Genomic DNA, 111,673 nt, shown 5'->3' with positions numbered 1-111,673 from the left:
CTGAATCGCTCCGCGCGACGCGTTTTCCGGCAATTCGAAGGCGGCGATGATCCTGCGCGCGGCCGCGACCTCCTCGGCCGGCGGCGTGAAGATGGCGTTGCAGGCATCGATCTGGCCGGGATGAATCAGCGTCTTACCGTCGAAGCCGAGGTCGCGGGCCTGGATGCATTCCTGCGCGAAGCCGTCGGTATTGGCGAAATCGCTGTAGGGCCCGTCCAGAATCTCCAGCCCATGGGCGCGCGTCGCCAGGATGCAGTGGCTGATCATCGGCAGCATCGTCGCGCGACCCGGCAGCATGCGGATGCGGGTCTCGCGCGAGATGTCGTTCGGGCCGAACACGAAGCCCGCCAGCCGCGAGCCCGCCTCGTGCACCGTCGCCGCGAGGCGATCGGCATCGAGCACGGCCCGCGCGGTCTCGATCATCGCCCACACCTTCAACGCCGGATCGGCGCCGACCTCGGCCAGGCGGTCGCTCACCAGGCGCAGATCCTCCACCGTCGAGACCTTGGGAACCAGGATGCCGTCGGTCGCGGCCTGGCCGGCCATCGCGACGTCGTCAGCCCACCACGCCGTGTCCAGGCTGTTGATGCGGATCAGCAGTTCCCGCTTGCCGTAACCGTCGGCGGCAACCGCCTTGGCGATCTGCTCGCGCGCGGCGGCCTTGGCATCGGGCGCCACGGAATCCTCGAGATCCAGGATCAGCCCGTCGGCCGGCAGGTTCCGGCCCTTCTCCAGCGCGCGTGCATTGGAGCCGGGCATGAAGAGAAGACTGCGGCGCGGGCGGATCATTCGGCGTTTCCCTTGGTTTATCGAAGCGGCCCGCGATACCATTTCGGCGGCCGCCCCGAAAGGCTTGTTCCCGTCAGCCGCATGTGTTTAGGCATGGTCCATGGTCTCGTTTCCGCAACGCCTGCTCGACGGCTATCGCGCCTTCACCACCCAACGCCTGCCCACCGAACAGAGCCGCTATCTGGAGCTGTCCGAGCGCGGCCAGTCGCCCGACGTGATGGTGATCGGCTGCTGCGATTCCCGCGTCTCGCCGGAGGTGATCTTCGACGTCGGTCCGGGCGAATTGTTCGTGCTCCGGAACATCGCCAATCTGGTGCCGATCTATCAGCCTGATGCCAATGCCCATGGCGTGTCGGCGGCGCTGGAATATGCCGTCACCGTGCTCAAGGTGAAGCACATCGTCATCCTCGGCCATGCCCAATGCGGCGGCATCCGCGCCTTCGTCGACAAGGCGGCGCCGCTGTCGCCTGGCGATTTCATCGGCCGCTGGATGTCGATGTTCATCAAGCCGGGCGAGGTGGTCGAGCAGCGCAACCACGAGTCCTTCCAGGATTTCGTGACAAGGATCGAGAAGGCCGCGGTGTTCCGCAGCCTCGAGAACCTGATGACCTTTCCGTTCGTGCGCAGCCGCGTCGAGGCCGGTGATCTCCAGCTGCACGGCGCCTATTTCGGGGTCGCCGAGGGATCTCTGTTCGTGCTCGACACGGCCACCAAGGAATTCAAGAGCGCGCGAAGTGGCGAATAGCGAATTGGGCGTGGCGAGTAGTTCGTCTGCCCTCTTCGCCATTCGCTACTCCCTATTCGCCCCGCGTCAGTGCCCGCCGCTCCAGCGGTCCGACAGCGCCAGCATCACGGTCGAGACGACGAAGGTCATGTGCACGCCGACCAGCCAGGCGAGCTTGACCGAGTCGTAGCCCGCGTCGAGATTCATGAACGCCTTGAGCAGCTGGATCGCCGAGATCGCGACGATCGAGGCGAGCAGCTTCTGCTTCAGGCCGGCGAAGTCGACCTTGGTCATCCATTCCGGCCAGTCCGGATGGCCGCCGGGATCGATGCGCGAGACGAAGTTCTCATAGCCTGAGAACACCACGATCAGCACCAGATTGCCGGTCAGGCAGACATCGATCAGGCTGAGCACGCCGAGGATGATGTCGCTCTCCTTGGCGGTGGGAAGATGCACGACATTCTCCCACAGCAGCAGCACGAATTTGAACAGGAGCACGGCGAGGCTGACGATCAGCCCGACATAGAAGGGCGCCATCAACCAGCGGCTCTTGAACAGGAAGCCCTCGAGCCCGCGCTCCAGCTTCGACGGCGCATGCTGGCCGGACACGGGCGCCTGCACCCGCGTCGGCTCGGTCGTTGTTTTTTCAGCCACGTTCGATCCCACCCCGAAGCCGCTGCGTGCTGAAATCCTCGCTCAGGCGGCCTTCTTCTTGGCCGTGATCAACTTGCGATTGATGAGGACTTCCGCGATCTGGATGGCGTTGAGGGCCGCGCCCTTGCGCAGATTGTCCGACACGCACCAGAAGGCGAGGCCGTTCTCGACCGTCGCGTCCTCGCGGATGCGGCTGATATAGGTCGCGTCCTCGCCAGCGGCCTCATAGGGCGTCGCGTAGCCGCCGGGCTCCTGCTTGTCGATGACCAGGCAGCCCGGCGCACGGCGGAGAATCTCGCGCGCTTCATCCGCGGTGATCGGCTGCTCGAACTCGACGTTGACTGCCTCGGAGTGGCCGACGAACACCGGCACGCGCACGCAGGTCGCGGTCAGCTTGATCTTCGGATCCAGGATCTTCTTGGTCTCCGCCATCATCTTCCACTCTTCCTTGGTGAAGCCGTCTTCCATGAAGACGTCGATGTGCGGGATGACGTTGAAGGCGATGCGCTTGGGGAATTTCTTGTTGACCAGCTCGTCATTGGTGTAGACGGCCTTGGTCTGCGAGAACAGCTCGTCCATCGCGTCCTTGCCGGCGCCCGAGACCGATTGATAGGTAGACACCACGACGCGCTTGATGTGGGCCTTGTCATGCAGCGGCTTCAGCGCGACGACGAGCTGCGCGGTCGAGCAGTTCGGATTGGCGATGATATGCTTCTTGGTGAAGCCCGCGGCGGCATCGGCATTGACCTCGGGCACGATCAGCGGCACGTCGGGATCCATGCGCCAGGCCGACGAATTGTCGATCACGACCGCACCGGCGGCGCCGATCTTCGGCGACCACTCCTTCGAGACCGTGCCACCGGCGGACATCAGGCAGATGTCGACATCGGCAAAATCGTAGTGCTCGAGCGCTTTGACCTTCAGCGTGCGGTCGCCATAGGACACTTCGACGCCGACGCTGCGGCGTGAGGCGAGCGCCACGACCTCGTCCGCGGGGAATTTGCGCTCATCCAGAATATTGAGCATTTCCCGTCCGACATTGCCGGTCGCGCCGACCACTGCGACTTTGTAACCCATCATTCACTCTCCGAAGAAAAATGGCCGACCGCGCATATCGGCGGAAACGGAAGCGGCAGCGCTTCTATGCGAGAAACGTCCCTGACACAACGTTACCACGATGTCTCGCCTTTGATGCATTCCGATTCGGCCAGAACAGCCACCGCCTCCCGATCCGCATCCGTCCTGCAGGGGCTTGAAAGCTTCGCGGACGAGGTCTGCGGCACGGTGGCGCGCCTGTTCGCTTATGTGGGGGCTCTGGCGCTGCTCGCCATGCTCGGCGTGGCCGGCTGGCAGCATCTCGACGGCGACGACGCGCCCACCGGCCGGGCCGGCTGGACGCTGGCCGACGGGGCGGTGCCGGCATTCTCCCTCCGTCTGACCGACCAGCCCGACAAGACCGCCACCTATACGGTGCTCACCCATCCCGAGGGCGGCCGCAAGGACGTGCTGCGCTGGGGCGAGCCCGCTGACCGCCCCGCGGCGGAACTCGAGGTCTATCGATTCGGCCCGGAGCGCGATGCGCGGCGTGACCCCCGCGCCGATCTCGCAATCCGGATGGGCCAAGGCGGCGCCGCCGACCTGGAGACCGCCGGGGTGATCGACAGCCGGTTCGGGCCGGTCAGCCTGATGCGGCCGGCCGGCGCGTCCGAAGGCCCCCGCGCCTGCCTCGGTTTTCTGAAGACCATCGCCGAGCCGGCCTTGCGGATCTCCGGCTGGTCCTGCCAGGGCGTCACCATGCCGACGCGGCGCGCGATGGTCGGCTGCATGCTCAACCGGCTGACCTTGCTCGCACCTGAACAGGACCGCGCGCTGGGCCAATTGTTCGCCGGACCCGAGCCGCGGCGCGGCGGTTGCGACGCGCCCGCGACGGCCGGCAGCGCCGGCGATTGGGTGATGTCGACCGCCAATCCGAGGCTGCGCGGCGCGCTTTGAATGTCTGAATGGGTCTGCCCGTTGCTGCACGCGACAGCGCCACATTGGCGCCGCCGCCCTTGCTGCCAAGTGACGGATTTTGATGCAACTTTCCCGCCACAGCGGGAATTTATCTTGCGGCCGGCCGCCGGAATGACCTTGTGATGCCACAGCCGACGCAGATATTGTGCGGGCCAAATCATGCGCATGGCGTGCGCCGGCCGCTTGAGGCGCGAGGAAGAGGACGTGATGATTGAATTTTCTGCCGCAACCCGGGCCTTGACCCTGGCGGTGATCGCCGCGACCGGTCTTGCCGTCACGTCTGCCGATGCCGCCCCGACCAAGCGCCGCGCCACCGTGGCCTATTCCGGCAACGGCCCGAACTATTCCTATCAGTCCGGCCCGCGGACCCGCGTGTATGTCAGCAAGCGCTCCTGGCTCGATGGCGGCACCGAAGTGCTGCCGGGTGACCGCAAGTTCAGCGACTATGCCTTCCCGCCGGCCGTCGGCTATCCATCGTTCGCCCGCGAGAACCTCAACCGTCCGATCGATCGCCAACCGCTGATGGCGCCGTCCGATCTCGGCGGCTATCCGACCCGGATTCCGATCCCCTACTGAGGGCTGCGGCATCACCCGATCACCAAGGCCGGGCTCTGCCCGGCTTTTTGCGTTCGGAGGGCGATCCAAGCATTCTCTCGTCATTCAAGCATCTTCGAGCAACTCACGCTGCCATCGCCCGGCCCGACCGGGCGATCCAGTAGTCCAGAGGCGGCGAAGAGTGAGCCGAGAGGCCGCGGCGTACTGGATGCCCCGCCTGCGCGGGACATGACGATCGCGACAACAAGCGAGCGCTTTCTCGCGGCGCCGTCGCGTCCGAGTCATCCGGCACGTTCCGCCCTCATCCAAAGCAAGGGCGCAGGGAAGGCCAGGCCTCCGCTGAGGCCTGCGGCCCGCCTGCGAAAGAAAATGCAGGCGGCAGGTACCACAGGTCCAGCCGGCGCGACCCGGCCCTCCCTGCGCGATGGGCTCACGCTTACTCTGCGCTCTCCTCGGTGTCCGGCTTGATAGCCACCGTCGCCATGAAGATGATCACCCCACAGGCTTGGCGCCGGCATCGGGGCGCCAGGACCACGCAGCTTCGCGTCCGCAAGAGCCTCGTTCGTCCGCACGTCCGTCAGGACATGCTGCGCGCCCGCGCGGCCACCGCATCCCCGCCTCACGCCTCGTGACGATCGCGAAACGCCCCTTGCAAGCGAAGCGGGATGGCCCGAGAAACCATGAATTCTGGAAAAGAGAAAGCCGATTCTTGCCCGCGGCATGGACGGATCGTCCGATCCATTTGAAGGCGCGGATGAAATCAGTTTTTCGCCGCAGCAGATTTGGCGGATGAGGGCGTCTGTAGGAGCCCATGATTGGCTGCAATCGCGCAACTGCGCCGCACTGATTTGCCCGACGAGTCGTCTTTGTGGATCAGCCCGCGGAAGCGGTCTTGATCGTCACCCCATCGCAACCACAGATCACGTCATGGCAGCAAAGTCGCATCTGCGATGCTTCGAGCTATGCAGATGCGCCGCGACGGGCTCACCTCCCCTTGCGGGGAGGGGAGCGCAAAGTTCGCGCGGCGGGACCTCGGCTCCGATGAGCATCCGCGTCCGACTACGCGGTGAGCTTCTCCAACTCCTTGATGATCGCCTCGCCCATCTGCGCGGTCGATGCGGGCGTCGAACCTTCGGCCTTGATGTCGGCGGTGCGCAGGCCTGATGCGAGCACGGCGGCGATCGCGGCATCGAGCTTGTCGGCGAGGGCGCCGAGATCGAACGAATAGCGCAGCGCCATGCCGAACGAGGTCAGCATCGCGATCGGATTGGCGAGACCCTTGCCGGCGATGTCGGGGGCCGAGCCATGCACCGGCTCGTACAGCGCGCGGCGCTTGTGGGTCTTCGCATCGACCTCGCCGAGCGAGGCCGAGGGCAGCATGCCGAGCGATCCCGTCAGCATCGCCGCGATATCCGACAGCATGTCGCCGAACAGATTGTCGGTGACGATGACGTCGAACATCTTCGGATATTTCACCAGGTTCATGCCGCCGGAATCGGCGAGCTGGTGTTCGAGCGTGACGTCCTTGTACTCGCGATTGTGGACCGCAGTGACGACCTCGTTCCAGAGCACGCCCGACTTCATGACGTTGCGCTTCTCCATCGACGTCACCTTGTTGCGGCGCTTGCGCGCGAGGTCGAAGGCGACGCGGGCGATGCGCTCGATCTCATAGGTGTCGTAGACCTGGGTGTCGACGGCGCGCTTCTGGCCGTTGCCGAGATCGGTGATGGTCTTGGGCTCGCCGAAATAGACGCCGCCGGTGAGCTCGCGGACGATCATGATGTCCAGCCCCTCGACGATCTCGCGCTTCAGGCTCGAGGCATCGGCCAGCGCCGGATAGCACACCGCCGGACGCAGATTGGCGAACAGGCCGAGATCCTTGCGCAGGCGCAACAAACCGGCCTCGGGCCGCACCTCATAGGGAACGCCGTCCCATTTCGGTCCGCCGACGGCGCCGAAGATGATCGCGTCGGCCGCCTTGGCCTTGTCCATGTCGGCTTCCGAGATCGACGCGCCGTGGGCGTCATAGGCCGCGCCGCCGACCAGGCCCTCTTCGGTCTCGAACGACGCGAGACCCTTGCCGTTCAGCCAGCCGATCAGCCGCTTCACCTCGGCCATGACTTCGGGGCCGATGCCGTCGCCGGGCAGCAGAAGGAGCTTGTGGGTCGCCATGGTCGTTGTCCTCATGTGGGTCGTTGTCATGGCCGGTCTCGTCCGGCCATCCGCGCCTCTGCGAGCAGGGACGGGAGGCCCGGCGTGCGGCCGGACATGACGAAGAGCGGCTTTAAAATCCGCGCGGAGTGCTAAAGCCCTCCTGCGCCGTTGGCAAGCCACCAATGTCACCGCCCGTCTTCTGTACCTGCAGACCGCGCTGTAATGTGCTCGAAAATGGCGGCCAAACAGCATGAATTGCCCGATCATCGCCGCACCGGAGCATTTCTTGCCAACATCCCAATCCGTCCCGACAGCGGTCCGCCCGGCGTTGACCAACCTCACGCTCTCGCTCGGCCCGATCATCGGTCTCGGCATCGGCCGCTTCGCCTATGCGCTGGTCCTGCCGGACATGCGCGACTCGCTGCACTGGTCGTATTCGGCCGCCGGCTTCATGAACACCGTCAATGCCGCCGGCTATCTGCTCGGCGCCCTGATCGCAGCACAACTGGCGCAGCGCGTCGGCGGGCTGGCCGCAGTGCGCGGCGGAACGCTGGCAGCGCTGGCGTCGCTTGCCGTCTGCGCCATGACGAGCGACTTCGCGGCGCTCAGCCTGGCGCGGCTCATGACCGGCATCGGCGCCGGCGTGGCGCTCGTGGCCGGCGGCGCGCTGGCGGCGCGGGTTGCACTGGCCCAGCCGGCGCGGGCGAGCTTCGTGCTCAGCCTGTTCTATGCCGGGCCGCCGCTCGGCATCGTGGTCTCCGGCCTGATCGCACCGTTCGTGCTGCAGGCGTTCGGGCCCGGCTCGTGGTGGATCGTGTGGGCGGTGCTGGCGGCGCTCGGCGCGGTGCTGATCGTGCCGCTGCTCGTGATGCCGATCCCGGCGAGCGCAGCGGTGCCGGAGACCCGCGCCGACCGCGTCTCGCTGCGGCCAATGGCGATCTATCTGGTCAGCTACTTCCTGTATGGTGCCGGCTACATCGCCTACCTCACCTTCATGATCGCCTATGTCCGCGATCTCGGCGGCGGCGCGGTGGCGCAATCCGCCTTCTGGTGCCTGATCGGGCTTGCCGGCTTCAGCACGCCCTGGGTCTGGCGCCGCGTGCTGGCGCTGGACCGCGGCGGCCGGCCGACCGCCTTCATCCTCACGGTGAACGCGATCGGCGCTGCGCTGCCATCGCTCGGCCATTCACCGGCGATGCTGGCACTGTCGGCCGCCGTGTTCGGCATCGCGTTCTCCACCGTCACCACGGCGACCACCGCCTTCGTGCGTTTCAACCTGCCGCAGAGCGCCTGGCCGCGCGCGATCGCCGCGCTGACGATCTCATTCGGTATCGGCCAGACGATGGGCCCTTTCGGCGTCGGCGCGATCACCGATGCGATGGGGAGCCTGACTTATGCGTTGAACGTGTCGGCGGCGTTGTTGCTGCTCGGCGCCGCAATGGCGGCGATGCAGAGCAAGTTGAAGCGCACGGACCGCGCCTCATAAACGCTGTCGTCCCCGCGTTCGCCGGGACGACAGCGGAGATCGTGAGCGCCATCTGGGCTCGACCAGCTGGAGGTCAACTCCCGCTGAACGAATTGTAGCCCTGGTCTTCCCAGTAGCCGCCCTTGTAGTCGTTGGTGACCTCCATCGCGACCACGTATTTGGGGTTCTTGAAGCCGAGCTTGGTGGGGACGCGGATCTTCATCGGGTAGCCGTAGGCGCGCGGCAGGATCTGGTCGGCGAATCTGAACGTCATCTGGGTCTGCGGATGCAGCGCGGTGCGCATATCCAGCGGCGAGTTGTAGCCGTCCTTGTCGGCGCAATTGAACCAGACATATTTCGCGCGCGTATCGGCACCGATCAGCTTGAGGAAGTCGCGCAAGGGCGTGCCGGTCCAGGAACCGATCGCGCTCCAGCCCTCGACGCAGATGTGGCGTGTCACCTGCGTGACCTGCGGCAGCGCGTGCAGCTCGTCGAGCGTCCACGACTTCTTGTTGTCGACGAGGCCGCGCACCTCGAGCTTCCAGTCGGCGGCATCGATCTCCGGTGTCTCGTCGAGCGTGTAGTAGGCGTTGAACGGGAACGGCTTGGTGATCGCGCTCTCCGGGAAGGTCGGCGCCAGCGCGTCCGGATTGAACATCCAGGCCTGCACCGCATCGTTGAACTTGGAGACCTTCTTCAAGAGTTCCTCGGCCGTGTCGCTGTCGACGACGTCGCAACCGGTCAGCAAGGTCAGCGCACCCAGGCTGGCACCGCCGGTGAGGAAGCGGCGTCGCGTCAGGTCTGGCATCGTCTTGAGCGAGCCCTTGATCAAGAGCCGCTTGTCGACGCCGGGAATCAGGAACGGGCGTTTGGCCATGACGATGTCTCCTCTCAGCGCCCTGTGATCATCGCGCGCAGGCTCTTCGGCACCAGCAGCGCGAGCAGGATGTGAATGACCAGGAAGGCGCAGATCAGCGCCATGCAGACGAAATGGACATAGCGCGCGGCAGGATAGTCGCCGAACAGGCTGACCAGCCAGTGCAGCTGCACCGGCTTCCACATCGACAGGCCCGTCAGCACGACGACGATGCCGACCAGGATGATGCCGAGATAAAGCAGCTTCTGCACCGCATTATAGGCCGTGAGGTCGTCATGCGACAGCTTGAAGGTCAGCGCCGCCTTGAGGTCCGCGATGACGGACGCCGGCGAAAGCGGCAGCAGCTTGCGGCGGAACCGGCCGGTGACGAGACCGGTGACGAGATAAGCGAGCCCGTTCAGCATCAGCACCCACATCGCGGCGAAGTGCCACAGCAGCGCGCCGCCGAGCCAGCCGCCGAGCGTGATGCTGCGATCGAAGCGGAAGTCGAACAGCGGCGAAGCGTTGTAGATCTGCCAGCCCGACATGATCATGACGATCATCGCCGCGGCGTTGATCCAATGCATGACGCGGACCCAGGCCGGCTGGATCACCTTGGTGCGGGACGTGCTGATCGTCGTTGCGGTGGCGGCGATGCTGGACATGACAGGCTCGGTCGTTCGGGGGTGGTCGAAAGGTTCCAGACGAATATACGCGACCTGATGGCTGGTCGTTACGGGCGCAAACCGGCAAATCGATGCAGATTGCGTCCAAGCTCTCACAAAAAAGCGAGCCGGGGTGGGCCCGGCTCGCTCGTGGTCACATCCGCGAGGAGGAGGATGAACGGATGTGGCCGGTATTCCCGGGCGCGATCAGGAGGCCGGCATCAGCACGGTGTCGACCACATGGATCACGCCGTTCGACTGATTGACGTTGGGGATCGTGACCATCGAGGTTCCGCCCTTGGCGTCGACGATCATGACGTTCTTGCCCTCGCGCTTGACGGTGAGCTGCTCGCCCTCGACCGTCTTCAGAGTCTGGCCATCCTTTAGGTCGGCGGCCTCGAGCTTGCCGGGCACGACGTGATAGGTGAGGATCTTGGTCAGAGTTGCCTTGTTCTCGGGCTTGACCAGCGTGTCGACGGTGCCGGCCGGCAGCTTGCCGAAGGCGGTGTTGGTCGGCGCGAACACCGTGAACGGGCCCTTGCCCTCCAGCGTCTGCACGAGGCCCGCAGCCTTCACGGCGGCGACCAGCGTCGTGTGATCCTTCGAATTGACGGCGTTCTGGATGATGTTCTTCGACGGATACATCGCCGCACCTCCGACCATCACGGTCTTTTCCTCGGCGCGCGCGGGCGCAACGAAGGTCGAGGTCAGTGACAACGCGCTGAAGGCGGCGGCGGCGAGATAGGCAATGCGCTTGGACATGGGTAGCTCCCTAATGAAGGCGGCGGCAGTGCCGCGTGATCAGTTCGACTGCGACACCGATGCGATGGTGAGCGATGTTGCTCTTGCGTCGTGTCGGACCGAGTTACGCCGCCTCAGGCGAGCGGGTTTCGCGCCATAATTTAACGTGATGTTTGAAACCTCGGCGCGTCGAGATCGTCTCGCTCTCCGCATCGCCGGTCGATCGACGACAGAATGTCGCGCGCCGCGATGTCACAAGCGCGGAACTGATTGCGTGCCTGTCGGTCAATGGCCGATGACGCTCGACGGCGCGCACGCGCTTGAACGCGTTAACTACAATCACAACCGGCGGCGCTGCCGCACCCGGAAATTATTGCAGTTAACAATCTCTTAAGGTTGACTGATCGGCACACGGCGCCATTGCGGGAAGGGGATGTCCCGCAACTCCGGCGCTCTCGGCGGGGGTTTCCTAAAGTGAACAGAACGATCTGGATCGCGGGGTTTTGCCTCGTGATAATCTGCTGCTTGCTTGCAACAAAGATGGTGCTGGCGGCGGTTTCGCCAGCAGATCTCGACAACGAGACGACGTCGACAGTGATCGGCACGTCGGTTCCCGGCGTTGATACTCTAAGCGACACCGATCGTAGCTTCGGCACGCCGATTGACGTCAGGGAAACAACGGCTTTGCCGTTGGTCTCAAGATCGGTGCTCGCGGAAGCGCGCGGCGCGTCTGCCGCACGCCGTGTGCGAGCGGCTCATAAGAAGCAGGTGCTGCGTCCGCTCAAGCGGCATGTCGAGCCGGTGAAGACCGTGGCCGTGCCATGCCGCGAGCTCGATCCGATCGCGCGCTTCCTGGCATCGTCCAAGATCGGTCCGGGCTGTCAGGCCTGAGCTCATGGGCCGCTAGGCCGCCACGGCCATCACCACCTGGGCCAATAATTGCTCGCGCCGCGTCTGCGAGCGCTGGCCTTTCATGGTGGCCGCAAAGCGCTCAAGGATGCCGTCCTCGAACGCGGTCACGATGGTGTCGTGCACATAGCTCTTGCGACAGATCGCCGGCGTGTTGGTGAGTTCGTCGGCAGCGGCGCGGATCGCTTCCAGGATCTGCTTCTTGCGGCCGCGCGCGCTCGCCGCCGGCGTGATCCGCGACAATGTCTCCAGCGCCACCGCCGAGGCCATCAGCGTGCGGAAATCCTTCAGCGAGATCTTGATGCCGGCGATCTCGCGCAGGAAGGCGTTGACCTGCGTGGTGGAGACGGCGCGCACCACGCCCTGGGCATCGCGATACTGGAACATGCGGCGGCCGGGCAGGCCGCGCAGGATCCCGACGGCGCGCACCAGCTTGGCGGCGTCGCATTCCTTGCGCACCGCCTTGCCGCCCTTGGCCTTGAAGGTCAGCACCAGGCCGTCGTCTTCGAGAATGACGTTCGACTTCAACAATGTGGTGGCACCGCGGGTGCCGTTCAGCCGCGCATAGGATTCATTGCCGGGGCGAATGGCGGTGCGCGCGATCAGCTCGATGACGGCCGCGAGCGCGAACTCGCGCGTCGGCTCGTCGCCGGCGAGATGTTTGGACACCGCGCGGCGGATGCGCGGCAGCGCGCCGACCAGCTTCGCCAGCCGATGCGCCTTGCGATGCTCGCGCACCTTCTCCCAGTCGGCGTGATAGCGATATTGCAGCCGCCCGGCGGCATCGATGCCGACCGCCTGCAGATGCAGACTCGGATCGGGCGCGTAGCGGACGTCGCGATAGGCCGGCGGCACCGCCATCGCGTGCAGCCGGCGAATCGTGCCGGCATGGCGGATCGGCGTGCCGTTGGCCCGGATGAAGCTGTAGCTCTTGCCGCGCTTGATGCGACGGATGGTCAACTCGGTCTGGTCGCCGAGCTTGAGGCCGATGCGCTGGGCAAGTTCCTCGACCGAGGTCTTGGCATTGGCTTGCGCGTTGGCGGCCTTGGTATGGGCGAGGTCCTTCAGCGTCAGCTTGCGCCGGGGCGGCTTGGGCGGCCACTGGCCCAGCGCTTTCGCGAGCGCCACCTCGGCATCGGCCGGGCCGACCCGCGAGCTCTCGAAATTCTGCTGATCCGTCATTGCTTTAGACGCCCTGCCGTCGTGCTTATCCGCTCAATGCCCCGCGCCGCAATTTGGTTCCGGCCAGGTTATCCACAGCTTCAAGGCGATTTAGGGCGTCATCGCCCGGAAGGCGAGTCCTGAAATTTAGGCAAAACGGTTTCAAGATACCGCAAGCCGACCGGTTTCGGGGTAACCTTGATGATTGGCAGCCCTCCCTGCGGCAAACCGATCTCACCTGCTGCAACCTCCACGTACAATTCTTTGATCCTGCGCAGACCGCCTCCCCGCCGAAGGTTCTACTTGTCTTGCCTTGTCGCCGCCGGTTACGCGGACGCATAGTGGAAACAACGACGGCCTGTGACGGGGTCCATCCGCAGGCCGCATGGTGGAGGGTGTGAAATGTCCGAGAAGATCTACGACGTCCCGGCTGAGTGGGCGAAACGCGCCTTCGTCGACGACGCGAAATACCAGGAGATGTATGCGCGCTCGATCAAGGATCCGAACGGCTTCTGGGCCGAGCAGGCCAAGCGCGTCGAGTGGGTGAAGGCGCCCACCATCATCGAGAACGTCTCCTACGCCCCCGGCAACATCTCGATCAAATGGTTCGAGGACGGCGTCCTCAACGCCGCCTATAATTGCATCGACCGCCACCTCGCCACCCGCGCCAACCAGACCGCGATCATCTGGGAGGGCGACGATCCCTCGCAGTCCAAGAACATCACCTATCGCGAACTGCACGACGAAGTGTGCAAGATGGCCAACATCCTGCGCAACCGCAACGTCAAGAAGGGCGACCGCGTCACCATCTACCTGCCGATGATCCCGGAGGCGGCCTATGCGATGCTGGCCTGCGCCCGCATCGGCGCCATCCATTCGGTGGTGTTCGCCGGCTTCTCGCCGGATTCGCTCGCGCAGCGCATCAAGGACTGCGACTCCAAGGTCGTCATCACCGCCGATGAAGGCCTGCGCGGCGGCCGCAAGGTGCCGCTGAAGGCCAATGTCGACGCGGCGCTGAACAAGGTCGACAATGTCGACTGGGTCGTCGTGGTCAAGCGCACCGGCGGCAAGGTCGAGATGAACCCGACGCGCGACCTCTGGTATCACGAGGCCGCGGAGATGGTGACGACGGAGTGCCCGTGCGAGCCGATGCATGCGGAGGATCCGCTGTTCATCCTCTACACGTCGGGCTCGACCGGCCAGCCCAAGGGCGTGCTGCACACCACCGGCGGCTATCTCGTCTACGCCGCGATGACGCATCAATATGTGTTCGACTATCACGAGGGCGACGTCTACTGGTGCACCGCCGATGTCGGCTGGGTCACCGGCCACAGCTACATCCTCTATGGGCCGCTGGCGAACGGCGCGGTCACGCTGATGTTCGAAGGCGTGCCGAACTATCCGGACAATTCGCGGTTCTGGAACGTCATCGACAAGCACAAGGTCAACATCTTCTACACCGCGCCGACCGCGATCCGTGCGCTGATGCAGGGCGGCGATGCGCCCGTGACGAAGACCTCGCGCGCGTCGCTGCGCCTGCTCGGCTCGGTCGGCGAGCCGATCAATCCGGAGGCCTGGGAGTGGTATCACCGCGTCGTCGGCGGCGGCCGCTGCCCGATCGTCGACACCTGGTGGCAGACCGAGACCGGCGGCATCCTGATCACGCCGCTGCCCGGCGCAACCAAGCTCAAGCCCGGCTCGGCGACGCGGCCGTTCTTCGGCGTGGTTCCCGAAATCGTCGACGCCGACGGCAAGACGCTGGAGGGCGCGACCGAGGGCAATCTCTGCCTGACCCGCTCCTGGCCGGGCCAGATGCGTACCGTCTATGGCGACCATGCCCGGTTCGAGATGACCTACTTCTCGACCTACAAGGGCAAGTACTTCACCGGCGACGGCTGCCGCCGCGATGCCGATGGCTATTACTGGATCACCGGCCGCGTCGACGACGTCATCAACGTCTCCGGTCACCGCATGGGCACCGCCGAGGTCGAGAGCGCGCTGGTCGCGCATGCGAAGGTCTCGGAGGCCGCCGTGGTCGGCTATCCGCACGACATCAAGGGCCAGGGCATCTACGCCTATGTTACCCTGATGGCCGGCGAGACGCCGAGCGAGGAGCTGCGCAAGGAGCTCGTCGCCTGGGTGCGCAAGGAGATCGGACCGATCGCCTCGCCCGACCAGATCCAGTTCGCACCGGGCCTGCCCAAGACCCGCTCCGGCAAGATCATGCGCCGCATCCTGCGCAAGATCGCCGAGGACGAGCCGAGTGCGCTCGGCGATACGTCGACCCTGGCCGATCCCGGCGTGGTCGACGATCTCGTGCAGCACCGGCAGAACCGCAAGGAGAAGCAGGCCTAGCGAATGCCTGCGGGGCTGATCAGGAAACGGTTGGAGAACGTAGCCCGGATGGGCTGCGTTCTCTGGCTTTTTGCGGGTGGGATCGGGCCCTCGGCCGCGCAGCTCATCCCGCAGTCGCCCGAGCTGAAGACATCGATCGCGTTCTTCTACAGGGATCCGCGGATCGAAACCCTCACCCATGTCTTTGCGACCCTGACCTCGGAAGGACGCGATTGGACGGCCTACCCGCCGGTTGCCGGCTTGCTGGGGCGGACATTTGCGCTGCATCCGGACTGGATCGACCGGCTGGCGCCATCACCCGGAGACAGCAAGGCAGCTTCGGCCTTCCTCGCCGCCGTTCGGCTCTCGGGCCATGCCGCGGAAGCCGGCAAGTATCGCAGCCGCTTCGGCCCGAACGACCTCGACTCCACGCTGGAGGATCAGTTCGGCAGCGCTCCCGACCGGCTCGAGGATATCAGGATCCGGACGCCGACAGACCTGGACCTGCTGTGGGGCGCCTCGTTCGCCGAGGGTGACGGCCGTTACGTGCGCATGATCCTCGACTTCTTTGCTTCGATCACCAATCAATCTGAGCTGATTGCACTCGACACCGCGCGCATCACGGTCGCGATGGTCGGCGGTCCGAAGGACATCTACGACGCCCTGAAACAGCGCTATGACGCGGCACAGCGCGGCCGGATGGTCGTTGCAGCCGCTGCGCTCTGGGCCACCGGGTCGAACGTGCGCCAGCACGACTATGTCCGGCAAGCGACGACGGCCTACATCCACGACCATCCCGGCACCTACGCCGTCCGGGCCCTGTCGGCGATCACCGGCATCAAATAGGGCTGCCCGGCGCCGGCGCAGCCCCTGTCAGGAACCGATCAGACCCACCACAACCCGGTTTGCGGGCGAGTGTTGTTTTCGGGTCATTTACTTGGGCGAGAAGTTTTTCTTTCCTCGAATGGCCCGGTGTGGCCCGGCGCGCACGGGAACCAGGCCGACAGAAGAGAGAATGACGATGCGGTTCGCGGCGATCAGGACGGCGACGGCAAAGGCGGTGGTGTTCGCAGCGGCCGCTCTGGGCGCAGGCCTTGCCACGACCGCTCCCGCGTCGGCCCGCCCCGAGCTGGTGGACATGGCCGGCGACTTTTCGCCCGGCACGATCGTGGTGAAGACCGGCGAACGAAAGCTCTACCTTGTGCTCGATGGCCGCCACGCGATGCGCTACCCGGTCGGCGTCGGCAAGGCCGGGCGGCAATGGGCCGGCACCACCAAGATCGACGGCAAGTACAAATATCCGGCCTGGGCGCCGCCCGCCGAGGTGAAGCGCGACAAGCCCAACCTCCCCGACGTCATCGCCGGCGGCTCGCCACACAACCCGATGGGCGTCGCCGCCATGACCTTGGCGGGCGGCGACTACGCCATCCACGGCACCAATGTGCCGGGCTCGGTCGGCGGCTTCGTCTCCTATGGCTGCATCCGCATGCTCAACGCTGACATCACCGATCTCTATGAGCGGGTGTCGATCGGCACGACTGTCGTGGTGACGCGCTGAAGCGCGGTCCGGCTGAAGCTATCGCAGCCGAAGCCCCCACAGAACGAACTCTCCGTTAACGACATATCCGTGGAACTTTTCACCTGTAGTTGTACGGGGTGGAGGATTTATATCTTGTTTATCTTGGTTGCGCCAACTACCCAATTACAACTTTGGGGAGTTGGTGCATGTTTCGGTTCAATTTCAAGATAGGGACGAAACTCGGGATTACGGCCGGGATCGGGGTGGTTCTGGTGGCCGGCATGTTGGCCAACCAGATCATCGGCAACCAGTCGATCGAACAGTCCAGCAAACTGGTCGTGATCAACACGGCCAACCGGGCCAACGCCCAGGCCGCAGAAGCGGCGATGCTGCGGGCGCAGATCAGCGCGCAGGACATCGGCAGCGTGGCCGCCCCGGATCGCCTGCAGGCCAGCCTGCAGGCGCTGCAGGACCATCTCGCCGCCGCAGCCAAGGAAGTTGACGCCGCACGCCAGCGCGCAACCCGTGCGGTGGCGCGGGAGATGTATGGCGAGATCCGCACGCTGATCGACAAAGCGGCGGCCGCCGGGACCGACTATGCCAAGGCGCAAGCCGATGTGCTCGCCAAGGTCGCAGCCCGCGGCCAGGCGTCTGAGGCCTGGGAACGAAGCTTTCCCAAACTCCTGACCAACCCCAGCCTCGCCGCTTCCCCCAATCATTTCAGCCTCGAGGCCGAGTTGCGAGCCGCCGACGCGGCGCTGGCGGCCGTCCGCGCGGCAAGCTGGCATTTCGCCAAGACCGGCGATGTGAAGCAGCGGGATGTCGCAACCGCGAGCGTCGACCGGCTGGTCGCAGCCCTGCAGAAGGCACGCAGCCTTGCGACCGAGAAGGACCTGCAAGCGGGAATCGACGAACTGATCGCCATCGCGACCTCGTTCAAGACGGCCGCGCTGGATTATTTCAGGGCCGATGAGGTCAGCAAGCGCGTCTTCAACGACAATGTCGCGACAACCTCGAAGGAGATCGCGAAGCGGATCGGCGAAGCCGCCACCATGGGCTCCGAAATGATGGCGCTGCGCCAGAATCAGCTGGTCGCAGAGCTGGAGCGGGTCGGCACTGTCGCGCTGATCGTCGGCGCGCTGGTCGTGCTGGTGCTGATTGGCTCCGCGGTCTTCTCCTCGCTGAGCATCGCGCGTCCGATCCGGCGGGTCGGCGAGGTGCTGCTCGAGCTCGCCGGCGGCAACAAATCGGTGACGATTCCCTACACCGAGCGCGGCGACGAGGTCGGCGACAACGCGCGCGCGGCCAGCACCTTCAGGGACAACCTGATTCGCATCGAGCAGATGGAGCTCGCCCAGAAGAACCAGGACAAGATCGCCGCGCAGCAGCGCAAGGCGGAGATGATCAAGCTCGCCGACGCGTTCCAGGCCGCCGTCGGCGGCATCGTCACCACCGTCTCGTCAGCGGCGCATCAGTTGGAGGGGGCCGCAGGCACGCTGTCCGGCACCGCCAACCAGACGCAGGTCCTGTCCAGCATGGTGGCCGCAGCCTCGGAGGAAGCCTCGACCAATGTTGGCGCGGTGGCCTCGGCGACGGAGGAGATGAGCGCCTCCGTCACCGAGATCAGCCGCCAGGTTCACGATTCCAGCCGCATCGCCAACGAAGCGGTCAAGCAGGCGGAACGCACCGACGCCCGCATCAACGAACTGCAGGCCGCCGCGGGACGCATCGGCGACGTCGTCAAGCTGATCACCGCGATCGCCGAACAGACCAACCTGCTGGCCCTGAACGCCACGATCGAAGCCGCTCGCGCCGGTGAATCCGGACGCGGATTTGCCGTCGTGGCCAGCGAGGTCAAGGCGCTTGCGGCCCAGACCGCAAAAGCCACCGAGGACATCGGCACCCAGATCGCCGGAATGCAGGCGGCGACGCAGGAATCGGTCGCTGCGATCAAGGAAATCGGCGCAACCATCACGCAGATTTCCGACATCGCCGCGACGATCGCCGCCACGGTCGAGCAGCAAGGCGCTGCCACCCGCGAGATCGCGCGCAATGTCGGCGAGGCAGCCAAGGGGACCGCGGAGGTCGCGGAGCGGATCACGGAAGTGAACCGCGGCGCCAGCGCGACCGGCAACGCATCCGGCCAGGTGCTGGACTCGGCGCGCTCGCTCACATCCCAGAGCAGCAATCTCAAGACGGAGGTGGAGAGATTTCTAGAGACCGTGCGCGCGGCGTGACCCATTCGGCACTGCCGCGCGCCACGGCCGTGCCGTCGCCCGCCGACACGCGGGCCGGATTTTTTCGAACTTAAAGATTTTTTTAAACTCATAAGGGAGCGAACACATGATTCTCGATGTGACATCGGCTGACTCCATTGCCCAAATGGCCGCGCTGATCAGGGCCGAACACCCATCGCTTGACACGATGCCGCTGTCGCCCGTCGGCGCATTCCAGAGCCGGACGGTCGCGCTCGCGACCTTGATGCGCGAGGTGACGAATTGCCTGGCTGACAATTTTCGTGATCGCGCGGCGCAGGATTTCCCGATGCTCTATTTCGCATGCGGCAAGGCGCGCGTCGGATCGACCGCGCTGAGCAACCTGTTCGGCATGACCGGAATGCCGTCTTATTATCAGCCGTTGAAGGCCATGCTGCGCGATGCGATGGTCGGCCGGCCGCTGACGCCCTGGGTCATTCCATCCGCCACCGGCGAGCCGAACCTGTTCAGCAAGGAGACGATCGGCCCCTACGTCCTCGCGGAGAGCCTGTTCAATCCGCTGCAGCTGCTGATCGAGGCCGGTTACCCGCCGTCGCGGCTGCATCTCATCGCACTCGACCGCGAGCCGGCGAGCGCGCTCGCCTCCTGGCTGGACAAGCTGATCTCGCGGGCCTCGGACAGCACGCTGCTGGCGCATTACGCCATCGCCGCGCTCAGTGCCGCCCGGGTCGCAAGCTACGCCAGGCAGCACGGCATTCCTGTCACCCATTATGTCTACGAGGTCAGCAAGGAGCCGCTTTCCTCGATCCGGGTGCTGTTCGACCGCCTCGGCCTGTCCGGCATCTTCGCGGAGAAAGCCGTGACCTCCTGGCAGGAGCCGGGGCATGCGCAGGGGACCAATGCGAGGGTGATCTTTCCCGCCGAGGCGACCATCTACAAGGTGCCCAATCTCCACACCTCCGACAGCGCCTATCGCTACCAGTTCCGGGCGACAAGCTCGCTCAGCGACCATCAGCTCGCCGTCCTGGAGCGCTGCGGCGTCAACGACGTCTATCGCAATTCGGTCGCGGCCTGCGTTCGTGACCTCGACCTGAATGCGTCGACGGCGGCGCGCTTGTTCGGCGAGCGCGCGGGAGTGGCGGCATGAATTCGCTGCGTCACGCGACCGAGATCGCAACCACGCGCTGGCCGGCGGCTGCGGAGCCGCGGCCAGCCGCTCTCAACCATCTGCGCCAATTGGAGGCCGAGAGCATCGCCATCCTGCGCGAGGTCGCAGCCGAGTTTCGCAAGCCGGTCATGCTGTATTCGATCGGCAAGGATTCCTCGGTCCTGCTGCATCTGGCCATGAAGGCGTTTCATCCGGCCAAGCCGCCATTCCCGTTGCTGCACATCGACACGACCTGGAAGTTTCGTGACATGATCGCATTCCGGGACCAGCGGGCACGGGAGCTCGGACTCGAGCTCCTCGTCCACGTCAATCCGGAGGGGCTGGCGCAGAAGATCAGTCCCTTCACCCATGGCTCGGCGCTCTACACGGACGTGATGAAGACCCAGGCGCTGCGCCAGGCGCTCGATGCGCATGGCTTCGACGCGGCGATCGGCGGGGCACGGCGCGACGAGGAGAAATCACGCGCCAAGGAGCGCATCTTTTCCCATCGCAGCGCCACGCATCGCTGGGATCCCAAGAACCAGCGTCCGGAGCTCTGGCATCTGTACAACACCATGCTGGCGCTGGGCGAAAGCATGCGGGTGTTTCCGCTGTCGAACTGGACCGAGCTCGACGTCTGGGACTACATCCAGCTCGAACGCATCCCGATCGTGCCGCTGTATTTCGCCGCACGACGCCCGGTGGTCGAGCGCGACGGCGCGCTCATCATGGTCGACGACGAGCGTATGCCGCTGCGGCCCGGGGAGACGCCGCAATGGCGATCAATCCGATTCCGGACGCTCGGCTGCTATCCGCTGACCGGCGCAACGCCATCGACGGCCTCTGACCTTGCCGCCATCATCCGCGAGATGAGGACGTCGCGGACATCGGAGCGGCAGGGCCGCGTGATCGATCGCGACAGCGCCGCCTCGATGGAGCGAAAGAAGGTGGAGGGCTATTTCTGATGGCCGTTCACGAACCGGTTCTGGGACGGACGCGCGAGTCCGCCACAATATCCACCGACGACCGGCCGACGCTGCACCTGGTCACCTGCGGCAGCGTCGACGACGGCAAGAGCACGCTGGTCGGGCGCCTGTTGTATGATTCGAAGATGCTGCTCGACGATCAGCTCGACGCGCTCGCCTCGGACAGCAAACTCGCGGGCTCGGCTGGTCCGGCGCTCGATTTCGCGCTGCTGGTGGACGGGCTGCAGGCCGAGCGCGAGCAGGGCATCACGATCGACGTCGCCTATCGCTTCTTCGCGACACAGCGCCGCCGCTTCGTCATCGCCGACACGCCGGGCCACGTCCAGTACACCCGCAACATGGCCACAGGCGCCTCGCATGCGGACCTTGCCGTGGTGCTGATCGATGCCCGCAAGGGCGTTGTCAGCCAGACCCGACGGCATACCCACATCCTCGCGCTGCTCGGCGTGCGTCACGTCGTGCTGGCGGTCAACAAGATGGACCTGATCGGCTTCGACGCCGACCGCTTCATGGCAATATCGGCTGATTTCCGGAGCATGGCGAAGCGGCTCGGCATCGCCGACGTACAGTGCATCCCGGTGGCAGCTCGCGACGGCGACAACATCTTCCGCGCCAGTCCGCGCATGCCTTGGTATGCAGGACCAAGCGTGATGGCGCATCTCGAATCCATCGACGTCACCGACGGCATCGATGACCGGCCGTTCCGCTTCCCGGTGCAATGGGTCAATCGGCCAAACGCGGACTTCCGGGGCTACAGCGGCCGTGTCGTCAGCGGCACCATCCGGTGCGGCGACGCCGTGGTGGTGCACCCGTCCGGACGCCGGAGCCGCATCTCCGGCATCGTCACCGCCGATGGCCGGCTGCAACAGGCGGTGGCGGGAGAGTCCGTGACCCTGCTGCTCGCCGACGAGGTCGATGCAAGCCGCGGCGACGTGCTCGCATCGGGCGCACCGCCGATCGTGGCAGATCGGATCGCGTCCCATCTGATATGGCTCGACGATGCCGCCATGCAGGCCGGTCGCCGCTACCTGCTCAAATCCGGAACCTCGTCGACCGGCGCCGTGATCTCGGCGTTGAAGCATCGCGTCTGCATCGATTCGATGGCGCAGGAGAGCGCGCAGACGCTGGAGGCCAACGAGATCGGCTACGCCGATCTGACGCTCGATCGGCCCCTGGTCTGCGATGCCTATCGCGACAGCCGCGAGCTCGGCAGCTTCATCCTGATCGATCCGGTGAGCCGGCGAACGGTGGCAGCGGGCTTGATCGATGCGCCGCTGCGGCACGCGACCGATGTCCGCTGGCACACACTCGACATCGATAAGTCGGTGCGCGCCGGGCTGAAGCAGCAGAAGCCCTGCGTGCTGTGGTTCACCGGACTGAGCGGTGCCGGCAAATCGACCATCGCCAACTTGGTCGACCGAAGGCTGTGTGAGCTCGGCCGTCACAGCGCACTGCTCGACGGCGACAATCTCCGTCACGGCATCAACCAGGATCTCGGCTTCGCGCCGGAAGCACGGGTCGAGAACATTCGACGGGTCAGCGAGATCGCGGCGCTGTTCGTCGATGCCGGCCTGATCACCCTGGTGTCCCTGATCTCGCCGTTTCGCGCCGATCGTGACGCCGCGCGCCGGCGTTTCGCCGATGGCGAGTTCATCGAGGTCCACGTGGCCACCCCGCTCGCCACCTGCGAGGCGCGCGATCCCAAGGGTCTGTATAAGCGCGCACGCGCCGGCGAGCTGTCGAATTTCACCGGGATCGACCAGCCCTACGAAGCGCCCGACCGGCCGGAGATCGCGATCGACGGCGCGACCCTGTCGGCATCGGACGCGGCCGACCTGATCGTGAGCTATCTCCGTGAGCATCACTATTTCTGACCGAAGAACCGCAGCGGGCGGCTCACGTCAGAAATCCGAGATGATGCCCTTGTTTTCCCAGTCGCCGTAGCGGGTCGGTTCCGGCCCCTTCGGCCCCTGCAATTCCTTGGGCCTGGGCATCGCCTCCTCCGCTGCGCGGCGACGCCGCTCCTCGGCCTCGGCCAGCGCGCGCTGCGCGGCCGGCGTCAGCGGCTTTTTCGGCGCGTCGTGGCTCGCGACCACGGACAATGCGGGTTTGCGCGGGGGCTCGTTGCTCATCCTACCATTCCACCGTTAAACCGGATCATTCCCGACCTCATCAGATCGTGTGCCCACGGCCGATGAAACAGGTCTAAAAAAAGCAGAGCCGATTCTTACATTTGGCATATTCCCGTGGCAGAGGTCCCGCAAGCTGATGGCATGCACCGGATCGTCGCGGAACTGCCTTTCTTCTTTTCGCGAGTAATCTCCAGGCATGCCCCCGCCGCGTTTTGCGACCTCTTCCGAAGTCCCTGGTCTCGCCGCCCGGCGAATCGCCGCCGACGTCGTCGACGGCGTGCTGCATAAGCATCGGACGCTCGATGACCAGCTCGACGGCACCGGCGCGCATCCGGGACTGAAGCAGCTTGCCGATCGCGACCGCGCGCTGATGCGCCGGCTGGTGGCGACCACCCTGCGGCGGCTCGGTACGCTCGGCCATGTGCTCTCGCGCCTGCTCGATCGCGGCGTTCCGACCGACGCGCCGCGGGCACAGAGTGCGCTTCTGATCGGCGCGGCCCAGATCCTGTGGATGGATGTTCCTGACCATGCCGCCGTCGACCTGTCGGTGCGGCTGGTGCAGGCCGACCGCCGCGCTGCCAAATATGCCGGGCTCGTCAACGCCGTGCTGCGTCGCTGCGCGCGCGAGGGCGCCGGGCTGCTCGATGATGTCCAGGGCCAGCCGCTCGACATCGCGCCATGGCTGCTCACGCGCTGGATCGCGCATTATGGCGAGGCGACCGCGAAGACCATTGCCGCCGCACTCGGCCAGGAGCCGTCGTTGGACCTGACCGTCAAGTCGGACGCGGCGCAATGGGCCGCGCGCCTCCATGGTGAGGTGCTGCCGACCGAGACCGTCCGGACCTTGCTGCATGGCTCGGTGACGGTGCTGCCCGGCTTCGCCGAGGGACAATGGTGGGTGCAGGACGCCGCGGCCGCGCTGCCCGCCCGGCTGTTCGGCGACGTCGCCGGCAAAACCATGGCGGATCTTTGCGCCGCGCCCGGTGGCAAGACCGCGCAGCTCGCCCATGGCGGAGCGCATGTCACGGCGGTGGACCGTTCACCCGCGCGCATGGCGCGGCTGAAGGACAACATGACGCGGCTGCAGCTCACGGCCGAGACAGCGGTGGCCGACGCCGCCGAATGGCAGCCCGCAGCGACAGGCGGCTTCGACGGCATCCTGGTCGACGCGCCCTGCACATCGACCGGGACCATTCGCCGCCATCCCGACGTGGGCTGGCTGCGGAGCGAGGCCGACATCGCCGCGCTGTCGAGCGTGCAGCGCCGGCTGCTGACCAGGGCCGCCAGCCTGCTCAAACCCGGCGGGATGCTGGTCTACTGCACCTGCTCGCTCGAGCCCGAGGAGGGCGAGCAGGTCGTCGAGAGCGCGCTGGCCGATACGACCGAGTTGCGCCGAGTCCCGATCACCGCAAACGAGGTGGCGGGATTGGCCGAGCTCATTACCGAAGCGGGCGATCTGCGGACATTGCCCTGCCACCTGCCCCACCAGGACCCGCGGCTCGGCGGCCTTGACGGTTTTTATGCGGCCAGGCTGGAGCGGCGGCCATGAGCGTGCCATCGTGCATGGGTTGCACCGGCCTGCGCCGGTAGCGGTTGAGGGCTTTCGCGTTGCGTTAGTCGTTAAATCCTGATTTCGCACCACATTTTGGCTCCGCGATGGTGCTGCACCGAGACCAAAAATGGTGTATCGGCGGCAGTCGCGATCCACTATGGGTCGCAACCGGAATCCCTTCTCAAATCCAAGGCTTGGCGTGCCCGCCGCTCAACGCAGACGCATATCGACGCTGGTTTTGGGCCGCTTCGCGCGCAGCCTGATCTCCAACGTCAGCGGCGTGTCGGTATCATTGTCCGGCGTATGGCCGGGGCGGGCCGATCGGCTGATCATTGCTCCGCACGATCTGCGCACGTCGGACGCCACGCGGGCCGCCGAGATCTATGCCGGCCGCTTCGTCTTCGCCGGCAAGATCGTCACCTGCCATGGCCGTTCGATCTTCGACCTGGAGCCGCCCTCGGAGGATTGGGAAGTCGCGCTGCTCGGTTTCGGGTGGCTGCGACATCTGCGCGCAGCCGACACCGCACTCACCCGTGCCAATGCACGGGCGCTGGTCGACGACTGGATCACCAACCAGATCGGCCGCCATCCGCTGAGCCGCCGTGCCGACGTGCTGGCGCGCAGGGTCATCTCGCTGCTGTCGCAGGCGCCATTGGTACTGGCCGATTCCGACGGCAAGTTCTACCGGCGCTATCTGCGCGGCCTCACCCGCGAGATCCGCTTCCTGCGCTATTCGACCATCGACATTCCCGACGGCGCACCGCGGCTGCAGGTGCTGATCGCGCTGTGCTATGCGGCGCTGTGCCTCGCCAATCAGGCGAAGCACATCCGCAGCGCCAGCCGCAAATTGTCCGACGAACTGCAGCGGCAGATCCTGCCCGACGGCGGCCATGTCTCGCGCAATCCCGGCGCCCTGATCGAACTTCTCATCGACCTGCTGCCGCTGCGCCAGACCTTCGCCGCGCGCAACATCGCGCCACCGCCAGCGCTGCTCAACGCGATCGATCGCATGATGCCGATGCTGCGCTTCTTCCGTCACGGCGACGGCAACATGGCGCTGTTCAACGGCATGGGCGGCACGCCGTCCGACCTGCTGGCGACGCTGCTCGCCTATGACGACACGCATGGCACGCCGATGGCGAGCATGCCGCATTCCGGCTTCCAGCGGCTCGATGCCGGCGGGATGACGGTCATCGTCGACACCGGCCCGCCGCCGCCGCCGCATCTGAGCCACGAGGCGCATGCCGGCTGTCTCGCGTTCGAACTCTCCTCGGGCGCGTGCCGCATCGTGATCAATTGCGGCATGCCGTCGACCGGTCGCGAGAACTGGCGCACCTTCGCCCGCAGCACCGTGGCGCATTCGACGCTGACCTATCACAACACCTCGTCCTGCACCTTCGTCGAGATGTCCGCGATGAAGCGCCTGCTGCATGGCGCGCCGATCGTCTCCGGGCCGACGCGGGTCGAGAATTTCCGCGAGGTCGTGCCGGACGGCACCGTGCTGTCGACGTCCCACAACGGCTACGCCGCCAAGTTCGGCCTGATCCATCGCCGCGTCCTGGTCGCGGCCGAGGACGGCTCACGGCTCGACGGCGAGGACACGGTGACGCCGGCGCAGGGCGCCCGGTTGCGCGGCGGCGGCTCCGACTATGCACTGCGCTTTCACTTGCACCCGGCGGTCAAGGCGAGCCGGCTCAGCGACGGCCGCGGCGCGATGCTGGTGCTGCCCAATCGCGAGGTCTGGACGTTCGAAACCTTCGAAGACCGGGTCGAGCTCGAGGACAGCGTGTTCCTCGCCGGCAATGACGGCCCGCGCCGGACCACCCAGCTGGTGATCCGCCAGGACGCGCAGCAGGCGGCCTCGATCCGCTGGAGCTTCGTGCGCTCGTCGACCTCGCCGAGCGACAGCAACGGCCGCCGCAACGCGCGGCGGGAGCCTGAACCGCCGCTGTGAGCGCGGCGTCGGGAACTGCCCGTTGTCGCGACGGCCAAAAGCTGATATGAGCCCGGCTCTCGCGCGACTGGCGACTTTGGATGGAGCACCATCGGGGAGCGCGGGGTGGATCGCCGTGCGCCTGGGCAAATTGAACTCCTGCAACAGGACTCTTTGCCATGACAAACCAGCTTCGTCCCGTTCATCGTGCTCTGCTCTCCGTGTCCGACAAGACCGGCCTGGTCGAGTTCGCCCGCTCGCTCGCCGCACGCGGCATCGAGCTGATCTCGACCGGCGGCACCGCCAAGGCGATTGCCGATGCCGGCCTGAAGGTGAAGGACGTCTCCGACCTCACCGGCTTTCCCGAGATGATGGACGGCCGCGTCAAGACCCTGCATCCGAAGGTTCACGGCGGACTGCTCGCGATCCGCGGCAATGACGAACACGCCGAGGCGATGAAGACCCACGGCATCGCGCCGATCGACCTGCTGGTCGTCAATCTCTACCCGTTCGAGGCCACGGTCGAGCGCAGCGCGCCGTTCAGCGACTGCATCGAGAATATCGACATCGGCGGCCCGGCGATGATTCGCGCGGCGTCGAAGAACCATGAGGATGTCGCCGTCGTCGTCGACGTCAATGATTACGACGCCGTGCTGGAAGACCTCGCCCGGCATGAGGGCTCGACCACGCTGCTGTTGCGCCGCCGCCTTGCGGCCAAGGCCTATGCCCGCACCGCTGCCTATGATGCCGCGATCTCCAACTGGTTCGCCGCCACCATTCAGAACGACGCGCCGGATTACCGCGCCTTCGGCGGCAGGCTGATCCAGTCGCTGCGGTATGGCGAGAACCCGCACCAGCACGCCGCGTTCTACGCACTGCCCGGCCGCCGTCCCGGCGTCGCCACGGCGCGCCAGGTGCAGGGCAAGGAGCTCTCCTACAACAACATCAACGACACCGACGCCGCCTATGAATGCATCGCCGAATTCGACCCGGCGCGCACCGCGGCCTGCGTGATCGTCAAGCACGCCAATCCGTGCGGCGTCGCCGAGGGCCCGGATCTGATCACCGCCTATCAGAAGGCGCTGGCCTGCGATTCGACCTCGGCATTCGGCGGCATCATCGCGATGAACCGCAAGCTCGACGCCGCCACCGCGCGCGCGATCACCGGCATCTTCACCGAGGTGATCATCGCGCCCGACGCGACCGAGGAGGCGATCGCGGTGATCGCGGCGCGCAAGAATCTGCGGCTACTGCTGGCCGGCGCCCTGCCCGATCCGCGCGAGGCCGGCCTGACGGCAAAGACGGTTGCCGGCGGGCTCCTGGTGCAGAGCCGCGACAATGCCGTCGTCGATGACATGACGCTGAAGGTCGTGACCAAGCGGGCGCCGACCGAGGCGGAGTTGCGCGACCTGCGCTTCGCCTTCCGCGTCGCCAAACACGTGAAGTCGAACACCATCATCTATGCCAAGGATTCGGCCACTGTCGGCATCGGTGCGGGCCAGATGAGCCGGGTCGATTCCGCCCGCATCGCGGCGCGCAAGGCGCTGGATGCCGCGAGCGAGCTGAAGCTCGCCGAGCCCCTGACCAAGGGATCGGTGGTCGCTTCCGACGCCTTCTTCCCGTTCGCCGACGGCATGCTGGCCTGCATCGAGGCCGGCGCCACCGCAGTGATTCAGCCCGGCGGATCGGTGCGCGACGACGAGGTCATCAAGGCCGCCGACGAGCACGGCATCGCCATGGTGCTGACCGGCGTCCGGCATTTCCGGCACTGATGAGATCGGATTGCCGGGCTTGCCCCGGCAATCCGTCGTCCAGCGAGGCTGGTCGAACTGAGATGGCTGCGCGGGTCAAGCCCGCGCATGACCATGGGCGTTGACCCGCGCCAGCAGCAGCAGCCCGGCGGCGAAGAACAGCACCAGCACGGCCATGCCGGCCTTCTGGCTCGCAGTGAGCGCGGTGACGGTGCCGATCAGCAGCGGGCCGATGAAGGATGTCACCTTGCCCGTGAGCGCGAACAGGCCGAAATATTGCGCGACCTGATCCTGCGGCACCATCCGGATCAGCAGCGAGCGCGACGCCGCCTGCAGCGGCGCGCCGCAGGCGCCGATGATGCAGCCGAGCAGCAGATAGGCGCGCTCCGGCAGCGACGCGAACAGCGGACCGCCGGGCACCGCCGGCGTCACCGGAATGAACAGAATCGAATCGCGGCTCACCAGCAGGATCGCAATGATCGCGAGCAGCAGAAGCGTCATGCTGCCGGCGATGACGCGCTTCGGTCCGAGCCGGTCGTCAAGCTTGCCGCCGAGCCAGCCGCCCAGCGTGCCGGCCGCCGCGAGGATGATGCCGAACGTGCCGATCTGGATCGTGTTCCAGCCGAACGTGCCCGCCGCATAGATGCCGCCGAAGGCGAACAGCGACACGAGGCCATCGGTGTAGATCATGTTGGCGATGAGAAAGAGCGCGATGTCGCGCTGCTGCGGCAGGCTGCGCAACGTCGCCTGCAATTGACCGAGGCCCTCGCGCATCGCGGCGCCGAGCCGGTGCCGCGCCGGATAGTCCGGCGTGAACAGGAACATCGGCAGCACGAACACGATGAACCAGAGGCCCGTGAGCGGACCAGAGATGCGATCCCCCTCATGCGTCACCGGATCGAGACCGAACAGCGGCTGCAACCCGAACAGAGTGCGGCCACTGTCGGGATTGGCGGCGAGGAAGCCGAGCACGAGGATGAGCGAGACGATGCCGCCGATATAGCCGGTGGCCCAGCCGGTGCCCGAGAGGCGGCCGATGCGCTCGGGCGGCACCAGGGTCGGCATCATCGCATTGTTGAACACGGTCGCGAATTCGACGCCGATCGTGGCGAGGACATAGGCTGCGAGCAGCGGGACGATCAGCTCCGGCGCGCCGGGACGGCCGATCCACATCAGGCAGGAGCCGACCACGAGCATCGCGCCGAACGCCGCGATCCACGGCTTGCGCCGGCCGGTGGCATCGGCGATGGCGCCGAACACCGGCGACAGCAGCGCGATCACGATGCCGGCCGCGGCGGTGGCAAAGCCCCACAAGGCCTGACCGCTCGCCGCGTCGGGCGCGACATGGGCGGCGAAATAAGGCGCAAACACGAAGGTGGTGATCAGCGTAAAATAGGGCTGCGCCGCCCAATCGAAGAAGATCCAGCTGACGACGGCGGCGCGCCGCGGATAGACCCGCTGCTGAGCCGCATCGGACGTCTCGATCGTGGTAACAGCCATTGCAAAGTCCCTTGCGATCACGGCATCGCGTTTTACGCCGACGACGCGGCCCTATAACATCTGATGATCCCGGACGGATGTCAGCGACGGCAGAATCTCGATGCGCACGTTCACGTTTGATCGACGACGTTTCCTTTCGCGGCTGGCATGGGCGGCCGGCGTCACGCTGCTGCTGGCCGGCGGCGCGCCGACGCGGGCCTTTGACGCGCAAGGCATCGACATCCCGCTGCCGCCTGGCGTCGCCGCGCCGGCGCACCCCCCGGCGCATGGCATGGTGGTGGCGCAGGAGCGGATCGCGGCGCAGGTCGGCGAGCGGATCCTGGCCCTCGGCGGCAACGCGATCGATGCCGCGGTCGCCACCGGCTTTGCGATGGCGGTGACCTACCCGGTCGCCGGCAATATCGGCGGCGGCGGCTTCATGGTCATCCATCTCGCCGCCAGCCATGAGGACGTCGCTATCGACTATCGCGAGACCGGGCCGGCCGCGATGACGCGCGACAGTTTTCTCGGCGCCGACGGCAAGCCCGACAATGCCAAGTCGCGCGATTCGGCGCTCTCGATCGGCGTGCCCGGATCGGTGGCGGGACTGGCGCTGGCGCTGGAAAAATACGGCTCGGGCAAATTCACTTTGGCGCAATTGCTTCATCCGGCCATCGTGCTGGCGCGCGAGGGCATCCCCGTCGCCGACGACGTCGCCGTCACCCTGCCGATGATGGCGCCGCGGCTGGCGAAGTGGACATCCTCGGCGGCGATCTTCATGCGGCCCGATGGCGCCGCGCTCAAGGAAGGCGATCGGCTGGTCCAGCGCGATCTCGCCACCACGCTGACCGCGATCGCCGAGCAGGGACCGCGCGGCTTCTACGAAGGACCGGTCGCCGACAAGCTCGCCAAGGCGATCCAGGATGCCGGCGGCATCATGACGACGGACGATCTGAAATCCTATCAGCCGGTGCTGCGCACGCCGGTGCGAGGCACCTATCGCGACCATGACATCGTCTCGATGCCGCTACCCTCCTCCGGCGGCACCGTGCTCGTCGAGATGCTGAACATCCTGGAGGGCTTTCCGCTGGCCGAGCTCAAGCAGGGCTCCCCGGCGTCGTTGCATCTGCTGATCGAGGCGATGAAGCGGGCCTATGCGGATCGGGCCCGCTATCTCGGCGACCCGGCCTTCGTCGATGCGCCGGTGCGCGCGATGCTGTCCAAGGACTACGCGGCGCGTCAGCGCGCCAGCATCGATCCGATGCGCGCCACCAGCGCCGGCGACGTGCTCAACATCAAGCCGCTGCGCGAGGGGAGCAACACCACGCATTTCTCGGTGGTCGACAATGACGGCAACGCCGTCAGCAACACCTACACGCTGAATTTTCCATACGGCGTCGGCCTGGTCGCCGCAGGCACCGGCGTGCTGCTCAACAATGAGCTCGACGACTTTACCGCGGCGCCCGGCGCCTCCAACGCCTTCGGCCTGGTCGGCTTCGAGGCCAATCTGCCCGGTCCGGGCAAGCGGCCGCTGTCGTCGATGTCGCCGACCATCGTGCTGAAGGATGGCCAACCGGTGCTGGTAACGGGCTCGCCGGGCGGCAGCCGTATCATCTCGACCGTGCTGCAGGTGATCGTGAATGTGCTCGATTATCAGCTGGACGTCCGCGAGGCGGTCAAAGCGCCCCGCCTGCACCATCAATGGATGCCGGACGAGGTGCGTGTCGAAAAGGGCTTTGCCGATGATGTGCTCGCCGATCTGCGCGCGCTAGGCCACCGGATCGAGGAACCGATGGGGCGGACGTCAGCCAACTCGATCCTGGTCACGCCCGCAGGGCTGATCGGTGCCCCGGATCCGCGCAGCAAGGGGGCAGCCGCCGCAGGACGTTAGATCGTGATGTCCTGGAACGATCGGTCTCGATCGTGTCGCACCATGATCTGCCGTTCCCGCGCGGAACCGGCCGGCGGAAGGTGCGAGGCGAGCCTGGCGGCCAGAATGAGGCAGCAGGACGATTTGCCGCCGTCTGGCGCGTCCATTCGGCCGTTCGCGCCGTTGGCGTGCCGGCCCGGGCGGGCTAGAAGAAGTCCAGGGCGCAGCGAGGGCTCGCCCGCGAGGCGACGTCGGACGTTCTGGTGCATTTGCGAAGATTCGTAGTCGGTCTGCTGGTGCTTGTGGGTCTGCTGGTGGCAGGCTGGCTCACCTATCGGCCCGATCGTGCATTGCGGTCCGCGACGACGGCGGTCGCTCAGATGGTCTGTGCCAAGACCTTCGTGTCCGGCCTGGACCCGCAAACCACATTTGCCGAAACGATGGAGCGGCCGGGCCTGCGTCGCCTGCGCGCCGTCATGCGCTATCGGGTCGAGCGGGACACGCGCATCGTCGATGCCTCGCTGCTCGGCCTGCATGTCAGCCGGGCCTCCTACCATGACGGCCTCGGCTGCGTGTTGCTGCAGGGCCAGAAGCCACCTTACCTGCCGCACAGCAATGTCGGGGCGCTGCGCGCGGCCGCGCCTGCACCGGACCTGCCGGACATTGCCGCAGCCGATCCGGTCGAGCCTGCTGACGCCGGCCTGAGGGCGGCGCTCGATCACGCCTTCGAGGAGCCTGCGAGCCCGCCACTCCGGCGCACCAAGGCGGTCGTCGTCATCAAGGACGGCCGGCTGATCGCCGAACGCTACGCCGCGACGATCGGTGTCGACACGCCGCTGATCGGCTTCTCGATGACCAAGACGGTCACCAATGCCCTGCTCGGGATTCTCACCCGGCAGGGCAGGCTCAGCCCACAAATGCCGGCTCCGGTCGCGGAGTGGCGCGACGCGGCGGACGGCCGGCACGACATCACACTCGAGCAGCTGATGCGGATGACCAGCGGGCTGGCGCTGGACGAGACCAATTCAGGCTTCGATCCATCGAGCCAGATGGAGATCCACCGCGACATGGCGGCGTTTGCGGTGCATGCCCCGCTGATCGCGCCGCCCGGGCAGCGCTGGGCCTATTCAAGCGCCTCGACCCAGATCCTGGCCCGTATCATCCGCGATGCCGCCGGTGGACCGGAGCAGACCATCGAGCTCGCCTGGCGCGAGCTGTTCGGCCCGCTCGGCATGCGCAGCGCGACGCTGCAATATGACGGCACCGGAACGATGCAGGGCTACGCCAACATGCTGGCGAGCGCGCGCGACTGGGCGAAGCTCGGCCTGCTGTATCTCGGCGACGGGGTGGTCGGCGACCGACGCATTCTCCCGGAAGGCTGGGTCGCGATGTCCGCCAAGGCGACGCTGGACACCGACTATGGCGCGGGCCTGTGGACCAACCGCAGCCAGCATGCCCACGCGCTCGGACGCGCCAAGCAGGGTATCCCGGCGGACGCGTTCTTCGCCTTCGGCCTGCTCGGCCAGCGGCTCGTGATCATGCCGAGCCAGCGCATGGTGGTGGTCCGCCTCGGCGATTCCGTCGATCCGGACGGCGACATCAGGGGCGTCGCCCGGCTGGTCCGCGAGGTGATCGCGGCAACCGAGTCGCCGGCGACCGCCGTGAAGTAGCCTCTCAGCGGCCGACCTCGTAGGGGCCGCCCTTCTCCAGCGCGATCTTATAGGCAGGCCGCGCTTCGATGCGGGCCAGGAAGTCCATCGCGCGGGGATGACCGTGCTCCAGCCCGCCGCGCGACGCCGCGGCCTGCAGCGGGAAGCTCATCTGGATGTCCGCCGCGGTGAACTGATCGCCGGCGAACCATTCGCTCTTCTGGAGTTCGCTCTCCCAGAACGCCATGTGCTGTTTCAGCTGCGGGTTGACCAGCGTGGTGAGCGCCTGGTTCGACACTTTGCGCACCAGCGGACGCAGCAGCGCCGGGGCGCGCTTGGGCATGATATTGAACAGCAGCTTCAACAGCAGCAGCGGCATCGCCGAACCCTCGGCGTAATGCAGCCAATAGGAATAGCGCAAACGCTCCGGCGTCTTCGGCGGCGGGATCAGGCGGCCATTGCCGTAGGTATCGATCAGATATTCGACGATGGCGCCGGATTCGGCGACCGTGTTGCCATTGTCGGTGATGACCGGCGACTTGCCGAGCGGATGAATGGCGCGCAGCTCCTTCGGCGCGCGCATGTCAGGCTGGCGCTCGTAGCGGATGATGTCATAGGGCACGCCGAGCTCCTCGAGCAGCCAGAGCACGCGTTGCGAGCGGGAATTGTTGAGGTGATGAACGGTCAGCATGAGGTCCCCGAAAGACGGATCGCGGAAGCAGGCGGTGTTCCGTAGCAGGGCCCGATGACTTCGGCGAGCGGCAGGGCTCGCGGCGGCGCGAATAAAATACCCGGATAATATTGACTTTAATTTCTACCCGGGTGATATTTGCCCAACATATAGGGGACCGCAAGCATATGGATACCTATACGGCCTTCGGCGGGCACACCCGGATCACGACCGGCCCGCTGGCCAAGGTGGCGCTCGTGCTCAAGCACGCTGCTCCGACCGACGCGCCGGTCATGATCTTCAGCGACCGCACTGGACAACCGATCGATCTGGACCTGCGGGGCAGTGACCGGGAAATTCTGGCACGGCTGCCGAGCGATGCCGGCTCTGCGGCCACGGAGCAGCCGACCGAGCCGCGCGGCCGCGGCCGCCCGAAGCTTGGCGTCGTCGCGCGCGAGGTGACCTTGCTGCCCCAGCATTGGGAATGGCTGAACGCGCAGCCGGGCGGTGCTTCGGTCGCATTGCGGAAGCTGGTCCATGACGCCCGGCGCGCCAGCGGCGACACCGATCGCGCCCGCGAGGCGCGCGATGCGGCCTATCATTTCATGTCGGGGATCGGCAGCCATCTGCCGCAATTCGAGGAGGCGTCACGGGCGCTGTTCGCCGGCGATCTCCCGCGCCTGGCTGCGCTGATCGCGACCTGGCCCGCCGACATCCGCGACCATGTGGTCGCGCTCGCCAACCGCCACCGCGGCGAGTAAGCCGGACAAAAAACGCCGAGGCCGACCATTCGTGGCAGGCTCCGGTCTCACCTTCTTCAACGCGACGGCCGATCCAAGCATGACGGCGGTCGACGGAAACATGCTGTGTCCGCTCCCGCTCCGCTTCGCAAGCCGTTCCTGATGTTTCTCGCGCCGATGATGCTGAGCAACATCCTGCAATCGCTGTTCGGTACCATCAACAACGTCTATCTCGGCCAGATGATCGGGGTGGACGCGCTCGCCGCAGTCTCGGTGTTCTTTCCAGCGATGTTCTTCTTCGTGGCCTTTGTCATGGGGCTCGGCTCCGGCGCCAGCATCCTGATCGGCCAGGCCTGGGGCGCCAAGGAGCCCGCGAAGGTCAAGGCGATCGCGGGTACGACGCTGACCATCACATTGCTGCTCGCCGCGCTGATCGCGGTCGGCGGACTGTTCAGCCGCGACTTGCTGAGCGCGCTCGCAACGCCCGCCAACATCCTTGATGCCGCGGCGGACTATGCCCGCATCATGATGATCACGATGCCGCTGACCTTCGCCTATATCCTGCTGTCGTCGCAGATGCGCGCGGTCGGCGACACCGTGACACCGCTCGCAGCGCTGGCTGCGTCCACCGTGCTCGGCCTGGTGCTGACGCCGATCTTCATCCGCGGCTGGCTTGGGGCGCCGCAACTCGGCGTCGCGAGCGCAGCCTGGGCCTCGGCGATCTCGACCTTGGTGACGCTCGGCGGACTCCATCTTCATCTGCTCCGGCGCAAGCATCCGCTGGCGATCGATGCGGCCTTTCTGCGCGGCATGCGGCCCGATCCGAAGCTGCTGCGCATCGTGCTGCGGCTCGGCATTCCCGCAGCGATCGGCATGATCGTGATGTCCCTGGCCGAGATGGTGCTGATCGGCCTCGTGAACGGCTTCGGCTCGGACGCGACCGCCGCCTATGGCGCGGTCAACCAGGTGCTGGGTTATGTGCAGTTTCCCGCGCTGTCGATCGCCATCTCGGTCTCGATCTTCGGCGCCCAGGCGATCGGCCGCGGCAGCCCGGAGCAGATCGGCCGCATCGTGCGCACCGGGGTCGAGATGAATGTCGTGCTGACCGGCGGCCTGGTCGTGCTGGGCTATCTGTTCTCGCGCACGCTCATGGGGTTCTTCATCACCGATCCTGCGGTGATCGAGGTCGCACAGCGCTCGCTGCACATCGTGCTGTGGAGCTCGGTTCTGTTCGGCATGTCCACGACCTTCTCGGCAGCGATGCGCGCCGGCGGGACGGTGTGGATGCCGTTGGCGATTTCCGCCTTTTCGATCGCAGCGATCGAGGTGCCCGCGGCAACGTGGCTCAGCCGCAGCATCGGCCTCGACGGCGTCTGGCTCGCTTATCCGATCACGTTCACCGCGATGATGCTGCTGCAGATGAGCTATTATCTCCTGGTCTGGCGCAAGCGGACGGTGCGCCGCATGGTCTGACGCGGGCCGGAGCATCCCGCCGCGTGCAATATGACGCTCATCATAAAGCCCTGGACGCGATTGACGCCCTGGATCACAATATGAAAAATATCCGAGGAGACTGCCTGTGAGCCGACCAGCCCCCGAGTTCCTGTTCGATTTCGGCAGCCCCAACGCCTATCTCAGCCATGAGGCGATCCCGGCGATCGAGCAACGTATCGGCGTCCGCTTCTCTTATGTCCCCGTGCTGCTCGGCGGCATCTTCAAGGCGACCAACAACAAGTCGCCGGCCGAGTCGCTCGCCGGCATCAAGAACAAGCGCGAATTCCACGAGATCGAGACGCAGCGCTTCCTCAAGCGCTATCACGTCCAGCCCTGGGTCTGGAACCCGCATTTCCCGGTCAACACGCTGAACCTGATGCGCGCGGCCGTCGCCGCCCAGTTCGAAGGCGTGTTCGAGGCCTATGTCGACGCGGCGTTCCACCACATGTGGCGCGAACCCAAGAAAATGGACGATCCGGCAACCGCCATCGCGGCGATCACGTCATCAGGTCTCGACGGCGCGAAACTTTTCGCGCGCGCCCAGGAGCCGGAGGTCAAGGCAAAGCTCGTGGAGAACACGCAGGCCGCGGTCGAACGCGGCGCATTCGGCTCGCCGACCTTCTTCGTCGGCACCGAAATATTCTTCGGCAAGGAACAACTGCGCGATGTCGAGGAGATGATCCTCGGATGATCTCCACCGTCGCGACGAGGCCGTGCGGATTCAGGTCCGAGAACGCGTAGACGAGCTGAACGGAGACGACCATGCAGCAGCGCAATGCCACCGTCGCCGTGATCGGCGCCGGTGACTATATCGGCGCCGAGATCGTCAAGAAGTTTGCTTCTGAAGGCTTCACGGTGTTCGCCGGCCGTCGCAATGGCGACAAACTTGCGCCGCTGGTGGCCGAGGTCGAAGCCGCCGGCGGCCGGATCGTGGCACGATCGCTCGATGCGCGCAAAGAGGAGGAGACCACCGCCTTCCTCAACGAGGCCGACAAGCATGCGCCGCTGGAGGTCGTCATCTTCAACGTCGGTGCCAACGTCAATTTTCCGATTCTGGAGACGACCGAGCGCGTGTTCCGCAAGGTCTGGGAGATGGCGTGCTGGGCGGGCTTCGTCACCGGACGCGAGGCTGCCCGGCTGATGCTGCCGCGCGGCGGCGGCAAGATCTTCTTCACCGGTGCCACCGCCTCGCTGCGCGGCGGCTCCGGCTTTGCCGCCTTTGCATCGGCGAAGTTCGGCCTGCGCGCGGTGGCACAATCCATGGCCCGCGAGCTGATGCCGAAGAACATCCATGTCGCGCATCTGATCATCGATTCCGGCGTCGACACCGCCTGGGTGCGCGAGCGCCGCGTCCAGCTCTGGGGCGAGGAGGCGCTGGACAATCCCGACCTGCTGATGCCGCCGGCCTCGGTTGCCGGCGCCTATTGGCAGCTCTACCAGCAGCCCAGGACGGCGTGGACCTTCGAAATGGAGATCCGGCCGTTTGGTGAGAAATGGTAGGGGCGGATAGAATGGCAGGGCGAGTAGCGAATAGGGAATGGAGGGCATCTCTATTCGCTACTCGCCATTCGCCATCCGCTTCTGCATGATGCGCGCCGCTCAAAGAAGGATCCACACATGCGCATTCTCGTCGTCGGCGCCGGTGCCATCGGCGGATATTTCGGCGGCCGGCTGCTGCAGTCCGGTGCCGATGTCACCTTCCTGGTCCGGCCGCGCCGCGCCGCCGAGCTCGCCAGTGCCGGGCTGGTGATTCGCAGCCCCGCCGGTGACGCGACCTTGCCCAACCCGCCGACGGTGCAGGCGGACAGCCTCAAGCAGACCTTCGACGTCGTGCTGCTGAGCTGCAAGGCCTACGACCTGGACGATGCGATCGCGTCATTCGCGCCCGCGGTGGGTCCTCACACCAGCATCATTCCGCTGCTCAACGGCATGAAGCATCTCGACGTGCTGGATGCGAAATTCGGACGCGAGCGGGTGCTCGGCGGACTCTGCGCGATCGCTGCGACCTTGAACGAACGCCGCGAGGTGGTGCAGCTGCAGCCGATGCAGTCCCTGACCTTCGGCGAGCGCGACGGCGGATCGTCGGATCGCATTCGCGCGATCTCCGAGGTTTTCGCGCGCGGCAACTTCAATGCATCGGCCAGCGACCACATCATGCAGGACATGTGGGAGAAGTGGGTGTTCCTCGCCTCGCTGGCAGCGTCCACGACGCTGATGCGGGCGCCGGTCGGCGTCATCCTGACCGCGCCGGGCGGCAAGGACTTCCTGCTCGGCATGCTCGACGAATGCAGCGCCACGGCGGCGGCCGCCGGCTACGCGCCGGCCGGCGCGTTCTTCCAGCGCGTCTCGGGGATGATCACCGCCGAGGGATCACCGATGACCGCTTCGATGTTCCGCGACCTCCACGCCGGCCTGCCGGTCGAGGCGGATCACGTAATCGGCGATCTCGTTGCCCGCGCCGATGCCGCCAAGGTGCCGGTGCCGCGGCTGCGCATTTCCTACACGCAGCTGAAGGTGTACGAGGCGCTGCGGGGCCAATAGCTGCGATCCTCCGCCTCGCGCGGGAGCTGACCGCGACGACAGCTGATTATGTCGCGGGGCCCCGGCTACAAATGCGCCAGATAATGCGCCAGCGCCGTGATCTCCTCGGCGCTGAGGGGATAGGCGACATCGGTCATCGCAGCCTGGCTGCCGCCGACGCGCTGGCCGCTTTTGTAGTCGTGCAGCGCCTTGACCAGATATTCCTCGCGCTGGCCGGCAAGCCGGGCGACGCCCTTGGTGCCGGCATAGCTGTCGAGATGGCATGAGGCGCAGCGGCGGCCGGCGGCGGCTTCGGCGCCCTTCCTGGAGAGGTCCGGATCATTGTCGGGCGGCGCCTTGGCGGGCGTGAGCGATGCGAAATAGGCGCCGAGATTGCGGATGTCCTCATTGGTGAGCTGATCGACGATCGGCTTCATCGCCTCGTTCTTGCGGGTGCCCGCGCGAAAGAACACCAATTGCCATTGAACGAACTGATCCTGCTGGCCGGCCAGCGAAGGAATGTTCTCGGTCTGCGAGACGCCGTTCTCGCCGTGACAGCCGGCGCAGAGCTCCGCCTTGGCCTTTCCGGCTTCGAGATCGGCCGCCTGAACGGACACGCTCATCAGGGCCAGGGCCAGCGCTCCGCCGGCGACAACACCATGACGCATTTCAAATCCTCCGAATGGCCCGCTTCGTCTGCGCGGACAGAACCTGGTTTCGCGCAACGCGCTGCGATCAACGCAGCGGACCGAAAATAGTTGGGGCTGCGGCCGCCATCATGGCAGCGCGCAGCCCCATCAGGTCAAAAGCTCACTTCTTCTCGTAGCTGATGCGATAGATCGCGCCGGCCCAGTCGTCCGCCACCAGGATCGAGCCGTCCTTGGCGAGGATGATGTCATCGGGACGGCCGAGATAGCCCTGATCGCCCTCGATCCAACCGGAGGCGAACACCTCCTGCTTGGCATCCTTGCCGTCGGGGCCGACGATCACGCGCATGATCCGGGCGCCCTGGTACTTGTGCCGGTTCCAGGAGCCGTGCTCGGCGATGAGAATGTTGTTCTTGTACTCGGCGGGGAACTGGTCACCGGTATAGAACTTCATTCCGAGCGGCGCGACGTGAGCACCTAGGTTCAGCACCGGCGGCGTGAACTCCGAGCATTTGTGGCCCATCGCAAATTTCGGATCCGGCATGTCACCCTGGTGACAATAGGGATAGCCGAAATGCTCGCCGATCTTCGAGATCATGTTGAGCTTGTCGCTCGGCAGGTCGTCGCTGACCCAATCACGCGCATTCTCGGTGAACCAATAGCGGCCGGTGCGCGGATCGACGTCGCCGCCGACGCTGTTGCGCACGCCGAGCGCCCAGATCTCGGCATTGCCGGTGCGCGGATCGACGCGTCGGATCTGCGACACGGATGTCGGCGGAATGCCGATATTGAAGGGCGGTCCGAACGGAATATAGAACCAGCCCTCTTTGTCGACCGCGATGTATTTCCAGCCATGCGCGGCATAAGAGGGCATGTCGTCATAGACCACCTTGCCCTGGCCGAGATTGTCGAGATTGGCCTCGGCATTCTCGTATTTGATGAGCTTGTCGACGGCGATGACGTAGAGATTGCCGTCCTGGAAGGCGAGGCCGGTCGGCATGTTCAGGCCCTTGAGGACCGTCTTGACCTCGCGCTTGCCGCCCTTGTCGCTGATCGCATAGACGTTGCCGAGACCGAATGAGCCGACGAACAGCGTGCCCTTGTCGCCCCACGCCATCTGCCGCGCGGCCAGCACGCCCGAGGCCCAGACTTCCATCTTGAAGCCGTCCGGCAGCTTGACCTGCTTGACGATCTTGGCGAGCTCCGCGTCCGACGCGCCGGTCGGCGGACCGGACGGCGGCGCGAGCCCCTTCTGCGCCTCGGTCTCGTCGCCGAGGAACCAGTCATCCGGCGGATGCGTCCAGAACTCCTTGGTGCCGGATTCGTATTTCTTCAGACCCTTACCCTGGTCGGATTGCTGCTGCGCGCCGGCGATGCTGGTGCCGGCGAGAAGACCAATTGTAGCAAGCGCAAGAATGCTTCGGTGAAAAGCCGATGTCATCGCTTCACTCCCATGAGGCAGCTCGGATGGCCGCGTCTACTTATCGGAACGTATTTGAAGACGTCCTTTGGCCGGCCACATCGGTGGTCCGACACGAAAATGGTAGCACATCCTGAGCGCGTGAGAAGCGGATTACGGCCCAGCTCGCGCGAGACTGACGGCGCGCCGCAGCACGCGAACTTTGCACGCCGACATGCGCTGTATTCATACGTACCGATCGGCAGCGCGATTGGCGCGAGATCGAACAGCCGATAGGATCGGAACACATCAGCGAAGGGCTGCGACCGTTCACCGCGCGGCAAAGAGATGTCTCGAAAACAGGACCGTCGATGTCAGATGCGTTCATTCTGCCGCCACCGCAGGCCGGCGCCGGCGTCCTCGATTTGTTGCGACAGTTCGCAGCCGATCCGCAAGCAGCGGAGAGCTATGGTGCAGACTGCCTGAAGCGCACCGAGGCGATCGAGGCGCGGCTGAAGTCGTTCGAATATCTGCCGAAGGATGTGTCCGCGAAAAATGGTCCGCTCGGCGGAATTCCGGTTGCGGTCAAGGACATCATCGCCACCTCGGAAATGCCGACCAGCAATGGCTCGCCGATCTACCGGGATCATGTGCCGGCCGCGGATGCCTGGGTGGTCGCGCGGCTGCGCAATCTCGGCGCAACGATTTTCGGCAAGACCGTCTCGACGGAATTCGCCTGGCGTCATCCCGGGCCGACGGTCAATCCATGGAACCCGGCGCATACCCCCGGCGGCTCATCCTCGGGCTCGGCGGCCGCCGTGGCAGCGGGGCTGGTGCCGCTGGCCTTGGGCACGCAGACCCTGGGATCGGTCATCCGCCCGGCGGCCTTCAACGGCGTCGTCGGCTTCAAGCCGAGCTTCGGCGCGATCCCGCGCGTCGGCGTGCATCCGCTCAGCCCGTCGCTGGATCATGTCGGCTTCTTCGCCCGCCGCGTCGATGACGTGGCGCTGGCACTGTCGCTGCTGGCGGGACGCAGCGACGATGATCCCCACGGCCGCCCGCTGCCCGGTTTTACCGTCGACATCGCCCACGGCCTCCGTCCGCTGGCGAGTCCACGGCTCGCGGTCGTGCGCTTTGCCAAATGGGAGCGCGCCGAGCCTGAGCAGAAGGCGGTGTTCGAGGCTGCCGTCGAGCGACTGCGCAGCGCCGGCGCGGTGGTCGAGGAGATCGCCCTGCCCGCGCTCGACGCGGCGCATTGGGATGCGATCAATACGATCATGCTGAGCGAGGCGACGACGATCTTCTCCGATCTGATCGCACGCTTCCCCGACCGCGTCAGCGACGTGATGAAGGCGCATGTCGCGAGCGGGCGGAGCAAGACGGCGATGGAGTATCTGACCGCCAAGGCGGCGCAGGCCGAACGGCAGCACGCCCTCGCCACCGAGCTCGGCGGCTTCGACGCCGTGCTCACCTTGCCGGCCTTCGGCGAAGCCCCGCATGGCCTCGACTGGACCGGCGACGCCGAATATTGCGCCCCCTGGACGTTCGTCGGCGCGCCCGCGGTGTCGCTGCCGGCAGGATTCGGCCGGCACGGCCTGCCGCTGGGCGTGCAGATCGCCGGCGTCTACCGCAACGACCTCCATGTTCTGCGCGTCGCCAAATGGGCCGAGGCGGCGCTGGCCTTCGATCCCGGCCTGCCACTGCTGGCGCGTCACTAAAGCACGCCTGCTTCAGACCAAGCACTGCCATGGGCCGGAGCCGCCGTCGGCGGCAAAGCCCAGTGGCGGGTTTTCAACCAGCGCTGTAGAATTTTCGCATGACCGTCACAGATATCGCGAGCAGAACCTATAATCACGGCTGGCGCCTCGATCCGATCGTGCGCAGCCTGCTCGACACCGATTTTTATAAGCTGCTGATGCTCCAGATGATTCGGGAATTCTACCCGGATCAGAAGGTGACCTTTTCGGTGATCAACCGCACCAAGCGCGTGCGGCTGGGCGACGTCATCGACGAGGGTGAGCTGCGCGCGCAGCTCGACCACGCCCGCACCATCCGCTTCACCAAGAAGGAGCTGATCTGGCTGGCCGGCAACACTTTCTACGGCAAGACCCACATGTTCTCGCCGGACTTCCTGGCCTGGCTCGCCCATTTCCGCCTGCCCGAATACGAGCTGCACAAGGCCGACGGCCAGTATGAGTTGCATTTCCACGGGCCGTGGACCCACACCACGATGTGGGAGATCCCGGCGCTGGCCATCGTCAACGAGCTGCGCTCCCGGCAGGCGATGAAGGGCCAGGGTCGTTTCGCGCTCGACGTGCTGTTCGCGCGCGCCAAGGCCAAGCTGTGGGCCAAGGTCGAGCGGCTGCGCAGACTGGAGGGGCTGCGGCTGTCGGATTTCGGCACCCGCCGCCGCCACGGCTTCCTGTGGCAGCGCTGGTGTGTCGAGGCCGTCAAGGAAGGCCTGGGCCCATCCTTCACCGGCACCTCGAACGTCCTGCTGGCGATGGACAATGATCTCGAAGCGATCGGCACCAACGCCCATGAGCTGCCGATGGTCGCGGCCGCGCTCGCCAGGGATGACGACGAGCTGCGCTTTGCGCCGTACCGGATTCTCGACCAATGGCGGCAGACCTATGCCGGCAACCTCCTGATCGCATTGCCCGACGCGTTCGGTACCAAGGCCTTCTTGCGCGATGCGCCGGACTGGGTCGCCGACTGGACCGGCTTCCGTCCCGACAGCGCGCCGCCGATCGAGGCCGGGGAGGAGATCATCGCCTGGTGGAAGTCGAAGGGCCGCGATCCCAAGCAGAAGCTCTTGGTGTTCTCCGATGCGATGGATGTCGAATCGATCGAGCAGATCCATCATCGCTTCTCCGACCGTGTGCGGCTGTCATTCGGCTGGGGTACCAACCTGACCAACGACTTCGTCGGCTGCGCGCCGGACGGCTCGGTCGATCTCGACCCGATTTCGCTGGTCTGCAAGGTCACGTCAGTCGACGGCCAGCCCGCGGTGAAACTGTCCGACAACCCGGAGAAGGCGACCGGCGATCCCGCTGAGATCGCCCGTTACCTGCGCGTGTTCGGCGATGCCGGCCGGGTGCGGACGCCCGTGGTCGTCTGAACCGCTGAGCGCAATGTCGCGCGGGTGCCAGATGATTCCTGTTCCGGTTTTGTTCAGCTTGCGGTAAAATCAGCGGGCGAGCAGGTCAAAACCGGTGGCAGGAGATTGTCGTCATGCATGGGCTGAGCGGCCGGGGCACACAGCTGTGGTCCGCAATCATCATCGTCATCGCGATGTTCACCGCTGCGGAGCCGGCGGCGGCCGACAAGCGCGTGGCGCTGGTGATCGGCAATTCCATTCACGAACATGCGCCGCTGCTGGACGAGCCTGCGACCGATGCCCGGCTGCTGGCCGACAGGCTCACGCGGCTCGGCTTCACCTTGAGCGGCGGCGCTGCCCAGATCGACCTCGACAGAAAGGGTTTTGACCGCGCGCTGGCCGAGTTCAAGGGGCGGATTGCCGATGCCGACCTCGCGCTGATCTACTACGCCGGCTACGGGCTCAATCTCAACGGCACCAGCTACCTCGTTCCGGTCGATGCGGCGCCGGCCAAGGCTGACGACCTGGCCACCGAGTTGCGCGACCTCGGCGCGATCCTGCGCGAACTGGACGGGCCGAGCGGCCGACAGAACGTCGTCATCCTCGATGCATTCCGCGCCAATCCGTTCGCTGCGCGCGGCATCGCCGGACTGGCCGCGGGCCTCGTCCCGGTCGGCATGCCCGCGCGGACCGTGCTGTCCTTTGCCGCGCAAGCGGGGACCATCGGCCAGCGCGGCCCGGACGGGCACAGCGCGTTCACGGCCGCACTTGCGGACGTGCTCCAGCAGCCCGGCCCGCGCCTGATCGACATCTTCAACCAGACCAACATGGCGGTGCAGCGCGCCACGAGCGGCGCGCAGCAGCCCTTCGTGATGTTCACCCTGCTCGACGGTGGTGCCCAGCTCAGCCCGGCCGCGGCCAAGCCGGCGAGCCCGGTCGCCAGCCAGGCCCCTGCTCCGCCGCGCCCCGCCGCGTCAGCCGTGGCAGCCGATGCAAGGACGCCCGGCCTCGCCGTGCTGTATGACGAGGACGTTTCGGAGCCCCGGGGCAAGCGCTATTCCGGCTCGGTCGTCTGGCGAATAGAGACCGTCAAGAGCGCGCAATCGGGAGCAGACACGGCGGCGATCCGCGCCGAGATCGATATTCCCGAGCGCAAACTGAAAGTGAGCCTGCAGCTGCGGCGCAACGACGATCCGACCCTGCCGGCCAGCCACGTCGCCGAGCTCACCTTCAAGCCGGCACCCGAATTCGTCGGCGGTGCGATCAGCAACGTTCCTGGGATGCTGATGAAGACGAGCGAGCAGGCGCGCGGGACGCCGCTGGCGGGGCTCGCCGTGAAGATCACCGAGGGATCGTTCCTCGTCGGCCTGTCCAACGTCGAGGCCGATCGCGCACGCAACGAGGAGCTCCTGGCTGGTCGCGAATGGTTCGATATTCCGCTCGTCTATGCCAGCCAGCGCCGCGGTATCCTGGCGATCGGCAAAGGTCCGAGCGGGGACAGGGTGTTTGCCGATGCATTCGCCGCCTGGGGCAGATCCCAGGCAGCCAAATGATCACCTATCGTGATCACATCCAGATGATCGGCCGTGCTGTGAGGAAGAAGCGATCGCGGAGCGAGATATTTGGAGCGGGCGAAGGGGTTCGAACCCTCGACCCCGACCTTGGCAAGGTCGTGCTCTACCACTGAGCTACACCCGCATCCGTGACCACTGGGCGGCGTGGCCGCCAGCGACGGGCAGACCTATGCCAAAAGCCGCGGACGAATGCAACAGGTCTGCGACAGCTTTCGTCGTGGAACAGTGTCGTTTTTTACGTCCAGGGCGCCCCAGCGATCGAAACCGAGCAATTGGCGGGTTCGGGCATGAGCAGATTGAAATTTCCGGGAGGACCGCCACTTAAAGCGGAGGAAACCGTGTATTGAGGCACGGCGGCGGCCGGTTCCGGCCGGCCGGCCATCCCAGCATTTTCGGACGAGGGATTCCCGTGACCATTGTTGAGCAGGGCGGCGGAACGGCACAGGTGCCGGATCTGATCAAGGACACCACGACGCAGAGCTTCGTTAAGGATGTCATCGAAGAATCGAAGCGTCAGCCGGTTCTCATCGACTTCTGGGCTCCCTGGTGCGGCCCGTGCAAGCAGCTGACTCCGATCCTGGAGAAGGCCGTCAAGGCCGCCAAGGGCAAGGTCAAGCTGGTCAAGATGAATATTGACGAGCATCCGGCCATTCCCGGCCAGATGGGCATTCAGTCGATTCCGGCGGTGATTGCGTTTGTCGGCGGCAGGCCTGCCGATGGGTTCATGGGCGCCGTTCCCGAGAGTCAGGTCAGTGCCTTCATCGAGAAGCTGACCAAGGGCGTCCCGGGTGTCGGCGAACCGGACATCGGTGAGATTCTCAAGGAAGCCGAAGCCGTGTTGGCCGAGGGCGACCCCACGGGCGCCGCGCAGATCTATGCCGAGATCCTGTCGTTCGACGCCGCCAACATCGCGGCCCTGGCGGGACTTGCCAAATGTTACGTCGAGACCGGCGCGATCGAGCAGGCCCGCGAGACGCTCGCCCAAGTCCCGGAAGCCAAGCGCGGCGATTCCGCGGTCTCGGCAGTGCAGGCGGCGATCGATCTTGCCGAACAGGCGCAGTCGCTCGGACCGATCGGCGAGCTCGAACAAAAGGTCGCCGCTAATCCGCTGGATCATCAGGCGCGTTTCGATCTCGCCACGGCACTCAACGCCGCGGGCAAGCGAAAGGAAGCCACCGATCAATTGCTCGAGATCGTCAAACGCGACCGCAAGTGGAACGAGGATGGCGCGCGCAAGCAGCTCGTGCAATTCTTCGAGGCCTGGGGCGGCGCCGACGAGGCCACCATCGAGGGCCGCAAGCGGCTGTCGACGATCCTGTTCTCGTAAACCGGCGGGGCCCACGCTTCAGCGGATACGGGTTTAGCGGACACGAGGTATCGCATGCCGATCAATGCCGAATATCGCGGTCCTGCCGAACTGCCGGAGGTCATTCCGGTGTTTCCGCTGGCCGGCGCCCTGCTGCTGCCGCGCGGCCAAATGCCGCTCAACATTTTCGAGCCGCGCTATCTCGCGATGGTCGACGACGCGTTTCGCGACGGTCGTCGGCTGATCGGGATGATCCAGCCTGACGTCAGCCATTCTTCCAGCGAGGAGCGTCCGGCCCTCTTCAAGGTGGGCTGCGTCGGCAGGATCACGCAACTCGCCGAGTCCGGCGACGGGCGCTACATCCTCGAACTGACCGGCGTGTCCCGCTTCAAGGTCGTCGAGGAGATGTCGGTGCTGACGCCGTACCGGCAGTGCAAGGTCGACTATTTTCCGTATGTCGACGACTTCAAGGCCCGCAAGGGCGAGGACGCCGTTGATCGCGAGGCGCTGCTGGCCGTTCTCACCGACTTCCTGAAGGCCAACAATCTCAAGGTCGACTGGGCGGGCATCGAGGCGGCCCCGAACGAGGCGCTCGTCAACGCGCTGGCCATGATGTCGCCGTATGGTCCGGCCGAGAAGCAGGCCATGCTCGAAGCGCCGGACCTGAAAACCCGCGCCGAGATCCTGATCGCCGTGACCGAGATGGATCTCGCAAAGAAGCGGACCTCGGGCGATCCGCCGCTGCAATGATCACTCGGCCGCGATCACGCGCGGCGCGCGCGTTCCCGCGGTCAAGCGCATCAATATCACCGTGAGCAGGATCACGCCGACATAGGCGGCGAGCTGCATCACCGTCGGCTGGTCGGTATATCCAATCAGCGCCTTCAGGGTTCGGCCGGCCACGCCGCCCTCGGGCAGAACAGCGCTCGAATCCCACACCACCTGATCGAACGAGGTCAGCCAGTTGGCGCGAGCGAGAAAGAACACCGCCTGGGCCGCCATGCCGGCCGACAACAGCGTGATCAGCACGGTGGTGGTCCTGAACAAAGCGCGCGGCGGAATCCGCATCAGACCGAAATAGGTCGCAAGACAGACGGCCACGCCGAGCAGCAGGCCCAAGGCACCGCCGCCGAGCAGCGCCCGACCGCCGCCCTCGCTTGTGGCCGCGACACCATAAAGGAACAGCGCGACCTCACTGCCTTCGCGGAGCACAGCGATGGCGATCACGGTTGCCAACGCAACCAACGGCCTTGCGCCGTCGACCACCGCCTGCCCCATCGTCCGCAGCTCGTTGGCCATCTCACGACCATGCCGGGCCATCCACACATTGTGCCACGTCAGCATGATCACCGCCGTCGACAGGATCGCCGCGTTGAACAGCTCCTGCCCCATGCCCTCGAACAGCTGGGTCAACGTCCCGGCGAAGGCCGCGACGGCACAGGCGCCGACAAGCCCGGCAAACAATCCGCCGCCGATCCAACGCAGCCGATACGGCACGGAGCTCGTGACCGCGAGCACGATGCCGACGATCAGACCGGCCTCGAACACTTCACGAAAGACGATGATCAGCGCGGCAAGCATGAGACCACCCTTTATTGAACAATGAGGAAACCGCGTGCTTTTTCGTTGAAGTCGTTGTGGAATTCGTAGCGTCCCGACTTCACCGCACGAACGTTGAGGACGGCCTCGCTGTTGCCGGCAACGACCTTTTCGATCTTGAGCGTCTCGCTCTCGAACTCCATCGCCTTGGCGTCCAAATTCTTGACGCGGATGGTCAGCGGCGCGTCGGCCGGCACGGTCGGCTCTTTCGGCTCGAATTGTCCATTCGCATAAGTGAGGCAGATCTCGTTCCGCCCGTCTGCCTGGGCCTGCGTCATCGCCAGCATCACGCCGAGGCTGCCGGCAACGACCATCAACTTCCGCACCACGTCGACCAACATCGATCAGTCCCCTCGTATCACGACAAACAAATCGGAGAACTGGTACGCGGCCGCTCGATGGCGAGTACCCGTTCGCGACGACGAACAGCTAATCGGCCCGCCGCCGGGTCTGCAAAGAGACTCCTTCTAAGTTGGAACCATTCTTCGCGAATATGTCTTGGCAGTGGCGAGTGCTTGGCCGCCGGCGGTCGTCCGGCGTTGTTTCGTTAAGATCGTTCGTCGGCTTGCCACACCGCGGCCGCGCATTGCCGTTTTGCGGCAAAACATTGACCGCCGATCGGAGCAGGCAAACGACGTGAGGCTGGTGTCCGGCGCATCTCAATAGCCCGCTGCGGCGAGCACAACGGCTCCCGCGAGCATGACCCAGCCGAAATGGCGCGCGCGTGTCGCCACGGCATTGGCGCAGGCGGCGGACGCGAACACGACGATGGCCGTGATCGCGATCCAATGCCGCGCGGGCTCCGAGCCCATCCAGGGCGCAGCAATCAGCAAGAGACCATAGCCGATCCATGCCACCGTGCCAGCCTGCCACACCAGGCGGAGCAAGGTGCGCAGCCGCTCCGGCGCGATGCTGGCCCGCGCGAACACGGTGGTCTCGCCGAGCAGGCCATGGATCAGCGCCACCACGATCACCGCCAACCCGGCACATTGCAACAGCATATCGCGCATCGCCACCTCCATACAGTTCTGTATGGAGCCTGCCCGAGAGGATGGCGCCCGTCAATACACTTGTGTATGGTCGATCGGGTGGTGACGACATGAACGAACAGCTCTCGGCGAAGGACTGGCTGGACCAGGGTCTCAAGGTGCTGGCAAGCCGTGGCTTCACCGCGCTCAAGGCCGAGCCGATGGCCAAGGTGATGGGGGTGTCGCGCGGCAGCTTCTACTGGCACTTTGCCGACGTGGCCGCGTTCCATGCCGCGTTGCTGAAGCATTGGCGCGACATCGCAGCCGAGCAGATCATCAGCGGGGTCGAGGCGAGCGCTGGCGACGAACCGGCGATCGCCGTGCTGCTGCGTCGCAGCTTTACCATCAGGCTCAGTCTGGAGCGGGCCGTCCGCAGCTGGGCCGCGTCGGACGCGGCGGCGCAGCACGCCGTGCAGGCGATCGACAAGCGCCGGCTGGGCTATATCGAGGACTTGCTCACCGCCCGAGGTCTGCCGCCGGATGTCGCCCAGGCCCGCGCGCAAGTGCTGTATTGGGCGTTTCTCGGCCACGCATTGTCCGGCCGACCGCTGCCGGCCGGACAGCAGGAGGCCGTGCTCGGCGAGCTGATCCGGATCGCGCTGCATGAGCCTTGAGTGACGACAGCGCGACCGTGAATATGTTAGACAGCGCCCGCCGGAGACCATGCCATGAACGCCCCGCTCGATCGCCCCGCCAATTCTGTCGACCCGAAGCTGCTCGAGATCCTGGTCTGCCCCATGACCAAGGGACCGCTGGAGTATGACGCCGCCAAGCAGGAGTTGATCTCCCGCTCGGCCAAGCTCGCTTATCCGATCCGCGACGGCATTCCGATCATGTTGCCCGAGGAAGCGCGAAAGATCGGCTGACGATGCGCTCGGCCCTGATTCGCTGCGCGCTTGCCCTGGTCGTCCTCACCTCGGCAGCGACGGCCGAGGAGAGCACGATCCGCGTCGGCGCGCTCGACGCCGTTCTCACCACCCCCGCAGGCATCGAACGGCCGCCGGTCGCGCTCCTGATCGCCGGATCCGGGTCGACGGATCGGGACGGCAATGGGCCGCAGCTCAAGCCGGCGACATTGAAGAAGCTGGCCGATCAGCTCGCCGCCCGCGGCATCGCCAGCCTGCGCTTCGACAAGAGAGGCGCACGCGGCTGGAAGGCAGAGTTCGGCCGGCCGGAGGATTTCCGGTTCAAGGACTATGTCGGCGATACCGCTTCTCTCGTCGACTTCTTGCGCGGCAAGTTCGCCCGCATCGCGCTCGTCGGCCACAGCGAGGGTGGCTTGGTGGCGATCCTCACCGCCCGACGCACGCCGGTCGACCGGCTGATCCTGCTCGCGACCTCGGCGCGGCGGCAGGGCGATCTGCTGAAGACGCAGCTTGAGAGGAAGCTGCCGGCTGCCAAGATGGAGCCGGTCGCGAAGGCGATCGACGCCATCATGGCCGGGCAGATTGTCGATCCGCCGCCCCCTGACCTGCCGATCGCGCCCCAGATGCAGCCCGGCATCGGCTCGGCCTTCGCGGAGGACCCGATCGATCCGCTGAAGCAGATCACGATCCCGATCCTGATCGTCGGCGGCGCCCGCGACAGCCAGATTGCGCGGCTCGACATGGTCGCGCTCGCCGCCGCCGCGCCGGCCGCCAAGACGCTTTGGCTGCCGGAGATGAATCACGTGCTGGTCGACGTCGCCAATGAGGACGAGAACCTCGCCTCCTATAACGACCCGGACCGGCCGCTCGACCCCGACATGGTCGAGGCGGTCGCCGGTTTCATCGCGGCCGCAGGCCCGCGCTGAGCTCCTTGTTGGAGCATCATCCTTTCGGAAAGCCGGTTACAGCTTGTCCGGATCAACGCTCTACAGCGCCTCCCCCTTCAACAGCCGCGGCATCTCGCCGGTCAGGCCGGCGGCCTGCTTGATGAACAGCTCCTTCAACGGCGGCGCGCGATCGACGATCCCGAGCCCGATGTCGCGCACGGCGCGCAGCAAGGTCGATTTGTTCGAGAACAGGAAGTTCAGCGAGTTGGTGGCGACGCCCATCGCCATCGTGTCGAAGCGCCGCCAGCGCTGATAGCTTTCGAGCACGTCGACCTGGCCCGGATCGATTCCCATGCGGGCGGCATCGACAACCACCTGAGCCAGCGCCGCGACGTCCTTCAGCCCCATATTGAGGCCCTGTCCCGCAATCGGATGGATCACATGAGCGGCGTCGCCGACCAGCGCCAGCCGCGGCGCGATGAACGAGCGCGCCACGAAATAGGACAGCGGGAACGCACGCGGCTGGTCGAGCACCTTCAATTCGCCGAGGTGAAGGCCGGCGCGCTTCTCGAGCTCGGCATGGAATTCGTCGGCGCTCAGTTCGACGAGGCGTTTTGCCTCCTTGCGGCGCTCAGTCCACACCAGCGACGAGCGCTTGCCGGTCAGCGGCAGGATCGCGAACGGACCGGGCGGCAGGAAATGCTCCTCGGCACGGCCGCCATGGTCACGCTCATGGCCGACGGTGACGACGATGCCGGACTGGTCATAGTCCCAGCCATGGGTCTGGATGCCGGCGCGCTCGCGCAGCTTCGAGCGCGCACCATCGGCCGCCACCAGCAGGCTGGCCTCGACCTCGCTGCCGTCGCCCAGCGTGACCGCGACAGCGTCCGCCCGGGTCTTGAAGCCGGTCACCGGCATCGCCTTCAGCTCGACACCAGCCGCCTCCGCGTGCCGGACCAGGGCGTCGATCAACAGCCGGTTTTCGACCATATGCGCGAACGGCTCGCCGGCCTCGACCTGGCCCGCAAAGGTCAGAAAGGCTGGCCGCGTGGCATCCTCGAGCTTGGAATCGGTGATGACCATGTCGAGGATCGGCTGCGCCTGCGGCGCGACATCGGCCCAGACCCCGATCGCGTCGAACAGCTTGCGGCAGGCGGCGACGATGGCGCTGGCGCGCGGATCGCGGCTCGGCCGGTTGGCCAGCGCCGGATCGGCCACGATCACCGGCACCTCGGCACCGAGTCCCTGCCGGAGCGCAAGCGCGAGCGCCAGGCCGGCGAAGGCCCCGCCACAAATGACAATGCTTCGCTGTGTCGTCATGCCACTCTGCTCACGGTTGCTCTTGCGGGTGGACTATAGCTAGGCGAAACAGGGGCGTGAACCAAGGGCCGCCACCCCAGGCCGTCATTTCCGGATGCCTGTCCCGCTTTGGCGCGGCCGGCGCCGGCGGCCGAGCCAGCGAAAGCACCGTGCCATGTCCAAGGGACTGATCGACCTGATCTCGATCCTCGACCTCGAGCCGATCGAGGTGAACCTGTTCCGCGGCAACAGCCCGAAGACCAGCTGGCAGCGCGTGTTCGGCGGCCAGGTCATCGGCCAGGCGATGATGGCGGCCTGCCGCACCGTCGAGGGCCGGCTGCCGCATTCGCTGCACTGCTATTTCATCCTGCCCGGCGATCCGCAGGTGCCGATCATCTACCAAGTCGAGCGTCTGCGCGACGGCAAGAGCTATGCGACCCGCCGGGTCACCGCGATCCAGCACGGCAATGCGATCTTCTCGATCATGGTCTCGTTTCACAGCGACGAGGAGAGCGCGTTCAACCACCAGGACAGGATGCCGGACGTGCCGCCGCCGGAGAAGCTCACCGCGGAGGAGATCTCCAAGCAGCCAATGTTCCAGGAAGTCTTCCAGCGGATGCCGGATTTCATCCGCCGCTATTACGAATCCGATCGTCCTATCGAGCTGCGCCCAGTCGAGCTCAGCCGCTATTTCGGCCAGAAGATCGATGACGGCCGCATTCACGTCTGGATCAAGACGGCGGCCAAGCTGCCGGACGATCCGGCGCTGCACATGTGCGCGCTGGCCTATGCATCGGACTTCTCGCTGCTCGACGCGGTCATGGCGCGCTACGGCCGGACCTTGTTCGACAAGCGCATGATGCCGGCCTCGCTGGATCATGCGATGTGGTTTCACCGGCCGTTCCGCGCCGACGAATGGCTGCTGTATGCGCAGGATTCGCCGAGCGCGCAGGGCGGCCGCGGGCTGACCCGCGGCTCGATCTTCAAGCCCGACGGCACGCTGGTCGCCTCCGTCGCGCAGGAGGGCTCGATCCGCGAGCGAAGGTCCTAGCCCGCGTCACACCGGCTGCGCGGTGCGTGGCACGAGCGCGAATTGCGACACGTACCAGGTGCTGTACCAGCGCAACAGCCACGGAATCGGAATGATGAAGGCGCAGCCCACCGCAAACAGCAGCGTGCGCCACAGCACATCCAGCCCGGAGGCGTTGAACACCAGCTCGCGCCGCGAGCCCTGGACGTTGCGGCAGATCCAGCGCATCCAGGCCGTCAGCACCCAGGCCCAGCCGATGATGGTGATCGCCGACACCAGCGTTGCGAGATACCAGCCGAAATAGGCAAGCGGGCTGCCTTCGAAGCGAAGCGGCAGCGGTTCGCCATTCGACGCGATCTTGGTGGCCACCCAGCGCAGGATCATCCAGCCCAGCAGCGCCTGTCCGACCACTGAAACCAGCTGCAAGAATGGCCTGTCGCTGGTGCCGATATAGGTCAGTACGCCGAGACCGACGAAGACATACCAGATGTCGAGCGGCTGACCGGTGAAACTGAGATTGGGCCGACCGGGCACCCTGATCCGCTCGACCACGTAGCGGTAGAGATAGACCGCAGTCCAGGGCGCGAGAATGATCACGAGCTGGCCGACGACATACAGCAGCGCCCAGCCGAAATAGGGCCAGGTGTCCAGCTTGGCCGAGAGCGCCCCGGCCGAGGCAGGCCCCCCGATATCGAAAGCAGGTGCCGCCGGCGGGATCTCGGGCACGCCCGACATCAATCCGGGAATGCGTCCGGCCTTCTCCCAGCCGGCCATGCCGTCGCTCCACAGCAGCGTGTCGGCGGTCACGACGCTCCTGGCGATCAGGTCGCGCAGTTCGTCCTCTGATATGGGCCCCTGTTGCTGACCTTGCGCAGCGTAATACCAGGAACGATTCGACATAGTGGGTCCTTGGCTGGAGGAGGCGGACAACGTCTTCGATCTGTCGGGCGATGCCGCATTTCGTTCAGTGATATCGGTCACTCCTTGACGTTTTCGCTTAACGCTGCGCTCATTTTGTGCCATTTGCCTAGCAACAGCCCAAACGGCCGCCTGCAATCTGCCTTCGAAACAGGCTGCCCTGCTCCGAGGAACCCAAGGCCCGACCATGAAGCTCGTCGTCGCGATCATCAAACCTTTCAAGCTCGACGAGGTCCGCCAGGCCCTCACCGCGATCGGCGTCCACGGCATGACCGTGACCGAGGTCAAGGGCTATGGCCGCCAGAAGGGCCACACCGAGATCTATCGGGGCGCCGAATACATCGTGAATTTCCTGCCAAAGCTGCGCATCGAGATCGCGGTCAATTCCGACATCGCCGACAAGGCGGTCGAGGTGATCACCACGCATGCACGCACCGGCCAGATCGGCGACGGCAAGATCTTCGTGACGCCGATCGATCACGCCCGCCGCATCCGCACCGGCGAGACCGACAGCGACGCGCTGTAGGCCGTCGCGACAGCGGCACGCCCGCCGCAACGGCGCGGCGGCGGAAGACATCTCAATCTGATCTGACATGCCGGGGGGACTGTCATGGGGACCTATGCGTCTCGTTGCCTTCGCGCGTCTGCAGCTTCGGCTGCAGCAGGCGCGGCCATCTTCACCACGCCTGCCTTGGCGGCTGCACCATCGACGATCGAACCGGCCGACACCGCCTGGATGATCGTGGCCACGGCCCTCGTGCTGATGATGACCATCCCGGGGCTGGCGCTGTTCTACTCGGGCATGGTGCGCAAGAAGAACGTGCTGGCGACGATGGCGCAGAGCCTCGCCGCGGTCATGCTGATCTCGATCCTGTGGGTTGCGTTCGGCTATTCGCTGGCCTTCGTCGGCGACGGCGCCTGGATCGGCACGCTCGACCGCGCCTTCCTCGCCGGCATGGGCATGGAGAGCGTGCATCCCGGAGCCAAGACGATTCCGGAAGCGCTGTTCATGCTGTACCAGATGACCTTCGCGATCATCACGGTGGCGCTGGTGGCCGGCTCGGTGGCCGATCGCATGCGCTTCTCGGCCTATCTTGTGTTCGGCGTCGCCTGGTTCGTCTTCGTCTATGTGCCGCTGGCGCATTGGATCTGGGGCGGCGGTTTCCTCGCCCAGGCCGGCGTGGTCGATTTCGCCGGCGGCCTCGTGGTACATCTGTCCGCCGGCACCGGCGGCCTGGTCGCGGCCGTGGTCATGGGACGCCGCCACGGCTATGGCAGCGAGAACCTGTCGCCGTTCGACCTGTCGCTCGCGGTCGTCGGCACCGGCCTGCTCTGGGTCGGCTGGTTCGGCTTCAATGGCGGATCGGCGCTCGGCGCCAACGCGCATGCCGTGATGGCGATCCTGACCACGCATCTTGCCGCCTGCGCCGGCGCCGTCACCTGGGGCGCGCTGGAATGGTCGACCCGCCGCAAGCCGTCGGTGCTCGGCATGATCTCCGGAGCGGTCGCCGGCCTCGGCACCATCACCCCGGCATCGGGCTTCGTCGCCCCTTGGCACGGCCTGGTCATCGGCGCGCTGGCCGGCATCATCTGCTACTGGGCCTGCACCTCGCTGAAGCACCGCTTCAATTATGACGATTCGCTCGACGTGTTCGGCGTCCACGGCATCGGCGGCCTCACCGGCACGGTGCTGGCCGGCGTGTTCGCCACGGCAGCGATCGGCGGCACCGCCGGGCTGATCGAGGGCAACCCGAAGCAACTCGCGGCGCAGCTCTACGGCGTCGCCGTCACCCTGGTCTGGTCGGGCGGCGTCACCTGGGGTCTCCTGAAGCTGGTCAGCATCTTCGTGCCGTTGCGGGTGTCCCGCGAGCAGGAACTCGAGGGTCTCGACATTTCCCAGCACGGCGAAGCGCTGCAATAATTGCAGGATTTGGCGGCAATTGACCTGTTCTGAGTCGCGGAATTCTGCCCGCGCAGTGAGCAGCATTGTGTCTTGAGCCTGGCATGCGCAATTTTTGCGCATACCTGCCCATTCCCTGGGCGCGACGGAATGGCGCAGCCCGCGCCTTCCCCCCTGAAGGCCGAAAAGGTCAGGATTCACGGGTCGTTAGCCCTGACCAGCCGACTGGCACGGCATTTGATTCTAAGTCCCCCGGCTGTGCCCGCGTCGTGAAGCTCTCTCCGCGTGGTGAACCTCAGTCGACAAGCAGCGCTCGGTAACGTCCGTGCCGGGCCCAAGCGGGGATAGGACCCATGAAAATTGTTATGGCGATCATTAAGCCATTCAAGCTCGAAGAAGTCCGGGACGCCCTGACCGCCATCGGCGTTCATGGTCTCACGGTGACCGAAGTGAAGGGGTACGGCCGCCAGAAAGGCCACACGGAAATCTACCGCGGCGCCGAATATGCCGTGAGCTTCCTGCCCAAAATCAAGATCGAAGTCGCGATCCCGTCGGACCAGGTCGACAAGACCATCGACGCCATCAGCTCGGCCGCCAAGACCGGCCAGATCGGCGACGGCAAGATCTTCGTCATCAGCCTCGACCACGCCGTGCGCATCCGCACCGGCGAAGCGGACGCTGCGGCTCTCTGATTTCGCGCTCACACCAGAACACTTACGGAGTAGAATAAAATGACGTTCAAGCGTCCAACCAGCGCGGGATGGGTTACGCTCGCAGTCGCAGGGCTCTGCGTCGCTGGCCTCGTCGATGTGGCGTTCGCCGAAGATGCGCCGGCGGCCGCGGCCGCGGCCGCCCCCGTTCCCAACAAGGGCGACACCGCCTGGATGCTCGTGTCCAGCGCGCTCGTCCTGATGATGTCCGTCCCCGGCCTCGCGCTGTTCTATGGCGGCCTCGTCCGCACCAAGAACATGGCCTCGGTCCTCACCCAGGTGTTCGCGATCGTCGCCATGGTCGGCGTGGTCTGGACGCTGTACGGCTATTCGCTCGCCTTCACCGACGGCGGCAGCATGACGTCGTGGATCGGCGGCTTCTCCAAGGCCTTCCTGCACGGCGTGGACGCCAACTCGGTGGCGGCGACCTTCTCCAACGGCGTCGTGATCCCGGAACTCGCCTATTTCGTGTTCCAGATGACCTTCGCGATGATCACCCCGGCCCTGATCGTCGGCGCCTTCGCCGAGCGCATCAAGTTCTCGGCGGTGATGCTGTTCGTGCTGCTCTGGGTCACCTTCATCTACTTCCCGATCGCGCACTGGGTCTGGTACATCGCCGCGCCGGATGACGTTGCCGCCGCTGCCAAGGCTGTGGCTGCCGCAACCGACGCTGCCGCCAAGACCGCTGCCCAGGCCAAGCTCGACGAGCTCACCGGTGCCGTTGGCTGGCTCGCCGGCGCTGGCGCCCTCGACTTCGCGGGCGGTACCGTCGTTCACATCAATGCCGGCATCGCCGGTCTGGTGGGCGCGGTTCTGATCGGCAAGCGCACCGGCTACGGCAAGGAGTTGATGGCTCCGCACTCGCTGACCATGACCATGATCGGCGCCTCGCTGCTGTGGGTCGGCTGGTTCGGCTTCAATGCCGGTTCGAACCTGGAATCGAACGGCGTCACCGCGCTGGCCTTCGTCAACACGATGGTCGCCACTGCCGGTGCGGCGCTGTCCTGGCTGCTCTGCGAATGGGCCGTCAAGGGCAAGCCCTCGCTGCTCGGCATCTGCTCGGGTGCGGTCGCCGGTCTCGTCGCCGTCACCCCGGCCTCCGGTCTCGCCGGCCCGATCGGCGCCCTGGTGCTCGGCCTGATCGTCTCGCCCGTCTGCCTGTTCTTCGTCTCCACGGTGAAGAATTCGCTCGGCTATGACGACGCACTCGACGTGTTCGGCGTGCACTGCATCGGCGGCATCATCGGCGCTCTGGCCACCGGCATCCTGGTCAACCCGGCCCTCGGCGGCGTCGGCATCACCGACTACACCAACATCACCGGCAACAACGCCGGCACCTACGACTTCGCCACGCAGATGCTGGCGCAGGTCAAGGCTGTCGTCGCCACGCTGGTGTGGTCGGGTGTCGGCTCAGCGATCCTCTACAAGGTCGTCGACGTGGTCATCGGCCTGCGCCCGACCGTCGAGCAGGAGCGCGAAGGTCTGGACATCACCGACCACGGCGAGCGCGCCTACAACTACTGAGGTCTCCCGGGACTCGGTCCCACGGGACCAGGTCCGCAACTTCGGTTCGGGCAAATACCCGGCAATGCCCTGACCGTTGAGGGGCTCCAGCGCAAGCTGGGGCCCCTTTCTTTTTGGTCGCTGCACGATCTGCGCAAGATTCACTTCCGAACCTGATGGGGGCCGCTTCCTCCCTCCCCTGGAGGGGGAGGGCACCGTCCGCGTATCTTGACTCATCGGCATCACGACAACCCATGGGGGTGGCTGAATTCCGGACGAGCATCCGTCTCGCGGCGCAATGACGCCCGAGTCATGCTCATCATCATCGCCCTCATCAATAGAGGGCGCAGGGAAGGCCGGGCGCTCGCCAAACAGGGACGCGCGGAAATGTGCAGGCGATTTGCCCGACGGTGCAACGCGATCCGCGTGCGACAAAGTAGCTCGACGGGCAGCTTGCGCATGCGAGGCATGCCGAGCGCCAAACCCGCGAGCGCCCCAGGATGACAGCGAGTCCTGCTACAGCGGATCGCGCAAGCGGAGGCAATAGCCTTCGGCCCCTACACGCCACCCATCTTGCACACCAGCTTCCATTCCTCCGGCGTCACCGGCTGCACCGACAGGCGCGACTGTTTCACCAACGCCATCTCGGCGAGCTTCGGCTCAGCCTTGATGGCGGCGAGCGTCACCGGGGTCTTGAAGGGTTTGTGGGCCTTGATGTCGACGCAGACGAACTTGCCCGTCTTGTCGGTCGGATCGGGATAGGCCTCCTTGATGATCTCGGCGATCCCGACGATCTCCTTACCCTCGTTGGAATGGTAGTAGAAGGCGAGCTCGCCCTTCTTCATCGCCACCAGGTTCTGCCGCGCCGTGTAGTTGCGCACGCCGGTCCAGGCTTCGCCCTTGGCGCCCTTCTCCACCTGCTGGTCCCAGGACCACACCGAGGGTTCGGATTTCACCAGCCAGTAGCTCATGATGCTCGTCTCTTTCCACTTGTCATGGTCGGGCGGCGGCGTCAGGCGCGTGTTTCGCAAGCCCCCGCCATGCGCGTCTTTGATCGCAACGCATTATCAAGACGTGGAAGCCCGCGACAAGCGCGGGCATGACGGCGGAAGACGGCGCAACCCGTTCGTCAACATGGAAGAGCGTCGCGATCCGCGCCGTTTTCGCGTCGTGCCGGTCCGGCGCTCACTCCTCCGCCTTGAACGGGCGCAGCATCAGCGCCTCGATCGCGGCATCGATCGTGACGGCGCCCGCGAGAATCGCCGCCACCGCCTGCGCGACCGGCATCTCGACGCCGCGCGCGGCGGCGAGCTCGACCAGCACCGGCGCGGTGTATTGCCCCTCGGCCAGCTTGCCGGCCGGCAGCGGCTCGCCGCGGCCAAGCGCCAGGCCAGCGGCGAAGTTGCGCGATTGCGGGCCGGCGCAGGTCAGGATCAGATCGCCGAGACCCGAGAGGCCGGTCAACGTCTCGCTGCGCGCGCCATGGGCGCGGCCGAGCCGCACCAGCTCGGCAAAGCCGCGCGTGGTCAGCGCCGCCAGCGCCGAAGCGCCGAGCTGCCGCCCCGCCACGATGCCCGCCGCGATCGCCAGCACATTCTTGGCGGCGCCGCCGATCTCGACGCCGCGCACATCGGTCGAGTGGTAGGGCCGGAAGGTCGGCGAGCCCAGCGCCTGGACCAACGCCGCCGCCAGCGCCTCGTCGGGAGCGGCGAGCGTGACTGCCGTCGGCAATCCGCGCGCGACATCGTCGGCGAAACTCGGGCCGGACAGGATCGCAGGCGTCGCGCACGGCGCGGCTTCGGCGATCACCTCGGTCATGAATTTGTGGGTGCCATGCTCAATGCCCTTGGCGCAGGCCACAAGCGGCGTGCCGGGCGCTAGCAGCGGCGCAACATGCATGACGGCACCGCGCAGATGCTGCGCGGGCACGACGACCAGGACAGCGTCGGCGCGGGCGGCCGCAGCGAGATCGGCGGTGACCGCGATGCGCGACGCGAGCGGAATGCCGGGCAAGCGCGGATTCTCGCGGGCACTTGCGATACGCGCCGCGTGCTCGGCATCGCGGGCATAGAGCGTCACGGCACGCCCGGCGCGCGCGGCGACGGCGGCGAGCGCCGTGCCCCAGGCTCCGGCGCCGATGACGGCGATGGTTTGGAAGCGCGTCATCGCCCCACGCCCAACTGCGCTCGCTCTCCCCGTTCTTCACGGGGACGCGACGAGCTTCGCTCGCGCTGAGAGGGTTGGGATGAGGGGCAGCCCCGCACACTGACCGTGCGGAGAGCCCCCCTCACCCGGATTGCATCTGGCGATGCAATCCGGCCTCTCCCCGCACGCGGGGCGAGGTTGAAGATTGCCCCGCGCGCGCGTGAGGGATGAAGAAATAGCCCAGGCACGCCCTCAAAACCCCGCGCGCGTATTCGCGAACTTGCCGGGCACGCTGGCATTCGCATCCAGCAGCCAGCGCGCGCGTGGCGCGGCGTCCATGCCGTCGATCATTCCCAGGGCGAGACGCTCCAATCCGGCCCAGGCGATCATCGCGCCATTGTCGGTGCACAGCGCCGGCGGCGGCATGATCAGGCGGGTGCCGGCTTGCTGCGCGACATCATCGAGCGCGGCGCGGATCGCCTGATTGGCCGCGACGCCGCCGGCCGCGACCAGCGCGGTCGGCGCTCCGAAGCGCTGCTTGAAAAGATCGAGGCCGACGCGCAGGCGGTCGGCGGTCGATTCCAGCACCGCGGCCTGGAAGCTCGCACAGAGATCGGCGATGTCCTGCGCGCTGACATGGGCGATCCGGCCGATCTCGTTGCGCACGGCGGTCTTGAGACCGGACAGCGAGAAATTGGCGTCGCTGCGGCCCAGCATCGGACGCGGAAACGCAAATCGCGCGGCGTCACCGCGCTGCGCGGCCTCTTCGACCTGCGGCCCGCCGGGATAGGGCAGGCCGAGCATCTTCGCCACCTTGTCGAAGGCCTCGCCCATCGCATCGTCGACGGTGGTGCCGAGCCTGACATAGTCGCCGACGCCGGCGACCGCGACGATCTGGGTGTGGCCGCCGGACGCCAGGAACAGGCAATAGGGGAAATCGATTGCATCGGTCAGGCGCGGCGTCAGCGCATGCGCCTCGAGATGATTGACCGCGATCAACGGTGTATCATGCACCAGCGCGATCGCCTTCGCCGTGGTGAGCCCGACGATCACGCCGCCGATCAAGCCGGGACCAGCGGCCGCGGCGACGCCATTTAGATCGGCATAATCGATGCCGGCCTCGCGCATCGCCGCATCGATGAGATGATCGAGCATGTCGACATGGGCGCGCGCAGCGATCTCGGGAACCACGCCGCCATAAAGGGCGTGCTCGTCGGTTTGCGAGCGCACCACGTTGGAGAGGATCCGCCCCTTGCCGTCCGAATCACGCGCAACCACCGCCGCGGCGGTCTCGTCGCAGGTGGTTTCGATGCCGAGCACGAGCGTTGTCGAATCGTTACCCAATCTCAACCCTTTTGGTCATTATGAGTGCGCAGAACCGCCTAACACCACGAGGTCGCCAGGTGCAATCGTCCGTCCGTTGCAGCCCGGCTGATCCGTATTCGACGGGAGCATAGCACATGGCCGTGCTGGTGACCCGTCCCGCTCCCGACAATGACCGCAGCGCCACAGCACTTCGTGCGCGCGGCTTCGAGGTGCTGCTGGCGCCGATGTTGCGATTCGAGCCCGTCGCGCTGCCCGATGAGGCCGGCCGCGATGCCGCGGCTGTCATCGTGACGTCGTCGAACGCGCTGCGCGCGGCAGCACCGCAGCTCGCGCGGTCCGCGTTACTGACCCTGCCGCTGTTCGCGGTCGGCGATCACACCGCGGCGGCGGCGCGCCAGGCCGGCTTCACCCAGGTGATGTCCGCCGACGGCGATGCAGGCGCCTTGCGCGATCTCGTCACCCGCGAGCGCGCCAACGGCCGCATCAAGGCGGATGCGCCGCTGCTCTATCTCGCCGGAGCCGACATTTCGCGCGATCTCGCGGGCGAGCTCGCCGGGCGCGGCTTCGAAGTGATCACCCAGACCGTCTACCGCATGGCCCCGGTGACGACGCTGCCGCGCGACGTCTGCGATGCATTCGCAAAGAACGCCATCACGGCCGTGCTGCATTATTCGCGGCGAAGTGCCGCGGCCTTCGTCGCGGCGATCAGGGCCGATGGCGTCGAAATTTCGGCGCTGGCCGTGCCGCATTGCTGCATGTCGGCCAATGTCGCCGAGGTGCTGCGCGAAGCTGGCGCGACGCAGGTCACAATCGCGGCGCATCCGAATGAAAACGACATGCTGGAGGGGCTGACCCGTGCGCTACGGTCGTGAATGGCGTAAGAGGGCCTGCTCAATCTTGCCTCAGCCAGGGAACTTCCACCATGGTCGATGAACCCGACACCGTTGCGCCGGCCTCCGATACCGGGCGGCCGAAACGGCCACCGCCGACCATCGACCTGGAGCCGACCTCGCGCGAGGAGCGTCCGTCGGCCGCCGAGAGCGCGGCCGAGCGGCCGACCGCCTCGCCCTGGTCAGCCCCGGCCGAGGCCGTCGCCGAGGGATCGTCGGGCGCCGCGAGCCAGTCGCATCCCCATGCGGCGCCGGACGCCGCACCCGAAGCGGCCGAAAGCGCGACGCCCGAGGAGCCTGTCGCCGCGGCCGAGCCGCCGCGCGCCGACGCGCCTCCACCGCCCCGGCCGGTATCGCCCTGGATCATCGCGCCGTTCTCCGGCGCGGCCGCAGCGGCGCTGGTGATCGGCATCGGCTGGATGCTGGGCTGGCCGCCGGTCCAACCGCCGTCGGCCACGACGCCCCAGGACGCAGCCGTCACGGAGCTGACCTCGCGCGTTGCGGGGCTGGAGCAGCGCATCGGCAGACCGGATCCGGCCGTGACCGGCCGGCTCGACGCGGCCGACAAAGCGATCGCGGCGGTACGGAACGACATTGCCGGACTGCGCGCGCAGTCTGACAAGACGATCGCGGCGCTCAACGACGTCAAGGCTCAGCCGCGCGACGGCGCGGCATCGGCGCCCGCGCCGGCCCCGGTCGACCTGTCTGGCCTGATTGCGCGGATCGACGCGCTGGAGCGGACCAGCAGGAGCCAGAGCGCGGCGCTGGCGCAGGAGAGCCAGAAGCTCGCCGACGCCGCCAAGCCGGCCGACGATGCGCCGCTGCGCCGGGTGGTCGCCGCCGCGCTGCTCGACGTCGCGGTCCGCCATGGCGATCCCTATGCCGCGGCGCTGTCGACCGCGAAATCGCTCGCGCCCGATGCCGCCGCGCTGAAACCGCTGGACGCCTTTGCCGCCACCGGCGTGCCGAGCCCGGCCGCGCTCAGCCGCGATCTCCTCACCATCGTGCCGAAGCTGGCGCCGCCCGCCCCGGAAGGCACCACGGGAAGCTCGATCCTGAGCAAGCTCTCGGCCGGCGCCGCCGGCCTGGTGAAGGTCGAGCGCACCGACGGCGCCGGCACCGACCGCGGCGCGGTCGTCGCGCGGATCACCGCGGCCGCGCTGCGCAATGATTTCGCCGAGGCGCGGCGCGAGCTGAAGGGACTGTCGCCTGACGAGCGCGCCCCCGCCAAAGACTGGCTCGACAAGGCCGATGCCCGCGACGCGGCGCTGTCGACCGCCCGCAAATTTGCCGACGACGCGATGACCGCGCTCGCCAAACCCGCGCAATAGGACGCCCATGCTCCGGATCGTTGTCTTCCTTATCCTGGTCGGGCTCGCCGCCGCGGGCTCGGCCTGGGTCGCCGAGCAGACCGGCGATGTCGTGCTGAACTGGGGTCCGTGGCGCATCGCCATGACCCTGCCAGTCTTCGTGCTGGCGCTCGGCCTGACCATCGCGGCCTGCGTGCTGGTCTGGAACCTGATCAGCGCGCTGTTGCGGGCGCCGGGACGGATTCGCAACCATCACCGCGCCCGCCGCCACCAGCGCGGACGGCATGCCATCACCCACGGCTTGCTGGCCATCGGCCATGGCGATCTGACCGCGGCGCGCCAGCACGCCGATGCCGCCAAGCGGCTCGCCGGCGACGATCCGCTGACCCTGCTGCTGCATGCGCAGGCCGCCCAGCTCGGCGGCGACCGCGATGGCGCGCAGCGCGCCTTCCGGGCGATGGCCGAGCGCCACGACACCCGGCTGCTCGGCCTGCGCGGCCTGTTCATCGAGGCGCAGCGCGCCGACGACGCCTATGCCGCGGTCATGATCGCCGACGAGGCGCTCAAGCTCGCGCCGAACGCGACCTGGGCCTCGCACGCCGTGCTCGGCTTCCGCTGCGCCCAGGGCGACTGGAACGGCGCGCTGGCCATCCTCGACAGCAACTACACCGCCGGCATGATCGACAAGCCGACCTATCGCCGCCAGCGTGGCGTGCTGCTGACCGCGCGCGCCATTGCGCTGGAAACCGAGAACCGCGATCTGGCCCGCGCGAGCGCGATGGAGGCGGTGAAGCTGGCCCCGACGCTGATCCCGGCCGCGGTGCTGGCGGCAAAATTCGAAAGCGAGGCCCACCAGGTGCGCCGCGCGATGAAGATCATCGAGGCGGCCTGGACCGCCGGCCCGCATCCCGACCTCGCCGACGCCTATGCCCATGTGCGGCTCGGCGATTCGGCGCGGCAGCGGCTCACGCGGATCGAGAACCTCGCCGCCCGCACGCGGGATCATATCGAGGGCGCGCTGGCGATCGCTCGCGCGGCGATCGACGCCGCCGAGTTCGGCCGCGCCCGCGCCGCGCTGGCGCCGTTCACCGACGACCCGACCCAGCGCGTGGCGATGCTGATGGCCGAGTTGGAGCGAACCGAGCACGGTGACGCCGGCAAGTCACGCGAATGGACCCTGCGCGCGGTGCGCGCCCGCCACGACCCGGCCTGGACCGCGGACGGCTATGTCAGCGACCATTGGCGGCCGATCTCGCCGGTGACCGGCCGGCTCGACGCCTTCCAATGGCAGACCCCGGTCGCCAGCCTGCCGTCGGAGCGCAACAGCGTCATCGAGAGCTCCGAATTCGCCGATGCGGTGCTGGCGCCGCCGACCCGCGCCGCTATTCCCGAAGGCCTGGCCGAGCCGCCGCGCGAGGTCGCCCGTCAGAGTCAGCCGGACGTGATCGCGCCGACCCCGCAGGACAACGTTCCGCCGCGGCCCGCCGAGACCGCGGTGTCCGAGCCGGCTGTGGACACACCTGTGCAAGAGGCCGTGGATAAGCCTGTCGACAGGCCGGTGGATAACCCTGTTGAGAAGACTGAGGACAACCGGCTGATCGAGGTGAGTAGCGCGACGCCGGCCGAGCCGGCGCCGCCGCTGCAGGCGTCCGGACCGACCGATGCCGATAGCGAGACGCCCGAGGCCGAGCGGGACGAGGCGGAGAGCGAGGCCGAGGCGCCTGCCAAGCCGGCCGACCCGGTGGCGACCGCGCCGACGCCGCTGTTCCGCACCCGCAGCGATCTCGGCAAGCCGCCGGAGACACCGCTCCAGACGATCGTTCCGATCATGCGGCCCCCCGATGATCCCGGCGTCGACGACGAAGATCAGACGCGCGACGAGTTTGCCGAGCAGATCGCGCCCAAGGCGCAGGCCGGCGGCTGGCGCGGCTTCTGGTCGCGCTTCGGGAGCTAGGGACGGCCGGTCCCTCCGGCGTCGGTTCCGGGTCACAGCGGCACGATTCCGCGGCATGGCGGCGCGCGTTGTCCTTGCCAACCGCCGATTGGCCCGATATCAGGAGCGCGTTCGCGTGGTCCGGCGTCATGCCGGGCACGTGCTGCTTTTGGTTCGCCGCAATAGCTCAGCTGGTAGAGCACGTCATTCGTAATGACGGGGTCGGGGGTTCGAGTCCCTCTTGCGGCACCAGCTCCCACCCTCTCGGCCGTCCCCTCCCCCGGTTAAGAATTGCTTAACCCAAATCGCGCCATCGTCCTGCGCGAGCCGCGGGCCGGGTTTCCCGCACTGGCAGCAGGTGATGATCCGGCGCGTCCCGACGCGTTCGAGTCTCGCGAATGTCGGTTGCGCTCGGCGTGCGCGCCAACGGCTGAGCCGGTGGCGATGAGTACCCAGAGGTCATGGTCGAGACGTTCCGCTCGCGGTCGCGACGCCGGCGCGCGTGACGATTCGGTCAGACGACACAAGGCAATGCGCGGCCGGGGCCGGCGCAGGGCGGGATCGACCGCCGACACGCAACGAGAGACAAAGGCGATCCTCGACATGAGCACCACTGCCCTCGACAATCATACCCAGTTCCAATCCATCGTCGGCCAGATCCGGACGCTCGCCTACAAATATATCGAGGACAAGGACTTCGTCAGCGCGCAGCTCGCGTTCCAGAAGCTGCTTGAGCTCGACCCCAAGGACATCAATGCCCGCTTCATCTATGCGCAGCTGATCGACGACGGCTCGCACAAGAAGCGCGCCGAGGCGCGCGACATGATGCTCGCGATCCTCGACGAGCATCCGGAGATCTTCAACGATCCGAGCGAGGGCAATCTGCACCTGATCCGCAGCGCCGCGGTGCGCTGCAGCCATGTCGGGCCGTTCACGCGCTCGATGGAGCTGTTCCGCAAGCTCGCGCGCGCCTCCAACCAGGCCGCCGATTACTTCTCGCTCAGCGAGATCCTGACCCAGGGCAACGAGTTCGAGGAGGCGGTGGCCGCGCTCGAAAAGGCCATCCAGCTCAATCCGGCCTACGACAATCCGATCAACCGCGAGACACTGGAGCTCGCGCGTTCGAACGCCAAGAAGGGCAAGGCCAAGGACGTCAAGGCCCGCGCCAAGGTCGGACGTTATCCGGAAACCAAGGATTTCCTCGGCGATCTGCAGACGCTGATCACCAGCCACATTGCGGTGAACCTGGCGGCCGCGCCCAAATTCCTCGACAAGAGCACGCGCTTCTTCACCATGGGTTCGTGCTTCGCGCGCAACCTGTCCAAGAGCCTCAACGACAGCGGCTATTCCAGTCACCACATGGAGATCTCGGAATATATCAACACGACGTTCGCCAACCGCGTGTTCGTCGACTGGCTGCGCGACGCCAAGATCAATCCGGAGATCGAGGAGCGCATCGTCGAGCTGTTGCCGCCGGGGTCGAGCAAGTGGAGCACGCTGACGGCCATCAAACAGGCCGACGTCTTCATCCTGACGCTCGGCGTTGCCGCCGCGTTCTTCGACCGCGAGACCGGCGCTTTCGTGCTGCCGCGGCCCAGCGCGCTGAACTCCCGCGCGCTGGCCGAGAAGTACAAGTTCCGCACCGCGAGCGTGCAGGAGAATGTCGACAACGTGCTCTATCTGATCGACTTCATCCGCAGCATCAAGCCGGGCATCAAGGTCATCGTCACGGTGTCCCCCGTGCCGCTGCTGACCTCGTTCGAATATGAATCGGTGGTGCAGGCCGATTGCCTGTCGAAGAGCACGATGCGGCTGGTGGCGCACGAGGTCGTCAACAATTCGAACCTCCCGGACATCTGGTACTGGCCGTCCTTCGAAGTCTTCCGCTGGGGCGGCTCCAACGCGTCGAGCTTCTTCGCCGCCGATGACGGCGCTGCCTGGCATGTCTCGGAGGACAAGGTGGCGGCCACGGTGCGCGCCTTCGTGCAGACCTTCTCGCCGGCCTGACCTCGTGTCGGACGGCGGCGCGGAGCGGCGGCTTCAGGGCAGCCGCTTCCGCCACAACCGGATGATCACGATGCCGGCCTGGGCATAGCCCGGCGGCGAGCTCTCGGGGCCGAACGGGGTCCTCGAATACAGCGAACTGGAGATCAGGAAGCCGCCGACATAGGGCTCGGGCAATCCGGACAACGCCAGGAAACAGCGGTGCGTCAGCAGCCCTTCCTCGGGCTGATTGCCGCGCACCAGCCGGCAATCGCCGACGCCGTTGAAGGCAATTCCGTTCAGCTGACCTTCGGTATAGGTGCCGAGCAATGTCGGATCCATTGCCTGGCCGATACACACCCGCAACTCGCCGATGCTTTTCTCACCGGTGTCGGTCATGCGACCATCCGATTGCCGGACCGTCACCGCGTGGATCGTGAGCTGATCCTCCAGCGCTGGCGCAAACCCGGTCTTTGTCGGCGCACAGAAGTCCGACGGCACCACGCGACCATGGCGCACGGTCCGTGCGACAAAGATCTCCTCGACGTCGTTTTCACCGGACTGCGCCCAGACCCGCCCGGTCGCCGGGAGCAGCGCGGTGACCGCCAGCGAAAGTGCCATCACGAAGCGGCGCATGCGCCCACCCTTCCCCCGAATCGATAGGTTTCACTATCGGATTCGGAGAGGTTTCTGAATCGCACCAACGAATAGTACATGTGCATACAATCATACCTCAACCGTGGGTCGTCCGGGTGCTCGTGAACAGCTCCGGGTGACGGTAACAAAGTAGCCAGTAAAACGAGCAGAATTGCAGCACAGCCGCTCCGCGGGCCGCTGCAATCGATGCCATGTGTGTGCCTGCTCGCCGTCGGAGCACCTCGTCCCTGCAGGGAAGTCGCGGCGGCTGCGAAAAGGTTCTCAGAAAGAACGAACCGCTGCGCATGACCGCGTGCCCTCGCCGGGCCTCGTCGTCGCCGCACGTGACTGCCGTCACATCCCAGGCCGCCGCGGCGGCCTATTGCTTTGCCATCAACGAGGGGAGCTTTGACGATGAACAAGATGATGCTGATCGGCGCTATTGTGCTGGCATCCGCCACGACCGCCCAGGCCGGCGGGACCCGCAGCCTCTCACTGGCGCCGAACGACACCGCCGCACCTGCGCCGCGCCCGGCCTATGTCCAGCAGGCCGGCGAGGTCACGATCACACCGGCGCCGGTGCCGGCTGGTGCACCCGGGCAGCCAGCAACACAGCCCGTGCAACCGGCCCCGGCAGCTGCAGCCCCTGTCGCCAATTCAACGCCGGCCACGCAGCCCGCGGCCGCCGCGGCGCCGACGCCAGATCCGACCGGCTCAGTGCAGAAATCATCGCGGCGCTCGACGTCTGCAGCAAAATCAGCACGGGCCGGCAAGCCGCGCGGCAAGAGCTGGACCGAAGCGCGGATCATCCGCGAGTTGCATCGCCACGGCATCTATTGGTGAGCGCAAGACTGCAGGCGGCCACGAAGCCGACGACGCGCAACGAAAAGGCCGGGCGAACGCCCGGCCTTGGCACGTCAGCTTTGTCGCAGCGGCATCACTGCGAGACGGTCTGGATCACGCTCGAGATCGGCCGCGCATTGGTCATCGTGGTCGGCAGCTTCGGGTCCTGGCCGACCATCGCGTCATATTCCGGCAGCGTGTCCAGCGTGCCCTTCGCCTTCATCGCGACCACCTTGTAGCCGCCGGCCTTGAGACGCCGCAGCAAAGTCGGCAGCGCCAGCGCCGTGTTCTTCTGGAAGTCGTGCATCAGGATGATGCCCTTGCCCTTCTTGTCGAGCCCGGTCATCACCGTGTTCACGACCTGGTCGGGATCCTTGGAGCGGAAGTCGAAACTGTCGACGTCACAGGAGAACATCGCGACGTTGCGGCTGCCGAGATAGGCGACGGCCGACGGCCGGTGCTGCAGTTGCGGGAAGCGGAAGAATGGCGCCGGGTTGGTGCCGAGCGCGAATTTCACGGCGCTGAACCCCTTCTCCAGCTCTTCCTTGGCCGCCTCGTCGGTCATCTTCTTGCCGTTCAGATTGGCGTGCGACCAGGTATGCACCCCGACGGTGTGGCCAGCCGCCAGCACCTGGCGCAGGATCTCCGGATGATAGGTCGCGTGCTTGCCGATCGAGAAGAAGATGCCGGTGGTGCATTCGTCGGCGAGCGCCTTCAGCACGGCCGGGGTGTTCACGGGCCACGGGCCATCGTCGAAGGTCAGCACCACCTCGCGGTCGGCGAGAAAGTCGAACTGCTTGAAATGGTCGAGACCGAAGCCGGGGCCGCCGGTGGTGTCGACCACGACCGTGCGCGAGATGCCGAGCGCGTCCGGATTGGCGCAGGTCGACTTCGGCAGCGCCAGCGCGGAGGATGCCGCGGCGGTCTTGGACGGCAGGGTCCCGGTAATCTCGACATCGTCCTTGGGCGCGTCCTTGCTGGCCTTGGCGGCCACGCGGGCGGGCGGCGGCGCGGACTCGGACGGCTTCGCCGCTGCGCTCTGCGCGGCGGCATTGGCGGGGTTCGGCTTCGACAGCCAATACCACACACCGGTGATCGCCAACGCCGCGACGACGGTGGCCAACAGCAAGCCTAACGCATTACGCATGGTTACTTTCCCGAAAACGCGAGATACGCGAGGGACGGATACGACGGTATTCGTCCCATTCCATTAGCTTCCATTAATGCCAACGAATCCTTAACGGGGTGCCAACGCCGCCGGGACGGTCGCGGTTTTCCCGCGCACCCTCCGCGTCGCATCAGGACTTCACCGGAGCGACACGTCGTCGCGGCGATTGCTCTGCTCAACGCGCGGACCGGGGTTGATGGGCCTGATCTGGCGTGACCCGCGTCACGGTTGCTAGAGAGCGATCCGGCCATGATGGACGCATCGAACACGGGGCTCGCAATCACGCCGAGCCAATGGGAGCCAGCCATGACGAAGTCCTTCAATCTCCTGCGCACGACCGTTCTGACCGCCGTCAGCGTCGCCGCCATCTCGGCCGTCACGTCCAGCACGAGCTTCGCCTTCAGCGCCGAGGCGCAGCAGATGTGCACCGGGGATGCGTTCCGCCTCTGCAGCAGCGAGATCCCGAACATCCCTGCGGTCACCGCTTGCATGATCAAGAACCGGTCGTCGCTGAGCTCCGGCTGCCGCGCCGTGCTCGACAAGGAGGTCGCCAAGCGCAGCGGCAAGATCGCCGAGATCAACGACGCGAATTGAAGGCCCGCTTGCGGCTCCAGCCTGCGCGCCATAGCTGCGACCGCGACGCTTGCGACGGCCAGTTGTGACCACTAAAAGCGCCGCCAAGCTTCAATGCCGGGAGAGAGGCGTCGTTCATGCGAGTAATAATGGTTGTCATCCCGCTCATGCTGGCGGTGTCGGCAGCGTCAGCCCAGCAGCAGGCCAACCAGGACGCCTGCGCGCGCGACGTGTCGCGGCACTGCCGCGCCGTGATGAACAATGGCGATCAGGCCGTCCTGGCCTGTCTCAAGGAGCATCGCGCCAAGCTGTCGAAGGCCTGCGACAAGGTGCTGACCGAACACGGGCAGTAACCCCTCCGGGACGCCCGCATCGGGAGCGCCCGGGCAGACCGCCAATCAGGGCCCGCTACGGGCCGCCGTCGCAACCGCCGGCGCCTGTTCGGCGGTCCGATCGACATCATCCTTGGGCCGGACCGAGCCGAACGGCCGCTCCAGCATGCGGCGGATCCGCACCGGATCCGGACCGATGTGGAAGCCGATGGCGCGCTGATGCAACTCGCGCTCGGCGCGCGTCGCACGGTTGCGCTGGCGCAGATAATCGATCCAGGTCGGACAATGATAGCGCTCGGTCCACAATTCCGGATCGGCGATGTCGCGAGCGATCGACCAGCCATAGGCGCCGTTGCGCTGCCGGCTGAGCTGCACGTCCTGCATCAGGTCGTGGAACGCACGGGCATCATCTTCGGCGACGCGATACTCGATCTCGACCACCAGGGGACCTGAGCGCGACGTCAGCTCGAGCTGCACCTCCGGATCCGCCAGGGTCTCGCCATCCTCATTCCGCGCGCCGATCGGCGGCATCCGCAGCCACAGGCCGAGCAGCGGCGAGACCATCATCAGCGCGCCCGAGACAAGCAGCGCCACCTCGACGCCGGCAGCGTCGGTCAGGTGCCCCCAGCCCCAGCTGCCGATCGCAATCCCGCCGGAGATCGCCGCCTGAAACGCCGCCAGCGCCCGGCCCGCCACCCAGCGCGGCGCCGACAGCTGTACGCCGATGTTGAACAGCGCCACCGCCAGCATCCACACCGCGCCGGCGACCACCAGCGCCGCCGCGGTCAGCACCGGCTCGCCGCTGAGACCCACGGCCGCTGTCGCAGCGCCAAGGGTCAGCGCGCAGCTGCGGATGGCCGCCTCGCCCGACAGCCGTTTCCTGATCTCGCCGATGTTGAGTGCGCCGACCACGGCGCCCATCCCGAACGCGCCGAGCATGATGCCATAGGTCTGCGCGCCGCCATGCAGCAGGTCGCGCGCGACCAGCGGCATCAGCGCCGAGATCGAGCCGCCGATGATGCCGGTGACCAGGGTGCGGATCAGCACGATCCGGATCGACGGCGAATGGATGATGTAGCGAACGCCCGAGACGATGGCGCGATTGAGCGGCTCGCGCGGCAGCCGGCTCGGCTCGACCACGCGCCGCCACAGGAACAGCGCCGCAAGCAGCGGCAGATACAGCAGCGCGTTGGCGGCGAAGGCCGCGACCGCGCCGGCAGCGGCGACGACGACGCCGCCGATCGCCGGACCGAAGCTGCGCGCGATTTTGTAGCTGATGCCGTTGAGCGCGACCGCCGCTGGCAGCGTCTCCGGCGGCACCTGCTCGCTCACCGAGGATTGCCAGGCCGGCCCCATCAGCGCCATGCCGCTGCCGATCACGAAACACAGCGCCAGCAAGCGCTCCGGCGTCACCAGGCCGAGCCACGCCAACACCGTCAGGGTGACAGCGCCGCCGAGCGCGACGAGCAGCGAGACGAGCGCAACGATGCGCCGGTCATACATGTCGGCGATGGCACCGGCCGGCATCGAGATGAACATCACCGGCAGCATCAGCGCGGTCTGCACCAGCGCCACCTTGTCGGCCGACGACGTCATCTGCGTCATCGCCCAGGCGGCGCCGACAGCCTGGATCAAAAGTCCGAGATTGGACAGCAGGCTCGCCAGCCAGATGCGGCGGAACACCATGTGACGCAGCGGCGCGGCAATGCCTTCTGCCGCGAACGGCTCACGCTTCTGCGGCGCATTCATGCAGGTCCGTCCACGTCGCCCAACCGTTCTGAATGATGTCGCATTGAACTATCGCTTGATTCCGACCGGACCGATGTGATGCCTGCGAATGTCCGCCGCTGTCCAGTGCCGCCATGCGCAACGCATCCTGGACCACGGCCAACGAACACCAAATGAACGAGACGACGGGGAGATCGCCGATGAAATTGACGCGCCGCACCATTCTCAAGAGCATGGGAACTCTGCCCCTGCTCACCGGCGGTCTGAGCTTACCGGCGTGGGGGCAGGCCGCGCCTGCGGGCGCCGACCTGCCGCCGGTGTTGTTCGTTCATGGCAATGGCGACCATGCAGCGCTCTGGATGACGACGCTGTGGCGCATGGAATCCAACGGCGTGCCGCGAACGCACCTTGCTGCGCTCAATTTCACCGATCCGCTGGCGCGGAACGATGATGCGGTGGCGCAGCCCAACCGATCGTCGACGGATGATCAACGCCGCGAGCTTGCCGAGGCGGTCAAGGCACTGAAGGAGCGCACGGGAGCGGCGCGCGTCGCGCTGGTCGGCAGCTCGCGCGGCGGCAACGCCATTCGCAACCTCGTGAAGAATGGCGGGGGCGCCGATGTCAGCCATGCGGTGCTGTGCGGCACGCCCAATCACGGCGTGTTCGATTGGGAGGACAGCCCGAACAGCGAGTTCAACGGCCGCGGACCGTTCCTGCGCGGCCTCAATGCGGGCGACAGCGAGGTCACCGCGGGCACGGCCTTCATGACCCTGCGCAGCGACGGCCTCGACAAATACGCCCAAGCCGATGGCCGCCTGCTCGGCAAGCCCGGAGTTCCCACCGGGATCACCGCCGACGGCCCGGCGCTGAAGGGCGCGACCAACCTCGTGATCGGCACGCTCGACCATCGCGAGGTCGCGTTCCATCCACGCGCGTTCCGCGAGATCTACAAATTCATCGCCGGCCGTGAGCCAGCGCTGATTGCCATCCAGCCGGAGCGAGAGGTGCGAATCAGCGGCCTCGTGACGGGAACGCCGGGCGGCGCACCGACGAACCGTCCCGTGGCCGGCGCGAGCGTCGAGGTCTATCGCATCGCCGCCGAGACCGGGGCGCGCAACGGCGAGCCTGTCTATCGCGGCCAGACCGGCGCGGACGGGCGCTGGGGCCCTGCGGAAATCGATCCGGCCTCCTATATCGAGATCGTACTGACATCTCCGGGCGCGCCGATCACCCATTTCTACCGCTCGCCGTTCCCGCGCTCGTCCGACGTCGTGCATCTGCGCGCCGCGCGGCCGCTGGGCCAGGCCGATGCCGGAGCGGGCGCGATCGTGATCATGGCCAGGCCGCGGGGCTATTTCGGCTTGCCACGCGACATCGTGCTGCTCGACGGCAAGGAGCCTGCCGACATACAGAAGGGAGTACCGACCGACGCCGCCACGACATTGCGGCTGCCCGCAGGCGAGGTCGGGCGCAGCGTCACCGGACTGTTCAACGAGGAACGCATCGCCGCCCGGCTTTGGCCAGCTTCGGAGAGCAGGATTGCGGTCATCGAGCTGACTAATTAGTTACCGGAGTCAAATGATACACGAACGCTCTGGAGGGCGCGTCGATGCGCCCTCTTCCTCGCTTCGCAAGCGCCTCGGCATGGATCCGTTTCGCAGGATCTCTCGCCGTCGACGTGAGGGTCTGCCACTTGAGGGTCTGCCACGGTTCGCCGCGGTCGCCTGCATAAGCCGCGGCGCTGGTGTTGCCGATCGATCCTTTGCCGCGCCGCCGGCGTCGTGAGGCCACCCATGAGTACCGCCGAGATCCATTATTTGCCGCAGGCCCGAGCACCGGTCATTCCTCCGATGCCGCCGCGTGCGCCCGACAGCATGGGCGCGTTCCGTCGCGTACTGCTGATGGGAGAGAACGCGATCGCAACCTGGAGCCAGCGCGCCTATGAGGACGAGATCGTCCGCGGCCGGTTCTTCGGCAGCTCGAGCTACATTCTCAACACACCCGACACGATCAAGCATGTGCTGGTCGACAATTGGGAGAACTATGTTCGCACCGACGGTGCCATCCGCGTGCTGCGACCGGTGCTCGGCGAAGGCCTGCTCATCGCCGAGGGCAGGGCCTGGAAGCACCAGCGCCGCACTTTGGCGCCGGCATTCACGCCGCGCGCCGTAGCGGGGCTGATTCCGCACATGATCGCGGTGACCGATGACACCGTGACGCGGCTGAAGCAGCAATGCGACGCGCCGGTCGACCTGCGCGAGATCATGCAGCGCATGACGCTCGACATCGCCGGGCGCACGATGTTCTCGTTCGAGATGGGCCGTCACGGCGCGACCTTGCGCGACTTCGTGTTCGAATATGGCGCGCGGCTGGCCAGCCCACATCTGCTCGACATCGTGCTGCCGCTGTCCTGGCCGACGCCGCGCGACATCGCCCGCCGTCGCTTCCGCAAGCGCTGGACCGCCTTCGTCACCCTGCTGATGGCGGAGCGCCGGGCCGCCGGCAAGCTGGACGACGCGCCGCCGCGCGACCTGTTCGACCTGATGGGCGCGGCACGCGATCCGGAGACCGGTGCGGCCTTCACCGATGCGCAACTCGCCGACGAGGTCGCGACCATGATCCTCGCCGGCCACGAGACCACCGCAACGGCGCTGTTCTGGGCGCTGTATCTGATCGCGCTCGATCCAGCCAGCCAGAGCAAGCTGGCGCAGGAAGCTGGCGCGGCCAGCGATCTCGGCGATCCGGATCGATTGCCGTTCACCCGCGCCGTGATCGACGAAACGCTCAGGCTGTATCCGCCGGCCTTCCTGATTGCGCGGGCGGCCAGCGGGCCGGACCGGCTCGCGGACTTTCCGGTCAAGCGCGGCGACGTGGTGCTGATCTCGCCCTGGCTGCTGCATCGGCACGAAAAGCTCTGGCGCGCGCCCAACGCGTTCATGCCCGAGCGATTCCTGCCGGGCGCCGCGCCGCCCGAGCGCTTCGCCTATCTGCCGTTCGGCGCCGGAGCGCGGGTCTGTATCGGCGCCCATTTTGCGCTGGTCGAAGCCGTGCTGGCGCTGGCGCGCCTGGTCGGCGCATTCAAGATCGAGCTCATCGACCGCGCGCCGGTGATGCCCATCGGGGTGGTGACGACGCAGCCGGACCGGTCGCCGCTGTTCAGGATCACGCCGCGCTGAGCAACCCTGGCGCGCTTGCCGGCCGTTCACTTACCGAAATGTCATGCGGTCCGGACCGTCCGGCGCATTGCCGGAGCCGCTTTTGATTCGCATATTGAAGATGTGGGCTCGGGGGTGGCCGGGACAACAGCCGCGAAGGACGTCATGCTGGAAGGACTGCGCCAATTCATCGCCGACGTCGTTTCGCCGCAGCAGACGCCGGCCTTTGACGACAACGGCTATCAGCTGGCCGCGACCGCGCTGCTGATCCATGTCATCTCGCTGGACGGCGAGCCGAGCGAGGCCGAGCGGCGCAAGCTGCACACCCTGATCGAGCTGCGTTTCGGGCTCGACCCCGGCAGCGCCGATCGCCTGATTGCCCAGGCCATGCTGGCCGAGGGCGATGCGGTCGACCTCTATCGTTTCACCAGCGTGATCATGCGCGAGGTCGATGAAGCCGGCCGGCTGCGCATTGTCGAGATGATGTGGGAGCTGGTCTATGCGGACGGCAGGGTCACCGAATTCGAGGACAATGTCGTCTGGCGTGCCTCGGAGCTGCTCGGCATTTCGACCCGCGACCGTGTCGACCTGAAGCACCGCGTTGCCGCGCGCCGGCCGGCCCATCCGGCCTGAGGCCCGGTTTGGAGCTCGAAGCGGAACCCGAGATGAACAAACTTTAATTTTGTTTCTGGCCGTAATCGCTCCGATAAGCCTATGTGAATTCGAAACTATTGCTTCAATTGGATCCCGCGTCGCATTTTGCGCGGCTTGCATGTTCCGGTCTGCCTATGCTCTCGTCCGGCGCGACCGAAGATTGTCTGGAATTTGATCAAATCAAAGAGCTGGGATCGTGGGTGAACGTGTCACGCTCATAACAGGTGCGTCGGCGGGGATCGGGACCGAGCTGGCCCGTGTGTTTGCCGCCAATGGACACCGTTTGGCGTTGGCAGCCCGGCGCGAAGACCGCCTGGCGGCGCTGGCCCGCGAGATCGTCACCCAAGGTGGCCCGGAGCCGCTGGTCATTCCCTGCGACCTGACGTCGCCTGATGCGGGCGACACCATCGAAGCCGCTTTGTCGGCCGCCGGCTTGGAGCTCGAATTTCTCGTCAACAATGCCGGCTTCGGCCTGTTCGGCAAAGCCGTGCAGCTGTCCCGGACCGAGCAGCTCGACATGATTGCGGTCAATGTGCGCGCGCTGACCGAGCTGTCGCTGCGCTTTGCCGACCAGTTGATCCGCAACAAAGGCGGCATCCTCAATCTGGGGTCGGTGGCCGGCTTCCTGCCGGGACCGGGCATGGCCGTCTATTATGCCTCCAAGGCCTATGTGATCTCCTTCACCGAGGCGCTGCGCAAGGAGCTCGCGCCGCATGGCGTCCGGGTGACCGTCCTGTGTCCTGGGCCGGTTCCGTCGGAATTCCAGGACCGCGCCGGTTTCAAGCCCGGGGTCGACTCGGTGATCCTGAACGTCTCGCCCAAGGCGGTCGCCGAGGCCGGCTATCGTGGTCTGATGGCCGACAAGCGCGTGGTGTTGCCCGGGCTCGGCATCAAGATCGTGCCGTTTCTGCTGCGCTGGTTCCCGCGCGGCTTCATCCTGGACGCGGTCGGCCGGCTGCAGCTGAAGCGCAGCTGATCGACGCTGGCGCGGGGCTTGCTTGGCGAGGGTTGCGCGCTCACGCGCCGTTAACTTTCGCTTAGCTATGATCGTCAGGTGATGCTCAGGCAAGACCCTTCGCGCCAACCGAACGGGACCGCCAAGACGGACGTTCGACAACGACCCTCCATACCGGCCCGCGCGGCTACACCGCGGCGGCCGGTTCTGATCATCCTGCATCAGGAGACGTCGAGCCCCGGGCGGGTCGGCAACGCGCTCCGTGCCCGCGGCTATCCGCTCGACATCCGTCGGCCGCGCTTCGGCGACCCGCTGCCGGAGACGCTCGATGAGCACGCCGGTGCCGTTATTTTCGGCGGTCCGATGAGCGCAAATGATCCCGACGAGTTCGTCCGCCGCGAGATCGACTGGATCGATGTGCCGCTGCGCGAGCAGCGCCCGTTCCTCGGGATCTGCCTGGGTGCACAGATGCTGGCGATGCAACTCGGCGCGAAGGTCGCGCCGCATCCGGAAGGGCGCGCCGAGATCGGCTATTACCCGATCCGTCCGACCCAAGCCGGGCGCCGATTGTGTCCACATTGGCCCGATCACGTCTATCACTGGCACCGCGAGGGCTTCGACCTGCCCGCCAGAGCCGAGCTGCTCGCCGAGGGCGGCGACTTTCCAGTCCAGGCCTACCAATACGACAACGCCACCGGGCTGCAGTTCCACCCCGACGTGACCTACGCGATGATGTGCCGCTGGACCACGCGCGGTCATGCCCGGCTGGACACGCCCGGCGCGCGGCCGCGCCACCATCATTTCGACGGACGAGCCGTGCACGATACGGCGGAGCGCGCGTGGCTCCAGCATTTTCTGGACGGCTGGCTGGCGCGGCGACCGGTTGCGGCAATGGCCGAGGCGGCTGAGTAGAAGCCGGTCTTTCAGACAATCAGGCTTTTCAGTCCATTGGGCTAAATACCAGCCTGGCTTCGCCATGTGGCTACGCCGGGCACCACGCTTCGCCCTTCGGGCACTGCGTGGCCGCGCCACGCGTAGCCCGAAGGGCGAAGCGTGGTGGAGCCAGGCGGGATCGAACCGCCGACCTCATCATTGCGAACGATGCGCTCTCCCAGCTGAGCTATGGCCCCAAGTCACGTTTCAAGTCCAAAGACTTGTCAAGTCCGACGGCTTGGTCACGCACGGCCGCTCGAGATTGGGAAGGCGGCCGGCAGAACGGCGCCATTTACAGTCGGGCCTCCGGCCAAGTCAAGAACGCTCACATCGCCCGTTAGCCTTGACGGGCAGCTTCCCTTGTTTGCCCCTGGGGGAACCGATATCTAGCGGTGAGCCCGTTCTCCCGCCCCAAGAAGCCCCCTGATGAAGCCCATCATTTACGTTCTGATCCAGGTCATCTCGCTTTACATGTACCTGCTGGTCGCGTCGGCCATCCTGTCCTGGCTGATCGCCTTCAACGTCGTCAACACGCGGAATCAGTTCGTCGCGGGCATCGCGGAGTTCCTCTACCGAATCACCGAGCCGGTGCTCAGCCCGATTCGCCGCCGGCTGCCGAATTTCGGCGGGCTCGACATCTCGCCGATCATCGTCTTCTTCCTGCTGATGCTGATCCAGATGTACCTGGCCGATTACGTCTATCCGTTCGTGCCCTAGGCCGAACGGCGCGATGAGCCCGCTGCCCTGGCGCCCGGCGTCCGACGGCCTGACCGTTGCGCTGCGGGTGACACCGCGCGGCGGCCGCGACGCTATTGACGGCATCGAGACGCTCTCCGACGGCCGCAGCGTGCTGAAGCTCCGGGTGCGCGCGGTCGCCGATGGTGGCGAGGCGAATCGCGCCGTGACCGAACTGCTGGCCAAGGCGATCGGCGTCACCAAGGCGGCGGTGCGAATCACCTCCGGCGCCACCGCGCGGCTCAAGCAGGTGACGATCACAGGCGACGCATCCAGGCTCGATCAGGCCTTGCGCGACCTCGTCGCAGCCCATAAGCCGACCGGGAAATAGTCGAGGCAGACGCAGGATACGCGAGGAGAACTTTCGGCTTCGCAGACAGCGGTCTTCACCCTCCCCTGGAGGGGGAGGGTCGCCTCACGGTCAGCGAAGCGAACGTGAGGCGGGGTGGGGGTGATCTCTCCACGGGACCAGCATCCGTGGCTTCACCCCACCCCGCTCGCCCGCTTCGCGTGCGACCGACCCTCCCCCTCCAGGGGAGGATGGGAGCTCGCGGCAAGCATCCTGCGCTCAATGGACTGGGTTGAACGACGAGGGAGAGCAATGACCGCGCGCATCATCGATGGAAAAGTGATCGCAGCCGACCTGCGCGGGCAGGTGGCGCGCGAGGTGGAGCGGGTCAAACGCGATCACGGCCTGACGCCGGGGCTCGCGGTGGTGCTGGTCGGCAACGATCCGGCATCCGAGGTCTATGTGCGCAGCAAGCATACCCAGACCCAGGCCGCCGGCATGGCCTCGTTCGAGCACAAGCTGCCTGCCGACGTCGCGCAGAGCGAGTTGCTGGCGCTGATCGACAAGCTCAACCATGACCCCTCTGTTCATGGCATCCTGGTGCAGCTGCCGCTGCCGAAGGGCCTGGAGACCGAGATCGTCATCAACGCGATCGACCCGGCCAAGGACGTCGACGGCCTGCATCCGCACAATGCCGGCCGCCTCGCCGGCGGCCAGCCGGCGCTGGCGCCGTGCACGCCGCTCGGCTGCATCATTCTGAGCAAGACCGTCCACCCCTCGCTGGAAGGCCTGAACGCCATCGTGATCGGCCGCTCCAATCTGGTCGGCCGCCCGCTGGTGCAATTGCTGTTGAACGAGAACGCCACCGTGACGATCGCGCATTCGCGCTCGCGCGATCTGGCCGCGCTGACCGCGCGCGCCGATCTGGTCTACGCCGCCGTGGGCCGGCCCGAGATGGTGAAGCGCGACTGGATCAAGCCGGGAGCGACCGTGATCGATGTCGGCATCAACCGCATCCCGACCGCCGAGGGCAAGACCCGCCTGGTCGGCGATGTCGCCTATGCCGAAGTTGCGGAGGTCGCCGGTGCGATCACGCCGGTGCCCGGCGGCGTCGGCCAGATGACGGTGGCGTGCCTGCTGGTGAACACGCTGCGCGCCGCCTGCGCCATCGCCGGACTGCCGAAGCCGGCGGTGTGAGCCTTCTTCCCGACGGGCCAAGCTTTGCTTGGACATGATCTTTCGGAAAGCCGGTTTCCACCTGTCCGGATCATGCTCTGGAGATCAGAGGCGCCGGCGCCGCGCGGTTTGCGATTCCGCGGCGCCGGGCTGACTCGAACAACAATCCTACTTCTTCGCCGCCTTGGCGCGGGCGATGCCCTCGCTGATCAGCTGATGGGCGTCGTCGGCATTGCCCCAACGCAGCACCTTCACCCATTTGCCGGGCTCGAGATCCTTGTAGTGCTCGTAGAAGTGCTGGATCTGCTGCAGGGTGATGTCCGGCAGGTCGGAATAAGTGCGGACCTTGTCATAGCGCTGCGTCAGCTTCGAGGACGGCACCGCGATGATCTTCTCGTCGCCGCCAGCCTCGTCCTCCATGATGAGCACGCCGACCGGGCGAACGCTCATGACCGCGCCGGGCACGATCGCACGGGTGTTGGCAACCAGCACGTCGCAGGGATCGCCGTCATTGGAGAGCGTGTGCGGGATGAAGCCGTAATTGCCGGGGTAGCGCATCGCCGTATACAGGAAGCGGTCGACGAACAGCGTGCCGGCCTCCTTGTCGAGCTCGTACTTGATCGGCTCGCCGCCGACCGGCACTTCGATGACGACGTTGACCTCGCGCGGCGGATCTTTCCCGATCGGGATGGCGTCGATGCGCATGGATGCTCCGTAGAACTTGAACTTTGAGAATTTGAACGTTTGAGGGTCGGACGCTCGCGAGCTGAGCGCTCATATTCGCAGTCGCAAAAAAATCGCGGCTGCGCAACAGCTACCTCAATCCGAAACCTTCAGTTCAGTTCAGGACCGCGTTAACGCTTAACGCGTCCAGGGTTCAAGCAGTCCGGGTGCAATTCGCCGGGACTCAGTTCGTCCAGGCGAAGGCGACCTTGTCGAGCGACTTCGGCCCGAAGCGCTCGGACGACCGTGCGACCATGCGGCCCCCCAAGGCACGGTAAAACTCGGTGGCGGGATCGTTGTCGGACAACGCCCACACCACCATGCTCTTCAGCCCGCTTTGCGCGAGATCGCGCTTGGCGGCCTGAAAGAGCCGGCGACCGAACCCCAGCCCCTGAAATTCCGGTCGCAGATAAAGCTCGTAGACTTCGCCGTCAAAGTGCAGGCTGCGGGCGCGATTGCGGCCGTAATTCGCATAGCCTGCGACCTTGTCGTTGAACACCAGCACGCTGACGCGGCTGCCTTTGCGGATCGCGCTGTCCCACCATTGGGGGCCGCGCCGGTTGATCAGCTTCTCCAGCTCTGCGCCAGGGATGATTCCCTGATAGGCAGAACGCCAAGCTTCATCATGGGCTGACGCCACCGCAGCCGCATCTGCAGCCTTGGCCGGACGGACTTCGATCAGGGTTGTGCTCATGACGAGATCAAAGCAAGTCGGCGGCGCGCCTTCAAGGTGCCACGTTAAAGATCGGTTAACCTGTGGACTTTCGGCATCACCGTGGCGGAAAGCTGTGCCGAAAAGGGACAAATTCGCAACATGCCCATGCGCCAACGGTGCTTAATAACCGTCAGCTGCGACGGGCAACGACAAACTGCAGCGGACCGGCCGCAGCAGCCGCGCGCGCGGTGCCGGCGGAGAACGATTCCCGCTCGGCAGGACGATGGCGCTCGACGCCCTCCGATGATTGTTCGCTTTGCTTCGGCTGGGACGAACAGGCGCGCGACGGCCGCGCCAACCTGGCCGGGACAGCACGCACGCACTGCGATATCGATGAGCCAAAGAAGGGCGGCGACCGATGGCTGCAGCCCTGCAAGCAGGACCATGATGACGCTGTATTTCCTGGTCAAATATCTGCACGTCCTCGGCGCCATCGTCATTCTCGGCACCGGGACGGGGATCGCATTCTTCATGCTGATGGCGCATCTGAGCGGACAGGCTGCGTTCATCGCGCGAACCGCGGGCGTGGTCGTCATCGCCGACATGCTGTTCACGCTGTCGGCGGTGCTGCTGCAGCCGATCAGCGGCGGCACGCTGATGTGGCTGTCATCAACGTCGCTGTCGGAGCGATGGCTGACGACGTCGCTGGTGCTCTATGCATTGGCTGGACTGTTCTGGGTGCCGGTCATCTTCATGCAGATCGAGCTGCGCGATCTCGCGCGCGCCGCCGACGCCGATGCTCAGCCGTTGCCGCCACGCTATTTCACCGTCTTCCGCCGCTGGTTCATCTGCGGCATTCCCGGCTTCGGGTCGGTCATGGCCATTCTCTGGCTGATGATCGCGAAGCCGTTCTGATCGGGAGCCGGCGATGACCGCTTATCCGCGCATCCTCGTGCTCGGCGCGTCCGGCCTGATCGGCCGCTACCTCACCGACGACCTGCGCCGGCGCGGCTTTGTGACGATCGGCCTGGCGCGGGCGTTTTCGGCCTCACAACGAATGTCGCCGCTGGACATCGAGCTGCCGATCATGGCGCTCGATCCGTCGGCTCTGGCAGGGTTGATCCGTGCCCATGAGATCGACGTGGTCGTCAATGGCCTGGGTGTGCTGCAGGATGGTCCGGGCAGCAGCACCGATGCCGTGCACCGCGATATCGTCGCGCGGCTGCTCGCCGCGTTCGCCGCCTGCGGCCGTAACGTTCGCTTCGTTCACATCTCGATCCCCGGTGCAGCCGAAGAGGACCACACGGCGTTCGCAACGACCAAACGCGAGGCCGAGCGGTTGATTGCCGCGTCGGAGTTCCCTTACGCGATCCTGCGGCCGGGCTTCGTGATCGCGCCCACGGCCTATGGCGGCAGCGCGATGGTTCGCGCGCTTGCCGCGTTGCCGCTCGATCTGCCGGCGAAGGATGCGGCAACGCCGTTCCAGCCGGTCGCGGCGGCCGACATCGCCGCGACGGTCGCCTGGCTGGCGACGCGCCCGATCGATGACGAGACGACCCGTGCGGTGAGCTGGGACCTGATGCAACCGCAGCCGGTCACGCTCGGCGACGTCATCGGTGGCTTTCGCCGCAGCTTTGGCACGGTGCAGTGGCCGCGCATCGCGCTGCCGCTGACGGTCCTCAAGCTCGGCGCTGTTGCCGGCGACCTATCGAGCTGGCTCGGCTGGAGGCCGCCGATCCGCACCACGGCGATCGCCGAGCTGCGCCGCGGCGTCCGCGGCGATCCGCAGCCCTGGATCGCCGCCACCGGCCTCACGCCAACGCCTCTGGCTGACGCGATCGGCGGGCATGGCGCGTCGATCCAGGACAAATGGTTTGCGCGGCTGTTCCTGGTCAAGGCGCTGATCATCACCAGCCTGGTGCTGTTCTGGATCGCCTCGGGCAGCATCGCGCTGTTCGTGTCGTTCCCCGCGACGACGGCAATCCTGACCACGCGCGGCTGGCCCGAGGGCTTCGCAATTCCGTTCGCAGCCATCACCAGCATGATGGACATCTCGGTCGGCGTCCTGATCGCATTCCGGCGGACGGCTGTGTTCGGCCTGATTGCAGGCATTGTCGTCTCGCTCGGCTACATGGCCGGATGCGCGCTGTTGACGCCTGATCTCTGGCTCGAGCCGCTCGGCGCTCTGGTCAAGACCGGACCCGCGATCGTGCTGATGCTGGTCGCGCTGCTGACAATGGACAATCGATGATGACCACCTGGCCCGATGACGACGTGATCCTGTATGACGGCATCTGCGTGTTCTGTTCGCGCTGGGTGCAGTTCGTCATCGCCCGCGACGCCGCCAAACGTTTCCGCTTCACGCCGATCCAGTCGCCTTACGGCACGCGCCTGGCGCAGGCGTTCGGCATCGATCCCAAGGAACCTGACACCAACGCCGTCGTGCATGGTGGCCGGGCGCATCTCAAATCGGATGCGGCGCTCACCGTGCTGTCGAACCTGCCGGGCTGGGGTTGGACGCGGGCATTGTTCGCGGTGCCTAAGCCGCTCCGTAACGCCGTGTACAGCGTGGTCGCGCGCAACCGCTACCGGATCTTCGGCAAATACGATTCGTGCTTCGTGCCGGACGCCGAGCTGCGCCGGCGGGTGCTCGAGTAGGCCAGATCAATCGATTGATTCGAACGATTCATCCGATATAATCCGTTGGATCGATTGATTTCAGCATGAAATTCTCTCCGAAACCGCTGGTTTGGGAGAGTTTTTCATGGCCACCCCTGCGCACGATCTCACCGCCGATGCCCCTGTCGTCGCTCATCGGGCAGATGCCCGCGCCCCTGCAACGCGTCTCTCACTGCTGTTGCCGGGGCTGGCGCTGTCCGCCGCGCTCGCGGCCGGTGCCTTCGGACTCCATCAGCTGCCAGGCTTCCGCCTGTTCAGCCCGATGATCCTGGCGATCATGGCCGGCATGGCGCTTCACAACGTCGTCGGCACGCCGGTGCGGGCCAAGCCGGGCGTCGCGTTCGCGATGCGCCGCGTGCTGCGGATCGCGATCATCCTGCTCGGCCTGCAGCTGACGGCCGCACAGATCGTCGAGGTCGGCGCGCGCGGGCTCGCGGTGATCGCGCTGAGCCTCGCTGGCACGTTCCTGTTCACGGTGTGGATGGGGCGGCTGCTCGGGGTCGACAGCAAGCTGGCGGAACTGATCGCCGCCGGCACCTCGATCTGTGGCGCATCCGCGGTGATCGCGACCAACACGGTCACGCGCGCGCCTGACGAGGACGTCGCCTATGCGGTGGCCTGCGTCACCGTGTTCGGCTCGATGGCGATGTTCGCCTACCCGCTGCTGCCGGCGCTGCTGCAACTCGACGCCCACGCTTTCGGCCTGTGGAGCGGCGCCTCGATTCACGAGATCGCGCAAGTGGTCGCGGCCGCGTTCCAAGACGGCCAGCAGGCCGGCGAGTTCGGCACCATCGCCAAGCTGGCGCGGGTGACGCTGCTGGCGCCGGTGGTGCTGACGCTCGGCCTTTTGGCCACACGCCGCGCCCGCCGACACGGCCAAGACCATGTCAGCGCGCAGCCGCCATTGCCCTGGTTCGTGTTCGGCTTCATTGCGCTGGTCGGCATCAACAGCGTCATCACGGTGCCCGCCGAGGCGAAGACGGTGATTGTGACCGTCACCGGTTTCCTGCTGTCGATGGCGCTGGCCGCGATGGGGCTGGAGACGGATTTCGTCAAGCTCAAAGCAAAGGGCCTGCGGCCGCTGGCGCTGGGCCTCGCGGCCTTCCTGTTCATTGCGATCTTCAGCCTGGCGCTGGTGAAGCTGACGACATAGGAGCCGATGTGACGCTCGAGCAGCTCAGGATCTTCGTTGCGGTGGCGACGCGCGAGCACGTCACCCAGGCGGCGCGCGAGCTCCATCTGACCCAGTCGGCGACGTCGGCGGCGGTCGCTGCGCTGGAGGCGCGCTACCAGACCAGGCTGTTCGATCGCGTCGGCCGCCGCATCGTGCTGACGGCGGCCGGCAAGGCGTTTCTGGTCGAAGCCAAAGCCGTACTGGCGCGCGCTGCCGCAGCCGAGACCGTGCTCGACGACCTCGCCGGCCTGAAGCGCGGACGGCTGGCGCTGGCAGCGAGCCAGACCATCGCCGGCTATTGGCTGCCGGCCTTCATTCACCGTTTCCACGACGCGCATCCGGCGATCACGCTGGGGCTGTCGATCGGCAACACCGAGCAGGTCGCGGCCCAGGTGCGGGACGGCTCAGCCGATCTGGGATTCGTCGAGGGCGATATCGACGATCCCTTGCTCGCCGCGCAACCGGTCGCGGAGGACGAGATGGTGCTGGTCGGGCCGGCCGGCCATCCGCTGTGCCGGGCAGCGTCCCTCACGGTCGGCGATCTGAAGGCGGCCCGATGGGTGCTGCGCGAGCAAGGCTCGGGCACCCGCGCCGTGCTCGAAGCCGCGCTCGGCCGGTTCGGCATCACGCCGGCGCAGCTCGATATCGCGTTCGATCTGCCCTCCAACGAGGCGGTGCGGGGCGCCGTCGAGGCCGGTGCCGGCGTCACGGTGCTGTCGCGCCTCGTGGTGATGCGGGCCGTGACGGCGGGCCTGCTCGCCATTGCCAACATTGAGCTGCCCAAGCGGCACTTCTACAGCCTGCGTCACAAGCAGCACCACCAGACCCAGGCCGCGCGCGAATTCCTGCGCATGGTGAGCGCGGCGGGTTGATCGGGGCACGTCAGCGCGAGCGCAGCGACGGCTGATAGGCTAGCGCTTCCCCAGCGATGCGAGCGCCTCTCGCGCGGCGCGCTCACCGCTGTCGCGGGCGCCATGGGCGGTGGAGAAGAAATCCGGCGGCGTGGCCTCGCCGGCAAAGAACAGGCGATCGTCGACCGGGGCCGCCAGCACCGCGCGCTTGCCGGCATGGCCGGGCAGCGCGTGCGAATAGGCGCCGCGCGCGAACGGGTCGGCGCCCCAGCGCGACTCGGCGAGCGGCTTGAGGCTCTTGCGGATGTCATGGCCGAGCAGCGCCACGACGTCGTCGATCGCCTGCGCCGCCAGCGCGCCCGCGCCGGCTGCCTCGATCTCACGGGCGAAGCTGCCGCCGTAGAAACCCTCGATGCAGGGCTGACCGAACGGGCGCAGCTGGAAGCTGCCGACGCGCGCGGTGTGGCTGCGGCCCCGCATGCCGGAATCTTTCGGCAGGTGCTCCCAGCCGTCGAGTGCCAGCGTCACCTTGTTATCGAGGCCGAGCGGCAGGCCGGCAGCCGCTTCGACCTTCGCGGGTAGCGGTGGCCTGAAGCGGATCGCCTCGTCGGCGATGAGATTGGTCGGCACCGTGACGATGACCTTGTCGGCGGTCAGGGTGCCCTGCGAGGTCGTGAGGCGGATGCGCGTGTCGCCATGATCGATCAGGGTCACGTTGCAGTTCAGCGCGATCGGCAGGCCGGCGCCGTAGGCGGCGACGAGGGCTCCATAGCCGCGGCGGATGCGCCAGTTCACCTCGGTGTCCGCATACGCCTCGAAGTCGAGCAGCGACATCTGCTCCAGCTCGCAGCCGTTCAGATAGGTGCAGATCGCATCGATCATGCCGTTCCAGCGATTGCCCGGCTCGAGATAGTCGCTCGCGGGGGCATCGTGGCCGCGCGCGGCGGCTTCCGCCGTGCGGGTGAAGAACGCCTCCAGCGCGCCGATGAACTCCGCGCGCTCTTCGCGCGGGAACGCGGCCTCATAGGCCTGGTCGCGCCACGGCGGACGGGACTTGTCGATGGTGAAGGAAAGCTGCTCGGCGATCGCCACGAACGCGTTGCGGTCCGCGGAATGCAACCAGCCGCAGCCGAGGTCGAAGGTGACGTCAGGCGAGGCCATGATGGTGTGGGCCCGTCCGCCGATGCGGTCGCGGGCCTCCAGCACGATGCAGGAGACGCCCCTGCCCTGCAGCGCATGCGCCGCACCGAGGCCGGCCGCGCCGGCCCCGATGATGGCAATGTCGATCGACGATGGGAGGCTGCTCATGAGGCGAATCCACCTCGTTGGCGTGGGCAGTCAAATCGCCGCACAAGGCGGTGTCATCACCCGGAAAGCAGGTGATCCAGTCCGCCGAGACGGTTATGTGACCCCGACGGGCCGCGGCGTACTGGATGCCCCGCCTCCGCGGGGCATGACGGCGGAGTGTGTGGAGGCGCTGCCTCTCGCAACGCCCGCGAGGTGTGAAGGCCGTGGCCGTCTTACGCCACCGCCTCCTTCTGCTTCTCGGCGCGCTTGCGCTCGTTGGGATCGAGATGCTTCTTGCGCAGGCGGATCGACTTCGGCGTGACCTCGACGAGCTCGTCGTCCTCGATATAGGCCAGCGCCTTTTCAAGCGTCATCTTGATCGGCGGGGTCAGGCGTACCGCTTCGTCCTTCGACGTCGTGCGGATGTTGGTGAGCTGCTTGCCCTTCAGAACGTTGATCTCGAGATCATTGTCGCGGGTGTGCTCGCCGACGATCATGCCGCGATAGACCTTCCAGCCCGGCTCGATCATCATCGGGCCGCGGTCTTCCAGCTTGAACATGGCGTAGGCCACCGCCTCGCCCTGGTCGTTGGAGATCAGGACGCCGTTGCGGCGGCCCTGGATCTCGCCCTTGTAGGGCGCGTAGTTGTGGAACAGGCGGTTCATGATCGCGGTGCCGCGGGTGTCGGTCAGCAGTTCGCCCTGATAGCCGATCAGGCCGCGGGTCGGTGCGTAGAACACCAGGCGCTGGCGGTTGCCGCCGGATGGCTTCATCTCGATCAACTCGGCGCGGCGTTCGCTCATCTTCTGCACGACGACGCCGGAATGCTCCTCGTCGACGTCGATCACGACCTCCTCGATCGGCTCCAGGGTCTGGCCGGTCGCCGGATCCTTCTGGAACACGACGCGCGGACGCGACACCGACAGCTCGAAGCCCTCGCGGCGCATGGTCTCGATCAGGATCGCGAGCTGCAATTCGCCGCGGCCGGACACTTCCATCGCGTCCTTGTCCTCGGCCTCGCGGACACGCAGGGCGACGTTGCCCTCGGCCTCGCGCAGCAGGCGGTCGCGGATCATGCGGCTGGTGACCTTGTCGCCCTCGGTGCCGGCCAGCGGCGAGTTGTTGACGATGAAGGACATCGACACGGTCGGCGGATCGATCGGCTGCGCCGGCAGCGGCGTCTCCACCGAGGGATCGCAGAAGGTGTCGGCGACGGTGCCCTTGGTCAGGCCCGCGATGGCGACGATGTCGCCGGCCTCGGCGTCATCGAGCGGCGTGCGCTCGAGGCCGCGGAACGCCAAGATCTTCGTAATACGCCCCTGCTCGATCATCTTGCCATCGGCGGCCAGCACCTTGACCTGCTGGTTCGGCTTGAGCGTGCCGGAGGTGATGCGGCCGGTGATGATGCGGCCGAGATAGGGATTGGCCTCGATGATGGTGCCGATCATGCGGAACGGCCCCTCCTCGGTCTTCGGCGGCGGGACGTGGCGCAGCACCAGCTCGAACAAGGGCTCCATGCCACGGTCCTGCGGACCTTCCGGGCTGTCGGCCATCCAGCCCTGCTTGGCCGAGCCGTACAGGATCGGAAAGTCGAGCTGCTCCTCGCTGGCGTCGAGCGCGGCGAACAGGTCGAACACCTCGTTGATGACCTCGGTCGGGCGGGCGTCGGGACGGTCGACCTTGTTGATGACCACGATCGGCTTGAGGCCGACCTTGAGCGCCTTGGAGACCACGAACTTGGTCTGCGGCAGCGGGCCCTCGGCGGCGTCGACCAGCACCAGCGCGCCATCCACCATGTTCAGGATGCGCTCGACCTCGCCGCCGAAATCGGCGTGGCCGGGGGTGTCGACGATGTTGATGCGGGTGTCCTTCCACTGCACCGAGGCGGCCTTGGCCAGGATGGTGATGCCGCGCTCGCGCTCCAGATCGTTGGAGTCCATGGCACGCTCGGCGACCTTCTGGTTCTCGCGGAAGGTACCTGATTGCTGCAGGAGGCGGTCGACGAGCGTGGTCTTGCCGTGGTCGACGTGGGCGATGATGGCGATGTTGCGAAGATTCATGGTTGGTGTCTTCTAAGCTTTCTCAAGAGCCCGTGCTCTGTCCCCGGCGGGGCGCGCGCTTTGTTATAGTCGAATCAAGCTGTTAGCTTTGCGACGCGCGCTCGCGAAACTCGTTCGGCGGCAGGGACCGGCAGCCCCAAATAGGAAACCCGGCCAATGGACCGGGCAGACCTCACGCGTTGCGGCGCAATATAGGCGAAAAACGCCAAAAAACAATGACTGCTTTCAGGAATCAGAAGCGGGTCCGGGTGACTCGGCCGGCGGATCGGCTGACGCTTCGGCCAGCCAGCGCTGCCGGGCCGCCCGGACGTAGAGGATCCCGATCACCCCGGCGGGCAGGCAGCCCGACCGGGAGCAGCACGGACGGCATCTGGTTGATCCAATACAGCCGGCTGAAGCCGTAGACGGCGAGAAAGAGGCCGGGAATCACCAGCACGATCCCGGTCGCCATCAGCGGGCCGGCGAGACCGGCGGGCCGTGCGGCGACCCACCACAGCGCGGCAACGCCGACAGCGCCCAGGGTGAAGCCCGTCAGCAGCGGGCTGGGATCGCCGATATGCGTGATCGAGCCCATGGCGCTCAGCCCGAACAGCATCGAACAGGCCCCCGGCAGCAGCAGCACGACACCGGCAATCAGCATGACGCTCGGCAGACAGCCGCTCGCGGCCTCCGGGCGGCCAGGGGTCGTGGGGCGCAATCGGTGGTGCGCAGACAGCATCAGCACGGCGCCGACGATCGACGCGGCCAAGCCCTCGAGGAAGAAGCCGAAGTACCCGCCCATGTGCCAGCGAACGAAGAAGGCGAAGTAGATCGCCGCGTACAGCCCCCACGCGATCAGCGCCAGGCTGCAGACCATGATCAACGGATTCAGGCAGCCTTTGCCGCGCGGCCGGTCTTCGTCCGGAATGCCCTCGGGCGGTCCCTTCCAGCGCTCCTTCGGCAGCGGCGGCATGGCACGATCGGCTTGCGATTCAGGACGTTCCGGCGAGGTCATGTGACCGGCCTCAGCCCCAGCGGCGGTGCACCGCCAGCACAATCATCACGAGTCCCGTAACGGCCATGCCGGCCAGGATCGCGCCGGGGCCGAGCAAGCCGCCGAACTCGTTCCACTCGCGGCGCATCAGCGCCATCACGCAGCCGAACGGAAACATCAAGGCGAGCCCGCCGAGGATCGCCCCCAGCGTCGCCACCAGGCCGGCAGGCTCTTGCGCCCGACGCACGTCCTCCAGGAAGGGCGACAGCGGCGGACGGCGGTTGAACGGATCATCATCCATGGCGGCGCGGAATCATTCGTCGAATGCCGAAGAAGACGAGCAGCAGGCCGATCGCGGCTGCCCAGAACAGGAGACCCTTGATGACATTTTCGGGACTCGGCTCACGCAACTCCATCACGAAGCATAGCAAGCCCGGCGCGAACAGCACCAGTCCGACGAGCAGCATCAGGATCGACAGGACGACCCCGCGCCACAGGCGGTCCGGGCTGCTCCTGCGGCGTCATGAACGGCTCCGCCCGCGCCTGACCGCCAGGATGATCAACACGACGCCGGCGATGGCCGCGCCGACGAACAGCAGTCCGATCGGATCGACGAGGTCGTTGCGCGTGATCTGGTTGGGAAAGATGACCAGGACGCAAGCCATGGGAAACAGCAGGATGAGGCCGGCAATGACCGCGAGCGCCGTCAGACAGCCGGAGCGCGCCTGCTGAGGCGGAAGTTCGGGGGGAAGGATCGGTCGATCAATCATGGCTGCGCGAAATCATGAGACGGACTGCAAAGAACACCATGCGTGCGCTCACCGCCGCCACGCCGTTATGATCAGCAAAATGCCGCCCGCGCCGACCGCCAGGCCGGCGACGACCCACGCCGTCAACTCCGCTGGCCAGTTCTTCTCCTGCAAGCCGAGATAACCGAAGACCACGGCGCAGGCGCCCGGCAGCAGCAGGATGACGCCAACCACGAACAGGACCGCCGTCAGGCAGCCGCTGCGCAGCTCACGCGGCTGCTCGGATGCAGGCGGGGGCGGACTCTTTTTCTCCGGCTCGCTCACGCCTGTTCACCCTTCGCCAGCCGGGCTCGGATGCCGTCGATGGCGCCGTTGCGATAGAACAGATTGTAGGTGTCGAACGGGATGATCTCGCCGCGCTCGGTGACGAAATGGATGCAGGAGCGTTTGACGTTGCCGACGCAGAAATTGAAGCGGTCGAGAAACTGCACGATGGTGACGCGGAAGACGTGCTCGTAGCCGAGATTGTCGGGCACCTGCACGGATGGCAAACAGCAGAGGAATTCGGCGACGCGCTCGCTGGTATTGAGCGGCCCCGACGACAGCGAGAACAGCTCGACGAATTTGTCACGCAGCACCGGATATTTTTCCGGACTGATCGTGTTCGGCATCACCGACAGCAGCTCCTCCTGCGGCACCATCGCGGTGAGGGGCAGCACGGTTGTGCCGTTGCGCAGGCCATAACCGATCGAGATGCTCTCGGGATTGCAGGGCAGCGGGATCATGTCCTGCTCGCCGAACACGCCGGTCTCGACGACGCGGCGGCGGATCTCCGACAGCATGATGCGATCGGTGTCCTTGTCGAAGTCGGCATTGCGGCCGGCGTCCTGCACCGGCTGCAAGGTGACGCCGCGCACGCAGCGCCATTCCAAGGCATGACGCACGATGTCGACGATCTCGTCGTCATTGACCCCGCGCTTGATGGTCGCGACCAGCGTGGTCGAGATGCCCTGATGTTCGAGGTTCTCCAGCGCCTGCTGGCGGATGCGGCGCAAATCGGCGCCGCGAATGTTCGTGAGACCGGCGCGCGACAGCGAGTCGAACTGCAGATAGACCTCGAGCCCACGCTTGGTCTCCGCGAGCTTCGCGACGAAGTCCGGCTCGCGCGCGATGCGCAGGCCGTTGGTGTTGATCATGACGTGACGGATCGGCCGCGCGCGCACGGCGGCGAGGATGTCGAAGAAATCAGGATGCAAGGTCGGCTCGCCGCCGGAGATCTGCACCAAGTCCGGCTCGCCCTCGCTTTTCACCAGCGCGTCCAGCATCCGCTCGATCGTGGCGAGCGGCGTGAAATGCGAGCGCTGCGGCGAGGATTCGGCGAAACACACCGGGCAGGTCAGGTTGCAGTGATCGGTGATCTCGATCAGCGCCAGGCAGGAATGCTGCTCGTGGTCCGGGCACAGGCCGCAATCATAGGGGCAGCCATATTCGGTGCGGCGCTGGAAACTGAGCGGCGTATCGCCCGGCTTGATGAACGCCTTGCAGCGCCGCCAATAGGCGGCGTCATCGGAGACCAGCGTCGACTGCACGCCGTGCGCCTTGCAGCGCTTCTCGTACCAGACCTCGTTGTCCTGGATCTGGATCTTGGTCGGCACCAGCGCGAGGCAGGTCTCGCACAGGGATTGGGTCTGTCCCCAGAACACATAGGGGCGTGACTTACGCAGCGGCGCGTTCATGCGTGACCTTCGATTGCGGCGCGGTTGCCAGCATCGCCAAAGCGTAGGCCGCAATGGCGAGCGACAGCAGGTGAAACAAGGTGAAGGGGCCGACGACCGGCCCGTATGGCTTGAGGAATTCCCAGACGAAGCGCTGCAGGCCGTAGACCAGAAGCGCGAGATAGAAGCCGCTGGTGATCACCGCCGCATTCCGCCTGATCACCGCGACGATATAGGCGGCGGCAAAGCTGGCCATCGCGAGACTCTCATAGAGCTGCACCGGATGGCGCTGGATGCCGTCGCCGAAATCATGGCCCCAGGGCAGAGCCGTCGGCGTGCCGTAGGTGAAATCGTCGAGCCCGGCCGCAAAGCAGCCGATCCGCCCGACGGCGACCCCGACCGCGAGCGGCAGCGCAAAGCGCGCCCCGGTGCGCAAGGTGATGCCGTGGCGCCATTTGTAGAGTTCGACCGCGATAATGCCGCCGGCGAGCGCGCCCTCGACCGAGCGCGCCAGCCCGGCCATGCCGGAGAGCCACAGGTTCAGCGTGCCGAACAGATACGCGCCGAGCCCGGCGCCGAATACGAGCGCGGCGATATAGGGCCATTCGGTCGACTGCCTGGGAAAGCTCACGCCGCCAAAGCGCGCGAGCCACCAGCCGGCGGCCGCCGCGCTGAGCCAGGCAGCGACGTCGAAGATCGCGTGGAGAACGGCGCCGTCCATGCCTGCCCTGAGGACTTCCCAAATCCGGTTGCATCCGGACTATGACAAGTTCCAGCAGGCTAAGGCAATGCTGGGATCGGATCAGCCCGTCGCGGCCTGCTCGGTCGGATAGACGCCGCGGAGAACCTCCTCGAAATGGGTTTTCACGGCCTCGTTGCACAGGCAGGAGCGCTGTTTCAGGGCGTCAAAGTCACGCACCATGAAGGCGCCGCGCCGCGTGTCCAGAATGCCTTCGGCGCGGAAGGTCTGGACGACACGGCTGACATAGCTGCGGCCGACACCGAGCAAGGTCGCCAGTTGCTCATGGGTCAGCGGCACAATCGGCTCGCCATCCGTGCGGTCCATCGCCGCGACGATCCACTTCGCCGTGCGCTGCTCGATCGAATGGATGGCGTTGCAGGCGGTCGACTGAAACACCTGCGCCAGCATGCAATCGGCATAGCGGGCGAACACGTTGCGCAGCGTCTTCGATTGCAGCTTGGCGGCGGCGAGTCGCGACAGCGGCAGCCGCGCAAAGGGACCGCCGAACTTGACGACGATGCGCGTGTAGGCAGGCAGGAAGCCTTCACTGACGATGCCGCCCACTGCGCCCTCGCGTCCCACCAGGATGGTTTCGACGTCGCGACCGTCCTCGTTCGCCACCAGATAGGACGTGAGCGCCGGCCCGCATGGGAAATGCACGATCTGAACGTCGTCGCCGGGACGGTAGAGCAGATCATTCGGCGCCGCTTCGTCCTCGACCAGATGTGGCGCGATCAGCGCGTAATCGGCCGGGCTCAAGCGTCGCAGCAGATTGTTGTAGGGCCGCTCTCGCGACAGCGTCGTCACACCTTGGTTCAGCATCATCGTTCCCCGCGCCATACGCATGTGCGTGATCCCCGCCCCTTGTGTTCACAAGTGCACCGACACAGGAACTCTGATATGCTGCCTTCGGTTCCAGGAACCCGCCGGCGCGCTTACAAGGAGGCGCCGGGCAGCGGGGCCTTCACCCGGAACCCCGCAGATCATGACAAGCTCGCAGTCCAGCGTGCCCGAGCACTATCAGGACGTGCTGGTCGTCGAAGACGACCCGATCATTGCGCTCGGCCTCGAAGACACGATTACGGATCTTGGCATTACCGTCATCAGAGTTGCGGCCAATGTCGCCAGCGCTCTCGCCATGATCGAGGAGCGCGCACCGCAATTCGCGCTGCTCGATGTCGGCCTCGTGCGCGAAAAGAGCTTCGCGATTGCCGAGCGGCTGACAACGCTCGGCATTCCCTTCGCATTCTCGACCGGCTACGGCGCCGACCGCGTGCCGGCGGCGTTCGCCGACCGGCCGCGGCTGCCGAAACCGTGTCCGACCGAAGCGCTGGAGGCGGTGCTGCGGCGGCAGGCTTAGCTGCCGCCGCAGCACTTTGCTGCGTGTTTCGAGTGCGGCCGCCAGCTCAGCCGAGCTTCGGGTCGAGGGTCGTCGACCACAGCGCGACGTCGGCGCGATCGCGCAGGGTCACGGTCATCTGCCCGGTCTCGCCCTCGATCTTGACGTGCCCGAAGAACTGCATGCCGGCTGACGGCGGCAGGTTCTGCTTGTCGAGACCCGGCGCCTTGATGAAGCGCACCTCGGGGCCGAAAGTGTTGTCGAGCTCGTTCGGGCCGAACGTGCCGGCATGCAGCGGGCCCGAGACAAACTCCCAGAACGGCTCGAAGTCCTGGAACTGCGCCTTGTTCGGATCATAGTAATGCGCGGCGGCGTAGTGCACGTCCGCCGTCAGCCACACCGTGTTCTGGATCGGCGCGGTCTTGATGAAGCGCAGGATCTCGGCGATCTCCAGCTCGCGCCCGCGCGCCGGACCGTCGCCCTGCGCAATCGCCTCAGAGCCCTTCTTGTTGGCCGCGTCGTCATAGACGATCAGGCTGAGCGGCATGTCGGAGGCGATCACCTTCCAGGTCGCGCGCGAGTTCAGCAGCGCCTGCTTCAGCCAGCGCATCTGCTCGGGCCCGATGAAATAGGACGACGGGCCATATTTGTCCTCGAGGTTCGGGCCGTTGGCGCCGCGATAGCTGCGCTCGTCGAGCACGAAGACGTCGAGATGCGGGCCGTAATTGATGGTGCGATAGACCCGGCCAGGCTCGGCGATGCTCTCGCGCATCGGATACATCTCGTGGAAGGCGCGGGCCGCGCGCGCGGCGAGCAGCTGGATGTTGCGCTCCTTGTAGGCCGCCGGCAGCTCCTTGGAGGCCGACCAGTTGTTGGTCACCTCGTGATCGTCCCACTGCACGAAGATCGGCACCTCGGCATTGAAGGCGCGGACGTTCTCGTCGAGGAAGTTATACTTATGAGCCGCCCGGAATTCGTCGAGCGTCTCGGCGACCTTGGCCTTCTCTTCCACCGTCAGGTTTTTCCAGACCTTGTTGTCCGGCAGCTTGACCTCGGACTTGATCGGACCGTCGGCATAGATCGTGTCGCCGGAATGGAGGAAGAAGTCGGGCCGGTGCTTCTTCATGGTGGCGAAGGTGAACATGCCGCCATCGTCGGGATTGATGCCCCATCCTTGTCCTGCCACGTCGCCGCCCCAGACGAACGAGACGTCGCGCTTGTTGCCGGGCGCGGTGCGGAAGCGCCCGACCACCGCCTCGCTCTCGACGGCGCTGTGCGAGAGGTCGCGGAATTTGACGCGGTAGAAGATGTCCTGGCCGCTCGGGAGGTTCTCCAGCAGCATCTTGGCGGTGAAATCGCTTTCGGGCAGCGCCGCGATCGGCGGCAGGCTGCGCGCGTTCTTGAACGACTCTGTCGTCGCGACCTCGACCAGCATTTGCGACGGGCGGTCGGCACGGGCCCAGACCACGCCGCCATCCATGCTGACGTCGCCGGACTGGACACCATGCGTGATCTGCGGCCGGTCGGCGGCGCGGCTCAGATAGGGCATCGACAGCGTCGTGACGCCGGCGGCAGCTGCCGTCGAGAGGAATCGGCGGCGGGACAGCCTGGACAGCTGCGGGCGCGAAAGGTGAATGGTCATGCGAATCTCCTGCTTGGATGGCGCGTGCAATCGGCGCCGCCACCACCACGGCAGGCCTAGAAAAGATTGGTGACGCTGGAATAACACGGCCATGCCGAGCACATCGGGATACCGTTCACAGGCGAGGACCGTTGGGGAACGGGCGGGCTCAGGTGCCGGCGGCGCGCAATTGCGCGCCGGTGCGCTGCAGATTGGCGGGCATGCTCATCAGGATCAGCTTGCGATCGGCGACCGCGTTGTGGAACTGCTCCAGCGCAATGTTGAACGCAGTGAGAGCGGCATGCTCGATCGCGCCATCCTCGAAGCAGGTCAGCGTATTGCGCAGGATCTCGTCGGCCTCACCTTGCAGCTGATCGAGCTCCTCGGTCGAATCGCTCTTGCGTGCGATCGTGATCATCTCCAGCAACCGGTCGCGCAGCGAGCTGTTGATCGTACGTTCGTCCCGCTTGAGATAGCCGGCGAACCAGGCGCCCGCCGAGCCCATCGCCGAAAGTGTCATCAGCCCCCACCAGATATAGTCGCTGTAGCGGTCCAGGAAGGTCTTCTCCTCACCGTCGACGAATGCCGCGGCACCGGGATGGGCGGGAATCGCGGCGTCCTTGTCGGTGTCGGGGGTCTCGATCTTGGCGGCCAGCGGGAACTCCGACATCAGCTGCTGCCGCACCGAAAACAATTGGCGGGCGAATGTCGACACCGTCGAATCCGACAGGCCCTTCCGCGCCACGATGTGGTGATTGAAGCTGATGGTCTTGACTTCGTCCTCCGGCCGGTCCGGCGAGCCGCCGAAGGCGCCCGCCGGGATTTCGGTCGCTTCGTATTCCGGATGGTTCTGCGCAATCGCCTCGGCGGAGTCGATCGCCAGGAAGGTCGGCACGCCACCATCCTTGGTCGCGGCGGCGATGGCATCCGCGGTGATCTTGCTGTTGATCGGTCCGGCCGCGAGATAGACATCCGCCTTCTGGTTGCGCACCGCCTCGGCCGCCTCCGAAATCGGAAATTGTACGATGTCGACCTTGCTGGCATCGACGCCGTATTGATGCAGGACGATCTTCAGCAGGTTCACATTTGCCGGGGTCCGCCCGATGATGCCGACCTTGTGCCCGGGCAATTGCGAGATCTTGGTGATCTTGGCGCCGCTCTTGCGTCCCTTGCCCTTGGCCACAGGCGGCACCCAAAGCACGGCGACGTTCTTGCGCAAGGTCGCGACGGCCTGGGCATTCTTCGGCACTTCGAGGTCGCCGCGCACGATCGCGAGATCGACCTTGGCGGCAGCGAGCGCCTGCGCGCTCTCGGCCGCGCCTTCGGTCGGCACGGGACGAAGCCGCACCGCGGCATGCGATTGCGAGAAGGCTTGGGTCAGGGCTTGAACGACCTTGAGGTCGTCACTGTTCGGGGGACCCACCGCGATCTTCAAGGTTACCGGCCGCATCGCGAAATAGTAGGCACCCGCCAGCGCGCCGACGATCGCGAGGATCCCGGCGATGACGATGAACACGGCAGGGCGCATTTGCGAGCGCTGCGCTGGCGTGGTCTGTGGGTCTACCAGGTCCGGTCCTCCGGTCATCCGACGGCTCGGAAGCGGCGCCACGCGCAGCGCCGCCTGCCCTCGTTCTTCTCTAAAGGTAGACTGTAGCAAATTTCTTGTCCGCCCAGGGTGACATCTGCGTCATGGTTACCGGAGCCGAAGTGGCCCGATCATCGGGGCAGTTCCATGACCCGGCGAGATTGGCCGGGTGAGAGCTGTCTTTTGGGCGATGTGGCGCAATCATCGGGACGGCTGCAGACTACGGTCCCGTAAAGGTCCGGGTGCGGCACAAGGGCGCGGGCCATCCACGAGGTGAATGGGAGGTTGACATGGTGGAACGATTATCGGCTGAGGCACGGCGCGACGCGCTGCGACGACTTTCCGGCTGGTCCGAGCTGGACGGCCGCGACGCGATCACCCGCAGCTTCACGTTCCGGGACTTCAACGAAGCGTTCGGCTTCATGACGCGGGTCGCGCTCATCGCCGAGAAGCGCGATCACCACCCCGAATGGCGCAACGTCTACCGCACGGTCGACGTCGTGCTCTCGACGCATGATGCCGGAGGCGTGACCCTGCTCGATGTCGAGCTCGCCGAAGCCATGGATGCGATCGCCGCGTCGATGGCCTGAATCCGGTCCGCCCCGGCGACTTGCGGCAGCATTGGCCATCCCCACATGTGCCGGGGATCGCGCTCCATGGCGCCATCCGGAACCTGGAGATGACACATGGCGTCGGATACGACCGACTACAGCGTGGGTTTCGAGCCTGCCGACCGGCTGGCGCAGGACCGCGACACTGTGCGCCGGCGGTTCTGGGTCAAGTTCAAGCAGGTCGTTGCCCGGCTGCCCTTCGCCGAGGATCTGCTTGCCGCGTATTACTGCGCCTTCGACAAGGAGACGCCGCGGCACGTCCAGGCCGCGCTGCTCGGCGCCATCGCCTATTTCATCCTGCCGTTCGATTTTCTGCCCGACGTGATGCCTGTTCTCGGCTTCACCGATGACGCGGCCGTGCTCGCCACGGCCATCCGCATGGTGGCCTCGCACATCACACCGGACCATCGCGCTGCCGCGCGCGATGCACTTGCGCGGCTCGCTGCGAAGCATGATCCGGATGCAGAAGCTGACGCCGGTTGATGCCGGCTGGCCTTGGATGGCCACGGTCATCGTCTGGACTGCTGAACAAAAAGCCCCGCTATGCGGCGGGGCTTTTCATTTGCTTCAGGACTGAGCCGAGATCAGCCGCTCAGCGCTGTCCCCGAGCCTGGGCGCGGGCGCTGCCGGTCTTTTCGGCCTCCCAGGCCTGATACTGCTTGAACAGGGCTTCCCGCTCGGCGTCGCTCTGGAGGTTCTTGCCGGCGTTGCTCTGCTTCAGAAAGTCGTCGAAGCGATCGCGCTGGGCGCCTTCCATCGCGTGGCTCTCGAGCCATTTGCTCGCCGAGGGAAGACGCTGCCAGCCCGCGAGCGGCGCCGAGAGCGAGACTTCCTTCCACTTCGGATGGAAGGGCGGATTCTGGAACGCCGGAAACTTGGTGAAGAACGCATCGACGAAGGTCGCGAGCTTGCGATAACGATCGGTGTTCGGCGCCCAATTATAGGCCGCGAGCACCGCCGGCACTGCGATCGTATCCACCTTTTCGCCCTCGGCGATCAGGTTCGGATAGTCCTTCGCGGTCAAGGTCGCCGGGAGATAGTCGTTCTGCAGCGGCCGGTCGTAATCCACATTGACGAGATGGAAGCGGCCGTCATTCACGAAGTTGCTGACCGATTTGTAGGGCTTGCCGCCGACGACGATGACGGCGTCGAGCTCGCCGCGCTTCAGCTTCTCCATCGCGATGCGCTGCTCGATATAGAGGAAGTTCGCCCGCAGGCCGAGCCGTTCGAACACGGTCAGCGCGGTCACGAAGGTGCCGCCATTGGGCAGGTCGACGCTGACACGGCGGCCTTCGAGGTCACGCAGATTGCGCACCGCACGCGGCGCGATCACCTGCATCTCCTCATTGTAGAGCTTGGTGACGTAGGTGAACTGCTTCTTGATGTCCTTGGCGAAGCCCTTGCGCTCCAGATAGTCCAGCGTGTCGGCGCGGACGACGCCGAGGTCGACACCCTGCAGGAACAGGATGTCGGCCACGCTCTGTACCGAGCCGCGACCGACGATCGGCAGAACGCGCAGATTGTTGCCGTCATCCAGCAGGGAGGCGAGGTCGGCGCCGAACTGCACATAGGTGCCGCCGATCGTGCCGGTGATCAGCGTCACCGTGTTGGCGTTCAACGCCTGCTTGGTCTGCACCGAGCCGAACTGGAAGATCGCCTTCAGGCTGTCGCTGACCTTGGCGGGATCGAATTCGCTCTCCTCGGCATGGGCAGAAAAACCGAGCGCGAGGACGATGGCGGCAACGGCCGCTCCAAAAAGACGTCGCATGTATCCCCCTTCATCAAGTCGGGCACATGATCGCTCACCGGAACGCGGACGGCACCGTGTCAAAGCGGGCGCCGAGGATTGGTTCGAAGATCATGTCTGAAAGCAAAAAACCAAACACGGCGGCAACGGCCGCCATGTGCGCTCAATTCTGCAGCTGGTCGAGGCGCCTTTGCGCTTCGGAGGAGCCGAGCTGGGCGGCCCTGCGATACCAATTGCGGGCGGCCGTCGGATCGGCATTGATGTTGCGGATGTCCTTCGTTCCGAGCACATGCGGATCATAGGTCTGCGCCAGCATCAGTGCCGCCGCCGGCTCCTGTGCTTCGGCGGCACGCTCGAGCAGCAGGCGGGCGGACGGAATGTCGCCTGCCGCGAGCAGCCCCTTGGCGCGCTTCATGATGCCGGCCAGCTCATCCGGCTCCAGCCGCCGCGTCTGCACCGGCGGAGGAGCCGCCGTCACCGCGCCAAGACCCGGCGCCACGATCGCAGCTCCGGCACCGGGGGACGTGATGGAGGACGGCGCCATGGCCGAGGGCCCGGCCGGCGCGGCAGCGGCGTTGGGTGCAGCAGGCGCAGGCTGAGTGACGACGCGATTCTGCAGCGCAGTCTGATACGCGTTGGCGATATCGTCCCGGCTCGGCGCGACGGCCGCTGTCTGCACCGGGGAGGCCGCGGCGGATACTTCCGGCGGCAGCCGGGCCGGCTCATTCAGCTGCATATCACGGGCGGTCAGCTGGGTGCCGCTGGGCTGAGGAGGCGCGGTGGGATCAGGGGTGCTGCCGATGATCGAAGCCTTGGCGGTGGCGATGAGGTCGCGGGTCGCATCCGACGTCACCAGCGCGAACAGCATGGCGACGCCGGCCGCGGCAAGAACCGCCAACAGAATGCGCGACGAGATCGACGTGCGGCGCGCCCGCGCCGGCCACTGCTCCTCGAACTGCGTGCTCTCGATGGGATGGCCGCTCTCATATTCGGAGAGGAACATCGGCATCGACTCGTCGGCCGGATAATTATCCTGGGCCGACCTGCCGAAACGATAGGTCCGATTGCGCTCAGGCGGCGGATCGTCAGGAAAAGGACCAAATCCAGATTCAGGTTGGTTCCTGTCCTCGAAACGTCCGCGGGTCGTCCGCTCAGCCATGGCCTTCTTCCCCATCTCACGTCACGCAACACACGTGCGGTCTCAAGCTCGTCAGAAGCTCGAGACCGTTACGATTGTTAGAGGCACCCCACTGCCACCAACTAATTGACTAATTGAATCCGACTAAAAGTGGACAAGAGCTGGCGTGATTCTGGGTAAATTATGATCTCATTGTGGCGAGCTGATCGGATTATTGCCCCGCGCAACGTGTGATAATCAAGAGGCAACAACGACTAATCACCCGAATTTACCGTGCCACAATTTGCCTTGGTTGCATTAACCAAAACACGCTCGTTTTTAGTTTTTCGTCACCAGGTTGCAGCCGTCTGGCGGCAGATGTGGCGTAGCCGGCTCTGGTTGGTATCAGAAGATTGCTGCAGGACGATCATTCCGCACCGAAGTTCGTTGATCGCCCACGATGGCCAGCGAGCGATCAGGACGTATCAAATTAGGTCCGAAATGCAGCGCGCCGGCCACAGGGCCGGCGCTTTTTGACCGCGCATGACAACGCACGCCCCTCAACCAGGGCAGGCGATTCTCACGGCGTCACGGATGCAGGATCACCTTGCCCATGGCCTGCCGCCCGGCGAGGACCTTGAGGGCATCGGCCGTCTGCGCCAGTGGGAAGGTCCGATCGACATGCGACGACAGCTTGCCTTCCGCCGTCCACTGCACGAGCTTCTCGAGATTGGCGCGGTTCTTTTCCGGATTGAGCCGTGTCCATGCGCCCCAGAACACGCCGCGGATGTCGCAGCCCTTCAACAGCGCGAGGTTGAGCGGCATCTTCGGAATGTCACCGGCGGCAAAGCCGATCACGAGGAAGCGGCCTTCCCAGGCGATCGAACGCAACGCCGCTTCGGCGTAAGTCCCGCCGACCGGATCGAAGATGATGTCGGCGCCCTTGCCATCGGTCAGGCGGCGCAGGCCTTCCTTCAGATCTTCCTTGGCGTAGTTCAAGGTCAGCGTCGCGCCATGCTGCCGCGCGAATTCGAGCTTCTCGTCTGACGACGCGCAGGCGATGACCTTCAGCCCCATCAGCTTGCCGAGCTCACAGGCCGCAAGACCAGTGCCCCCTGCAGCGCCGAGCACCGCGAGCGTCTCGCCGGGCTTGGGGCTGGCGCGATCCTCCAGCGCATGCAGCGCCGTTCCGTAGATGATGATGATGCCGGCGGCGCGGTCGAAATCGAGATTGTCGGGGATCTTGACGATCGCGGCGGCGGGCAGCGCGATCTTCTGGCGGGCACCGTTATGTCCGCAGGACGCCACCACACGGTCGCCGGCCTTCAGATCGGTCACGCCTTCGCCGACGCTCTCGATGACACCCGCGACCTCCGCGCCCGGAGAGAACGGGAACGGCGGCTTCATCTGGTACTTGCCCTGGATCATCAGGATGTCGAAGAAGTTCAGCGCCGCAGCCTTGATCGCAATCACGGCCTCCCCGGGGCCAGCCACCGGATCCGGCAGGTCCGCGAGGACGAGATCATCGGGCTGACAGAATTGCGAACAGAGAATGGCTTTCATGGGCGCTCCTTGGCTGTTGTCCGGGCCGGGCCCGGCTTTTGGAACGTCATGCCGGATTTGCACCCCCGCGACAATCGCCATGACGTGGGCATCACACGACGAGCAGCGACAAATACCGCCACTCGGAACAAAGACGCTCCGATGAGCGTCGAAGCCACGATCACCCGCTGTGACGATGATCGCGAGCTTGCTGCGCGACCGACGCGCGCGGCCATCGATCCGGCTTTGCAAACGATGCGTTTAGCCGCTATCCCTCGCCGCAGCCGGTCGGCGATTCCGGGCCATTATGCAGTCACATTATTGGTCGAACGAAATCGCAGGGGAACTTAGCTTCATCATGTTTTTATTGCGATTGTCGACAGTGCTGGCGGCCGGCGTACTCGTGCTCGGCGGGCCGTCCCTGGCTTCGGCCCAGACGGCAGCACCCAAGGCCGGAGCCAAGGCTGCGGCGCCACAGCCGAAAGCCTCGCCCAAGACCGAGGCGAAACCGACGGTCCCGAACATTGGCGGCGTGGAACCGACGCTGATCGGCCAGTTCGGCGGATGGGGCGCCTATACGGCCGCGCCGGGTGGCAAGAAGGTCTGCTTTGCCCTTGCCAAGCCCGCCTCGTCGAAAACCAATCCGGCCAATCGACCGCGCGATCCAGCCTATGCCTTCGTCTCGACCCGGCCGGCCGAAAAGGTGATCAACGAGGTCTCGATCATGATCGGCTACGCGCTGAAGCCAGGCTCCGAGGCAACGCTGGACGTCGGCGGTGCCTCTTATGCCATGTACACCCAGGGTGACGGGCTCTGGATCAAGAATGCGGCCGAGGAAGAGCGCATGGTGGATGCGATGCGCAAGGCCCCCGAGGCCGTGGTCAAGGGCGTGTCGGCCAAGGGGACCGAGACCACCGACGTGTTCTCGCTGAAGGGCCTGGCCCAGGCGCTCGATCGCATCGCCCAGGACTGCCGCCGCTAGGTCAGGTCACACCTTTACCGCCCTGTCTTGCCGGTCGCATTTGCCGGCCGGATCGTTATATAAGGCCACGAAAGCCTTCGGCCGCAGCGGCCGGGCAGCATTTTGGGCCCCTGGACATGGCAAGGACTGCCGGGCTGCGCGAACCCGCCGCGCCCCTCGAAAAGACCCCGCTCGAAACCTACGTGCCGCCGGCGAAGCCGTCGCTGATCGGGTTGTCGCGCGCGGAGCTGGCGGCCCGGCTCGGCGACGTCGGCGTTCCCGAGCGGCAGCAGAAGATGCGGGTGCAGCAGCTGTGGCACTGGATCTACTTCCGCGGCGCCAGATCGTTCGACGAGATGAGCTCGGTGTCGAAGGATACGCGCACCGCGCTGGCCGAGCGCTTCACGGTCGACCGCCCCGAGGTGGTGGCCGAGCAGATCTCCAATGACGGCACCCGCAAATGGCTGCTGCGGCTGCCGAGCGGCGACGATCTGCAGAAGGCGCATGAGGTCGAATGCGTCTACATTCCGGAGACCGACCGCGGCACCTTGTGCGTCTCCTCCCAGGTCGGCTGCACGCTGAACTGCGCCTTCTGCCATACCGGCACGCAGCGGCTGGTGCGCAATCTCACCGCGGGCGAGATCGTCGGCCAGGTCATGGTGGCGCGCGACCGGCTCAACGATTGGGCGGATCGCGAGACGCCGCACGGCAATCGCCTGATCACCAATATCGTCATGATGGGGATGGGCGAGCCGCTGTACAATTTCGACGCGGTGCGCGATGCGCTGCTGATCGTGTCCGACAATGAAGGCATCGGCATCTCCCGCCGCCGCATCACGCTGTCGACGTCGGGCGTGGTGCCGAACATCAAGCGCGCCGGCGAGGAAATCGGCGTGATGCTCGCGATCTCGCTGCATGCGGTGCGCGACGAGCTGCGCAACGAGCTGGTCCCGCTCAACCGCAAATATCCGATTGCCGAGCTGCTGCAGGCCTGCCGCGACTATCCAGGCGCCTCGAATGCCCGCCGCATCACCTTCGAATATGTGATGCTCAAGGGCGTCAACGATTCGCTCGACGATGCCAGGCTGCTGGTCAAGCTGCTCAAGGGCATTCCAGCCAAGATCAACCTGATCCCGTTCAATCCCTGGCCGGGCTCTGCCTATGAATGTTCGGATTGGGAGCAGATCGAGAAATTCTCGGAATACGTCTTCAACGCCGGCTACTCCTCGCCGGTGCGCACGCCGCGCGGCCGCGACATCCTCGCCGCCTGCGGCCAGCTGAAGTCGGAGACCGAGAAGCTGTCGGCGCGCGAGCGCCAGGCGCTGCGCGCGATGGCGATGACGGATTAGTCGTGATTCTCGCCTCTATCGGCAAGCAGCATCGTCATGCACGGGCTTGACCCGGGCATCCATCACGTCTGCCAACGACTGTGAGATGGATGGCCGGGTCAGGTCCGGCCATGACAAGTGGAGAAAGCGGGGCCGCGATTGACCAACATGGGTGTCATGCGATGGCGCTGATCGGCCGGCTCGTCGTGATCGCGTTCGCGTTCCTGGTCGCGTGCTTTGTCGCGGGACTGGTCGTCGTGACCGCCATCCTGTTCCCCGAACGATCAGATCTCGGCATCGCCCCGATCGACCAGAGCGCGTTCCAGATCGTCATCGGCTTCGGCTTCATCTTCGTATCCGGCTTCGCCTTGATCCCGGCGATGCTGATCGCCCTCATCACCGAGGCGTTGTCGATCCGCAGCGTACTCGCTTATGCGATCGGCGGCGGTCTGGTCGGCGCGGCCTGTTATCTCGGCTTGATTCCGTTCGATCCGGAGACGTTTCGCTTCGACAGCATCGACCACCGTCAGTTCGAAATCCTGAGCGGAGCCGGTATCCTCGGCGGCCTCGTCTACTGGCTGATCGCGGGACGCAATGCCGGCCGCTGGCGCGAGCCGCCGCCCGCGTTTCCGTCACCGCCGCCGCTGCCGTCGGGATCGCCGCGGTGATGGCCGGTCTTTCCAAGGCCACGCGCTTTCGCTAAACCGCGCGCCATGAACCGCACCGGCCTCTTCATCGCATTGTCGCTCGCGCTCGTCATCGGCGTGCTGTTCGGCGTCTACCCTGAGCTCGACCTCAAGCTGGCGGCGCTGTTCTATGATCCGCACACGCGCAGCTTCCCCTTGAAGCTGGACGGCTACGCCGCTTTCGCGCGGGACGCGGCAATGTGGGTCGCCTGGGGCCTCGCCTTGCCCTCGCTCGTCGCGCTGGTGGCCAAGCTGATCCGGCCCGACCGGCCGCTGCTCATCAAGGGCCGCACCGTTGCATTCCTGCTGCTGACCCTGTCGCTGTCAGCGATCGTTATCACCAACCTCGCGTTCAAATCCTATTGGGGCCGACCGCGGCCGGTCGTCGTCACGGAGTTCGGCGGCGACATGCAGTTCGTACCGTGGTGGGATCCGCGCGGCGGCTGCGGCCGCAACTGCTCGTTCTTCTCCGGCGAGGGCGCCACAGCGTTCTGGACGCTGGCCCCGGCCGCGCTGACGCCACCCGCGGTCCGGCCGATCGCTTACGGCGCCGCCGTGCTGTTCGGCCTCGCCACCTCCGTGCTGCGCATGGCGTTCGGCGGCCACTTCTTCACCGACGTCGCCGCCGCCGGTCTCGTCACCTTCCTCGTGATCTGGCTGACGCATGGCTACATCTACCGCTGGCCGTCGACACGCCTGACCGACGCCGGCATCGATGCCGCATTGACGCGGTTCGCCTGGCCGGGCTTCCGGCTGATGCGCCGGCTGTTTCGCTCCCGCCGCCGGACCGCGGGGGCCAACCCCGCGGCCTGAGCGCGATTAATCGCGTGCCCAAGGCGACGAAATCTGTTATTCGCCGCCGAATTTCGCAACGAAACCGTCACCACCACCCGGTTGAACTCCACATGACCACGATCCTGAAGGGCCTGCCCAAGGGCGAGAAAGTCGGCATTGCCTTCTCCGGCGGGCTCGACACCAGCGCAGCATTGCTCTGGATGAAGCAGAAGGGCGCGCGCTGCTTCGCCTACACCGCCAATCTCGGCCAGCCCGACGAATCGGATTATGACGAGATCCCGCGCAAGGCGATGAGCTTCGGCGCCGAGAAGGCGCGGCTGGTCGATTGCCGCACCCAGCTGGTGCATGAGGGTATCGCCGCGATCCAGTCCGGCGCCTTCCACATCTCGACCGGCGGCGCGACCTATTTCAACACGACACCGCTCGGCCGCGCCGTGACCGGCACCATGCTGGTCGCCGCGATGAAGGAGGACGGCGTCAACATCTGGGGCGACGGCTCGACCTACAAGGGCAACGACATCGAGCGGTTCTACCGCTACGGCCTGCTCACCAATCCGAACCTCAAGATCTACAAGCCTTGGCTCGACCAGCAGTTCATCGACGAGCTCGGCGGCCGCGCCGAGATGTCGGCGTTCCTCACCGCCAACGGCTTCGACTACAAGATGAGCGCCGAGAAGGCGTATTCGACCGACAGCAATCTGCTCGGCGCCACCCACGAAGCCAAGGACCTCGAGAACCTCAATAGCGGCATCCGGATCGTCAACCCGATCATGGGCGTGCCGTTCTGGCGCGAGGACTGCGTCGTCAAGCCCGAGACCGTCGTGGTGCGCTTCGAGGAAGGCCAGCCGGTGGCGCTGAATGGCCAGACCTTCACCGATCCTGTAGCGCTGTTCCTGGAGGCCAATGCGATCGGCGGCCGCCACGGTCTCGGCATGTGCGACCAGATCGAAAACCGCATCATCGAGGCCAAGAGCCGCGGCATCTACGAGGCGCCGGGCATGGCGCTCTTGCACATCGCCTATGAGCGGCTGCTGACCGGCATCCATAACGAGGATACGATCGAGCAGTATCGCATCAACGGCCTGCGTCTCGGACGCCTGCTCTATCAGGGCCGCTGGTTCGACTCGCAGGCGCTGATGCTGCGCGAGACCGCGCAGCGCTGGGTGGCCAGCGCCATCACCGGCGAGGTAACCCTGGAGCTGCGCCGCGGCAACGACTATTCGCTGCTCAACACCGAGAGCCCGAACCTGACCTATCAGCCGGAGCGGCTGAGCATGGAAAAGGTCGAGGATGCCGCCTTCACGCCCGCCGACCGCATCGGCCAGCTGACGATGCGCAATCTCGACATCACCGACACCCGCACCAAGCTGAAGCTCTATTCGGAGACCGGCCTGTTGACGGGGTCGGAAGGCGCGCAGATCTTCCAGCTCGGCCACGACAAGGGCTGAGCAAAAGCTGCTGGCTGAGACGCGCACGACATTCACCGGTGTCCCTGAGAACGCAGGGACCCGTAACCACCTGCAGATCTCGTAACAGACGGTCGTAGCTCCAGCCGGCGCAAAACTTGATCCGGTGAGCGTGGGTCCCCGCCTCGCGGCGACGACACAGAACACCACCAAACGGATTGCCACCAACAAAAATGGCCGGGATCGCTCCCGGCCATTTTCATTTTTGCCTCGGTCGCGGCGCCTCAGCGCGGCGGCGCGATGCCCGGGGGCGGCGGCGGCAGCGCGGCCTGGCCGCCATTCAGCAGCGGCGTGATGCGGCGGACCGTGACGCGGCGGTTGATGCGGCTCGGTCCCTGCGTCTGCTCCTTGAGGTACTGCTCGCCATAACCCTGTGACGTCAGGTTCTCGGCGGGAACGCCGAATTGCTGGGTCAGCAAGGTCGCGACCGATTCGGCACGGCGGTCCGAGAGCGACAGATTGTCGGTCTCGTTGCCGACCGCATCGGTATGGCCCTCGATCAGGAAGACCTCGCGCGGGTTGCGCTGGATTGCCTGGTTGAGGCCGTCGGCGATGACCTGAAGCTTCGCCACTTGATCAGGGCCGATCTCCCACGATCCCGTCTCGAAGGTGATCGTGTTGAGATCGATCGACGGCATCAGCTGTCGCACCGACGGCGAGTAGCGGACTTCATCGAGCGAGTAGCGGCGCTGGACGCGCTCCACGGGCGGCGCGACCAACGTGTCGTAGATGACATCCGGCGGCGCCTCCTCGGCGTCGACGATGTAGCGGTTGTAGGGGATGCGGATCTCCGGCGGCGGCAGATCCACATAGAAGCCGCCGACCGCCTGGGGATCGCGGTAGGTGTTGTCGATGATGATGATCTCGCGGCCGCCGATGTCGCGGCGGATACGGCGCAGCAGCCGGCCGTCGGGCGCGGTGATTGTCACGATCTGGCTGCCGTCCGGGCGGATCACCACGGTGCGGGTCTCGCCGCGGTCCTCCCGCATCACGCGGATGTCGCGGGCGCCGTAGCGGAAGCGCTCGAGCTCGTCATGACGCACGAACTCCTGCCCGCCCGGATCGCGCACGATGACGCGGCCGGGCTCATAGATCAGGGTGCGACCACCTTCCTGGACCTCGCGGCGCTGACCGCGGAAGTCCTCGAGGCGCTGCGGTCCCACCAAGGGTGCGCCAGGCGCAATCGGCGTGAGCTGCTGGGGTGACGGTGGTGGCGGCGCGGGAATCGGAGCTGCCACCTGCGGCGGCGGCCGATTGGTCATCGCCGGCGGTCCAGCGGGCGGCACCGCACCCTGCGCACCGGCTCCGGGACCAGGTCCCGGTCCAGGCGCCGGCGTCGCTGCCGGTCCGCCGGGTCCAGGAGCGGCCGTGCCGGGACCCGGACCAGCGGCGCCGGGTCCCGCAGCAGGACCCGGTCCTGCCGCCGGCGGTGGCGTCGGTGGCGTGCCGGGACGTGGGCCGGGCGACGGCGTGCCGGGCTGCGCATTCGGGGGCGGCGTCTGTGCAGCCGGAGGCGTCGCCGGTGAAGGCGGCGTTCCGGGCCCGGGTGCGACGGTTCCGGCGGGCGGCGTCGGCGCGCCGCGCGGCGGGGGTGCCCCCTGGGGAGCACCGGGCGGCGGAGCGCCGGCACCTGGCTGTATCGGGGGCCGCTGCCCGGGGCCACCTGGAGGAGTCGGCGCCGGCGTCGGCTGCGGAGACGGCGCCGCGGACGGCGGTGGCGTGTGCGCAGGCGGTGGCGCGTTCCCCGCCGCTGGAGGCGAAGGTGGCGGTGTCACGGGTGACGGCGGCGTTCCCGGCCGCTGGTTCGGTGCCGAACTCGACGGAGGCGGCGGGGCGGGCGTGGCCGCGGGTGGCGTGGGCGGCGTTGGACGCACGGGAGCAGCCGCCGGCGGAGGCGCAGGCGGAGTCGCCGGGCGTGCCGGCTCATGCGGCGAAGCCGGGGGAGGTGCGGGAGGCGGCGGGGTGTGCACCGGCGGAGCCGCGACCGGCGGCGCGGGACGCGACGGCGGAGGCGCAGGCGGCTCGGCCCGTGAAGGCGGCGGCGCCGCATGGGGCGGCT

At 66.2% G+C, this 111,673-nt stretch carries 104 protein-coding genes, 3 tRNA genes, 1 pseudogene and 1 riboswitch (1 of these 109 cut by a window edge); of the genes and pseudogenes, 64 read left to right on the top strand and 44 right to left on the bottom strand.

Annotated elements, in window-relative coordinates; all coding sequences use genetic code 11:
• Positions 1–789: the 5' portion of an HpcH/HpaI aldolase/citrate lyase family protein gene (locus HL671_RS20945; RefSeq protein WP_172238221.1), read on the bottom strand. It extends 90 nt beyond the left edge of the window; the window shows 789 of its 879 coding nt (coding positions 1–789); it begins with the start codon at positions 787–789; its stop codon lies off the left edge, out of view.
• Positions 790–889: 100 nt separating this feature from the next.
• Between HL671_RS20945 and HL671_RS20940 the strand changes: the two genes are divergently transcribed.
• On the top strand, positions 890–1,534 hold the full coding sequence (locus HL671_RS20940; RefSeq protein ID WP_012040691.1) for a carbonic anhydrase: 645 nt from the start codon (positions 890–892) through the stop codon (positions 1,532–1,534).
• 66 nt (positions 1,535–1,600) lie between these two features.
• On the opposite strand, the gene HL671_RS20935 is transcribed toward HL671_RS20940, so the two are convergent.
• Complete coding sequence (locus HL671_RS20935) at positions 1,601–2,167, bottom strand: TIGR00645 family protein (protein ID WP_012040690.1); 567 nt, start codon at positions 2,165–2,167, stop codon at positions 1,601–1,603.
• Positions 2,168–2,209: 42 nt separating this feature from the next.
• The gene (locus HL671_RS20930; RefSeq protein WP_012040689.1) at positions 2,210–3,244 is read right to left on the bottom strand and encodes an aspartate-semialdehyde dehydrogenase; all 1,035 of its coding nucleotides are present in this window, start codon (positions 3,242–3,244) and stop codon (positions 2,210–2,212) included.
• A 114-nt stretch (positions 3,245–3,358) separates the two neighbouring features.
• On the opposite strand from HL671_RS20930, the gene HL671_RS20925 reads away from it, so the two are divergent.
• Positions 3,359–4,159 carry a hypothetical protein gene (locus HL671_RS20925; protein ID WP_172238218.1) on the top strand — a complete coding sequence of 267 codons (801 nt, stop codon included), beginning with the start codon at positions 3,359–3,361 and terminating at the stop codon, positions 4,157–4,159.
• Between the two features lie 228 nt (positions 4,160–4,387).
• Positions 4,388–4,756 (top strand): hypothetical protein, encoded by a 369-nt coding sequence (locus tag HL671_RS20920; RefSeq protein ID WP_012040687.1) that lies wholly within the window; start codon positions 4,388–4,390, stop codon positions 4,754–4,756.
• Positions 4,757–5,794: 1,038 nt separating this feature from the next.
• On the opposite strand, the gene leuB is transcribed toward HL671_RS20920, so the two are convergent.
• Entirely contained in the window at positions 5,795–6,907 is a 1,113-nt protein-coding gene (gene leuB, locus HL671_RS20915) for a 3-isopropylmalate dehydrogenase (protein ID WP_012040686.1), read from the bottom strand.
• A gap of 268 nt (positions 6,908–7,175) precedes the next feature.
• Here leuB and HL671_RS20910 point away from each other — a divergent pair, with 268 nt between their 5' ends.
• Positions 7,176–8,375, top strand: a complete 1,200-nt coding sequence (locus HL671_RS20910; RefSeq protein ID WP_172238215.1) for a YbfB/YjiJ family MFS transporter — start codon at positions 7,176–7,178, stop codon at positions 8,373–8,375.
• Positions 8,376–8,448: 73 nt separating this feature from the next.
• Here the strand turns inward: HL671_RS20910 and HL671_RS20905 are convergent, their stop codons facing one another.
• From HL671_RS20905 to HL671_RS20895, 3 genes are all read right to left on the bottom strand, one after another.
• A complete protein-coding gene (locus HL671_RS20905; RefSeq protein ID WP_172238212.1) occupies positions 8,449–9,231 on the bottom strand; it encodes a molybdopterin-dependent oxidoreductase in 783 nt (260 codons plus the stop codon).
• 14 nt (positions 9,232–9,245) lie between these two features.
• Positions 9,246–9,875: a cytochrome b/b6 domain-containing protein gene (locus HL671_RS20900; RefSeq protein WP_172238209.1), complete on the bottom strand. Its 630-nt coding sequence runs from the start codon at positions 9,873–9,875 to the stop codon at positions 9,246–9,248.
• 207 nt (positions 9,876–10,082) lie between these two features.
• Positions 10,083–10,637 carry a fasciclin domain-containing protein gene (locus HL671_RS20895; RefSeq protein ID WP_012040682.1) on the bottom strand — a complete coding sequence of 185 codons (555 nt, stop codon included), beginning with the start codon at positions 10,635–10,637 and terminating at the stop codon, positions 10,083–10,085.
• Positions 10,638–11,090: 453 nt separating this feature from the next.
• Here HL671_RS20895 and HL671_RS20890 point away from each other — a divergent pair, with 453 nt between their 5' ends.
• Positions 11,091–11,507 (top strand): hypothetical protein, encoded by a 417-nt coding sequence (locus tag HL671_RS20890; RefSeq protein WP_307768999.1) that lies wholly within the window; start codon positions 11,091–11,093, stop codon positions 11,505–11,507.
• A gap of 12 nt (positions 11,508–11,519) precedes the next feature.
• Here HL671_RS20890 and HL671_RS20885 read toward each other — a convergent pair whose 3' ends face one another.
• On the bottom strand, positions 11,520–12,707 hold the full coding sequence (locus HL671_RS20885) for a DNA topoisomerase IB (protein ID WP_172238206.1): 1,188 nt from the start codon (positions 12,705–12,707) through the stop codon (positions 11,520–11,522).
• Positions 12,708–13,088: 381 nt separating this feature from the next.
• Between HL671_RS20885 and acs the strand changes: the two genes are divergently transcribed.
• From acs to cysC, 7 genes are all read left to right on the top strand, one after another.
• Positions 13,089–15,041: an acetate--CoA ligase gene (gene acs / locus HL671_RS20880; RefSeq protein WP_172238203.1), complete on the top strand. Its 1,953-nt coding sequence runs from the start codon at positions 13,089–13,091 to the stop codon at positions 15,039–15,041.
• 48 nt (positions 15,042–15,089) lie between these two features.
• Complete coding sequence (locus HL671_RS20875; RefSeq protein ID WP_172238200.1) at positions 15,090–15,866, top strand: hypothetical protein; 777 nt, start codon at positions 15,090–15,092, stop codon at positions 15,864–15,866.
• A 175-nt stretch (positions 15,867–16,041) separates the two neighbouring features.
• A complete protein-coding gene (locus HL671_RS20870; RefSeq protein ID WP_012040677.1) occupies positions 16,042–16,578 on the top strand; it encodes a L,D-transpeptidase in 537 nt (178 codons plus the stop codon).
• 167 nt (positions 16,579–16,745) lie between these two features.
• A complete protein-coding gene (locus HL671_RS20865) occupies positions 16,746–18,776 on the top strand; it encodes a methyl-accepting chemotaxis protein (RefSeq protein WP_012040676.1) in 2,031 nt (676 codons plus the stop codon).
• Positions 18,777–18,882: 106 nt separating this feature from the next.
• A complete protein-coding gene (locus HL671_RS20860) occupies positions 18,883–19,902 on the top strand; it encodes a sulfotransferase family protein (protein ID WP_172238197.1) in 1,020 nt (339 codons plus the stop codon).
• Positions 19,899–20,867 (top strand): sulfate adenylyltransferase subunit CysD, encoded by a 969-nt coding sequence (gene cysD / locus HL671_RS20855; protein ID WP_172238194.1) that lies wholly within the window; start codon positions 19,899–19,901, stop codon positions 20,865–20,867. Before HL671_RS20860 ends, cysD begins: the two co-directional genes overlap by 4 nt.
• A complete protein-coding gene (gene cysC / locus HL671_RS20850) occupies positions 20,867–22,762 on the top strand; it encodes an adenylyl-sulfate kinase (RefSeq protein WP_172238191.1) in 1,896 nt (631 codons plus the stop codon). Before cysD ends, cysC begins: the two co-directional genes overlap by 1 nt.
• 27 nt (positions 22,763–22,789) lie before the next feature.
• Here cysC and HL671_RS20845 read toward each other — a convergent pair whose 3' ends face one another.
• Complete coding sequence (locus tag HL671_RS20845) at positions 22,790–23,020, bottom strand: DUF1674 domain-containing protein (protein WP_012040672.1); 231 nt, start codon at positions 23,018–23,020, stop codon at positions 22,790–22,792.
• A 196-nt stretch (positions 23,021–23,216) separates the two neighbouring features.
• On the opposite strand from HL671_RS20845, the gene HL671_RS20840 reads away from it, so the two are divergent.
• From HL671_RS20840 to purH, 3 genes are all read left to right on the top strand, one after another.
• Complete coding sequence (locus HL671_RS20840) at positions 23,217–24,569, top strand: RsmB/NOP family class I SAM-dependent RNA methyltransferase (RefSeq protein ID WP_172238188.1); 1,353 nt, start codon at positions 23,217–23,219, stop codon at positions 24,567–24,569.
• A 241-nt stretch (positions 24,570–24,810) separates the two neighbouring features.
• Entirely contained in the window at positions 24,811–26,526 is a 1,716-nt protein-coding gene (locus HL671_RS20835) for a heparinase II/III family protein (protein WP_012040670.1), read from the top strand.
• A 53-nt stretch (positions 26,527–26,579) separates the two neighbouring features.
• Positions 26,580–26,660, top strand: a riboswitch (ZMP/ZTP riboswitch).
• 24 nt (positions 26,661–26,684) lie between these two features.
• Entirely contained in the window at positions 26,685–28,277 is a 1,593-nt protein-coding gene (purH, locus tag HL671_RS20830) for a bifunctional phosphoribosylaminoimidazolecarboxamide formyltransferase/IMP cyclohydrolase (RefSeq protein ID WP_172238185.1), read from the top strand.
• A gap of 75 nt (positions 28,278–28,352) precedes the next feature.
• On the opposite strand, the gene HL671_RS20825 is transcribed toward purH, so the two are convergent.
• Complete coding sequence (locus HL671_RS20825; RefSeq protein ID WP_172238182.1) at positions 28,353–29,756, bottom strand: MFS transporter; 1,404 nt, start codon at positions 29,754–29,756, stop codon at positions 28,353–28,355.
• Positions 29,757–29,856: 100 nt separating this feature from the next.
• On the opposite strand from HL671_RS20825, the gene ggt reads away from it, so the two are divergent.
• Together ggt and HL671_RS20815 are read left to right on the top strand one after the other, a co-directional pair.
• Positions 29,857–31,626, top strand: a complete 1,770-nt coding sequence (gene ggt, locus HL671_RS20820; protein ID WP_172238179.1) for a gamma-glutamyltransferase — start codon at positions 29,857–29,859, stop codon at positions 31,624–31,626.
• Positions 31,627–31,868: 242 nt separating this feature from the next.
• Positions 31,869–33,275, top strand: a complete 1,407-nt coding sequence (locus tag HL671_RS20815) for a serine hydrolase domain-containing protein (protein ID WP_172238176.1) — start codon at positions 31,869–31,871, stop codon at positions 33,273–33,275.
• 4 nt (positions 33,276–33,279) lie between these two features.
• On the opposite strand, the gene HL671_RS20810 is transcribed toward HL671_RS20815, so the two are convergent.
• Positions 33,280–33,945 carry a glutathione S-transferase family protein gene (locus tag HL671_RS20810; RefSeq protein ID WP_012040664.1) on the bottom strand — a complete coding sequence of 222 codons (666 nt, stop codon included), beginning with the start codon at positions 33,943–33,945 and terminating at the stop codon, positions 33,280–33,282.
• 167 nt (positions 33,946–34,112) lie between these two features.
• On the opposite strand from HL671_RS20810, the gene HL671_RS20805 reads away from it, so the two are divergent.
• The 5 genes from HL671_RS20805 to panE all read left to right on the top strand — a co-directional run bounded on the left by HL671_RS20805 (position 34,113) and on the right by panE (position 38,699).
• A complete protein-coding gene (locus HL671_RS20805) occupies positions 34,113–34,685 on the top strand; it encodes a DUF2239 family protein (protein ID WP_012040663.1) in 573 nt (190 codons plus the stop codon).
• Between the two features lie 105 nt (positions 34,686–34,790).
• A complete protein-coding gene (locus HL671_RS20800; protein ID WP_307769000.1) occupies positions 34,791–36,137 on the top strand; it encodes an MATE family efflux transporter in 1,347 nt (448 codons plus the stop codon).
• A gap of 106 nt (positions 36,138–36,243) precedes the next feature.
• The gene (locus HL671_RS20795; RefSeq protein ID WP_172238173.1) at positions 36,244–36,849 is read left to right on the top strand and encodes a 2-hydroxychromene-2-carboxylate isomerase; all 606 of its coding nucleotides are present in this window, start codon (positions 36,244–36,246) and stop codon (positions 36,847–36,849) included.
• Positions 36,850–36,920: 71 nt separating this feature from the next.
• A complete protein-coding gene (locus tag HL671_RS20790) occupies positions 36,921–37,658 on the top strand; it encodes an SDR family oxidoreductase (RefSeq protein ID WP_172238170.1) in 738 nt (245 codons plus the stop codon).
• A gap of 117 nt (positions 37,659–37,775) precedes the next feature.
• Positions 37,776–38,699 (top strand): 2-dehydropantoate 2-reductase, encoded by a 924-nt coding sequence (gene panE, locus HL671_RS20785; RefSeq protein ID WP_172238167.1) that lies wholly within the window; start codon positions 37,776–37,778, stop codon positions 38,697–38,699.
• A 65-nt stretch (positions 38,700–38,764) separates the two neighbouring features.
• Here the strand turns inward: panE and HL671_RS20780 are convergent, their stop codons facing one another.
• Together HL671_RS20780 and HL671_RS20775 are read right to left on the bottom strand one after the other, a co-directional pair.
• On the bottom strand, positions 38,765–39,346 hold the full coding sequence (locus tag HL671_RS20780) for a c-type cytochrome (RefSeq protein ID WP_012040658.1): 582 nt from the start codon (positions 39,344–39,346) through the stop codon (positions 38,765–38,767).
• Between the two features lie 142 nt (positions 39,347–39,488).
• On the bottom strand, positions 39,489–40,766 hold the full coding sequence (locus tag HL671_RS20775) for a PQQ-dependent sugar dehydrogenase (RefSeq protein ID WP_012040657.1): 1,278 nt from the start codon (positions 40,764–40,766) through the stop codon (positions 39,489–39,491).
• Between the two features lie 329 nt (positions 40,767–41,095).
• On the opposite strand from HL671_RS20775, the gene HL671_RS20770 reads away from it, so the two are divergent.
• The 3 genes from HL671_RS20770 to HL671_RS20760 all read left to right on the top strand — a co-directional run bounded on the left by HL671_RS20770 (position 41,096) and on the right by HL671_RS20760 (position 45,377).
• Positions 41,096–42,442, top strand: coding sequence for an amidase (locus tag HL671_RS20770; protein ID WP_172238164.1), 1,347 nt, complete (start codon positions 41,096–41,098; stop codon positions 42,440–42,442).
• Between the two features lie 98 nt (positions 42,443–42,540).
• Entirely contained in the window at positions 42,541–43,845 is a 1,305-nt protein-coding gene (gene pncB, locus HL671_RS20765; RefSeq protein ID WP_172238161.1) for a nicotinate phosphoribosyltransferase, read from the top strand.
• A 113-nt stretch (positions 43,846–43,958) separates the two neighbouring features.
• A complete protein-coding gene (locus HL671_RS20760) occupies positions 43,959–45,377 on the top strand; it encodes a caspase family protein (RefSeq protein ID WP_012040654.1) in 1,419 nt (472 codons plus the stop codon).
• Between the two features lie 70 nt (positions 45,378–45,447).
• Here HL671_RS20760 and HL671_RS20755 read toward each other — a convergent pair.
• Positions 45,448–45,522 (bottom strand) — tRNA-Gly (locus tag HL671_RS20755).
• 285 nt (positions 45,523–45,807) lie between these two features.
• Between HL671_RS20755 and trxA the strand changes: the two genes are divergently transcribed.
• Together trxA and HL671_RS20745 are read left to right on the top strand one after the other, a co-directional pair.
• The gene (gene trxA, locus HL671_RS20750; RefSeq protein WP_012040653.1) at positions 45,808–46,725 is read left to right on the top strand and encodes a thioredoxin; all 918 of its coding nucleotides are present in this window, start codon (positions 45,808–45,810) and stop codon (positions 46,723–46,725) included.
• 54 nt (positions 46,726–46,779) lie between these two features.
• On the top strand, positions 46,780–47,454 hold the full coding sequence (locus HL671_RS20745; protein ID WP_172238158.1) for an LON peptidase substrate-binding domain-containing protein: 675 nt from the start codon (positions 46,780–46,782) through the stop codon (positions 47,452–47,454).
• Here HL671_RS20745 and HL671_RS20740 read toward each other — a convergent pair whose 3' ends face one another.
• From HL671_RS20740 to HL671_RS20730, 3 genes are all read right to left on the bottom strand, one after another.
• Positions 47,455–48,285: an FTR1 family iron permease gene (locus tag HL671_RS20740; protein ID WP_012040651.1), complete on the bottom strand. Its 831-nt coding sequence runs from the start codon at positions 48,283–48,285 to the stop codon at positions 47,455–47,457.
• Positions 48,286–48,296: 11 nt separating this feature from the next.
• A complete protein-coding gene (locus HL671_RS20735) occupies positions 48,297–48,644 on the bottom strand; it encodes a cupredoxin domain-containing protein (protein ID WP_012040650.1) in 348 nt (115 codons plus the stop codon).
• A gap of 318 nt (positions 48,645–48,962) precedes the next feature.
• Entirely contained in the window at positions 48,963–49,313 is a 351-nt protein-coding gene (locus HL671_RS20730) for a hypothetical protein (RefSeq protein WP_012040649.1), read from the bottom strand.
• Positions 49,314–49,402: 89 nt separating this feature from the next.
• On the opposite strand from HL671_RS20730, the gene HL671_RS20725 reads away from it, so the two are divergent.
• From HL671_RS20725 to HL671_RS20715, 3 genes are read left to right on the top strand one after another with little or no spacing between them, the layout of a single operon-like run.
• A complete protein-coding gene (locus tag HL671_RS20725) occupies positions 49,403–49,945 on the top strand; it encodes a TetR/AcrR family transcriptional regulator (RefSeq protein ID WP_172238155.1) in 543 nt (180 codons plus the stop codon).
• 54 nt (positions 49,946–49,999) lie between these two features.
• Positions 50,000–50,197, top strand: a complete 198-nt coding sequence (locus HL671_RS20720; RefSeq protein ID WP_012040647.1) for a Trm112 family protein — start codon at positions 50,000–50,002, stop codon at positions 50,195–50,197.
• Positions 50,198–50,199: 2 nt separating this feature from the next.
• Complete coding sequence (locus HL671_RS20715) at positions 50,200–51,123, top strand: alpha/beta hydrolase (protein ID WP_172238152.1); 924 nt, start codon at positions 50,200–50,202, stop codon at positions 51,121–51,123.
• Between the two features lie 60 nt (positions 51,124–51,183).
• On the opposite strand, the pseudogene HL671_RS20710 reads toward HL671_RS20715, so the two are convergent.
• Positions 51,184–52,407, bottom strand: a pseudogene (locus HL671_RS20710) (ubiquinone biosynthesis hydroxylase); the annotation flags it as partial.
• A 151-nt stretch (positions 52,408–52,558) separates the two neighbouring features.
• On the opposite strand from HL671_RS20710, the gene tesB reads away from it, so the two are divergent.
• On the top strand, positions 52,559–53,434 hold the full coding sequence (gene tesB / locus HL671_RS20705; protein WP_172238146.1) for an acyl-CoA thioesterase II: 876 nt from the start codon (positions 52,559–52,561) through the stop codon (positions 53,432–53,434).
• A 6-nt stretch (positions 53,435–53,440) separates the two neighbouring features.
• Here the strand turns inward: tesB and HL671_RS20700 are convergent, their stop codons facing one another.
• Complete coding sequence (locus HL671_RS20700) at positions 53,441–54,313, bottom strand: DUF4339 domain-containing protein (RefSeq protein WP_012040643.1); 873 nt, start codon at positions 54,311–54,313, stop codon at positions 53,441–53,443.
• Positions 54,314–54,518: 205 nt separating this feature from the next.
• Here HL671_RS20700 and HL671_RS20695 point away from each other — a divergent pair, with 205 nt between their 5' ends.
• The 4 genes from HL671_RS20695 (at position 54,519) to HL671_RS20680 (ending at position 58,465) form a co-directional block, all read left to right on the top strand.
• Positions 54,519–54,857 (top strand): P-II family nitrogen regulator, encoded by a 339-nt coding sequence (locus HL671_RS20695; protein ID WP_009031848.1) that lies wholly within the window; start codon positions 54,519–54,521, stop codon positions 54,855–54,857.
• Positions 54,858–54,941: 84 nt separating this feature from the next.
• The gene (locus HL671_RS20690; protein WP_172238143.1) at positions 54,942–56,252 is read left to right on the top strand and encodes an ammonium transporter; all 1,311 of its coding nucleotides are present in this window, start codon (positions 54,942–54,944) and stop codon (positions 56,250–56,252) included.
• Between the two features lie 332 nt (positions 56,253–56,584).
• Positions 56,585–56,923, top strand: a complete 339-nt coding sequence (locus tag HL671_RS20685) for a P-II family nitrogen regulator (protein WP_006611147.1) — start codon at positions 56,585–56,587, stop codon at positions 56,921–56,923.
• Positions 56,924–56,962: 39 nt separating this feature from the next.
• On the top strand, positions 56,963–58,465 hold the full coding sequence (locus tag HL671_RS20680) for an ammonium transporter (protein ID WP_012040641.1): 1,503 nt from the start codon (positions 56,963–56,965) through the stop codon (positions 58,463–58,465).
• 536 nt (positions 58,466–59,001) lie between these two features.
• Here the strand turns inward: HL671_RS20680 and HL671_RS20675 are convergent.
• The 3 genes from HL671_RS20675 to tsaD form a co-directional block, all read right to left on the bottom strand.
• On the bottom strand, positions 59,002–59,415 hold the full coding sequence (locus HL671_RS20675) for an EVE domain-containing protein (protein WP_012040640.1): 414 nt from the start codon (positions 59,413–59,415) through the stop codon (positions 59,002–59,004).
• 214 nt (positions 59,416–59,629) lie between these two features.
• Entirely contained in the window at positions 59,630–60,610 is a 981-nt protein-coding gene (locus HL671_RS20670; RefSeq protein WP_172238140.1) for an NAD(P)H-dependent glycerol-3-phosphate dehydrogenase, read from the bottom strand.
• A gap of 231 nt (positions 60,611–60,841) precedes the next feature.
• Entirely contained in the window at positions 60,842–61,909 is a 1,068-nt protein-coding gene (tsaD, locus tag HL671_RS20665) for a tRNA (adenosine(37)-N6)-threonylcarbamoyltransferase complex transferase subunit TsaD (protein WP_012040638.1), read from the bottom strand.
• Positions 61,910–62,049: 140 nt separating this feature from the next.
• Between tsaD and HL671_RS20660 the strand changes: the two genes are divergently transcribed.
• The 5 genes from HL671_RS20660 to HL671_RS20640 all read left to right on the top strand — a co-directional run bounded on the left by HL671_RS20660 (position 62,050) and on the right by HL671_RS20640 (position 68,055).
• Positions 62,050–62,787 (top strand): uroporphyrinogen-III synthase, encoded by a 738-nt coding sequence (locus tag HL671_RS20660; RefSeq protein WP_172238137.1) that lies wholly within the window; start codon positions 62,050–62,052, stop codon positions 62,785–62,787.
• A gap of 50 nt (positions 62,788–62,837) precedes the next feature.
• A complete protein-coding gene (locus tag HL671_RS20655) occupies positions 62,838–64,136 on the top strand; it encodes a COG4223 family protein (protein ID WP_172238134.1) in 1,299 nt (432 codons plus the stop codon).
• A gap of 7 nt (positions 64,137–64,143) precedes the next feature.
• Positions 64,144–66,069, top strand: a complete 1,926-nt coding sequence (locus HL671_RS20650; protein WP_172238131.1) for a heme biosynthesis protein HemY — start codon at positions 64,144–64,146, stop codon at positions 66,067–66,069.
• Between the two features lie 155 nt (positions 66,070–66,224).
• Positions 66,225–66,300 (top strand) — tRNA-Thr (locus tag HL671_RS20645).
• Between the two features lie 351 nt (positions 66,301–66,651).
• On the top strand, positions 66,652–68,055 hold the full coding sequence (locus HL671_RS20640) for a GSCFA domain-containing protein (RefSeq protein WP_012040634.1): 1,404 nt from the start codon (positions 66,652–66,654) through the stop codon (positions 68,053–68,055).
• Between the two features lie 33 nt (positions 68,056–68,088).
• Here HL671_RS20640 and HL671_RS20635 read toward each other — a convergent pair whose 3' ends face one another.
• Positions 68,089–68,652, bottom strand: a complete 564-nt coding sequence (locus HL671_RS20635; RefSeq protein WP_374050108.1) for a hypothetical protein — start codon at positions 68,650–68,652, stop codon at positions 68,089–68,091.
• Between the two features lie 429 nt (positions 68,653–69,081).
• Here HL671_RS20635 and HL671_RS20630 point away from each other — a divergent pair, with 429 nt between their 5' ends.
• The gene (locus tag HL671_RS20630) at positions 69,082–69,510 is read left to right on the top strand and encodes a hypothetical protein (RefSeq protein WP_172238125.1); all 429 of its coding nucleotides are present in this window, start codon (positions 69,082–69,084) and stop codon (positions 69,508–69,510) included.
• A 94-nt stretch (positions 69,511–69,604) separates the two neighbouring features.
• On the opposite strand, the gene HL671_RS20625 is transcribed toward HL671_RS20630, so the two are convergent.
• Positions 69,605–70,657: a polysaccharide deacetylase family protein gene (locus HL671_RS20625; protein ID WP_012040631.1), complete on the bottom strand. Its 1,053-nt coding sequence runs from the start codon at positions 70,655–70,657 to the stop codon at positions 69,605–69,607.
• A gap of 327 nt (positions 70,658–70,984) precedes the next feature.
• On the opposite strand from HL671_RS20625, the gene HL671_RS20620 reads away from it, so the two are divergent.
• Both HL671_RS20620 and HL671_RS20615 read left to right on the top strand, forming a co-directional pair.
• Entirely contained in the window at positions 70,985–71,272 is a 288-nt protein-coding gene (locus tag HL671_RS20620) for a hypothetical protein (protein WP_012040630.1), read from the top strand.
• Between the two features lie 128 nt (positions 71,273–71,400).
• Positions 71,401–71,604 carry a hypothetical protein gene (locus tag HL671_RS20615; protein WP_012040629.1) on the top strand — a complete coding sequence of 68 codons (204 nt, stop codon included), beginning with the start codon at positions 71,401–71,403 and terminating at the stop codon, positions 71,602–71,604.
• Positions 71,605–71,649: 45 nt separating this feature from the next.
• Here the strand turns inward: HL671_RS20615 and HL671_RS20610 are convergent, their stop codons facing one another.
• Positions 71,650–73,332, bottom strand: a complete 1,683-nt coding sequence (locus HL671_RS20610) for an MFS transporter (RefSeq protein ID WP_172238122.1) — start codon at positions 73,330–73,332, stop codon at positions 71,650–71,652.
• 179 nt (positions 73,333–73,511) lie between these two features.
• Here HL671_RS20610 and HL671_RS20605 point away from each other — a divergent pair, with 179 nt between their 5' ends.
• The 5 genes from HL671_RS20605 to HL671_RS20585 all read left to right on the top strand — a co-directional run bounded on the left by HL671_RS20605 (position 73,512) and on the right by HL671_RS20585 (position 78,987).
• Positions 73,512–74,876, top strand: a complete 1,365-nt coding sequence (locus HL671_RS20605; protein WP_172238119.1) for a hydrolase — start codon at positions 73,512–73,514, stop codon at positions 74,874–74,876.
• Between the two features lie 228 nt (positions 74,877–75,104).
• Positions 75,105–76,487 carry a cytochrome P450 gene (locus HL671_RS20600; RefSeq protein ID WP_172238116.1) on the top strand — a complete coding sequence of 461 codons (1,383 nt, stop codon included), beginning with the start codon at positions 75,105–75,107 and terminating at the stop codon, positions 76,485–76,487.
• Positions 76,488–76,631: 144 nt separating this feature from the next.
• The gene (locus HL671_RS20595; protein WP_172238113.1) at positions 76,632–77,099 is read left to right on the top strand and encodes a tellurite resistance TerB family protein; all 468 of its coding nucleotides are present in this window, start codon (positions 76,632–76,634) and stop codon (positions 77,097–77,099) included.
• 217 nt (positions 77,100–77,316) lie between these two features.
• Positions 77,317–78,096 (top strand): SDR family NAD(P)-dependent oxidoreductase, encoded by a 780-nt coding sequence (locus tag HL671_RS20590; RefSeq protein ID WP_172238110.1) that lies wholly within the window; start codon positions 77,317–77,319, stop codon positions 78,094–78,096.
• An 81-nt stretch (positions 78,097–78,177) separates the two neighbouring features.
• Positions 78,178–78,987, top strand: a complete 810-nt coding sequence (locus HL671_RS20585) for a glutamine amidotransferase (RefSeq protein WP_172238107.1) — start codon at positions 78,178–78,180, stop codon at positions 78,985–78,987.
• 142 nt (positions 78,988–79,129) lie between these two features.
• On the opposite strand, the gene HL671_RS20580 is transcribed toward HL671_RS20585, so the two are convergent.
• A tRNA-Ala gene (locus HL671_RS20580) sits at positions 79,130–79,205 on the bottom strand.
• 229 nt (positions 79,206–79,434) lie between these two features.
• Between HL671_RS20580 and HL671_RS20575 the strand changes: the two genes are divergently transcribed.
• The 3 genes from HL671_RS20575 to folD all read left to right on the top strand — a co-directional run bounded on the left by HL671_RS20575 (position 79,435) and on the right by folD (position 81,229).
• Positions 79,435–79,725, top strand: a complete 291-nt coding sequence (locus HL671_RS20575) for a YggT family protein (protein ID WP_012040622.1) — start codon at positions 79,435–79,437, stop codon at positions 79,723–79,725.
• Positions 79,726–79,738: 13 nt separating this feature from the next.
• A complete protein-coding gene (locus tag HL671_RS20570; RefSeq protein WP_012040621.1) occupies positions 79,739–80,074 on the top strand; it encodes a DUF167 domain-containing protein in 336 nt (111 codons plus the stop codon).
• Positions 80,075–80,344: 270 nt separating this feature from the next.
• On the top strand, positions 80,345–81,229 hold the full coding sequence (gene folD, locus HL671_RS20565; protein WP_172238104.1) for a bifunctional methylenetetrahydrofolate dehydrogenase/methenyltetrahydrofolate cyclohydrolase FolD: 885 nt from the start codon (positions 80,345–80,347) through the stop codon (positions 81,227–81,229).
• Between the two features lie 147 nt (positions 81,230–81,376).
• Here the strand turns inward: folD and ppa are convergent, their stop codons facing one another.
• Together ppa and HL671_RS20555 are read right to left on the bottom strand one after the other, a co-directional pair.
• Positions 81,377–81,913 carry an inorganic diphosphatase gene (gene ppa, locus HL671_RS20560; RefSeq protein WP_012040619.1) on the bottom strand — a complete coding sequence of 179 codons (537 nt, stop codon included), beginning with the start codon at positions 81,911–81,913 and terminating at the stop codon, positions 81,377–81,379.
• A 202-nt stretch (positions 81,914–82,115) separates the two neighbouring features.
• Positions 82,116–82,625: a GNAT family N-acetyltransferase gene (locus HL671_RS20555; protein ID WP_008963902.1), complete on the bottom strand. Its 510-nt coding sequence runs from the start codon at positions 82,623–82,625 to the stop codon at positions 82,116–82,118.
• A 408-nt stretch (positions 82,626–83,033) separates the two neighbouring features.
• On the opposite strand from HL671_RS20555, the gene HL671_RS20550 reads away from it, so the two are divergent.
• From HL671_RS20550 to HL671_RS20530, 5 genes are all read left to right on the top strand, one after another.
• Entirely contained in the window at positions 83,034–83,501 is a 468-nt protein-coding gene (locus HL671_RS20550; protein ID WP_012040618.1) for a DUF2269 family protein, read from the top strand.
• 13 nt (positions 83,502–83,514) lie between these two features.
• The gene (locus HL671_RS20545; RefSeq protein WP_172238101.1) at positions 83,515–84,837 is read left to right on the top strand and encodes an SDR family oxidoreductase; all 1,323 of its coding nucleotides are present in this window, start codon (positions 83,515–83,517) and stop codon (positions 84,835–84,837) included.
• Positions 84,837–85,244, top strand: a complete 408-nt coding sequence (locus tag HL671_RS20540; protein WP_012040616.1) for a thiol-disulfide oxidoreductase DCC family protein — start codon at positions 84,837–84,839, stop codon at positions 85,242–85,244. Before HL671_RS20545 ends, HL671_RS20540 begins: the two co-directional genes overlap by 1 nt.
• A 199-nt stretch (positions 85,245–85,443) precedes the next feature.
• The gene (locus tag HL671_RS20535; protein ID WP_172238298.1) at positions 85,444–86,418 is read left to right on the top strand and encodes a YeiH family protein; all 975 of its coding nucleotides are present in this window, start codon (positions 85,444–85,446) and stop codon (positions 86,416–86,418) included.
• An 8-nt stretch (positions 86,419–86,426) separates the two neighbouring features.
• Complete coding sequence (locus HL671_RS20530) at positions 86,427–87,311, top strand: LysR family transcriptional regulator (RefSeq protein ID WP_012040614.1); 885 nt, start codon at positions 86,427–86,429, stop codon at positions 87,309–87,311.
• A gap of 39 nt (positions 87,312–87,350) precedes the next feature.
• Here HL671_RS20530 and HL671_RS20525 read toward each other — a convergent pair whose 3' ends face one another.
• The 10 genes from HL671_RS20525 to HL671_RS20480 form a co-directional block, all read right to left on the bottom strand.
• Positions 87,351–88,598: a flavin monoamine oxidase family protein gene (locus HL671_RS20525; protein ID WP_172238098.1), complete on the bottom strand. Its 1,248-nt coding sequence runs from the start codon at positions 88,596–88,598 to the stop codon at positions 87,351–87,353.
• A 212-nt stretch (positions 88,599–88,810) separates the two neighbouring features.
• Complete coding sequence (gene typA / locus HL671_RS20520) at positions 88,811–90,637, bottom strand: translational GTPase TypA (RefSeq protein ID WP_172238095.1); 1,827 nt, start codon at positions 90,635–90,637, stop codon at positions 88,811–88,813.
• 232 nt (positions 90,638–90,869) lie between these two features.
• Entirely contained in the window at positions 90,870–91,631 is a 762-nt protein-coding gene (locus tag HL671_RS20515; RefSeq protein ID WP_246705905.1) for a hypothetical protein, read from the bottom strand.
• Positions 91,632–91,641: 10 nt separating this feature from the next.
• Positions 91,642–91,911 (bottom strand): hypothetical protein, encoded by a 270-nt coding sequence (locus HL671_RS20510; RefSeq protein WP_246579406.1) that lies wholly within the window; start codon positions 91,909–91,911, stop codon positions 91,642–91,644.
• Complete coding sequence (locus HL671_RS20505; protein ID WP_172238092.1) at positions 91,904–92,077, bottom strand: hypothetical protein; 174 nt, start codon at positions 92,075–92,077, stop codon at positions 91,904–91,906. Before HL671_RS20505 ends, HL671_RS20510 begins: the two co-directional genes overlap by 8 nt.
• A gap of 54 nt (positions 92,078–92,131) precedes the next feature.
• Positions 92,132–92,380 carry a hypothetical protein gene (locus HL671_RS20500; RefSeq protein ID WP_012040608.1) on the bottom strand — a complete coding sequence of 83 codons (249 nt, stop codon included), beginning with the start codon at positions 92,378–92,380 and terminating at the stop codon, positions 92,132–92,134.
• A 48-nt stretch (positions 92,381–92,428) separates the two neighbouring features.
• On the bottom strand, positions 92,429–92,683 hold the full coding sequence (locus tag HL671_RS20495; RefSeq protein ID WP_172238089.1) for a hypothetical protein: 255 nt from the start codon (positions 92,681–92,683) through the stop codon (positions 92,429–92,431).
• Positions 92,680–94,095, bottom strand: coding sequence for a radical SAM protein (locus tag HL671_RS20490; RefSeq protein ID WP_172238086.1), 1,416 nt, complete (start codon positions 94,093–94,095; stop codon positions 92,680–92,682). The genes HL671_RS20495 and HL671_RS20490 overlap by 4 nt, the downstream gene beginning before the upstream one ends.
• On the bottom strand, positions 94,076–94,795 hold the full coding sequence (locus tag HL671_RS20485; RefSeq protein WP_172238083.1) for a prolipoprotein diacylglyceryl transferase: 720 nt from the start codon (positions 94,793–94,795) through the stop codon (positions 94,076–94,078). Before HL671_RS20485 ends, HL671_RS20490 begins: the two co-directional genes overlap by 20 nt.
• A gap of 81 nt (positions 94,796–94,876) precedes the next feature.
• Positions 94,877–95,638: a Crp/Fnr family transcriptional regulator gene (locus HL671_RS20480; protein WP_172238292.1), complete on the bottom strand. Its 762-nt coding sequence runs from the start codon at positions 95,636–95,638 to the stop codon at positions 94,877–94,879.
• 163 nt (positions 95,639–95,801) lie between these two features.
• Here HL671_RS20480 and HL671_RS20475 point away from each other — a divergent pair, with 163 nt between their 5' ends.
• Positions 95,802–96,176: a response regulator gene (locus HL671_RS20475; RefSeq protein WP_172238080.1), complete on the top strand. Its 375-nt coding sequence runs from the start codon at positions 95,802–95,804 to the stop codon at positions 96,174–96,176.
• A gap of 46 nt (positions 96,177–96,222) precedes the next feature.
• Here HL671_RS20475 and HL671_RS20470 read toward each other — a convergent pair whose 3' ends face one another.
• Together HL671_RS20470 and HL671_RS20465 are read right to left on the bottom strand one after the other, a co-directional pair.
• The gene (locus HL671_RS20470; RefSeq protein WP_012040602.1) at positions 96,223–97,797 is read right to left on the bottom strand and encodes an alkaline phosphatase D family protein; all 1,575 of its coding nucleotides are present in this window, start codon (positions 97,795–97,797) and stop codon (positions 96,223–96,225) included.
• A 148-nt stretch (positions 97,798–97,945) separates the two neighbouring features.
• On the bottom strand, positions 97,946–99,292 hold the full coding sequence (locus HL671_RS20465; protein WP_012040601.1) for a TAXI family TRAP transporter solute-binding subunit: 1,347 nt from the start codon (positions 99,290–99,292) through the stop codon (positions 97,946–97,948).
• A 359-nt stretch (positions 99,293–99,651) separates the two neighbouring features.
• Here HL671_RS20465 and HL671_RS20460 point away from each other — a divergent pair, with 359 nt between their 5' ends.
• A complete protein-coding gene (locus tag HL671_RS20460) occupies positions 99,652–99,951 on the top strand; it encodes a 4a-hydroxytetrahydrobiopterin dehydratase (protein WP_172238077.1) in 300 nt (99 codons plus the stop codon).
• Positions 99,952–100,047: 96 nt separating this feature from the next.
• A complete protein-coding gene (locus HL671_RS20455) occupies positions 100,048–100,455 on the top strand; it encodes a YkvA family protein (RefSeq protein WP_012040599.1) in 408 nt (135 codons plus the stop codon).
• A gap of 109 nt (positions 100,456–100,564) precedes the next feature.
• Here HL671_RS20455 and HL671_RS20450 read toward each other — a convergent pair whose 3' ends face one another.
• The 3 genes from HL671_RS20450 to HL671_RS20440 all read right to left on the bottom strand — a co-directional run bounded on the left by HL671_RS20450 (position 100,565) and on the right by HL671_RS20440 (position 104,399).
• Positions 100,565–101,740, bottom strand: coding sequence for a TAXI family TRAP transporter solute-binding subunit (locus HL671_RS20450; protein ID WP_012040598.1), 1,176 nt, complete (start codon positions 101,738–101,740; stop codon positions 100,565–100,567).
• 142 nt (positions 101,741–101,882) lie between these two features.
• Positions 101,883–102,878: a hypothetical protein gene (locus HL671_RS20445; protein WP_012040597.1), complete on the bottom strand. Its 996-nt coding sequence runs from the start codon at positions 102,876–102,878 to the stop codon at positions 101,883–101,885.
• 546 nt (positions 102,879–103,424) lie between these two features.
• Positions 103,425–104,399 (bottom strand): NADPH:quinone oxidoreductase family protein, encoded by a 975-nt coding sequence (locus HL671_RS20440; protein ID WP_172238075.1) that lies wholly within the window; start codon positions 104,397–104,399, stop codon positions 103,425–103,427.
• A gap of 337 nt (positions 104,400–104,736) precedes the next feature.
• Here HL671_RS20440 and HL671_RS20435 point away from each other — a divergent pair, with 337 nt between their 5' ends.
• The 5 genes from HL671_RS20435 to argG all read left to right on the top strand — a co-directional run bounded on the left by HL671_RS20435 (position 104,737) and on the right by argG (position 109,596).
• Positions 104,737–105,360 carry an invasion associated locus B family protein gene (locus HL671_RS20435; RefSeq protein WP_172238072.1) on the top strand — a complete coding sequence of 208 codons (624 nt, stop codon included), beginning with the start codon at positions 104,737–104,739 and terminating at the stop codon, positions 105,358–105,360.
• Between the two features lie 116 nt (positions 105,361–105,476).
• Entirely contained in the window at positions 105,477–106,688 is a 1,212-nt protein-coding gene (gene rlmN, locus HL671_RS20430; RefSeq protein ID WP_172238068.1) for a dual-specificity RNA methyltransferase RlmN, read from the top strand.
• 161 nt (positions 106,689–106,849) lie between these two features.
• Entirely contained in the window at positions 106,850–107,335 is a 486-nt protein-coding gene (locus HL671_RS20425) for a hypothetical protein (RefSeq protein ID WP_172238065.1), read from the top strand.
• A 45-nt stretch (positions 107,336–107,380) separates the two neighbouring features.
• Positions 107,381–108,166, top strand: a complete 786-nt coding sequence (locus HL671_RS20420) for a phosphatase PAP2 family protein (RefSeq protein WP_172238062.1) — start codon at positions 107,381–107,383, stop codon at positions 108,164–108,166.
• A 92-nt stretch (positions 108,167–108,258) separates the two neighbouring features.
• Entirely contained in the window at positions 108,259–109,596 is a 1,338-nt protein-coding gene (gene argG / locus HL671_RS20415; protein WP_012040591.1) for an argininosuccinate synthase, read from the top strand.
• A gap of 242 nt (positions 109,597–109,838) precedes the next feature.
• On the opposite strand, the gene HL671_RS38405 is transcribed toward argG, so the two are convergent.
• Positions 109,839–111,673, bottom strand: a 1,835-nt coding sequence (locus tag HL671_RS38405; protein ID WP_246705903.1) for an OmpA family protein, incomplete at its 5' end; no start/stop codon positions are given.

The sequence above is a fragment of the Bradyrhizobium denitrificans genome (assembly GCF_013179005.1).
Classification (GTDB): domain Bacteria; phylum Pseudomonadota; class Alphaproteobacteria; order Rhizobiales; family Xanthobacteraceae; genus Bradyrhizobium; species Bradyrhizobium denitrificans.
Note: the sequence above shows the minus strand (reverse complement) of the source record. Positions and strands in the feature narration are given on the sequence as shown.

Excerpts from the sequence above, each read along its gene's own strand:
- HL671_RS20865 (WP_012040676.1), top strand. The coding sequence starts at position 16,746 with ATGTTTCGGTTCAATTTCAAGATAGGGACGAAACTCGGGATTACGGCC.
- HL671_RS20875 (WP_172238200.1), top strand. The coding sequence starts at position 15,090 with ATGGGCTGCGTTCTCTGGCTTTTTGCGGGTGGGATCGGGCCCTCGGCC.
- ggt (WP_172238179.1), top strand. The coding sequence starts at position 29,857 with ATGCGCACGTTCACGTTTGATCGACGACGTTTCCTTTCGCGGCTGGCA.
- panE (WP_172238167.1), top strand. The coding sequence starts at position 37,776 with ATGCGCATTCTCGTCGTCGGCGCCGGTGCCATCGGCGGATATTTCGGC.
- HL671_RS20735 (WP_012040650.1), bottom strand. The coding sequence starts at position 48,644 with ATGTTGGTCGACGTGGTGCGGAAGTTGATGGTCGTTGCCGGCAGCCTC.
- HL671_RS20555 (WP_008963902.1), bottom strand. The coding sequence starts at position 82,625 with ATGAGCACAACCCTGATCGAAGTCCGTCCGGCCAAGGCTGCAGATGCG.
- HL671_RS20575 (WP_012040622.1), top strand. The coding sequence starts at position 79,435 with ATGAAGCCCATCATTTACGTTCTGATCCAGGTCATCTCGCTTTACATG.
- HL671_RS20770 (WP_172238164.1), top strand. The coding sequence starts at position 41,096 with ATGTCAGATGCGTTCATTCTGCCGCCACCGCAGGCCGGCGCCGGCGTC.
- HL671_RS20905 (WP_172238212.1), bottom strand. The coding sequence starts at position 9,231 with ATGGCCAAACGCCCGTTCCTGATTCCCGGCGTCGACAAGCGGCTCTTG.
- HL671_RS20640 (WP_012040634.1), top strand. The coding sequence starts at position 66,652 with ATGAGCACCACTGCCCTCGACAATCATACCCAGTTCCAATCCATCGTC.
- HL671_RS20635 (WP_374050108.1), bottom strand. The coding sequence starts at position 68,652 with ATGGCACTTTCGCTGGCGGTCACCGCGCTGCTCCCGGCGACCGGGCGG.
- HL671_RS20570 (WP_012040621.1), top strand. The coding sequence starts at position 79,739 with ATGAGCCCGCTGCCCTGGCGCCCGGCGTCCGACGGCCTGACCGTTGCG.
- HL671_RS20840 (WP_172238188.1), top strand. The coding sequence starts at position 23,217 with ATGCCCCCGCCGCGTTTTGCGACCTCTTCCGAAGTCCCTGGTCTCGCC.
- HL671_RS20620 (WP_012040630.1), top strand. The coding sequence starts at position 70,985 with ATGACGAAGTCCTTCAATCTCCTGCGCACGACCGTTCTGACCGCCGTC.
- HL671_RS20920 (WP_012040687.1), top strand. The coding sequence starts at position 4,388 with ATGATTGAATTTTCTGCCGCAACCCGGGCCTTGACCCTGGCGGTGATC.
- HL671_RS20660 (WP_172238137.1), top strand. The coding sequence starts at position 62,050 with ATGGCCGTGCTGGTGACCCGTCCCGCTCCCGACAATGACCGCAGCGCC.
- HL671_RS20690 (WP_172238143.1), top strand. The coding sequence starts at position 54,942 with ATGGGGACCTATGCGTCTCGTTGCCTTCGCGCGTCTGCAGCTTCGGCT.
- HL671_RS20740 (WP_012040651.1), bottom strand. The coding sequence starts at position 48,285 with ATGCTTGCCGCGCTGATCATCGTCTTTCGTGAAGTGTTCGAGGCCGGT.
- rlmN (WP_172238068.1), top strand. The coding sequence starts at position 105,477 with ATGGCAAGGACTGCCGGGCTGCGCGAACCCGCCGCGCCCCTCGAAAAG.
- cysC (WP_172238191.1), top strand. The coding sequence starts at position 20,867 with ATGGCCGTTCACGAACCGGTTCTGGGACGGACGCGCGAGTCCGCCACA.
- HL671_RS20420 (WP_172238062.1), top strand. The coding sequence starts at position 107,381 with ATGAACCGCACCGGCCTCTTCATCGCATTGTCGCTCGCGCTCGTCATC.
- HL671_RS20745 (WP_172238158.1), top strand. The coding sequence starts at position 46,780 with ATGCCGATCAATGCCGAATATCGCGGTCCTGCCGAACTGCCGGAGGTC.
- pncB (WP_172238161.1), top strand. The coding sequence starts at position 42,541 with ATGACCGTCACAGATATCGCGAGCAGAACCTATAATCACGGCTGGCGC.
- cysD (WP_172238194.1), top strand. The coding sequence starts at position 19,899 with ATGAATTCGCTGCGTCACGCGACCGAGATCGCAACCACGCGCTGGCCG.
- ppa (WP_012040619.1), bottom strand. The coding sequence starts at position 81,913 with ATGCGCATCGACGCCATCCCGATCGGGAAAGATCCGCCGCGCGAGGTC.
- HL671_RS20775 (WP_012040657.1), bottom strand. The coding sequence starts at position 40,766 with ATGACATCGGCTTTTCACCGAAGCATTCTTGCGCTTGCTACAATTGGT.
- HL671_RS20825 (WP_172238182.1), bottom strand. The coding sequence starts at position 29,756 with ATGGCTGTTACCACGATCGAGACGTCCGATGCGGCTCAGCAGCGGGTC.
- HL671_RS20505 (WP_172238092.1), bottom strand. The coding sequence starts at position 92,077 with ATGCTGCTCGTCGGACTGGTGCTGTTCGCGCCGGGCTTGCTATGCTTC.
- HL671_RS20615 (WP_012040629.1), top strand. The coding sequence starts at position 71,401 with ATGGTTGTCATCCCGCTCATGCTGGCGGTGTCGGCAGCGTCAGCCCAG.
- HL671_RS20845 (WP_012040672.1), bottom strand. The coding sequence starts at position 23,020 with ATGAGCAACGAGCCCCCGCGCAAACCCGCATTGTCCGTGGTCGCGAGC.
- HL671_RS20445 (WP_012040597.1), bottom strand. The coding sequence starts at position 102,878 with ATGGCTGAGCGGACGACCCGCGGACGTTTCGAGGACAGGAACCAACCT.
- HL671_RS20805 (WP_012040663.1), top strand. The coding sequence starts at position 34,113 with ATGGATACCTATACGGCCTTCGGCGGGCACACCCGGATCACGACCGGC.
- HL671_RS20525 (WP_172238098.1), bottom strand. The coding sequence starts at position 88,598 with ATGAGCAGCCTCCCATCGTCGATCGACATTGCCATCATCGGGGCCGGC.
- HL671_RS20940 (WP_012040691.1), top strand. The coding sequence starts at position 890 with ATGGTCTCGTTTCCGCAACGCCTGCTCGACGGCTATCGCGCCTTCACC.
- leuB (WP_012040686.1), bottom strand. The coding sequence starts at position 6,907 with ATGGCGACCCACAAGCTCCTTCTGCTGCCCGGCGACGGCATCGGCCCC.
- HL671_RS20685 (WP_006611147.1), top strand. The coding sequence starts at position 56,585 with ATGAAAATTGTTATGGCGATCATTAAGCCATTCAAGCTCGAAGAAGTC.
- HL671_RS20455 (WP_012040599.1), top strand. The coding sequence starts at position 100,048 with ATGGCGTCGGATACGACCGACTACAGCGTGGGTTTCGAGCCTGCCGAC.
- HL671_RS20725 (WP_172238155.1), top strand. The coding sequence starts at position 49,403 with ATGAACGAACAGCTCTCGGCGAAGGACTGGCTGGACCAGGGTCTCAAG.
- HL671_RS20655 (WP_172238134.1), top strand. The coding sequence starts at position 62,838 with ATGGTCGATGAACCCGACACCGTTGCGCCGGCCTCCGATACCGGGCGG.
- HL671_RS20610 (WP_172238122.1), bottom strand. The coding sequence starts at position 73,332 with ATGAATGCGCCGCAGAAGCGTGAGCCGTTCGCGGCAGAAGGCATTGCC.
- HL671_RS20860 (WP_172238197.1), top strand. The coding sequence starts at position 18,883 with ATGATTCTCGATGTGACATCGGCTGACTCCATTGCCCAAATGGCCGCG.
- HL671_RS20510 (WP_246579406.1), bottom strand. The coding sequence starts at position 91,911 with ATGGATGATGATCCGTTCAACCGCCGTCCGCCGCTGTCGCCCTTCCTG.
- HL671_RS20790 (WP_172238170.1), top strand. The coding sequence starts at position 36,921 with ATGCAGCAGCGCAATGCCACCGTCGCCGTGATCGGCGCCGGTGACTAT.
- HL671_RS20715 (WP_172238152.1), top strand. The coding sequence starts at position 50,200 with ATGCGCTCGGCCCTGATTCGCTGCGCGCTTGCCCTGGTCGTCCTCACC.
- typA (WP_172238095.1), bottom strand. The coding sequence starts at position 90,637 with ATGAATCTTCGCAACATCGCCATCATCGCCCACGTCGACCACGGCAAG.
- HL671_RS20485 (WP_172238083.1), bottom strand. The coding sequence starts at position 94,795 with ATGGACGGCGCCGTTCTCCACGCGATCTTCGACGTCGCTGCCTGGCTC.
- HL671_RS20730 (WP_012040649.1), bottom strand. The coding sequence starts at position 49,313 with ATGCGCGATATGCTGTTGCAATGTGCCGGGTTGGCGGTGATCGTGGTG.
- HL671_RS20720 (WP_012040647.1), top strand. The coding sequence starts at position 50,000 with ATGAACGCCCCGCTCGATCGCCCCGCCAATTCTGTCGACCCGAAGCTG.
- HL671_RS20600 (WP_172238116.1), top strand. The coding sequence starts at position 75,105 with ATGAGTACCGCCGAGATCCATTATTTGCCGCAGGCCCGAGCACCGGTC.
- folD (WP_172238104.1), top strand. The coding sequence starts at position 80,345 with ATGACCGCGCGCATCATCGATGGAAAAGTGATCGCAGCCGACCTGCGC.
- HL671_RS20670 (WP_172238140.1), bottom strand. The coding sequence starts at position 60,610 with ATGACGCGCTTCCAAACCATCGCCGTCATCGGCGCCGGAGCCTGGGGC.
- HL671_RS20650 (WP_172238131.1), top strand. The coding sequence starts at position 64,144 with ATGCTCCGGATCGTTGTCTTCCTTATCCTGGTCGGGCTCGCCGCCGCG.
- HL671_RS20515 (WP_246705905.1), bottom strand. The coding sequence starts at position 91,631 with ATGACCTCGCCGGAACGTCCTGAATCGCAAGCCGATCGTGCCATGCCG.
- HL671_RS20550 (WP_012040618.1), top strand. The coding sequence starts at position 83,034 with ATGACGCTGTATTTCCTGGTCAAATATCTGCACGTCCTCGGCGCCATC.
- HL671_RS20605 (WP_172238119.1), top strand. The coding sequence starts at position 73,512 with ATGAAATTGACGCGCCGCACCATTCTCAAGAGCATGGGAACTCTGCCC.
- HL671_RS20695 (WP_009031848.1), top strand. The coding sequence starts at position 54,519 with ATGAAGCTCGTCGTCGCGATCATCAAACCTTTCAAGCTCGACGAGGTC.
- HL671_RS20595 (WP_172238113.1), top strand. The coding sequence starts at position 76,632 with ATGCTGGAAGGACTGCGCCAATTCATCGCCGACGTCGTTTCGCCGCAG.
- HL671_RS20435 (WP_172238072.1), top strand. The coding sequence starts at position 104,737 with ATGTTTTTATTGCGATTGTCGACAGTGCTGGCGGCCGGCGTACTCGTG.
- HL671_RS20500 (WP_012040608.1), bottom strand. The coding sequence starts at position 92,380 with ATGATTGATCGACCGATCCTTCCCCCCGAACTTCCGCCTCAGCAGGCG.
- HL671_RS20780 (WP_012040658.1), bottom strand. The coding sequence starts at position 39,346 with ATGCGTCATGGTGTTGTCGCCGGCGGAGCGCTGGCCCTGGCCCTGATG.
- HL671_RS20870 (WP_012040677.1), top strand. The coding sequence starts at position 16,042 with ATGCGGTTCGCGGCGATCAGGACGGCGACGGCAAAGGCGGTGGTGTTC.
- HL671_RS20700 (WP_012040643.1), bottom strand. The coding sequence starts at position 54,313 with ATGTCGAATCGTTCCTGGTATTACGCTGCGCAAGGTCAGCAACAGGGG.
- acs (WP_172238203.1), top strand. The coding sequence starts at position 13,089 with ATGTCCGAGAAGATCTACGACGTCCCGGCTGAGTGGGCGAAACGCGCC.
- HL671_RS20460 (WP_172238077.1), top strand. The coding sequence starts at position 99,652 with ATGGTGGAACGATTATCGGCTGAGGCACGGCGCGACGCGCTGCGACGA.
- HL671_RS20540 (WP_012040616.1), top strand. The coding sequence starts at position 84,837 with ATGACCACCTGGCCCGATGACGACGTGATCCTGTATGACGGCATCTGC.
- purH (WP_172238185.1), top strand. The coding sequence starts at position 26,685 with ATGACAAACCAGCTTCGTCCCGTTCATCGTGCTCTGCTCTCCGTGTCC.
- HL671_RS20440 (WP_172238075.1), bottom strand. The coding sequence starts at position 104,399 with ATGAAAGCCATTCTCTGTTCGCAATTCTGTCAGCCCGATGATCTCGTC.
- HL671_RS20630 (WP_172238125.1), top strand. The coding sequence starts at position 69,082 with ATGAACAAGATGATGCTGATCGGCGCTATTGTGCTGGCATCCGCCACG.
- HL671_RS20895 (WP_012040682.1), bottom strand. The coding sequence starts at position 10,637 with ATGTCCAAGCGCATTGCCTATCTCGCCGCCGCCGCCTTCAGCGCGTTG.
- HL671_RS20675 (WP_012040640.1), bottom strand. The coding sequence starts at position 59,415 with ATGAGCTACTGGCTGGTGAAATCCGAACCCTCGGTGTGGTCCTGGGAC.
- HL671_RS20680 (WP_012040641.1), top strand. The coding sequence starts at position 56,963 with ATGACGTTCAAGCGTCCAACCAGCGCGGGATGGGTTACGCTCGCAGTC.
- HL671_RS20545 (WP_172238101.1), top strand. The coding sequence starts at position 83,515 with ATGACCGCTTATCCGCGCATCCTCGTGCTCGGCGCGTCCGGCCTGATC.
- HL671_RS20490 (WP_172238086.1), bottom strand. The coding sequence starts at position 94,095 with ATGAACGCGCCGCTGCGTAAGTCACGCCCCTATGTGTTCTGGGGACAG.
- HL671_RS20885 (WP_172238206.1), bottom strand. The coding sequence starts at position 12,707 with ATGACGGATCAGCAGAATTTCGAGAGCTCGCGGGTCGGCCCGGCCGAT.
- tesB (WP_172238146.1), top strand. The coding sequence starts at position 52,559 with ATGTCCAAGGGACTGATCGACCTGATCTCGATCCTCGACCTCGAGCCG.
- HL671_RS20585 (WP_172238107.1), top strand. The coding sequence starts at position 78,178 with ATGCTCAGGCAAGACCCTTCGCGCCAACCGAACGGGACCGCCAAGACG.
- HL671_RS20760 (WP_012040654.1), top strand. The coding sequence starts at position 43,959 with ATGCATGGGCTGAGCGGCCGGGGCACACAGCTGTGGTCCGCAATCATC.
- HL671_RS20900 (WP_172238209.1), bottom strand. The coding sequence starts at position 9,875 with ATGTCCAGCATCGCCGCCACCGCAACGACGATCAGCACGTCCCGCACC.
- HL671_RS20475 (WP_172238080.1), top strand. The coding sequence starts at position 95,802 with ATGACAAGCTCGCAGTCCAGCGTGCCCGAGCACTATCAGGACGTGCTG.
- HL671_RS20625 (WP_012040631.1), bottom strand. The coding sequence starts at position 70,657 with ATGCGTAATGCGTTAGGCTTGCTGTTGGCCACCGTCGTCGCGGCGTTG.
- HL671_RS20925 (WP_172238218.1), top strand. The coding sequence starts at position 3,359 with ATGCATTCCGATTCGGCCAGAACAGCCACCGCCTCCCGATCCGCATCC.
- HL671_RS20450 (WP_012040598.1), bottom strand. The coding sequence starts at position 101,740 with ATGCGACGTCTTTTTGGAGCGGCCGTTGCCGCCATCGTCCTCGCGCTC.
- HL671_RS20470 (WP_012040602.1), bottom strand. The coding sequence starts at position 97,797 with ATGACCATTCACCTTTCGCGCCCGCAGCTGTCCAGGCTGTCCCGCCGC.
- HL671_RS20480 (WP_172238292.1), bottom strand. The coding sequence starts at position 95,638 with ATGCTGAACCAAGGTGTGACGACGCTGTCGCGAGAGCGGCCCTACAAC.
- HL671_RS20930 (WP_012040689.1), bottom strand. The coding sequence starts at position 3,244 with ATGGGTTACAAAGTCGCAGTGGTCGGCGCGACCGGCAATGTCGGACGG.
- argG (WP_012040591.1), top strand. The coding sequence starts at position 108,259 with ATGACCACGATCCTGAAGGGCCTGCCCAAGGGCGAGAAAGTCGGCATT.
- HL671_RS20810 (WP_012040664.1), bottom strand. The coding sequence starts at position 33,945 with ATGCTGACCGTTCATCACCTCAACAATTCCCGCTCGCAACGCGTGCTC.
- HL671_RS20425 (WP_172238065.1), top strand. The coding sequence starts at position 106,850 with ATGGCGCTGATCGGCCGGCTCGTCGTGATCGCGTTCGCGTTCCTGGTC.